The organism is Streptomyces sp. HUAS MG56 (genome assembly GCF_058673395.1).
The window spans coordinates 9575919-9689974 of sequence record NZ_CM178722.1 but is presented as its reverse complement, the minus strand read 5'-3'; the positions used below and the strand labels follow the sequence as shown (position 1 = coordinate 9689974).

93 protein-coding genes and 3 pseudogenes (2 of these 96 cut by a window edge) are annotated in these 114056 nt (G+C 72.6%); 49 read left to right on the top strand and 47 right to left on the bottom strand.

The features are described from left to right. Positions 1-737, bottom strand: partial view of an SDR family NAD(P)-dependent oxidoreductase gene (locus AC4OXY_RS44065; RefSeq protein WP_491992538.1) — the 5' portion only. 76 nt of this gene lie to the left of the window's left edge; only the first 737 of its 813 coding nucleotides appear in the window; its start codon is at positions 735-737; the stop codon falls past the left edge of the window. A gap of 548 nt (positions 738-1285) precedes the next feature. On the opposite strand from AC4OXY_RS44065, the gene AC4OXY_RS44060 reads away from it, so the two are divergent. The 7 genes from AC4OXY_RS44060 (at position 1286) to AC4OXY_RS44030 (ending at position 10903) form a co-directional block, all read left to right on the top strand. After that, on the top strand, positions 1286-2899 hold the full coding sequence (locus AC4OXY_RS44060) for an MBL fold metallo-hydrolase (RefSeq protein ID WP_491992537.1): 1614 nt from the start codon (positions 1286-1288) through the stop codon (positions 2897-2899). A gap of 19 nt (positions 2900-2918) precedes the next feature. Further along, the gene (locus AC4OXY_RS44055; protein ID WP_356035799.1) at positions 2919-3713 is read left to right on the top strand and encodes a thioesterase II family protein; all 795 of its coding nucleotides are present in this window, start codon (positions 2919-2921) and stop codon (positions 3711-3713) included. Then, positions 3710-4504 carry a thioesterase II family protein gene (locus AC4OXY_RS44050; protein ID WP_402065597.1) on the top strand — a complete coding sequence of 265 codons (795 nt, stop codon included), beginning with the start codon at positions 3710-3712 and terminating at the stop codon, positions 4502-4504. Before AC4OXY_RS44055 ends, AC4OXY_RS44050 begins: the two co-directional genes overlap by 4 nt. Positions 4505-4589: 85 nt before the next feature. Continuing rightward, positions 4590-6284 carry an ABC transporter ATP-binding protein gene (locus AC4OXY_RS44045; protein WP_491992536.1) on the top strand — a complete coding sequence of 565 codons (1695 nt, stop codon included), beginning with the start codon at positions 4590-4592 and terminating at the stop codon, positions 6282-6284. Between the two features lie 49 nt (positions 6285-6333). Then, positions 6334-8088, top strand: coding sequence for an ABC transporter ATP-binding protein (locus tag AC4OXY_RS44040; protein ID WP_491992535.1), 1755 nt, complete (start codon positions 6334-6336; stop codon positions 8086-8088). 62 nt (positions 8089-8150) lie between these two features. Beyond that, positions 8151-9266, top strand: coding sequence for an ornithine cyclodeaminase family protein (locus tag AC4OXY_RS44035; protein WP_356035789.1), 1116 nt, complete (start codon positions 8151-8153; stop codon positions 9264-9266). Positions 9267-9271: 5 nt separating this feature from the next. Continuing rightward, positions 9272-10903, top strand: a complete 1632-nt coding sequence (locus AC4OXY_RS44030; RefSeq protein ID WP_491992534.1) for an amino acid adenylation domain-containing protein — start codon at positions 9272-9274, stop codon at positions 10901-10903. Here AC4OXY_RS44030 and AC4OXY_RS44025 read toward each other — a convergent pair. Further along, positions 10879-11715: a putative nonproteinogenic amino acid hydroxylase gene (locus AC4OXY_RS44025; protein ID WP_491992533.1), complete on the bottom strand. Its 837-nt coding sequence runs from the start codon at positions 11713-11715 to the stop codon at positions 10879-10881. The genes AC4OXY_RS44030 and AC4OXY_RS44025 overlap by 25 nt on opposite strands. A gap of 129 nt (positions 11716-11844) precedes the next feature. On the opposite strand from AC4OXY_RS44025, the gene AC4OXY_RS44020 reads away from it, so the two are divergent. Together AC4OXY_RS44020 and gntD (AC4OXY_RS44015) are read left to right on the top strand one after the other, a co-directional pair. Continuing rightward, entirely contained in the window at positions 11845-13413 is a 1569-nt protein-coding gene (locus AC4OXY_RS44020; RefSeq protein WP_491992532.1) for a condensation domain-containing protein, read from the top strand. A gap of 49 nt (positions 13414-13462) precedes the next feature. Next, a complete protein-coding gene (gene gntD / locus AC4OXY_RS44015; protein WP_491992531.1) occupies positions 13463-14497 on the top strand; it encodes a guanitoxin biosynthesis L-enduracididine beta-hydroxylase GntD in 1035 nt (344 codons plus the stop codon). Positions 14498-14579: 82 nt separating this feature from the next. Here gntD (AC4OXY_RS44015) and AC4OXY_RS44010 read toward each other — a convergent pair whose 3' ends face one another. Beyond that, positions 14580-17003: a non-ribosomal peptide synthetase gene (locus AC4OXY_RS44010; protein ID WP_491992530.1), complete on the bottom strand. Its 2424-nt coding sequence runs from the start codon at positions 17001-17003 to the stop codon at positions 14580-14582. Between the two features lie 435 nt (positions 17004-17438). On the opposite strand from AC4OXY_RS44010, the gene rsgA reads away from it, so the two are divergent. After that, the gene (gene rsgA, locus AC4OXY_RS44005; protein WP_376291783.1) at positions 17439-18533 is read left to right on the top strand and encodes a ribosome small subunit-dependent GTPase A; all 1095 of its coding nucleotides are present in this window, start codon (positions 17439-17441) and stop codon (positions 18531-18533) included. A gap of 216 nt (positions 18534-18749) precedes the next feature. Further along, the gene (locus AC4OXY_RS44000) at positions 18750-22391 is read left to right on the top strand and encodes a non-ribosomal peptide synthetase (protein ID WP_491992529.1); all 3642 of its coding nucleotides are present in this window, start codon (positions 18750-18752) and stop codon (positions 22389-22391) included. 65 nt (positions 22392-22456) lie between these two features. Here AC4OXY_RS44000 and gntD (AC4OXY_RS43995) read toward each other — a convergent pair whose 3' ends face one another. Continuing rightward, positions 22457-23539 carry a guanitoxin biosynthesis L-enduracididine beta-hydroxylase GntD gene (gene gntD / locus AC4OXY_RS43995; RefSeq protein ID WP_491992528.1) on the bottom strand — a complete coding sequence of 361 codons (1083 nt, stop codon included), beginning with the start codon at positions 23537-23539 and terminating at the stop codon, positions 22457-22459. 524 nt (positions 23540-24063) lie between these two features. Here gntD (AC4OXY_RS43995) and AC4OXY_RS43990 point away from each other — a divergent pair. Together AC4OXY_RS43990 and AC4OXY_RS43985 are read left to right on the top strand one after the other, a co-directional pair. Then, positions 24064-28461 (top strand): amino acid adenylation domain-containing protein, encoded by a 4398-nt coding sequence (locus AC4OXY_RS43990; protein WP_491992527.1) that lies wholly within the window; start codon positions 24064-24066, stop codon positions 28459-28461. Continuing rightward, positions 28458-29747, top strand: a complete 1290-nt coding sequence (locus AC4OXY_RS43985) for a cation:proton antiporter (protein ID WP_491992526.1) — start codon at positions 28458-28460, stop codon at positions 29745-29747. Before AC4OXY_RS43990 ends, AC4OXY_RS43985 begins: the two co-directional genes overlap by 4 nt. A 66-nt stretch (positions 29748-29813) precedes the next feature. On the opposite strand, the gene AC4OXY_RS43980 is transcribed toward AC4OXY_RS43985, so the two are convergent. The 7 genes from AC4OXY_RS43980 to AC4OXY_RS43950 all read right to left on the bottom strand — a co-directional run bounded on the left by AC4OXY_RS43980 (position 29814) and on the right by AC4OXY_RS43950 (position 39124). Continuing rightward, positions 29814-31580 (bottom strand): NAD(P)/FAD-dependent oxidoreductase, encoded by a 1767-nt coding sequence (locus tag AC4OXY_RS43980; protein ID WP_491992525.1) that lies wholly within the window; start codon positions 31578-31580, stop codon positions 29814-29816. After that, positions 31577-33367, bottom strand: a complete 1791-nt coding sequence (locus AC4OXY_RS43975) for a non-ribosomal peptide synthetase (RefSeq protein ID WP_491992524.1) — start codon at positions 33365-33367, stop codon at positions 31577-31579. Before AC4OXY_RS43975 ends, AC4OXY_RS43980 begins: the two co-directional genes overlap by 4 nt. Positions 33368-33499: 132 nt before the next feature. After that, the gene (locus AC4OXY_RS43970; RefSeq protein ID WP_491992523.1) at positions 33500-34240 is read right to left on the bottom strand and encodes a thioesterase II family protein; all 741 of its coding nucleotides are present in this window, start codon (positions 34238-34240) and stop codon (positions 33500-33502) included. Between the two features lie 419 nt (positions 34241-34659). Beyond that, positions 34660-36108, bottom strand: a complete 1449-nt coding sequence (gene argG / locus AC4OXY_RS43965; protein WP_491992522.1) for an argininosuccinate synthase — start codon at positions 36106-36108, stop codon at positions 34660-34662. Positions 36109-36266: 158 nt separating this feature from the next. Then, a complete protein-coding gene (locus AC4OXY_RS43960; RefSeq protein ID WP_376291769.1) occupies positions 36267-36740 on the bottom strand; it encodes an HIT family protein in 474 nt (157 codons plus the stop codon). Then, entirely contained in the window at positions 36737-37234 is a 498-nt protein-coding gene (locus AC4OXY_RS43955) for an aminoacyl-tRNA deacylase (protein ID WP_356033383.1), read from the bottom strand. The genes AC4OXY_RS43960 and AC4OXY_RS43955 overlap by 4 nt, the downstream gene beginning before the upstream one ends. Before the next feature lie 231 nt (positions 37235-37465). Next, on the bottom strand, positions 37466-39124 hold the full coding sequence (locus AC4OXY_RS43950) for a penicillin-binding transpeptidase domain-containing protein (RefSeq protein WP_491992521.1): 1659 nt from the start codon (positions 39122-39124) through the stop codon (positions 37466-37468). Positions 39125-39407: 283 nt separating this feature from the next. Between AC4OXY_RS43950 and AC4OXY_RS43945 the strand changes: the two genes are divergently transcribed. After that, the gene (locus tag AC4OXY_RS43945; RefSeq protein WP_491992520.1) at positions 39408-41750 is read left to right on the top strand and encodes a glycosyl hydrolase family 95 catalytic domain-containing protein; all 2343 of its coding nucleotides are present in this window, start codon (positions 39408-39410) and stop codon (positions 41748-41750) included. 336 nt (positions 41751-42086) lie between these two features. Here AC4OXY_RS43945 and AC4OXY_RS43940 read toward each other — a convergent pair whose 3' ends face one another. Next, a complete protein-coding gene (locus AC4OXY_RS43940; protein WP_356033375.1) occupies positions 42087-42662 on the bottom strand; it encodes a TetR/AcrR family transcriptional regulator in 576 nt (191 codons plus the stop codon). A gap of 84 nt (positions 42663-42746) precedes the next feature. On the opposite strand from AC4OXY_RS43940, the gene AC4OXY_RS43935 reads away from it, so the two are divergent. Both AC4OXY_RS43935 and AC4OXY_RS43930 read left to right on the top strand, forming a co-directional pair. Continuing rightward, positions 42747-43670 (top strand): SDR family oxidoreductase, encoded by a 924-nt coding sequence (locus AC4OXY_RS43935; RefSeq protein WP_356033372.1) that lies wholly within the window; start codon positions 42747-42749, stop codon positions 43668-43670. Positions 43671-43804: 134 nt separating this feature from the next. Further along, positions 43805-44392 carry a BTAD domain-containing putative transcriptional regulator gene (locus AC4OXY_RS43930; RefSeq protein ID WP_491992519.1) on the top strand — a complete coding sequence of 196 codons (588 nt, stop codon included), beginning with the start codon at positions 43805-43807 and terminating at the stop codon, positions 44390-44392. Here AC4OXY_RS43930 and AC4OXY_RS43925 read toward each other — a convergent pair. Beyond that, a complete protein-coding gene (locus AC4OXY_RS43925; protein WP_356033370.1) occupies positions 44326-45081 on the bottom strand; it encodes a TioE family transcriptional regulator in 756 nt (251 codons plus the stop codon). The two genes, AC4OXY_RS43930 and AC4OXY_RS43925, sit on opposite strands and share 67 nt — an antisense overlap. A gap of 125 nt (positions 45082-45206) precedes the next feature. Here AC4OXY_RS43925 and AC4OXY_RS43920 point away from each other — a divergent pair, with 125 nt between their 5' ends. Together AC4OXY_RS43920 and AC4OXY_RS43915 are read left to right on the top strand one after the other, a co-directional pair. Then, positions 45207-46364 carry an erythromycin esterase family protein gene (locus AC4OXY_RS43920; protein WP_491992518.1) on the top strand — a complete coding sequence of 386 codons (1158 nt, stop codon included), beginning with the start codon at positions 45207-45209 and terminating at the stop codon, positions 46362-46364. Between the two features lie 28 nt (positions 46365-46392). Further along, the gene (locus AC4OXY_RS43915) at positions 46393-46791 is read left to right on the top strand and encodes an ACT domain-containing protein (protein WP_491992517.1); all 399 of its coding nucleotides are present in this window, start codon (positions 46393-46395) and stop codon (positions 46789-46791) included. A 24-nt stretch (positions 46792-46815) separates the two neighbouring features. Here the strand turns inward: AC4OXY_RS43915 and AC4OXY_RS43910 are convergent, their stop codons facing one another. The 4 genes from AC4OXY_RS43910 to AC4OXY_RS43895 form a co-directional block, all read right to left on the bottom strand. Next, positions 46816-48039 carry a lanthionine synthetase LanC family protein gene (locus AC4OXY_RS43910; protein ID WP_491992516.1) on the bottom strand — a complete coding sequence of 408 codons (1224 nt, stop codon included), beginning with the start codon at positions 48037-48039 and terminating at the stop codon, positions 46816-46818. Between the two features lie 179 nt (positions 48040-48218). Beyond that, complete coding sequence (locus AC4OXY_RS43905) at positions 48219-48377, bottom strand: hypothetical protein (RefSeq protein ID WP_356033359.1); 159 nt, start codon at positions 48375-48377, stop codon at positions 48219-48221. Next, entirely contained in the window at positions 48343-51207 is a 2865-nt protein-coding gene (locus tag AC4OXY_RS43900) for a lantibiotic dehydratase (protein ID WP_491992515.1), read from the bottom strand. Before AC4OXY_RS43900 ends, AC4OXY_RS43905 begins: the two co-directional genes overlap by 35 nt. Before the next feature lies 1 nt (position 51208). Then, the gene (locus AC4OXY_RS43895) at positions 51209-52093 is read right to left on the bottom strand and encodes a thiopeptide-type bacteriocin biosynthesis protein (RefSeq protein WP_491992514.1); all 885 of its coding nucleotides are present in this window, start codon (positions 52091-52093) and stop codon (positions 51209-51211) included. A 356-nt stretch (positions 52094-52449) separates the two neighbouring features. Between AC4OXY_RS43895 and AC4OXY_RS43890 the strand changes: the two genes are divergently transcribed. Beyond that, positions 52450-53163, top strand: a complete 714-nt coding sequence (locus AC4OXY_RS43890) for an LmeA family phospholipid-binding protein (protein ID WP_376291750.1) — start codon at positions 52450-52452, stop codon at positions 53161-53163. A 176-nt stretch (positions 53164-53339) separates the two neighbouring features. Here AC4OXY_RS43890 and AC4OXY_RS43885 read toward each other — a convergent pair whose 3' ends face one another. Beyond that, positions 53340-54404, bottom strand: coding sequence for a cobalamin-independent methionine synthase II family protein (locus AC4OXY_RS43885; RefSeq protein ID WP_362817801.1), 1065 nt, complete (start codon positions 54402-54404; stop codon positions 53340-53342). Positions 54405-54592: 188 nt separating this feature from the next. On the opposite strand from AC4OXY_RS43885, the gene AC4OXY_RS43880 reads away from it, so the two are divergent. Both AC4OXY_RS43880 and AC4OXY_RS43875 read left to right on the top strand, forming a co-directional pair. Continuing rightward, positions 54593-55549, top strand: a complete 957-nt coding sequence (locus AC4OXY_RS43880) for a MerR family transcriptional regulator (RefSeq protein ID WP_491992513.1) — start codon at positions 54593-54595, stop codon at positions 55547-55549. A 69-nt stretch (positions 55550-55618) separates the two neighbouring features. After that, positions 55619-56263: an FMN-binding negative transcriptional regulator gene (locus AC4OXY_RS43875; RefSeq protein ID WP_491992512.1), complete on the top strand. Its 645-nt coding sequence runs from the start codon at positions 55619-55621 to the stop codon at positions 56261-56263. A 25-nt stretch (positions 56264-56288) separates the two neighbouring features. On the opposite strand, the gene AC4OXY_RS43870 is transcribed toward AC4OXY_RS43875, so the two are convergent. Beyond that, positions 56289-56795, bottom strand: coding sequence for a GNAT family N-acetyltransferase (locus AC4OXY_RS43870; protein ID WP_491992511.1), 507 nt, complete (start codon positions 56793-56795; stop codon positions 56289-56291). A gap of 10 nt (positions 56796-56805) precedes the next feature. Next, complete coding sequence (locus AC4OXY_RS43865) at positions 56806-57648, bottom strand: alpha/beta fold hydrolase (protein ID WP_402065661.1); 843 nt, start codon at positions 57646-57648, stop codon at positions 56806-56808. Between the two features lie 299 nt (positions 57649-57947). Between AC4OXY_RS43865 and AC4OXY_RS43860 the strand changes: the two genes are divergently transcribed. The 4 genes and pseudogenes from AC4OXY_RS43860 to AC4OXY_RS43845 all read left to right on the top strand — a co-directional run bounded on the left by AC4OXY_RS43860 (position 57948) and on the right by AC4OXY_RS43845 (position 61951). Continuing rightward, positions 57948-58676, top strand: coding sequence for a hypothetical protein (locus AC4OXY_RS43860; protein ID WP_362817791.1), 729 nt, complete (start codon positions 57948-57950; stop codon positions 58674-58676). Between the two features lie 797 nt (positions 58677-59473). Next, positions 59474-60123 (top strand): annotated as a pseudogene (locus tag AC4OXY_RS43855) (alpha/beta hydrolase fold domain-containing protein). Between the two features lie 399 nt (positions 60124-60522). After that, a complete protein-coding gene (locus AC4OXY_RS43850) occupies positions 60523-61092 on the top strand; it encodes a methyltransferase family protein (protein WP_362817790.1) in 570 nt (189 codons plus the stop codon). 109 nt (positions 61093-61201) lie between these two features. Next, positions 61202-61951 (top strand): SDR family NAD(P)-dependent oxidoreductase, encoded by a 750-nt coding sequence (locus AC4OXY_RS43845; protein ID WP_491992510.1) that lies wholly within the window; start codon positions 61202-61204, stop codon positions 61949-61951. Here the strand turns inward: AC4OXY_RS43845 and AC4OXY_RS43840 are convergent. After that, positions 61939-62169 (bottom strand): hypothetical protein, encoded by a 231-nt coding sequence (locus AC4OXY_RS43840; protein ID WP_491992509.1) that lies wholly within the window; start codon positions 62167-62169, stop codon positions 61939-61941. The two genes, AC4OXY_RS43845 and AC4OXY_RS43840, sit on opposite strands and share 13 nt — an antisense overlap. 5 nt (positions 62170-62174) lie before the next feature. Between AC4OXY_RS43840 and AC4OXY_RS43835 the strand changes: the two genes are divergently transcribed. Together AC4OXY_RS43835 and AC4OXY_RS43830 are read left to right on the top strand one after the other, a co-directional pair. Further along, complete coding sequence (locus tag AC4OXY_RS43835) at positions 62175-63257, top strand: sensor histidine kinase (RefSeq protein WP_491992508.1); 1083 nt, start codon at positions 62175-62177, stop codon at positions 63255-63257. Between the two features lies 1 nt (position 63258). Beyond that, positions 63259-63402, top strand: a pseudogene (locus tag AC4OXY_RS43830) (MerR family DNA-binding transcriptional regulator); the annotation flags it as partial. Between the two features lie 344 nt (positions 63403-63746). Here AC4OXY_RS43830 and AC4OXY_RS43825 read toward each other — a convergent pair. From AC4OXY_RS43825 to AC4OXY_RS43800, 6 genes are all read right to left on the bottom strand, one after another. Beyond that, positions 63747-65189 carry a phytoene desaturase family protein gene (locus AC4OXY_RS43825; protein WP_467493284.1) on the bottom strand — a complete coding sequence of 481 codons (1443 nt, stop codon included), beginning with the start codon at positions 65187-65189 and terminating at the stop codon, positions 63747-63749. An 88-nt stretch (positions 65190-65277) separates the two neighbouring features. Then, on the bottom strand, positions 65278-67548 hold the full coding sequence (locus tag AC4OXY_RS43820; RefSeq protein ID WP_491994731.1) for an FdhF/YdeP family oxidoreductase: 2271 nt from the start codon (positions 67546-67548) through the stop codon (positions 65278-65280). An 84-nt stretch (positions 67549-67632) separates the two neighbouring features. Next, entirely contained in the window at positions 67633-67710 is a 78-nt protein-coding gene (locus AC4OXY_RS43815) for a 50S ribosomal protein bL37 (RefSeq protein ID WP_466384113.1), read from the bottom strand. A gap of 62 nt (positions 67711-67772) precedes the next feature. Next, positions 67773-68033 (bottom strand): hypothetical protein, encoded by a 261-nt coding sequence (locus AC4OXY_RS43810; protein ID WP_356033324.1) that lies wholly within the window; start codon positions 68031-68033, stop codon positions 67773-67775. A 13-nt stretch (positions 68034-68046) separates the two neighbouring features. Next, positions 68047-70602 (bottom strand): ATP-dependent Clp protease ATP-binding subunit, encoded by a 2556-nt coding sequence (locus AC4OXY_RS43805; RefSeq protein WP_491992507.1) that lies wholly within the window; start codon positions 70600-70602, stop codon positions 68047-68049. 136 nt (positions 70603-70738) lie between these two features. Beyond that, positions 70739-71692 carry a Dyp-type peroxidase gene (locus AC4OXY_RS43800; protein ID WP_356033318.1) on the bottom strand — a complete coding sequence of 318 codons (954 nt, stop codon included), beginning with the start codon at positions 71690-71692 and terminating at the stop codon, positions 70739-70741. A gap of 172 nt (positions 71693-71864) precedes the next feature. Between AC4OXY_RS43800 and AC4OXY_RS43795 the strand changes: the two genes are divergently transcribed. Continuing rightward, positions 71865-72794 carry a LysR family transcriptional regulator gene (locus AC4OXY_RS43795; protein ID WP_356033315.1) on the top strand — a complete coding sequence of 310 codons (930 nt, stop codon included), beginning with the start codon at positions 71865-71867 and terminating at the stop codon, positions 72792-72794. A 14-nt stretch (positions 72795-72808) separates the two neighbouring features. On the opposite strand, the gene fdhD is transcribed toward AC4OXY_RS43795, so the two are convergent. Together fdhD and AC4OXY_RS43785 are read right to left on the bottom strand one after the other, a co-directional pair. Further along, positions 72809-73645, bottom strand: a complete 837-nt coding sequence (gene fdhD / locus AC4OXY_RS43790; protein WP_376291717.1) for a formate dehydrogenase accessory sulfurtransferase FdhD — start codon at positions 73643-73645, stop codon at positions 72809-72811. Then, complete coding sequence (locus tag AC4OXY_RS43785; protein WP_402065676.1) at positions 73633-75936, bottom strand: FdhF/YdeP family oxidoreductase; 2304 nt, start codon at positions 75934-75936, stop codon at positions 73633-73635. Before AC4OXY_RS43785 ends, fdhD begins: the two co-directional genes overlap by 13 nt. Before the next feature lie 149 nt (positions 75937-76085). Between AC4OXY_RS43785 and AC4OXY_RS43780 the strand changes: the two genes are divergently transcribed. Beyond that, complete coding sequence (locus AC4OXY_RS43780) at positions 76086-77378, top strand: molybdopterin molybdotransferase MoeA (RefSeq protein WP_376291713.1); 1293 nt, start codon at positions 76086-76088, stop codon at positions 77376-77378. A 94-nt stretch (positions 77379-77472) separates the two neighbouring features. Further along, complete coding sequence (locus tag AC4OXY_RS43775) at positions 77473-77844, top strand: thioesterase family protein (RefSeq protein WP_491992506.1); 372 nt, start codon at positions 77473-77475, stop codon at positions 77842-77844. A 10-nt stretch (positions 77845-77854) separates the two neighbouring features. Here AC4OXY_RS43775 and AC4OXY_RS43770 read toward each other — a convergent pair whose 3' ends face one another. From AC4OXY_RS43770 to AC4OXY_RS43760, 3 genes are all read right to left on the bottom strand, one after another. Beyond that, entirely contained in the window at positions 77855-78217 is a 363-nt protein-coding gene (locus AC4OXY_RS43770) for an NUDIX hydrolase (RefSeq protein ID WP_491992505.1), read from the bottom strand. An 81-nt stretch (positions 78218-78298) separates the two neighbouring features. Next, on the bottom strand, positions 78299-79180 hold the full coding sequence (locus AC4OXY_RS43765) for a diacylglycerol kinase family protein (RefSeq protein ID WP_356033299.1): 882 nt from the start codon (positions 79178-79180) through the stop codon (positions 78299-78301). Positions 79181-79244: 64 nt separating this feature from the next. Beyond that, complete coding sequence (locus AC4OXY_RS43760) at positions 79245-80849, bottom strand: FAD-binding oxidoreductase (RefSeq protein ID WP_376291708.1); 1605 nt, start codon at positions 80847-80849, stop codon at positions 79245-79247. Between the two features lie 130 nt (positions 80850-80979). On the opposite strand from AC4OXY_RS43760, the gene AC4OXY_RS43755 reads away from it, so the two are divergent. Both AC4OXY_RS43755 and AC4OXY_RS43750 read left to right on the top strand, forming a co-directional pair. Next, a complete protein-coding gene (locus tag AC4OXY_RS43755; protein WP_376291706.1) occupies positions 80980-81579 on the top strand; it encodes a TetR/AcrR family transcriptional regulator in 600 nt (199 codons plus the stop codon). Continuing rightward, the gene (locus AC4OXY_RS43750) at positions 81576-83159 is read left to right on the top strand and encodes a glycerol-3-phosphate dehydrogenase/oxidase (RefSeq protein ID WP_491992504.1); all 1584 of its coding nucleotides are present in this window, start codon (positions 81576-81578) and stop codon (positions 83157-83159) included. Before AC4OXY_RS43755 ends, AC4OXY_RS43750 begins: the two co-directional genes overlap by 4 nt. 142 nt (positions 83160-83301) lie before the next feature. Here AC4OXY_RS43750 and AC4OXY_RS43745 read toward each other — a convergent pair whose 3' ends face one another. Further along, the gene (locus AC4OXY_RS43745; RefSeq protein ID WP_491992503.1) at positions 83302-84753 is read right to left on the bottom strand and encodes a WGR domain-containing protein; all 1452 of its coding nucleotides are present in this window, start codon (positions 84751-84753) and stop codon (positions 83302-83304) included. Between the two features lie 92 nt (positions 84754-84845). Next, positions 84846-85517: a TetR/AcrR family transcriptional regulator gene (locus tag AC4OXY_RS43740; protein ID WP_491992502.1), complete on the bottom strand. Its 672-nt coding sequence runs from the start codon at positions 85515-85517 to the stop codon at positions 84846-84848. Between the two features lie 160 nt (positions 85518-85677). Here AC4OXY_RS43740 and AC4OXY_RS43735 point away from each other — a divergent pair, with 160 nt between their 5' ends. After that, the gene (locus tag AC4OXY_RS43735) at positions 85678-86463 is read left to right on the top strand and encodes an SDR family NAD(P)-dependent oxidoreductase (protein WP_491992501.1); all 786 of its coding nucleotides are present in this window, start codon (positions 85678-85680) and stop codon (positions 86461-86463) included. A 64-nt stretch (positions 86464-86527) separates the two neighbouring features. On the opposite strand, the gene AC4OXY_RS43730 is transcribed toward AC4OXY_RS43735, so the two are convergent. The 4 genes from AC4OXY_RS43730 to AC4OXY_RS43715 all read right to left on the bottom strand — a co-directional run bounded on the left by AC4OXY_RS43730 (position 86528) and on the right by AC4OXY_RS43715 (position 90158). Further along, positions 86528-87496, bottom strand: a complete 969-nt coding sequence (locus tag AC4OXY_RS43730) for a threo-3-hydroxy-L-aspartate ammonia-lyase (protein WP_491992500.1) — start codon at positions 87494-87496, stop codon at positions 86528-86530. Positions 87497-87518: 22 nt separating this feature from the next. Next, on the bottom strand, positions 87519-88157 hold the full coding sequence (locus AC4OXY_RS43725) for a helix-turn-helix transcriptional regulator (RefSeq protein ID WP_491992499.1): 639 nt from the start codon (positions 88155-88157) through the stop codon (positions 87519-87521). 99 nt (positions 88158-88256) lie between these two features. Next, the gene (locus tag AC4OXY_RS43720) at positions 88257-89243 is read right to left on the bottom strand and encodes an aldo/keto reductase (protein ID WP_356033277.1); all 987 of its coding nucleotides are present in this window, start codon (positions 89241-89243) and stop codon (positions 88257-88259) included. A 210-nt stretch (positions 89244-89453) separates the two neighbouring features. Next, a complete protein-coding gene (locus AC4OXY_RS43715; RefSeq protein WP_376291693.1) occupies positions 89454-90158 on the bottom strand; it encodes an SDR family oxidoreductase in 705 nt (234 codons plus the stop codon). Between the two features lie 171 nt (positions 90159-90329). Between AC4OXY_RS43715 and AC4OXY_RS43710 the strand changes: the two genes are divergently transcribed. Beyond that, on the top strand, positions 90330-91469 hold the full coding sequence (locus tag AC4OXY_RS43710; protein ID WP_356033271.1) for a (4Fe-4S)-binding protein: 1140 nt from the start codon (positions 90330-90332) through the stop codon (positions 91467-91469). Positions 91470-91748: 279 nt separating this feature from the next. On the opposite strand, the pseudogene AC4OXY_RS43705 reads toward AC4OXY_RS43710, so the two are convergent. Further along, a pseudogene (locus AC4OXY_RS43705) lies at positions 91749-92282 on the bottom strand (ABC transporter ATP-binding protein); the annotation flags it as partial. Between the two features lie 113 nt (positions 92283-92395). On the opposite strand from AC4OXY_RS43705, the gene AC4OXY_RS43700 reads away from it, so the two are divergent. After that, on the top strand, positions 92396-93196 hold the full coding sequence (locus AC4OXY_RS43700) for an SAM-dependent methyltransferase (protein ID WP_402065702.1): 801 nt from the start codon (positions 92396-92398) through the stop codon (positions 93194-93196). A 623-nt stretch (positions 93197-93819) separates the two neighbouring features. After that, complete coding sequence (locus AC4OXY_RS43695; RefSeq protein WP_356033265.1) at positions 93820-95298, top strand: glutamate-cysteine ligase family protein; 1479 nt, start codon at positions 93820-93822, stop codon at positions 95296-95298. A gap of 6 nt (positions 95299-95304) precedes the next feature. Here the strand turns inward: AC4OXY_RS43695 and AC4OXY_RS43690 are convergent, their stop codons facing one another. The 3 genes from AC4OXY_RS43690 to AC4OXY_RS43680 form a co-directional block, all read right to left on the bottom strand. Beyond that, a complete protein-coding gene (locus AC4OXY_RS43690) occupies positions 95305-96678 on the bottom strand; it encodes a S41 family peptidase (RefSeq protein ID WP_491992498.1) in 1374 nt (457 codons plus the stop codon). A gap of 113 nt (positions 96679-96791) precedes the next feature. Further along, a complete protein-coding gene (locus AC4OXY_RS43685; RefSeq protein WP_491992497.1) occupies positions 96792-97208 on the bottom strand; it encodes a nuclear transport factor 2 family protein in 417 nt (138 codons plus the stop codon). A gap of 52 nt (positions 97209-97260) precedes the next feature. Continuing rightward, positions 97261-97626, bottom strand: coding sequence for a winged helix-turn-helix transcriptional regulator (locus AC4OXY_RS43680; protein WP_356033257.1), 366 nt, complete (start codon positions 97624-97626; stop codon positions 97261-97263). Positions 97627-97756: 130 nt separating this feature from the next. On the opposite strand from AC4OXY_RS43680, the gene AC4OXY_RS43675 reads away from it, so the two are divergent. The 3 genes from AC4OXY_RS43675 to AC4OXY_RS43665 all read left to right on the top strand — a co-directional run bounded on the left by AC4OXY_RS43675 (position 97757) and on the right by AC4OXY_RS43665 (position 100296). After that, positions 97757-98407 (top strand): FMN-dependent NADH-azoreductase, encoded by a 651-nt coding sequence (locus tag AC4OXY_RS43675; RefSeq protein ID WP_356033254.1) that lies wholly within the window; start codon positions 97757-97759, stop codon positions 98405-98407. Positions 98408-98842: 435 nt separating this feature from the next. After that, complete coding sequence (locus tag AC4OXY_RS43670) at positions 98843-99637, top strand: thioesterase family protein (RefSeq protein WP_491992496.1); 795 nt, start codon at positions 98843-98845, stop codon at positions 99635-99637. Positions 99638-99693: 56 nt separating this feature from the next. Further along, positions 99694-100296: a flavin reductase family protein gene (locus tag AC4OXY_RS43665; protein ID WP_491992495.1), complete on the top strand. Its 603-nt coding sequence runs from the start codon at positions 99694-99696 to the stop codon at positions 100294-100296. Between the two features lie 9 nt (positions 100297-100305). Here AC4OXY_RS43665 and AC4OXY_RS43660 read toward each other — a convergent pair whose 3' ends face one another. Then, positions 100306-101067 (bottom strand): cache domain-containing protein, encoded by a 762-nt coding sequence (locus tag AC4OXY_RS43660; RefSeq protein ID WP_362822455.1) that lies wholly within the window; start codon positions 101065-101067, stop codon positions 100306-100308. A gap of 37 nt (positions 101068-101104) precedes the next feature. Then, positions 101105-101854: a FadR/GntR family transcriptional regulator gene (locus AC4OXY_RS43655; protein ID WP_376292010.1), complete on the bottom strand. Its 750-nt coding sequence runs from the start codon at positions 101852-101854 to the stop codon at positions 101105-101107. Positions 101855-101954: 100 nt separating this feature from the next. Here AC4OXY_RS43655 and AC4OXY_RS43650 point away from each other — a divergent pair, with 100 nt between their 5' ends. The 8 genes from AC4OXY_RS43650 to AC4OXY_RS43615 all read left to right on the top strand — a co-directional run bounded on the left by AC4OXY_RS43650 (position 101955) and on the right by AC4OXY_RS43615 (position 110107). Then, entirely contained in the window at positions 101955-102986 is a 1032-nt protein-coding gene (locus tag AC4OXY_RS43650; protein WP_491992494.1) for an ABC transporter ATP-binding protein, read from the top strand. Positions 102987-103020: 34 nt separating this feature from the next. After that, positions 103021-104217 (top strand): ABC transporter substrate-binding protein, encoded by a 1197-nt coding sequence (locus tag AC4OXY_RS43645; RefSeq protein WP_402065712.1) that lies wholly within the window; start codon positions 103021-103023, stop codon positions 104215-104217. A 3-nt stretch (positions 104218-104220) separates the two neighbouring features. Next, the gene (locus AC4OXY_RS43640) at positions 104221-105114 is read left to right on the top strand and encodes an ABC transporter permease (protein WP_491992493.1); all 894 of its coding nucleotides are present in this window, start codon (positions 104221-104223) and stop codon (positions 105112-105114) included. 25 nt (positions 105115-105139) lie between these two features. After that, a complete protein-coding gene (locus AC4OXY_RS43635) occupies positions 105140-105955 on the top strand; it encodes an ABC transporter permease (protein ID WP_491992492.1) in 816 nt (271 codons plus the stop codon). A 39-nt stretch (positions 105956-105994) separates the two neighbouring features. Further along, complete coding sequence (locus tag AC4OXY_RS43630; RefSeq protein WP_491992491.1) at positions 105995-106660, top strand: maleylpyruvate isomerase N-terminal domain-containing protein; 666 nt, start codon at positions 105995-105997, stop codon at positions 106658-106660. Positions 106661-106734: 74 nt separating this feature from the next. Further along, the gene (locus tag AC4OXY_RS43625; RefSeq protein WP_356033231.1) at positions 106735-107016 is read left to right on the top strand and encodes a hypothetical protein; all 282 of its coding nucleotides are present in this window, start codon (positions 106735-106737) and stop codon (positions 107014-107016) included. 217 nt (positions 107017-107233) lie between these two features. Next, positions 107234-108985 carry a carbohydrate binding domain-containing protein gene (locus AC4OXY_RS43620; RefSeq protein WP_491992490.1) on the top strand — a complete coding sequence of 584 codons (1752 nt, stop codon included), beginning with the start codon at positions 107234-107236 and terminating at the stop codon, positions 108983-108985. 240 nt (positions 108986-109225) lie between these two features. Next, complete coding sequence (locus AC4OXY_RS43615) at positions 109226-110107, top strand: DMT family transporter (RefSeq protein WP_491992489.1); 882 nt, start codon at positions 109226-109228, stop codon at positions 110105-110107. Between the two features lie 33 nt (positions 110108-110140). Here the strand turns inward: AC4OXY_RS43615 and AC4OXY_RS43610 are convergent, their stop codons facing one another. Further along, a complete protein-coding gene (locus AC4OXY_RS43610) occupies positions 110141-110749 on the bottom strand; it encodes a TetR/AcrR family transcriptional regulator (protein ID WP_356036781.1) in 609 nt (202 codons plus the stop codon). A gap of 83 nt (positions 110750-110832) precedes the next feature. On the opposite strand from AC4OXY_RS43610, the gene AC4OXY_RS43605 reads away from it, so the two are divergent. After that, positions 110833-111654, top strand: coding sequence for an SDR family oxidoreductase (locus AC4OXY_RS43605; protein ID WP_491992488.1), 822 nt, complete (start codon positions 110833-110835; stop codon positions 111652-111654). 156 nt (positions 111655-111810) lie between these two features. Then, positions 111811-113040, top strand: coding sequence for a polysaccharide deacetylase family protein (locus AC4OXY_RS43600; RefSeq protein WP_376291665.1), 1230 nt, complete (start codon positions 111811-111813; stop codon positions 113038-113040). Positions 113041-113188: 148 nt separating this feature from the next. Here AC4OXY_RS43600 and AC4OXY_RS43595 read toward each other — a convergent pair whose 3' ends face one another. After that, positions 113189-113368, bottom strand: coding sequence for a hypothetical protein (locus tag AC4OXY_RS43595; RefSeq protein WP_491992487.1), 180 nt, complete (start codon positions 113366-113368; stop codon positions 113189-113191). 76 nt (positions 113369-113444) lie between these two features. Beyond that, on the bottom strand, positions 113445-114056 hold the 3' portion of the coding sequence (locus AC4OXY_RS43590) for a beta-ketoacyl-[acyl-carrier-protein] synthase family protein (RefSeq protein WP_491992486.1). Its footprint extends 615 nt past the window's final position; only the last 612 of its 1227 coding nucleotides appear in the window; its start codon lies beyond the right edge, outside the window; its stop codon occupies positions 113445-113447.

Here is a 114056-nt window from a genome sequence, read left to right as displayed (position 1 = left end):
TGCTCCGCGGGCATGAGTTCGATCATGTTGATGTTGACGTGCGGGGGCTGGTCCAGGCACCACGCGACACTCTGTGCCACGTCGTCCGCCGAGAGCGGGGTGAGTCCGTCATAGAGCGCCTCCGCCCGCTGCAGGTCCCCCTCGTAGCGGACCCGGGCGAATTCCGTCTTCGCCATGCCGGGGGCGACACAGCTGACCCGGACGCCGGTGCCCTGGAGGTCGACGCGCATGTTCAGGGACAGTTGGTGCACGAACGCCTTGGTGGCGGCGTAGACGTTCCCGCCCATGTAGGGGTATTCGGCGGCGATGGAACCCACGTTGACCACGTGACCGGAGCCGCGGGCGACGAGGCGGGGCAGCACGGCCTCGGTCAGGTTGAGCACGCCGGTGATGTTCGTGTCGATCATTTCGCGCCAGTGCGCGGCGGCACCCTGCTGCACGGGACCGAATCCCCTGGACAGACCCGCGTTGTTCACCAGCACCGAGATGTCGCGGTATTCGTCCGGCAGTTCGGAAACCGCGCGGCCGACCGCGTTCCGGTCCCTCACATCGGCGACGACAGGGAGAATGGCTCGATATGGATCCTCTTCCGCGAGCACTTCGAGGAGTTCCGCACGGCGAGCGAGGGCAATCACACCGAACCCGCCGGCCGACAGCACCTGCGCGATCCGCGCGCCGAACCCGGACGAGGCCCCGGAAACCAGCGCGATGCCCCGGCATTCCCTGACGTCCGACATATCCCCCCTCGTTCCCCTCTGCACGGGTCGCAGAGTTTCACGTGCGCACGCACCCCAGGTCAAGGACGCATTTTTCGCAACCGGAACAGGGCGGGTTCCCCGCACGGCCGGTCGGCAACGGCAGCACATTTCGAGTCAAAAACTCTTCAAGATAAGGAAGAAGAAGCGCTCACATCATGAACACCCGTAACTCCTTGCCAGTCAAGCATGGCCTCACACAAGTCGTACCTGTGACGCACGTCACAGGTACGCTCTATGGCGACCCGTTGGAGATCATGACTACAGTCGAACGCCAAGTCCCAGCAAAACGCTCGAAATCCCGAGGCGAATACGGGCAGATATCACGCCCGAAACGCCCGGATCGAATGCCTCGCGGGAAACGGGTGAGCAGGCCGGCCCCGCTGTGTGCCACCGTCGCCTGTGCCACGCCGCCCTCTCTCGTCAGGCCCGAATCCCCTCTCCGGCGCGGGCCCGACCCGGATTTCGATCACAGCCTCATGAGCCGACCCCCGTCTGACCACCGGCCTCGACTCGCAAGGGAACGCAGAGTGCCCGTCATCCAGAAACGTCACCTACGCGCGTCCGTCGTAGCCCAGCCACTGCTGCACCGCTGGTATGCCTGGCCCTATCTGCTGGCCCCCCACACCGGGGCGCTGAACCTGCGCGAACGGCTGCTGCCCATCCTCCGCAACTACCTGCTGTCCCCTGCCCTGCACCAGAGCGCCCTCGCCGATCCGGCCCGTTACGGCGGCCCGTTCCTCGACCCCGGCGACGCGGACACCGCCGAGGTGGAGTCGCTGCTGGAGACGACCGAGCGCGACGCGGCGGCACGGCTCGCCCTCGCGGACGACATCGACCGGCTGCGTACCCTGCTGGCGGAGCAGGCCACGGGCGGCGCGCTGGAGGCGCTGTACCCCCAGGTGCCCGAATCCCTGCGCGGCTGCGTCGAGTTGGTCTACGACCTCGCCAACCACCCCTCCTTCCGCTTCTTCGAGCCGCTGCTGTACCGCTCCGCCGCGTTCGAGGAGCACGGCCAGACCCTCTCGCTGACCGCCGTCCCGCCCCGCGGCCAGCCCTTCGTCTACGGCAGCCCCGTGCTGCCCGGCACCGGTCGGCTCGACATCGGCGTGCCGTTCCGCGCCGACGTGTGGGACGACGTCTTCGCCGCCCGTCTCCAGCCGGTGGACACCGGCGAACTGGCCGAACGGCTGGGCCTCGACACCGGCGCGGCGGCCCGCTTCGAGGAGCTCTTCCACGACCCGGCCCCGCACCCGTACCCCGCGGTTCCTGAAGGCCGGGTCCGTATGCGCTACTTCGGGCATGCCGCTGTCCTGATCGAGACCTCGACGGGTTCCGTCCTGCTGGACCCGCTCATCGGCTACCGCGACGACGGGCACGAGCACTTCACCGTGGCCGACCTGCCGCACCACATCGACGCCGTCGTGATCAGCCACTTCCACTCGGACCACTTCTCGCTGGAGACCCTGCTCCAACTGCGCACCCGCATCGGCACGATCGTGGTGCCCCGCGCCTCCGGCGGCACGCTCCAGGACCCCAGCCTGAAGGTGATGCTCCAGGCTCTGGGCTTTCCCCGGGTGGTGGAGCTGGGCGAGCTGGAGACCCACCCGGCGGCCGAGGGACTCGACGTCGTCGCGCTGCCCTTCCTCGGGGAACACGCCGACCTCGACATCCGCACCAAGATGGTCCCGCTGGTCCGCGCGCTCGGCCGGTCCTTCATGTTCGCCACCGACATCACCCCGGTCGAACCTGCCCTCTACGACCGGGTGCGGGACATCGCCGGCGAGGTGGACGCGCTCTTCGTCGGACTGGAGTGCGTCGGCGCGCCGTTGGGCTGGCTCTACGGCCCGCTGATGGAGGTCAAGCTGTCCCGCGAGCACAACAAGGCGCGCCGCCTGAAGGGTTCGGACGCGGCCCTGGCCGACCGGCTGGCCCGGCAGGTGGGCGCGCGGCACGTCTACGCGTACGCCATGGGCCTCGAACCATGGCTCAAACACCTCACCGGCTCCGAGTACGACGCCGCGTCCGAACCGGTGCGGCAGAGCCGGGTGCTGGCGGAGTTGTGCGAGCGACGCTCGGTGGGCTCGGAGCTGCTGTACCGTCAGGCCGAACGGGTCTGGCCGGCCGCCGGGCGCCGGTCCTGAGCGGGCCGGGCTCCCGTCGATGAGCGACTCCACCGCCGCCGGACGCCCGCTGAGCGGGCGCGAACTGGTGCGCCCGTGGCCCCGGCCCGCGGCGCACACGGTCCTGTACTGCTTCCCGCACGCCGGCGGCGCCGCCTCGGCCTACCGGGACTGGCCGGATGCCCTGCCCGACTGGATGGAGGTGGTGGCCGTACAGCTCCCCGGGCGTGAGCACCGCGTCGCCGAGTCCCCGTGCGTCGATCCGGCCCGGGTGGCGGCGGCCGTCCGCGCCGATGCCGTCCGGCACGCACGGCCGTACGCCGTGTTCGGGCACAGCATGGGCGCCCTGCTCGGCTTCGAGGTCGCGCGCCTGCTGTACGCCGACGACGGGCTGCGCGCTCCCGCGCTGCTGGCCGTCTCGGGGCTGGACCACCCCGCGACGGAGCGGATCCGTCCGGCGCTGTCCCGGCTGCCCGAGCCCGAACTCGTCGACTGGATCGCGGGGTTGGGCGGGTCGCCCGCCCAGGCCCTGGCCCACCCGCAGCTGCTGGAGCTGCTGCTGCCCGCGCTGCGGGCCGATCTCCGGTGGCTGGAGGACCACACGTACCGGCCGGGGCCCCGGCTGCCGTGCCCGGTCTCGGCGTTCGCGGGCGAGCGGGACGACCGGGTCACGCTGCCGGGCCTTGAGGCCTGGGCCCGGGAGACGACCGAGACGGCGACCGTACGGTGCTACCCCGGCGGCCACTTCTGCACCGTCGAGCAACTGCCCGCCCTCGCCCACGACCTGGCCGGCGATCTCGCCGAGGCACTGGACACGGCGGAGGCGGTCCGGTGAGCGCAGGTCCGCAGCGCTGGCTGGTGGAGTGGCAGGCGCCCGCGTCGGCGCCGCTGCTGCTGGTGTGTCTGCCGCACGCGGGCTCCGGTGCCGTCCAGTTCCGTGCCTGGCAGGAGTTCGCCGGCCCCGGGATCGGCGTGGTCGCCGTACAGCTGCCCGGGCGGGAGAACCGGTGGCGCGAGGAGCCGGCGACGCGCGCCGAGGACGTCGTCGAGGCGCTCGTTCCCGCACTGGCCGCGCGGCTGGACCGCCCTTACGTGGTGTTCGGGCACAGCATGGGCGCCCTGCTCGGGTACGAGGTGGCCCGTGCCCTCGGCAGCCGGTCCGGGCAGTGGCCGCTCGCCGTCGTCGCGTCCGCGTGCCGGGCGCCGGACGACCAGGGGGAGCCGACCGGGGCCGCCGGTCGCAGCGACCGCGACCTGGTGGCCGAGCTGGCCGCGGACGGTGCCGTCCCCGAGCACGTCGTGGCCAACGACAAGCTGGTCTCCCTCCTCGGCCGCCCGCTGCGCGCCGACCTCACGCTGTGCGATCGCTATCTGCCGCCGGCCGCGCACCGGCGGCTGCCGTGTCCCGTCCACGCCTGGCGCGGCAGCGCGGACCTCGGCGTCACCGACGGGCACGCCCGGCGCTGGCGCGCCTGGTCCGCCGTACCGGGCGGGCTGCGCCGGTTCGACGGCGGACACCTGTACCACCTCGGCCGTCCGGCCGAGGTGGTGGACGCCCTGCGCCGGCTCGGGGCGGACGCCCTGACGGCCGCGCCGGAGCCAGTGAAGGAGACCGCCGAGCACTGACCCTGGCAACCGCCGGCCGACGCGGCCGTCCCGTCCCCTCGTCCCCGATCCCCGCGCTCGCCGAGACTCGTCAGAAGGAATCGTGTTGCCGAGGAACAACCCACTGTCAGACGTCGGAGAGCCCGATCTCCGGTCGCCCAGGAAATATCTGCTCTGGCTGCTGCGCCGGCAGGCCGGCACGGCGTCCCTCGGCGTGTTCTGGGGCACCCTGTGGATGGCCAGCATGGGGCTCACCCCGCTGGCCATCGGACGGGCGATCGACGCCATCGCCCGCAAGGACACCGGCGGACTCGTCGGGTGGACCGGCGTCATCGTCGGGCTCGCCCTCGTGACCACCGCCGGCAGCCTGCTGCGGCACCGGTGCGACACCATCGGCCGCCTCAAGGCCAACTACCTGACGATCCGTCTCGTCGCCCGGCAGGCGGTCCGGCTGGGCGTCCGGCTGCGCGACCGCGTGGCCGAGGGCGACGTCGTGACCATCGGTACGGCCGACATCTCCCGGCTCGGGGCGCTGCCCGGCGCGGTCGCCCGCGGCACCGGCAGCGCGATCACCGTCGTCGTCGTGGCCGTCGTCCTGCTGTCCACCTCCCTGTCCCTGGGACTGCTGGTGCTCATCGGCGTCCCGGTCCTGCTCGCCGGCACCGGTCCGCTGCTCAGCCCGCTGCACAAACGGGTCGGCCGCTACCGCGACCTGGAGGGCGAACTCACCGGCCGGGCCTCGGACATCGTGGCCGGGCTGCGGGTGCTGCGCGGCATCGGCGGCGAGAAGGCCTTCGGGGAGCGCTACCGCAAGGACTCCCAGCGGCTGCGGCACGCCGGTGTGGAGGTCGCCAAGGTGGAGTCGGTGCTCCCGGCCGCCGAGGTGCTGCTGCCCGGTGTGTTCGTGGTCGCCGTGGTCTGGGTCGGCGCGCGGCTCGCCGTCGGCGGGCACATCTCCGCGGGTGACCTCGTGTCGGCCTACGGCTACGCGGCGTTCCTGATGCTGCCGATGCGCACCGCGACCTCGGCCGTGCAGGTGCTCGTCGCCGCCGACGTGGCCGCCCAGCGTGTCGTACGCGTGCTCGCCGAGGCACCCGACGCCACCACCGGCACCCGGCCGGCCGAACTGCCGGACGCGCCCGACCTGGTCGATGCCGAGACCGGTCTGACGGTGCGGCATGGTCGGCTCACCGCCGTCGTGTCCGCGTCCCCCGAGGAGAGCGCCGGCATTGCGGCGCGGCTCGGGCGGTACCGCGCGGGCGAGGTGTCCCTCGGTGAAGTGCCGCTGTCCGCACTGCCCGTGGAACAGGTGCGCCGGCACGTCCTGGTCGCCGAGGACGGCGACACCCTCTTCTCCGGAGTGCTGCGCGACGAACTCGCCTGCGGGCGTACCGAGGAGGAGCTGCGGGCCGCGCTGCACAGCGCCAACGCGCAGGACATCGTCGAAGCGCTGCCCGACGGGCTGGACAGTGTGGTGGCCGAGCAGGGCGCCACCTTCTCGGGCGGTCAGCGGCAGCGGCTGCGGCTGGCCCGCGCGCTCGTCGCGGATCCGCCGGTGCTCGTCCTGGTCGAGCCGACCAGCGCGGTGGACGCGCTCACCGAGGCGGCCGTCGCCGAGCGGCTGCAGCGGGCGAGGCAGGGGCGGACCACCGTGGTGATGAGCACCAGCCCGCTGCTGCTGGACCGTGCCGACGAGGTCGCGTTCGTCGTCGACGGCAAGGTGATCGCCACCGGCACGCATCGCGAACTCGCCACCCGGACGCCCCAGTACGCCGCCACCGTCCTGCGGGACGGGACATGACCGACCGCGTTCTCGCCCGATCGATCGCCGCTGTGCGAAGGAGTGCCCCGTGAGTCTCCCGGTCGCCGACGCGCCGGAGGTGCGCCGTCAGGTCCGAAGCCTGGTCAGAGGCCATTTCGGCCTCCTCGGCCGCACCGTCCTCTGGTTCGTGCTCGCCACCGCGTGCGGGCTGGTCGTGCCCGCGCTGCTCGGCCATCTGGTCGAGGACGTGGAGAAGGGCATCTCCACCACCCGGGTGGACGTCATCGTCGTGGTGATCGCCGGACTGCTGCTGGTCCAGGGCGTGTTCACCCGCACCGCCCGGCTGCTGGGCGCCCGGCTCGGCGAGCAGGTGCTGGCCGACATCCGCGAGGGCTTCGTACGCCGGGTGCTGGCGCTGCCGCTGTCCGCCGTGGAGAAGGCCGGCACCGGTGATCTGCTCACGCGCAGCACCCGGGACGTGGACGCCCTGTCCAACGCCGTACGGATGGGCGCCCCGGCCATTCTCGTGGCGAGCCTGTCGGTGCTGCTCACGTTCGTGGCGCTGCTGGTGACCAGCCCGCTGATGGCGCTGCCGTGTCTGGTGGCGGTCCCCGTGATCTGGGGGTCGACGCGCTGGTACCTCAGGCGTGCGCGCTCCGCCTACCTTGCGGAGGCGGCCAGTTACTCGGATCTGACGCAGGGGCTCGCCGAGACGGTGACGGGTGCCCGTACGGTCGAGGCGCTGGGCCTCGGCGAGCGGCGGCTGTCCCGGACCGACGAGGACGTGCGGCGCTCCAACGCGGCCGAGCGGGGCACCCTCTTCCTGCGCAGCGTGTGGTTCCCCCTGATGGACTTCGGCTACATCCTGCCGGTGGCCTCGACGCTGCTGTTCGGCGGCCTGTTCTACGTGCACGGATGGGTGAGCCTCGGGGAGGTCACGGCGGCGGCGCTGTACACCCGCGCGGTGATCGACCCGCTGGACGAACTGCTGGGCTGGCTGGACGAGTTGCAGGTCGGTGACGCCTCGCTGGCCCGGCTCGTCGGCGTCGGCGCGGCCGTCCCGGAGGCCGTGGGCGGCGGGCGGCGTCCCGAGGACCACCGGCTGGCGGCGGACGGGGTCAGCTACGCCTACCGGGCGGGCCACGACGTCGTCCGCGACGTCACCCTGCGGGTGCGGGCCGGGGAGCGGGTGGCCGTCGTCGGGCCGTCCGGAGCGGGCAAGTCGACGCTCGGCCGGATCCTCGCCGGTGTCCACGCCCCGCACGACGGCTCGGTCACCGTCGGGGACGTACCGGTGGGTGAGCTGCCCCTGGAGGAGCTGCGCCGACATGTCGCGCTGGTCACGCAGGAGCACCATGTGTTCCTCGGGACGGTGCGCGACAACGTGACGCTGGCGGACCCCGAGGCGGCGGAGGAGCGGGTGTGGGGCGCGCTGGACGCGGTCGACGCCGGGGACTGGGTGCGCGAGCTGCCCGACGGGCTCGCCACCGAGCTGGGCTCCGGCGGCCACGAGGTCTCCCCCGGCCAGGCACAGCAGCTGGCCCTCGCCCGGCTGGTGCTCGCCGATCCGCACACCCTGGTGCTCGACGAGGCCACCTCGCTGCTCGACCCGCGGGCGGCCCGGCACCTGGAGCGTTCGCTGGCGGCCGTGCTGCGCGGCCGTACCGTCATCGCCATCGCCCACCGGCTGCACACCGCGCACGACGCCGACACAGTGCTCGTCATGGAGGACGGGCGGATCACCGAGCGCGGCAGCCATGACGACCTGGTCACCGCAGGCGGCTCCTATGCCGCGCTGTGGGACTCCTGGCACGGTCCGGCCGCCGATGCCCCGGCCGGCTGAGCACGGCCCGGCCGGGGCGCACCACCCTCCGGAAGCGGGACACGAACCATCGGGAGAGTGACGTGAAACCGGACCCCACCCTGGTAGTCGATGCCGCGGCCGTCGCGACGATCGTCGGCGAGATCGGCATCGGCCCGTTGTACGACCTGGCGATCGAGCGGCTGACCGAGGTGCTCACCTCGGCCGGCCCCGCTCCCGCCGCTCCTCCGGCGCCTTCTCCTCCTGCTTCCGCCGAGATGAAGGCGCGCGACGGCTTCCTGCTCACCGCACCCCGGCTGGGTCTGCTGGAATGGATGCCGGCCGTCCGGCACGGGGCGACGGTCTCCATGAAGCTGGTGGGCTACCACCCGCACAACCCGGTCAAGAACCAACTGCCCACTATTCTCTCGACGTTGCTCGCCTTCGACGTCGACTCCGGTCATCTGCGCGCGATCGTGGACGGCACGTTCGCCACGGCCGTCCGCACCGGGGCGGCCTCCGCCCTGGCGACGCGCACGCTGGCCCGGCCCGGCGGCTCGGTGCTCGGCCTCGTCGGCTGCGGCGCCCAGGCGGTGACCCAACTGCACGCGCTCGCCCGGGTGTTACCGCTGACCGAGGTGCTGGTGTGTGACAGCGACATCCGTGCGGAGACCACCTTCGCGGCGCGGGCCCGGGTGCCCGAGGGGCTGGTCCGGGTCGCCGAGCGGGCGGAGGTGGAGGAGCGCGCCGACGTCCTGTGCACGGCGACCTCCGTCGCCCCCGCGCAGGGGCCGGTGATCCAGGGCACCGCCCTGCGCCCCTGGGCGCACATCAACGCCGTCGGCTCGGACATGCCCGGCAAGACGGAGCTGCCCGTGGACCTGCTGCGGCACGCCGTCGTCGTCCCCGACCACCGCGAGCAGGCCGTGGCCGAGGGCGAGTGCCAGCAGCTGCGTCCGGACGAGATCGGCCCCTGCCTGCCCGAACTGCTGAACGATCCCGGCAGGCAGCGAGAGCTGCGTGGCCTTCGGACCGTCTACGACTCGACCGGGCTGGCCCTCCAGGACCTCGTGATGGTCGAACTGCTGGAGGAACTGGCCCTCGACGTGGGCGCCGGAGAACGGCTCGTGATCGAGGCGACCGCCCACGACCCACAGGACCCCTACGGGTTCCTGCCCGAATCGGTCACGCGGGCGTGCTGGCCCGCGGAGGAGGTGTGACCCCCATGTCACAGCACACCGACCCGCCGGCTCCCCCCGACGGCTGCGCCCCGCCGGGACATCACCGGGGACCGGTCGTGGACATCGGCGCGCGGACCGCCCTGGACCTGGTGGACCGGGAGACCGCGGCCCGCCCCGACGCCTTCGCGGTCCGCGAGCAGGGCCGCCGGCCCGTGTCGTACGCGGAGCTGGACCGGCTCGCGAGCACCGTGACCGACCGTCTCCTCGGGGAGTTCGGCGTCGGCCCCGGGGACACGGTGCTGATCGCCGCGCGCGCCGGAGTGGACTTCACGGCGGCGGTGCTCGGGACCCTGCGGGCCGGGGCGGCCTACCTGCCGGTGGACATGACCTATCCGCGCGAGCGCATCGAGCAGATCTTCCGCTCCAGCAGCGCTCGGCTGATGGTGCTGGACGACGGCGTGCGCGGCCCCGCCGTCCCGGGCACGGACACGCCGACGACGACGCTCACCCGGCTCCTCGTGGAGTACGCCGATCCGCCGCCGCCCCGGCCGCGGATCGCCCCCGAGGACGCGTCCTACGTCATCTTCACGTCCGGCTCGACGGGCGCGCCGAAGGGCATCGTGCAGACGCACCGGACCCTGGCCAACCTGGCCGCCTGGCAGACGGGGGGCTCCGGGCTCGGCCGGGAGCGCCGGGTGCTCCAGTGCGCGCCGCTCACCTTCGACGTGTCGGTCCAGGAGATCTTCTACACGCTCGCCTCGGGCGGCTGCCTGTACGTGCCGCGGCCCGAAGTGCGGCGCGATCCGCGGGACCTGATGGACTACATCATCGGTGAGGCCGTCGAGGTCGTGGACTTTCCGCAGTCCCTGATCGACATCCTCATGTCCCTGCCCGTCACGCTCGAAGACGCCCCGGCCCTGCGGCACGTCATCAGCGCCGGCGAGACCGTACGGGTCACACCGGAGCTGTCCGGGCTGCTCACCCGGCGCCCCGAGATCACCCTGCACAACCACTACGGGCCGGCCGAGAACCACATGGTGACCAGCCACTCGGTGAGCGCGTCGAGGGGGAATCTGGAACCGCGCCCACCGGTCGGGGCCCTGGTGTGGAACACCTACATCCGCATCCTGGACGAGGAGTTGGCACCGGTGCCCGACGGCGAGGTGGGCGAGGTGTACATCGGCGGGGTCGGTGTGGCGCGCGGCTACACCGACCCCGAGCTCACCCGGACGGTGTTCGTGGCCGACCCCTTCGTCCCCGGGGCGCGGCTGTACCGCACGCGCGACCGGGGGGTGTGGCGCACCGCCGACGGCACGCTCCAGCTGCTGGGGCGGATCGACGACCTGATCAAGGTCCGGGGCAACGCGGTGGAGCCCCGGGAGCCCGAGACCCGGCTCGCGGCCCTGCCCGGGGTGAAGGACGCGGCGGTGTTCGGGGTGGCGCGGGCGGACGGCGGAACGGAGCTGCACGCGGCGCTCACCGGGGATCCGCCGCCGGCCCAGGAGCTGCGCCGTTCCCTGCTCGCCGTGCTGCCGGACTACATGGTGCCGGTGCGCTGGTGGGTGACCGACGAGCTGCCGTACTCGGCCAACGGGAAGCTGGACCGCCGGGCCCTGCCGGGCCCGGGAGCCAGACAGCTGGCCGTGGTCCCTCACCAGTCGAACGCCTCGCGGTAGCCCCGCTTCTCGATGCAGTACGTCCGGAACGCCCGTGCCTTGTCGACCATGACTTCGTCCCCGGTGCGCCGGGCGGCCTCCAGGAACCAGTCGAAGGCGGCGGTGACCGGCGCGCGCCGCTCGAAGTGGAGCGCGGCGAACCGGCGGAAGGAGGTGCGCAGGGTGTCCCGGGTCAGCTCCGGTCCGGAGCCGATGAGTTCCTCGATGTCGGCCTCGGTCGCCTCGGGGAGATCGATCAGCCGGACGGGTTGCGTCGCGGGGAGGTCGCCGCGGATCTCGACGGGTTCCTCGGCGTCCGCGAAGTCGAGGCAGAGGGAGAGCCGGGCGGGTCCGGAAGCGCTGCGAGCCGAATGAGGATGTGTGGTGTGAATTTTCCAGACCTCACCAAGACGGAGGTGGTAGACGAGATTCCCCTCGGAATGCAGGGATTCCTCACTGGTGCGCAGCGGAACCTGCAGCCTGGTGCCCGGTTCGGCGAATTCGAGAAAGTCGACGTGCGGGGCGAGAATTCCGTCATCGAGGCTGAAGATCCGGACCCACTGGAGCCGGTCCAGCGGGAAGTGCTCGGTGACGAGAGACATGACGCCGGGCAGTCGCCGGCCCAGCTCGGTGAGGCTCAGGCGGTCGCCGTGGGGCCGGAACGCGGTGTCGGAATCGGCACCGGAGCCGTTGGCCAGCACATGAGCCGACCAGGAGCCGAAGGTGAAGGCGTCGTACTCGCCGCCGGGGTCGTGCCGGTCCACGAGCGCCAGCTCGGATTCCAGGCCGTGGGAATCGATGGGCAATACCGCAAGTCGCTGCGACTTGAGCATGGAGAATTCCCTTCATTGCCGGGCGCGTTGAGACAGTGGAAATCCACTGACTTCCGTTCGCCACCATAACGCTACCTAGACAGGCAATCTGTCAATCCCCGAAAACCCGCCGACCTATCGAGGGGAACCATGACCGATCCGATCCAGGAACTGTGCCGGCTGTTCGCCCGGGCGCTGGAGTTGGAGTACGTGACCGAGGACACGGACTTCTACCTGGCCGGTGGGCACAGTCTGTCCGCGCTGGCGCTCGCCGTGTCCGTCGAGGAGGCGGTGGGGGTTCCGGTGCGGGTGCGCGACATCCTCGAATGCGCCACGCCGAAGCTGCTGGCCGCGCGTCTCGCCGAGGCACGCGCCACCGCGGCCGGCGCCCGTCCCGCGCCGTCGTCGCACCCCGGCCCCGTGCCGGAGTCGGTCCGCTGGCTGTGGCTGGCGCGCCAGGGCGAGCACGGAGGGACGGGCGCGTACACGGTGCCGTGTCTGCTGCGCGGCGAGGGGGAGGTGGACACCGACCGACTGGCCGCGGCCGTCGCCACGCTGCCCGAGCGCCATCCGGCGCTGCGCACGGTGTTCGTGGAGCGGCAGGGCAGCCCCGAGGCAGTGGTCACCGACCGGGCGGCCCCGCTGGACGTGGTCGATCTGCGCGGCGAACCCCTCGCCGACGGCTCGTTCGAGGCGCTGGTCCACTCACGTGTCGAGGTCCCCTTCGACCTGGCGGAAGGCCCGCTCTTCCGCGCGACGCTCTTCCTGCTCCCGGAGGGCGCCTGGAGGCTGCTGCTGACGGTGGATCACCTGGTGTGCGACGGGCGGTCGTTGCGGACCTTGGCCGCCGAACTCGTCGCGGTGTACGGCCGGTTGTCCGTCCCGGCTCCCCGGTCCGCTCCCGGACCGGGGCGAGCCACGCGTTCGCGGGAGGAGTCGCTGGCGTACTGGCGTGAGCTGCTGACTCCGGCGCCGGTGCCGCTGCTGCTGCCCGTGGACCGGCATCGGCGGGGGCGGGCGGGCGCGGTGACGGACACCGTCGTCCTGGACATCGAGGGGCGCCTGGTGGAGCGGCTCCCCACGCTGGCCGCGGCCGCGCATGCCGGCACCTTCGCGCCGCTCGCGGCGGCCGTGGCCAGTGCGCTGGGCGAGCTGACCGGCAGCACCGACGTCTGCCTCGGCACCCCGGTGGACCGCAGGTCCCTGATCGGCCGGGACGGCGCCGTCGGCTTCCACGTCGCGACGGTCCCGCTGCGGCTGGATCTGTCCGGCCGCGCCGACCCGGCCGCACTCCTGCGCCATGTGGCGGCACGCACGGCGGACGCGCTCGACCACAGCGAGGTCGCCTTCGACGAACTGGTGGCGACCCTCGACCCGCCCCGGGCACAGGGGCGCGGTCCGTTCTTCGACGTGTGGGTGGCGCTGTACCCGCACATCGACACCGGCCCCGCCGCACCGGGCGGCATCGCACTGCACGGCGGCCCCTTCCTGCTCCGGCAGGGCATGTTCGAGCTGTCGTTCCAGTTCGTCGAGCACGCGCGGGGGCTACGGCTGTGCCTCCAGTACGACACCGCGCGCTACGACCGTGACACGGCCGAGCAGATCGCCGCCCTCGCCCTCGCCGAACTCGGCCGCATCGCCGGGGAACCCGGGGCACCGCAGCCGCCTTCGGAGCCCGCGCCGGCCCTCGCCTTCCAGGGCTTCCGTTTCGACACGTGACCGTCGCCCCCGCCCCCGCCCTTGCCCCTCCCCGCGACAGGAGACGCACATGACCACGATCCCGGACACCCTCCCGCTGACCGAACTCCGGCTGACGCCCGACGAGGCCGCCGAGACGGCCCGGCTGACCGGGAACCTCGCCCGGGACCACCCCGCGGCGGACGGCGAACGCCTGCTGGAGGAACTGCCGTTGCTGGCCTCCCGGCTGCCCGAGCGGGTCCGCCGGTTCCTGCGTGCCTTCCAGCTGGACCGGGCGGGCGGGTACTGCGCGATCAGCGGTCATCTGGTGGACGACGAGCGGATCGGTCCCACTCCGGCGCACTGGCGCGGCAAGCGGGTCCATCCCGAACTGCCGGAGGAGATCCTGCTGTTGCTCTACGCCGCTCTGCTCGGCGAGCCCTTCGGCTGGGCCACCCAGCAGGACGGGCATCTGGTCAACGACGTGTTCCCGGTCAAGGAGTACGAGACCCTGCTCCTCGGCACCGGCAGCCGGACCGCGCTGACCCTGCACACGGAGGACGCCTTTCATCCGTACCGCGCGGACTACATCGTCCTGGCCTCGCTGCGCAATCCGGACGGCGTGCCCGTGACGGTGGCGGATGCCGACTTCACCACGCTGCCGGCGGACGTGCTGGACGTGCTATTCGAGAGCCGGTTCCGGATCATCTCCGACGACTCCCACCTGCCGCACAACAACACCGTCAGCACACCGGAGGACCGGCGGATCTTCGCCGGCATCACGCGCCTGATCGCCGGACTCGGCCTGGTACCCGTGCTGTTCGGCTCCCGGACGGATCCGCTGCTGTGCTTCGACGCCACCCACATGTCACCGCCCGAGGACGATCCGCAGGCGGTACGCGCCTTCGCCGCCGCCCACGAGCTGCTCACCCGCGCCGCACGCCCGTGTGCGCTGGAGCCGGGCACGTTCGTGTTCCTCAACAACCACCGGGTGGTGCACGGCCGCGAGGCCTTCACGGCGCGCTACGACGGCACCGACCGCTGGCTCAAGCGCGTGAACATCACCCACGACCTGCGCAAGTCACGGAGTCTGCGGCGGTCCGTGGGGACCCGGCTGATCGGCTGAGGCGGATCCGGCCATGACGGCTGCGCGCCGAGGCAGGTCTCCCGGGTTGTCGGGCCGGGTGCCCGGTGCACCCGGCCCGGGGTCACGACCGGGCGGACGCGCGGCAGACCCCGGCCACCGTGGGCTCGGCGAAGAAGTCGTCCAGCTCCACCCGCAGTCCGGCCCGGTTCTCCAGCTCGACCAGGAGCAGCGCGGCGGCCAGGCTGTGGCCGCCCAGGTCGAAGAAGTCGTCCTCGGGAGCCACCGAGCCCACCCCCAGCACCTCGGCGAAGAGCTGAGCGACCTGGCCGGCGAGGCCGTCGGCGGACTCCTCGGCCCCCGGAAGGGAGGAATCATGGCGCTGTTCCGGTACGGCGGCCCGCAGCAGCTCCGCCGCGCGCTCGGCGAGGGCGGCCCGGTCCACCTTGCCGTTGCGGGTGAGCGGCAGGGCCTCCAGCCGGACGAGCCGGCCCGGCACCATGTGGTCGGGCAGCACCCGGCGCGCGCCGACGCGTACGGCGTCCGGGTCGGCGTCGCCGCACAGGAACCCGACCAGGGCGGGCGAGCCGTCGGCCCCGCCGGCGGCGACGGCGACGGCGGACGCGACGCCCGGCAGCGAGCAGAGCCCGGCCTCGACGTCGCCGAGTTCCACCCGGTGGCCGCGGATCTTGACCTGGCTGTCGGCCCGGCCCAGGAACTCCACACCGGCGGGCGTCCACCAGCCACGGTCCCCGGTGCGATAGCGCCTGCCGCCCGGCTGTCCCGGCGCCTCGGTGAACAGGCGCGCGGTCAGGGCGGGGTCGTTGACGTAGCCGTCGGCCAGCGCGGTCCCGGACAGGTGGATCTCGCCCGGGAAGCCCGGCGGCAGCGCACGGCCGCGTTGGTCGAGGACTTCGAGGACGGTCGTGTCGAGGGGCCTGCCCACGGGGAAGCCGTGCCGGGGGCGTTCGGTGCAGTCGTAGGCGGTGGAGCCGACCGAGTTCTCCGTCGGCCCGTACTCGTTGACCAGCCGTACGCCGGGCGACAGGCGGAAGTGACGGGCGATCAGTTCGGCCGGGCAGGCCTCACCGGCCACGGTGACCAGGCGCAGACATCCGGGTGCGGCGAGCGCGTCGAGCAGGGCCCGGTACAGGGAGGGCACCAGGGTGATGTGTGTGGCGCGGTGCCGCTGCGCCAGGGCCGCGACGCGCTGCGGCACCAGCCGGTCGGCCTCCGGCAGGAGCAGCAGCGTGCCGCCCGCGCCGAGGACGGAGAACAGGTCGGAGACGGAGCTGTCGAAGGAGAGCGAGGGCACCTGCACGAGCCGGGTGCCGCCGTCCAGTTCGTGGTAGCGCCGTTTCCAGGCCAGGTATCCCGCGACGGCGGAGTGCCGGATCGCGACGCCCTTGGGTGTTCCGGTGGAGCCGGAGGTGTAGATGACGTAGGCGAGATCCTGCGGGCCGGGCGGCGCGGGCAGGTCGTCGGGGTCCGCCGCGGGCTCGGGCGGCGCGGTGAGCGCGTCCGCCGCCAGGACGGGAACCGGGTGGCCGGCGCGCGGTCCGGTACCGTCGGTGACCAGGGCGGCGCAGCCGGCGTCGGCGAGGACGAAACGCAGTCGCTCGGGCGGCAGGGCGGGATCCAGGGGTACGTAGGCGGCCGCGGCGCGCAGGATGCCGAGGATCACGGCCACGGCCTCGGCGCTCTTGGCCACGGCGGTGGCCACCCGGTCGCCGGGCTTCACCCCGGCCGCGCCGAGGCCGCGGGCGACGGCGTCTGCGCGGGCGCCCAACTCGGCGTAGGTGAGCCGTCGTTCGCCGTCCACGACGGCGATCGCGTCCGGGGTCGCGCGGACCCGGTCGAGGACGGGCTCCAGCAGGGTGCCCGGCGGCAGCCGCGGGGCGTAGCCGGCGCGTTCCCAGCGGGCCACCTCTGCGTGGTCCTCGGGCGCGGCCAGGTCGATGTCCGCGCAGGTGGTGTCCGGTTCGGTGCAGGCGCCGAGCACGGTGACCAGGCAGCGCAGCACGACGGCGGCCCACCAGGGGTCCAGCCGTCCGGTGTCGCAGGAGGCGTGCAGGGTGCGGGTGCCGTCGGCTCCGTGACGCAGGCCGACCACGAGGGCGGTGTCGCGGGGCGACGGGCCGGGCAGGCGGTCGGAGCGGACCAGGAGGGCGAAGGGCAGCGCGGGGTCGGTGTCGGCCACGCCCGGCGCCTGCCGCAGCGCTCGGTCGACGTCGAGGATCAGCTCCCGCAGGGTCGCGTCCGTCGCGGTCCCGACCGGGCAGAGAAGGGCGCCACGGGGTCCGGCGACGGCGAGCACCGGTTCGGCCACGTCCTCGGCCGCGCGCAGGACCAGCGCCGCTGCGGCGGTCAGGACGACGAGTTCCTCCAACGGGCGTTCTCCGGCCACGCGTTGCAGGCCCTGCCGTGCTGCCGGGGTCAGTTCCTCGGAGAGTTCGGCGCGTCCCCGCGCCCCGGACTCGGCCAGTCTGGCCCGCAGCGGGGTCGGCGTCGCGGCCGTGGTGTTCCGGCGTACGTTTTCAGAGCTCATGACGGGTCCTCAAGGGGGTCGGAGCAAGGAATGTCCTGCCGGAAATCCAGGATTCACTTCCCTTCGAGAAGCGTTCCAAAACACTGGATTCCGCCACCGTGAAATCACGTTCAGCAAAGCTGTACGGAGCACTTCTGGATTCCATGGACGCGTGTCGTCCAGGTCATTTAATTCACTGCCCGAGAGTCTGACAGCAGGCTGCCTATTTTCCCGCATCACCACTCTGACCTGTGGCGATGATGCCACATGGGCGAAAGTCCCATTAGTGTCACCGATTGCAGGATAGCAGCGGAGGAGATCGCTATACAGCCCCCCGCTTCCCTACGGCACAGCAGCCTCAAAATCTCACCGTAAAACACTTGGCCGACGCCTCGCCACTATGGCACTCTCGACGGGGAAGGTCACGATCGTGAATGACGAAAGGACCGCACATCCATGACGCCCGAACCGGAGGAACTGACTCCACTCGGTTGGGACGAGGGCTTCGCCGAGAGCTGGACGACCGCCCTCGAAGACCTCGACCCCAGGTGGCGCGACCTGGCCCGCCCCGCCCGTGTGGTCCGGGTGGACCGCGGGGTGTGTACGGTCCTCGACGGCGCCGGGGAGCAGCGCGCCCGCGTCTCCCTGCCGCCCGCGCTCCGCCAGAGCGCCGAGGGCCAGCCGGCCGTCGGCGACTGGGCGGCCGTCGTCCCGCCCGAGACGGGGGACGAACTCGCCGGGCTGGTGGGCCTGTTGCCGCGCCGCTCCGCGTTCACCCGGCGGGCCGCCGGGCGGGAGACCGTGGAGCAGGTGGTCGCCTCGAACATCGACGTCGTCTTCATCGTCGTCCCCCTGACGGGCCGGCAGCGGCTGCGCACCATCGAGCGCTATCTCGCGGTGGCCTGGCAGAGCGGCGCCCAGCCGGTCATCGTCCTGACCAAGGCCGACCTGTGCCCGGACGTCGCCGAGGCCGTGCAGGAGGTCGAGTCCGTGGCCTTCGGGGTGCCGGTCGTCCCGCTGAGCGTCCGCCGCGAAGAGGGCGTCGAGGCGCTGTACGACCATCTGCAGCCGGGGCGTACGGTCTCCCTGGTCGGCGCCTCCGGCGTCGGCAAGTCCACACTGGTCAACCATCTGTACGGGCAGGACCGGCAGGCCACCCGGGAGATCCGCAGCGACGGCAAGGGCCGGCACACCACGACGCATCGGGAGCTGGTCCCGATGCCGGACGGCGCCCTGCTCATCGACACTCCCGGGATGCGCGCGCTGGGCGCCTGGGACATCGAGGAGGGCCTCCAGCAGGCCTTCGGCGATGTGGAACAGCTCGCCGGCGAGTGCCGTTTCGGCGACTGCCGGCATCAGGGCGAGCCGGGGTGCGCGGTCAACGCGGCCGTCGACGCGGGCGATCTCTCCGGGGATCGCGTCGCCAACTGGGAGAAGCTCCAACGCGAGCAGCAGCGACTGGAGTTGCAGCAGGACAGCCGGGCCCGCGCCGATGAGCACAAGCGCGTCCGTGCCCGTCAGCGCGCGCTGAACCGCCGTCCACACCGCTGAGGTCACCCCACCGCACCGGGTGCGCCCTACGGCCGGGGCGGGCGCGGTCCGGGCCCCCGGCACCGGGCCGGCCGCTCCGTCGCCGCGCCGTCGGACCGGCGCTCACCGGTCCGCTCCGGGACCCGGCGGCGTATCCCTGAAGCGTCCCTCCCCCACCAGCTCGGCATACCCCGTCCGGCGCCTCGGCCGAGGCGCCCCGTGGCAGAGGAGATCGTGGTGAGCGTTGCGGAAGGCCGAGCGCGGGTGGCCGTCGCGCTGGACGACGAGACCGGTGCGGCGCTGCGCGCGCTGTGCGCGGCGGCGGGTGCCGGGACGCCGACGGCAGCAGCGGCGCTGCTCCGGATCCTGCTGCACCGGCTGACCCGGAGCACGGTCACCCCCATCCGGGTCGAACTGCCCGGCGCGGGCGCGGTATTGAGCCCGCCGTTCGACCCGGACACCGGCTTTCGGGCCTGTCTTCGCGCGGAGCAGCGTGCCATGGAGGCGGCAGGTGTCGGTGCGTCGAGCCTCCGGAGCCACGCCGGTGTCACGCTGGTGGCGCCGGGGCACACCGTCGTCGCCGCCGAGAGCCCGGACCCGGCCGCCGTTCCGCTGACCGTGCGGAGCGACGCCTGCGACGCGAGCGGTGCCCGACGCACGGCGGCCCAACTCGCCCTCCTGGCGCGGGAGGCCTGCGCCGCGCCGGACACCCCGGTGGGCCGCCTGCCGGTCCTGCCGCCCCGCCAGCACGCCGGTCTGCTCACGCTCGGCACCGGACCACAACAGGCGCTGCCGCACCACCGCACGGTGCTCGACCTGTTCGCCGAGCAGGTGCGCCTGCGCCCCGACGCCGGCGCCGCTGTCTGCGGCGACCGTGCCTACACGTACGCCGAACTCGACGGCATGGCCGACCGGTTGGCCGCGCGGCTGGCCGCGACGGCGCCGACCGGGCCCGAACGGATCGTCGCCCTGGTGTGCGCCCGCACGGAGTGGATGCTGGTCTCCCTCCTGGCCGTCCTCAAGACCGGCTCGGCGTTCCTGCCGCTGGACCCGGAGCAGCCGGCCCGCAGGCTGCGTGCGCTGCTGGCCGACAGCGCGGCGGTGGCCGTCCTGACCGACGCCGCCCGGGCCGAGCTGCTGTCCGGCACGGACCGGCCGGTCGTGCCCCTCGGCCGGGACGTCCCCGTCGACCCGGCCCCGGTGCGGCTGCGGCCGGCGGGCCCGGTGGATCTGGCGTACGTCGTGTACACCTCGGGCTCCACCGGCTCCCCGAAGGGGGTCATGGTCGAGCACCTGGGCATCCTCAACACGGTTCTCCACCGCATCGGTCACTACGCTCTCGGCCCGGACTCCCGGCTCCTCCAGGTCGACCCGGTGCACGCCGACGCGGGCATCTCCGACGTGCTCTCCGCCCTCGGAGCCGGGGCGCAGCTGGTGGTGCTGGAGCGGGAGCAGCTGATCGATCCCGACGAGGTCGCGGCCGTGATCCGGCGGGAGGACGTGACCCATGTGCAGACCGTCCCCAGCCTCTACCAGCTGATCCTGGACTACGCCGGGGACCGGCTGCCCTCACTGCGCCAGGTCGTCCTCGGCGGCGAGCGGCTCACCGCGGCCCTCGCCGCCCGCCATCACCAACTCCTGCCGCACGCCGAGCTGTTCAACGAGTACGGCCCGTCCGAGGACAGCGTCGCCACCACGCTCGTCAAGATCGAACCGGGTGTCGAGGAGCCACCGGTGGGCCGGCTGTTCCCGAACAAGACGGTGGACCTCCTCGACGAGCACGGCGTGCTGGTGCCGTTCGGCGCTCCCGGGGAGATCTGTGTCGGCGGCGTCGGACTCGCCCGCGGCTACCTCGGCGACCGACGGCGCACCGAGGAACGCTTCACGGCGAACCCGGTGCGCGGCGGGGCACGCATGTACCGCACGGGCGATCTGGGGCGATGGTTGCCCGACGGCAGCCTGGTGTGCCTGGGCCGGATCGACGACCAGGTGCAGATCCGGGGCCACCGGGTGGAGCCCGGCGAGGTCACCGAGGTGCTGGCCAAGGCTCCCGGGGTGCGGAACGCGGCGGTGGTGGCGGTACCGGGCGGCGCGGACGGCGCGCTGCGGCTCGTCGCCTATGTCGTCGGCGCGTGCGAGCCCGCCCGGCTGCGGGCCCATCTCACCGAGCGGCTGCCCGCACACCTGGTGCCCGACGCCTATGTCCCGCTTCCGGCGCTCCCGGTGACCTCCATCGGCAAGCTGGACCGCGCCGCGCTGCCGGCCCCGCCCGCCCCGGGAGCACAGGCCGAGGAGGTGGCCGGGGGCGCACTGACCGGAGCCGAACTCCGGGTCGCCGAGGTGTGGTCGGCGGTGCTCGGCCGCAGCGTGCGACAGCCGGACGCCGACCTGTTCGCGCTGGGCGGCCACAGCCTGATCGCGGCCCGCATCGCCAAGGAACTCGGTGTGGCGGTCAGCACGGTCTTCGCCCGCCCGACGGTACGGCAGCTCGCCGCCGCGCTCCCCGAAGGCGCCCCGGTTCCGGCGGCGGCCCCCGCTCCGCCCCAGGGGGACGAGCAAGCCTTCCCGCTGTCCCGGGCCCAGCGCAGGGTCTGGCTGACCTCACGGCGCACCCACGCGGACCGCTTCATCATCGCGGACCTCGTCCGCACCGGCCGCACCCTCTCCCCCGGCACGCTGCGCACCGCGCTGGAGGCCGTCGTCGCCCGCCAGGAGTTGCTGCGGGCTCGGGTGCAGGCCTCGGGGGCGTCGGCCGAACTGACGGTGGCCGACCGGCTGCCCGACGGCGTACCCCTGCGTGTGACCCGGCTGCCGGGGGCCGATCCCGACGGTCCGGAGGTCCGGCAGGCGCTGCGAGCCGCCCGGGCCGTGACCTTCGACCTGGACCGGGCACCGCTGTTCGAGGTGTGCCTGATCACCGGCCCGGCCGGCGGTGACCTGCTGACGGTCAGCGCGCATCATCTGGTCTACGACGGTGCCAGTGTCACGGTCCTGCTGGACGATCTGTTCGCTGCGTACGACGCGGTCGAGCGGGACGGCCGTGCCGAACTGCCCGCGCTGGACTACCAGTACCGCGACTGGGCCGCCGAGGAACGGGCCTGGCTCGCCTCTCAGGAGGCGGCGCAGCAGGAGGCGTTCTGGCGGAAGCGACTGGAAGGGGTGCTGCCGGCCCCCGAGTTGGTCGACCCCGCGCGCCGGGAGCGACGCCGGGGCTCAGCGGGGCTGGTCCGTCGTACGCTGGCGGCCCACTCGCTGCACGGCGCCCCGGGAACGCCGTACGCCGTGGTGGTGACCGCGTTCACCGCGCTGCTGCATCGCACGACCTGGGCGACGGATCTGCTGCTGGGCTTCCCCGCGAGTCTGCGGCACACCACGGCGGCCGACGCGCTGGTCGGCTACTTCGCCAACGCGGTGCCGCTGCGCCTGGAGTTCGCCGCCGAGGACGAGCTGGGCGCGCTGCTGGCGCATGTGGGAGAGCGCGTCGTGGAGGCGTACGAGCACGCGCGGCTGCCCTTCGACGTCCTCGTGGAGCGCCTCGGCATTCCGGCGCAGCCGGGCCGGAGCGTCCTGCTCGATCTGGGCGTGAGCTGGGAGAACGCGACCGTCGGCGGTGCTGCCCGGCAGGTCGAGGACGTGCTGGCGGACACGCTGCCCGCCGACAGCGACCTGTGGCTGTACGCGAGCGTCCGCGGCGAGGTGCTGCACCTGGATCTCACCTACGACCGGAACCTGGTGACGCCGGACGAGGCGGCCGGCTTCGCCGACGATCTCGTGCGTCTGGTGTCCGCCGTGGTGGACGAACCGCACACCCCGGTGGGCGCGAGCCCCCGCGGCCGGGAGGAGGCGGAGGTATGGGACACCACGCGTTACGACTTCTGACTCCGCAGCGCTATCCGCGGGCCGCGGGGCGGCACGCCGGTGCGGGCCGCCACCGCGCCGGTGGCTCAGACCAGGGCCCGGCCGTGCGGTGCGTAGCGCCGTCCGCTGGCCCGGCGCAGGTCGGCCAGGACGTTGATGCGGCGCAGCCAGCGGTCGGTGCCGTCGTAGCGGGCGGCGAAGGGCCTGCGGCCGTGCACGGCACGCTTGTTGTCGACGATGAGCAGCTCGCCGGGGCCCACCACGACGTCGCGGAGGCCGGCGTCGATGGCGGCGATGGCCGCGTCCAGGGCCTCCAGCGCCTCGCTGTCGAGGGTGCGCGGCATGAAGGCCGGGTCGATCCGGATGTAGGGGGCCTCGCGGTCGCCGTGGAGGACCGCCGTGCGCCGGGGCTCGCTCTGCTGGTCCGCTATGTCGCGGAAGGCCTCGGCGACCCAGCTCTCCTCGTCCACTCCGGTGGTCCGGCTGTTGAACGCGGCGGTGTGCGACTCGTCGGGCCGGATGACGAACCGTTCCTCGAAGAGCAACCGGCGTACCCCGTCGTCCAGTTGGATGTCCTGGACCGTGGCGAAGGTGGTCGGCACCCGGTCGTGGTTGCGGATCCCCGCCAGCATGATCCAGTCGGCGCGCAGCGGGTGGAATGCGTCCTCGTTGTGCCACTCCAGCGGGGTGGTGGAGCTGGAGCCGAGCTGTTCCGCCTCGTGTCCCTTGATCGGGAACAGGTCGAGGACCAGGCGGCCGCGCTGCTGGGTCAGGAAGGAGACCGGATCGCCGAGGAACGTGCCGAACAGGAGCAGCAGGGCCGTGGCCCGCTCCGCCTCGGCACTGACCGGCTCGTGGACGTAGTCGGCGGGGGTCGGCCCGGCCAGCGCCTCGGACACGGGCAGGTTGGCGACGACGAGGCCGCCGTAGGGGCGTCCGGTGATCCGGAAACGCACGAGGTGGGACCGGATCCGCACGGGCATCTCGTGGGCGAGCAGGGTCAGTTGGTCGAGTCGCTGGTCGAGCGGCTGCTCGTGGTTGTCGTCCAGGGCCGCCTCCGCCAGGTCGCGCAGGGCGGTGCGCTCCGCATCGGTCAGTTCCAGGCAGGGCATGCCGTCGTCGGCCCGCTTCGGGAGTTCCGCGACGGGAAGGGCTCCGCTGAGGTTCATGAGGTGTGCTTTCCTTTTCTGTATTCAGGCAGTGTTCGGGACAGACGAACCCTCACGAGAGTTTTGGAACACACGGAGATCCGGGCCGGAGCAAACCTCTTCCGGCTTAAAATCCAGGAAAATTCGACCCGGTCGAGAATTGCCCGAACGGCGCTTCGGAAACGCGGTCGGGCGCCCCCGTGCCCCCATTTCATCCACCGGCCGCCGTCCCCACGTCGCCGGAATAGACTGGGCGGAAGCCTAGTCACACCACGGTGAATACCCCAGCGGCTCGCCATGTGAGCCGCATCACTCCCACTGTCTCCTCGCTCTCCGCCAAGGATATTCGGACCGGCGAGGGTCTCGACGCATTACGTCACCCCAGCGGGGCACCGGCCCGCTTTTCCTGACACGCGCCTTCTCCAGCCCTTTTCGAGCCCGAGGAGCCACCATTGCCGAAAGGCCCCGACCCTACCTCCGGACCGACCTGTTCCGCGCCCGAGGCCACTCTTTTCGGCCATGGTGCGGAAAGAGACCCCGCCGCCGTGCGCGTCCAGTGGCTCGCCGCACTGAAGGGCATCCGCCGGGAGCCCCTGCTCCAGCCGGGCGGGGCGAGTGCGCCGGTGCCGGAGGCCGCGTGCGTGCCGGCCGAACGGACCGCGGCCCTGCGGCACATGGCGGGCGACGACCCGGTCGGCCTGCACCTGCTGCTCCTCGCCGCGACCCGGCTGTGCCTGGGCGCGTTCGGCGCCGCCGAGGACCTGGCCGTCCTGTGTCCCTCCCCCGACGGATCCGGCGCCGAACTCGCCCTGCGCACCCGGCTCGCACCGGACACGCCGATGACCGAGTTCCTCGCCTCGGCCCATGCCGACCTGGTCGCCGCGACGCCGTTCGCCTGGCGCCACCGTGACCCGCTCGCGTCCCGGCTCGAAGCCGCCGGTGCCGCAGAGTCCGGAGCCCTCGCCCAACTGGCCGTGCGCTGGGGGCCGCAGAGCGGGTCCCCCGCGGGGGTCGAGGTGCGCGGGCATCTGACGGAGGACGGCACCCTGCGGGTGGAGGTCGCCGTCGCCCACGAGCAGGTTCCGGCGGCCGTGGCCGCCCTGCCCCGGTGTGTCGCGGCCGCGCTGGCCGACCTCGCCCGCGATCCGCGGCGCCCCGCCCGCCAGCTGGACGTCCTCGGCCCGGCCCAGCGCGCGGAGTTGGAGCACCGGAGCGGACTGCCGCTGCCCGCCGCCTACCCCGCCCGCACCCTCGTCGACCTGGTCGACTCGGCCGCCGCGCACCACCGCGACAAGGCCGCCGTGGCCGAGGACGCCACCCGGCTGACGTACGAGGACCTCGTCACCCGCTCGGCGTTGCTCGCCGCCACGCTGCGCGCCGAGCACGGGATCGGCCGCGGTGACCGGGTCGCCGTGGTGCTGCCGCGCGGCGCCGCGCTCGTCGTGGCCGTGCTGGCCGTGCTGCGCGCGGGCGCCGCCTGGGTACCCGTCGACCCCGCCCATCCCGCACAGCGCGTCAGCCATCTGCTCCGGCTGAGCCGGGCCAAGCTCCTCATCGGTGACCACCGCCCCGCCGGCCCCGCCCTGCCCACACTGCCCGCGGCCCGGGTCCTCGACCCGCAGCCCCCGGCGAGCGACCCGCCGTCCGCGCCGCGCGTCGGGCCCGCGGACGAGGCCATGGTGCTCTTCACCTCGGGCTCCACCGGCCTGCCCCGTCCGGTGAGCCTCCGGCACGACCAGCTGTGCCACAAGGCGGTCAGCTCGGCGCGGCAGCTGGGCATCGACGCCGGCGTGCGGTGCGCCCTGCTCTCGGCGCTCACCTCGGACGCCACGGCGTACCAGATCTTCGTGACACTCGGCGCCGGCGGCACGCTGATCGCCCTCGGGGCACCCGACGAGCTGGACCCCGTCACGTTCTGGGAGCGGATCCGCGCCGAGCGGGTCACCCTCGTCAACTGCGTGCCGGGCCTGCTCTCGGCCATGCTCGACGCGCTCCCGCCGTCGGCCGGCCTGCCCCTCGGCCATCTGATCCTCGGCGGCGACGCCGTACCGCGCGGCCTGATGGCCCGCACCCGGGGCCGGTTGCGCATCGGCAGACTGGTCAACCTCTACGGCCCGTGCGAGGCGACCGTGGAGTGCGTGTCGTACGTCTGTGCCGGCGACCGGGCCGCCGAGCTGATGGCGGTGCCCATCGGCACTCCCTCGCCGGGCTTCGGCGTGCTGCTCGTGACGCCCTGGGGCACGCTCGCACCCGTCGGCGTCCCCGGCGAGATCTACGTCGCCGGGCCGGGCGTGGCGGCCGGCTACCTCGACGCGCCCGAGGCCACGGCCCGCCGGTTCGTGGCCTGCCCGGTCGGCGGCATCGGCCACAGCTTCCGCACCGGCGACCTCGCCCGCTGGAACGCCGACGGCACACTGGACTTCCTCGGCCGGATCGACGGCCAGGTCCAGCTGCACGGCCACCGGGTGGAGCCGGGCGAGGTGGAACAGGCGCTGGTGCGGCTCGCCGGTGTCCGGGAGGCGGTCGTCCTGCCCCGCTCCGGCGGCCGGGACGCCGTGACCCTGGCCGCCTGGTACACGGCCGACACCCTCCTCGAACCCGGCGTCGTACGGGCCCGGTTGGCCGAGCACCTGCCCGCGCACATGGTCCCCGCCCAGCTCACCCGGCTGCCCGAGCTGCCCCGCACGCCGCACGGCAAGACCGACCGCACCGCGCTCGCCGCCATGCCCGCGCCCCGCCCGCAGACCGCGTGGATGCCTGAGGACGACGCGGCACGGACCGTGGCCCGCGCCTGGGAGAGCGTGTTCGGGCACCCGCCCCGAGCCGCCGACGAGGACTTCTTCGCGGCCGGCGGCCACAGCCTCACCGCCGCCCAGCTCGTCAGCGCCCTGTGCGCGGCGGAGCCGGAGTGCGGTGTGGCCGTACGGCAGATCTTCACCGCGCGCACCCCGGCGGCCCTGGCCGAGGCGGTACGGCAGGGCCCGCGCCGCACCCCCGCGTCCCCGCCCGGCGCACCCGCGCCGACCCTCCCCGACGAAGCCGCCGAGACCGAGGCAAGCAACGCGCAGCGGCGCATGTGGCTCCTGGAGGCCCTGGACGAGGGCGAGTTGCGTGCCTACAACATGGTCGAGGCGTACGAACTCGACCGGCCGCTGTCGCCGCAGGCACTGCGCGCCGGGGTACGCGCCCTCGCGGTGCGGCACGAGTCGCTGCGCACCACCTTCGAGATGCCGCGCGACGGCGCGGGGGCGGTACTGCGGCAGGTCGTGCACGACATCACGGACCTGGACCTCGAACCGGTGCTGGAGCGGGTCGCTCCCGACCGGTTCGAGGCCGCCCTCGCCCGGGCACGGGACGAGGAGACGCGGTGGCGCTTCGACCTGGCCCGCGGTCCGCTCCTACGGCTGCGCCAACTGAGCGCCGAGGGGCGGCCGTCCGTTCTGCTGTTCAACATCCACCACTGCGTCAACGACGGCTGGTCGTACTCCGTCCTGCTGCGCGACCTGCTCACCGCGGCCGCCGCGTTCGAGGCGGGCCGGCCGTACGAGCCGCCCGCGCTCGCGGGCCACCGCGCGCACACCCGGGCGCTGGCCGGCCGGCTGGCAGGACAGAGCGGCGCGGCCCACGCGGCGTACTGGCGGCAGGCACTCGCCGGACTGCCGGTGCTCGCGCCGCTGCCCGCGGACCACGCGCCGGGTGCGGTGCGCGGCAGCGCGGGCGGGCAGGCCCGGGTGGCCCTGGGCGAGGAGCGGACGCGGGAGCTGCGCGCCCTGGCCGTGCGGGCCGGCACCACGCCGTTCATGGTGTGCGTGGCGGCGGCGCGCGTGCTGCTGCACCGGCTGACGGGCGTCGCGGACCTGCCGCTCGGCACGGTGGTCGCGGGCCGTTCCCAGCCCCGACTGGCCGAGGAGGCGGGGCTGTTCGCGAACACGGTCGTGCTGCGCACCGTGCTGGATCCGGCGGGCACCTTCACCGACCTGCTCGACCGGGTCCGGCGGACGGCACTCGATGTGCAGGAACACGAGGAGTACCCGTTCGACCGGATCGTGGAGGATCTCGCGGTGCGGCGGGAGCCGGGCCGCAATCCGCTGTTCGACGTGCTCGTCGAGACGGTGATGTCACCGACCGTCGAAGCCGGCACGGGCGACGGCCGGCGCACCGCCCGGCATCTGGACGACCCGCCCGAGGTCAGCGACTTCGACCTCTGTCTCGGCTTCCTGATCGCCGAGCCCGGGTCCGGCCGCCCCACGGAGATCCGCGTCGGCTATCGCAGCGACCGGTACACCGCGCGGGGTGCGGCCCGGATCGGCGAGCGGCTGCGCGAGATCCTCGACGCCGTGCTGCGCGAACCCGACACGCCGCTGCCCGGACTGCCGCTCGCGTCCGACGGCGCCGGAGCGGCCCGCACGACCACCGAACTGCCCCTCTCCGAGGGCGCCGTGCACGCGCTGGCCCGGATCAGTGGCGGCCGGGCGGCGGAGGAGCTGGTGGTGCTGACCTCCGCGGTGGCCCGGGTGGCGGCGAACACGGGCGGCGCCGGGGAGGTCCAGGTACAGCGGTCGGGGGCGCGGGTGCCCTGCCCGGTGGACGCCGGGGCCGCGACGACCCCGGCCGACCTGGTGGTCGCCGTGGACCGGGCGGTCAGGACGGGAGCCACGGCCCGCGTACTGCCCGGGGTGCTCGTGGCGTCGGAGGCGGTCGCACCGCCCGCCGTCGGCGTGCCGCTGAGCGTGACCCTGCTCGCCCCGGCCGCGGCCGGCCGGCGCGTACTGCGGCTCGACGCGGGCCCGGGGGCCGCCGGACAGCGCACGGCCGAGGCCCTGCGGCACGAGCTCGACGCGGTGCTCAGCTCGTTCGCCCGGCCCCGGGAGCCGTTCCCGCACCGACAACCGCCGTGCGAGGTGTCCGCCGCGCACGGCGCCGACCCCAGGAGGAATGCGTGAGTCCGGACGCGTCCATCACCCATCTCGTCGGAGCGTCGGCGGTCATCCTGCTGGCCGCCAACCTCGGCGGCTGGGTGTCCAGGAAACTCGGACAGCCCAGCATCGTCGGCCAATTGATAGCCGGCGTCGCCCTCGGCCCGAGCCTGCTGAACCAGCTGCCCGCCGTCGTCGGCGACACCCTGTTCCCGAAGGCCATCGCACCGATGCTGACCGGGCTGAGCCAGGTGTCCCTGGTCCTCTTCCTCTTCGTCGTCGGCTACGAACTCAACCTCGACCTGCTGCGCGGCAGGTCCCGTACGGCGCTCGGCATCGCGGCGGCCGGCTTCGCCGTGCCGATGCTGCTCGGCGCGGGCGCCGCCCTGCTCTTCCACGGCACGCTGGAACAGCTCGGCGCGCCCCGCGGCATGCCGGTGAGTTCCGTGCTCTTCCTGGCCGTCGCGGTGTCGATCACGGCCGTTCCCGTGCTGATCGTCGTGGTGCGCGAGAACGGGCTGGCCGGCACCGTGCCCGGGGTCCTCGCGGTCTCGGCAGCCGGGCTCATCGACGTCGTGGGATGGGCCGTCCTGCTCGGCACCATCATGGAGCGCGGCGACGGCTCCGGCATGTCGCTGCCGGCACGGCTCGTCCTGCTCCTCGTCTTCGTCGCCGTGATGGTGTGGCCGGTCCGCCTGCTGCTGCGGCGCGTGCTGCGCTCCCCGCACGTCTCCGCGCAGGCCCGGCTGGCGCTGCTGATCGGGTTCGCCTTCGCCGCCGCCTGGGGCACCAGTGTGCTCGGCCTGCATGTGATCTTCGGCGCGCTGCTCGCCGGTGTGGTCACCCCGCGCGAGCCGGATGGCACGCTGGACCCGGAGCTGGTGCACTCCCTGGACGGCGTCGGTTCGCTGCTGCTGCCGTTCTTCTTCGTGGTGTCGGGGCAGAGCGTCTCCGTCGGCGCGCTGGGCGGCACCGCGGTGGCCGTCCTGGTGGGCGTGACGGTGCTCGCGGTCGTCGCCAAGGTGGGCTCCGGCGCGCTCGCGGCACGCGCCTGCCGGCTGGACCGGCGGACCTCGCTGACCATCGGGGTGCTGCTCAGCACGCGCGGGCTGACCGAGCTGATCGCCCTCAACGCCGGTTTCCAGGCGGGGCTGTTGAGCGGGCGGCTCTACACCGTGTTCGTGCTGATGGCCATCGCCACCACGCTTCTCACACAGCCCCTGCTGGTGCTCTGCCGCCGGATGCGGACGCCGGACGACGACGCGCTCGCCGCGGCGGATCCGGTGTCCGCGGGGACCGCGCGCGGTCACTGACCCGCTCGGCACGGACGGCGGGTTCGCCCCCATGAGGGCGAACCCGCCGCGTGCGGACGTGGCCGGCTACGACTCGGCGGGCGTGGCGGCCCGGTACAGCCGGCGCATCTCCGCCTCCAGTTGCGCGAGCTGTTCCGGGCGCGGCCTGGTCCGCGGGGTGAACAGGCCGTCCTTCTCCCAGCGTTCCGGTTCCAGGCTGACCGCCGACACGTTCAGCCAGCCGCGGGCGCGGACGGACGCGACGTGTTCGGGCAGGGCGTCCTCCAGCGCCAGGTAGAAGACGACGTGGGCCAGTTCCTCGATGCGGTCGATGCCGTCGCGGACGCTGGTGAGCACCTGGCCGAACGGCGGGACCTCGGCGTCGGTGGCGGGCAGGTTCTGCTCGAAGAGGCGGGCGAGGGTCGGCAGGTCGTCGTAGTAGTCGATGTAGTCGAACTCGAAGACGCCCCGGTAGCGGCGCGCCCAGGCCTTGAACAGGTTGAGCATCGCGCCCTGGGTCGCCACCACGTGTCCGCCCAGCGCGCTGAGCGTCGTGCTGGCGGACTCGTCCAGGAACGTCCTGCCGTAGAACTGCGGGTCGGAGAACGCCCAGCCCACGTAGTAGTCCCAGACCGTCTTCAGGGAGGTGACCACGGGGTTGTTGAGGAAGGGGTAGGCGCCCTGGATGTTCTGGGTGAGCCCCTCCGACAGGGACAGGAACCAGCGGTTGGCGTAGCGCACGTAGTCCGGTTCGAGGGTGCCCGCGCGGTCCCTGCCGATCATCTCGGTCACGAAGCTGTTGGCGTAGCCGATGAGGTTCGAGCCGACCGAGTAGTAGGGGTCGGCGAAGACGGCGGCGTCGCCGACGCACGCCCAGCGTTCGTGGGAGAACAACTGGTGCGTGGAGTGGCTGTAGTTCTTCAGGACGCGGAAGTCGAGCACCGGCAGTTTGCGGATGGCCGGGTCGAAGCCGGGGACACGCTCGACCACGAAGTCGACGGCCTTCTCGATGCGGTTGAACTTCGTCACCGGATGGAGTGCGTCGGAGACGACGATGCCGACGCTGGTGTGGTGGGGGGCCAGCGGGATGGCCCAGACCCAGCCGCCCTCGATCATGAAGTGGTTGGTGGACTGCCAGCGCGGCCCCTGCACCCGCTCGTGCCAGGCCGTGTGCTCGGCCGCCACCAACTCGTCGGTGTCGAGACGGCCTTCGAGCCGGAACCACACCGAGTTGTGCGGCTGGGCGAACCGTTTGGTCAGTCCGAGCTTGCGCTGGAGCAGACGGTGGCGCCCGGTCGCGTCGACGACCCAGCGGCAGGTGACGGTGGTCGTGCCCTCGCCTTCGCCGTCGGGCTGGTACGTCACCCGGTGCGGGGCGTCCCCCTCGCCGAGGTCGATGTCCAGGACCCGTACGCCCTGTACGAGCCGGGCGCCGGTGCCGGCCACGACCAGGCGGAGGTGTTCCTCCAGGGAACCGCGGTTGAGCTGGTAGCTCTTGGCGGGCAGGTACCGGTTGACGCCGTACTCGGACTCCCGGTGGAAGTCGGGGCGGTCGCCGAAGAAGTAGCGCAGGCCGAGCTTTTCGAGCTGGTGCTCCTCCAGGTAGTCCCGCAGTCCGACGACCGCGGCGAGGTAGTACGCGCCCACCTCGATCGTCGACTCGCCCACTTTGAACGCGGACAGCGGGATGGGAGAGCGATCGCGCTCGCACACGAGCACGCTGAGCTCGGGGTGGGCGTCCTTGAGCTGTTTGGCGAGACAGAGCCCGGCGAGGCCGCCGCCCGCGATGACCACGTCGTGGTCGACGTCGGGGAAATCAGGGAAAGCGGAAGGAGTACCGGCCTGTTCGCTCACGCTGCGTCCACCTCGCTGCTTCGTCGGTTCTCGATCATGAGGGCCAGGCTGCGGACGGTCCGGCCCGTATAGGGATCCGCGTTGTCGAGCTGGACGCCGAGTCGTTCCTCCACGTCGGCGACGAGGTCCATCACGCTGAGGGAGTCGCCGCCGAGGTCGAAGAAGTCGTCGTCGAGGCCGACGCCCAGGGGCGCGAAGATCTTCCGCCAGATCGTGAGGAGTTCGGCTTCGACGGGGGTCGCCGGCTCGGGCGGCGCACCGGTGCGGTCGGAGGCGTCGGCGTACAGCGCGGCCAGGGCGGCCTCGTCGACCTTGCCGTTGCCGGTGACGGGCACGGCGTCGACGGGGATGATCGCCGAGGGGACCATGTAGTCCGGCAGGTTCTCCCGCGCCGCGGCGCGCAGCCGGTCCACGTCCTGTGCGGTGGGGCCGACGACGAAGGCGATGAGCCGGGGTGTCGCCGCGTCGGTGTCGCGGCGCAGGAGGTGGACGTGGTCGACGGTGTCGTCCGCGGTCAGCACCTCGGCCACCTGGCTCAGTTCCACGCGTCGGCCGCGGATCTTCACCTGCTGGTCGCGGCGCTCGACGAACTGGAGGTCGCCGTCCTCGCAGAGCCGGACGATGTCTCCGGTGCGGTAGACGCGTTGGCCGCGGAAGCGGGGCGAGGAGGGGACGAAGAACTTCTCGGCGGTCAGTTCGGGATCCGACAGGTAGCCGCGGGCCAGTCCGGCTCCGGCGAGGAAGAGCTCACCCGTGCCGCCCGGGCCCAGGGGCTCGCCGTCCTCGCCCACCACGAAGGCCTCGGTGCGGTCGATCGGCTTTCCGATGAGCACCTGCCGGTCCGTCGGCGCGAGGGGATGAACCGTGGAGCACACGGAATTCTCGGACGGCCCGTATTCATTGAGGAGTTTCACGTCCGGGAGCCGCGAAAAGTGTTCCCGGACCAGACTGGAGGTAAACCATTCTCCGGCGATCGTGATGCTCCGCAGCGCCTTGGTCTGCTGCGGGCTCATGCCCCGGAGCAGCCGGTGGTACAGGGCGGGCGTGATGAGGAAATGGGAGACTTCGCGCTGTTCCATCAATCCGACGAGATAACGCCGGTCGGTAATGCGGTCCCGTAGGGGCAGGAGCAGTCGCGTACCCGAGGTCAGGGCACAGAAGGTGTCGGCCACGGCGCTGTCGAACGAGGGACGCGGCATGGCCAGTGTCGTGTCGTCCGGGCCGAATCCGTAATAGGAGTTGCGCCAGATCAGGGTGTGGATGATCGAGTGGTGCTCGACGGCGATCGCCTTGGGTTTGCCGGTCGTGCCGGAGGTGTGGATCACGTAGGCCAGGTCCGTGGCGGCCGCCGCCGGGGCGGGGTCGGTGTCCGGCGTGGCGAGGGTCGCGGTCATGACGTCCGTGACGAACAGCTCACCGCGGAAGTGGGCCGCGCCCGCCACCGACGAGGACTCGACCAGTACCGCCCGGGGTGCGACGCTCTCGATGATCCGCTGGGTCAGGCCCGGCGGATTGTCCGGATCCAGCGCCAGATAGGCACCGCCGGCCTTGAGGACGGCGAGCATGGCGACGATCACGCTCGGCGGATGGCGCACCAGGATCGCCACGGGATCGTCCGGCCGGACTCCGGCGGTGTCGCGCAGATAATGCGCCATTTTGTTGGCCCGGCGATTGAGATCGCCGTAGGCGATGCATTCCCCGTCGTACTCCAGGGCAATGTTTTCGGGCGCCTTCCGGACGCGCTTCTCGAAAAACTGGTGAAGGGTTCGCGGTGTGTCGGATATCATTGAAGCACGCCCCCTTGCGCGTATTCCATGCATTCTCGACTACGGCACTTTATCGGTGGCCATTCGGACGATCAAGAGCGCGTCTCCGCATTCCGCGGCCACGGCAGCGGATGTCCCGGTGCATGGCCGATTTCAGCCTGACTGGGATTCGAGGGCGCGCACGAGCGAGCCGACCGTGGCGGTCGCCGAGTTCTGTGGAAAGAAATGCCCGCCGGGTATCGCGGCGAGCCGGAACGGTCCGGCGCACAGGTCGCGCCAGGTGGCCGCCACTTCGGCCGTCACATCGGAATCCTCGTCCCCGTACAGCACGGTCACCGGCGTGGTCAGGGCCGGCCGGTTCGCCGGCGGGCGGAAGGCGGCGTGCGCGGTGAGATCGGCGCGCAGCAACGGAAAGAATCTCTCGCGGAATCCGGGGCGCGAGAGCCCCGCCGTGTTCGCTCCGAGGCGCTTCCACAGGAGTTCGATGTCGTGGTCGTTCCGGACGGCCCGGGGTGTCGCCGGTCCCGGCGCTCCGGCGGCGAGCAGGACGAGATGCGCCGGCGGGCGCCCCGCCGAGGTCAGCCGATGCGTCAACTCGTAGGCCAGACAGGCGCCGAAGCTGTGTCCGAGCAGGATCAGTGGTGGGCCGGGCAGTGTCCGGACGTCCGGCAGGGCGTCCTCGACGAGTTCGGCGACCGAGCCCAGGGGCGTCTCCCTGCCCCGCTCCTCGCGCCCGGGGGCCACGTAGGCGTACAGATCCAGCCAGTCGGGCAGCCTGCGCCGCCAGGAGACGAACGTCGTCGCGCCGCCGCCGGCGTGCGGGAAGCAGACCAGCGCGGCCCGCGGGGATCCGGGCGTCTCGGCGGCGGGCGGGGCGAAGCGGTGCAGAGACACGCCGGCGCTACCGGGGTCGAGATGCGTCGGGCATGGTGGATTGTGCTGGCACAGTGCTCCCTTGACCGGTCGAAGAGGCTGGCGTGATCGGCTGAGGCGCGTCCGGTTTCCGCATCGGGCCGGATGCGGTGGCTCACGGGAGGTCGGGAGGTACGGCGTCCGGTCTGTTCCCCGGAAAACCTGCGCGGTGCAGTGCAGTTGGTCGTGCCGCCGGTGTGTGGGCGTGCGTCTGAAGGTGGACCCCCGCTTCGCGACTTCCATGTGTACCACAGGTGACAGATCATGGACCTGACTATTTTGCGCCACGGGTGACGGCCGTCGGAGACAGCCGTCCGGACACGACAGCGGGCCCCGCCGGTGGTGAACCGACGGGGCCCGCTGCACCGGAGCTCCGGGAGGCGTACGGCCGTTGAGCGTGGTCAGTCCGTGCCGGACTCCATCGCGGCGCGGTCGAGCAGCACGTCCTCCTCCGGGGCCTCGCCGCGCGAGGCGATCGCCTCGGCGCCGCCGTGGGCCATAGCGCCGATCAGGCCGGTCGACGCCGCCTGCGCCGCGCCGATCAGCGCCGGATGCTCGGTGCCGACCATGCCGAGGCCCGCGTACTGCTCCAGGCGCGCGCGGGAGTCGGCGATGTCGAGGTTGCGCATGGTGAGCTGGCCGATCCGGTCCGAGGGACCGAACGCGGAGTCCTCGGTGCGCTCCATGGACAGCTTGTCCGGGTGGTAGCTGAACGCCGGGCCCGTGGTGTCCAGGATCGAGTAGTCCTCACCGCGCCGCAGCCTCAGCGTCACCTCGCCGGTGACCGCCGCGCCGACCCAGCGCTGGAGCGCCTCACGGATCATCAGCGCCTGCGGGTCCAGCCAGCGGCCCTCGTACATGAGGCGGCCCAGCTTGCGGCCCTCGGCGTGGTACTGGGCGATGGTGTCCTCGTTGTGGATCGCGTTGACGAGGCGCTCGTAGGCGGCGTGCAGCAGCGCCATGCCGGGGGCCTCGTAGATGCCGCGGCTCTTGGCCTCGATGATCCGGTTCTCGATCTGGTCCGACATGCCGAGGCCGTGCCGGCCGCCGATGGCGTTGGCCTCCATGACGAGCTCGACCGGCGAGGCGAACTCCTTGCCGTTGATCGTCACGGGCCGGCCCTGGTCGAAGCCGATCGTCACGTCCTCGGCGGGGATCTCGATCGTGGGGTCCCAGAACCGCACACCCATGATCGGGTCGACGGTCTCGACGCCGGTGTCCAGGTGCTCCAGGGTCTTCGCCTCGTGCGTGGCGCCCCAGATGTTGGCGTCGGTCGAGTACGCCTTCTCCGTGCTGTCGCGGTACGGCAGCCCGTGCGCGAGCAGCCACTCCGACATCTCCTTGCGGCCGCCCAGCTCGGTCACGAAGTCCGCGTCCAGCCAGGGCTTGTAGATCCGCAGGTGCGGGTTGGCGAGCAGGCCGTAACGGTAGAACCGCTCGATGTCGTTGCCCTTGAAGGTGGAGCCGTCGCCCCAGATCTGGACGTCGTCCTCCAGCATCGCGCGCACCAGCAGGGTGCCGGTGACGGCGCGGCCGAGGGGCGTGGTGTTGAAGTACGCGCGCCCGCCGGAGCGGATGTGGAACGCGCCGCACGCGAGCGCGGCCAGCCCCTCCTCGACCAGGGCCGCGCGGCAGTCGACCAGGCGCGCGATCTCGGCACCGTAGGTCGTCGCACGGCCCGGCACCGAGGCGATGTCGGGCTCGTCGTACTGGCCGATGTCGGCGGTGTAGGTGCACGGGACGGCACCCTTGTCGCGCATCCACGCGACGGCGACCGACGTGTCGAGGCCGCCGGAGAAGGCGATGCCGACGCGCTCGCCGACCGGAAGGGAGGTGAGGACCTTGGACATAGGAAGAGTATGCACTATTACGCATGGCCATGCATAGCCCGCAGCGCGGACGAGTGTCGCGAACCTCTCGGGCATGTCACGTCCGGCGATCGGGGCGGGCGTCGGAAAGCCGTACGCGAAGGCCTGCCCGAACCACGCCGAACACGCCCCCGGCTCCCTCAGCCCTCCGCCGCGAGCGCCGCACGCAAAGCGGCGGCACGCTCACGACGCACCTCCCGGGACGCCGCACGCAGCCCGGGCTCAGGCACCCGGTACCCGTCGTCCTCGAAGCGCGGGACGACGGAGATGTGCAGGTGGTGCAGCACCTGGCCGGGCGCGTGGTTGTTCTGCACGAGCGTGCTGCCCACGGCGCCGTACGCCCCACGCACCGCACGCGTCACCCGCGCGACGACCCCGAAGACCTCGGACAGCAGTTCGGGCGATGCCTCGTGCAGGCCGGTCACATGGGCGACGGGCAGCACGAGTGTGTGGCCCGGGTTGTTGCGGCGCTCCATGAGGGCGGGGACGACGAAGACGTTCGGTGTGCGGTGGGCGATCAGATCCGTGTCGGTCTCGCCGCGCCCGATCGGGCAGAAGGGACAGCCACCGCCCGTCCCCCTCCTCACGCTCGCCGCAGGCCGGGCGTCGGTCATACGGGCTCGGTCGCCGGGATGTCGGCGATCTGCGCCGTAGCGGCCGCCGGCACCGCGGCCATGAGCCGGGCCACGTCGATCTCGACGCTGCTGTCCGGCCGGCCGCTGCCGCAGTGCACCCGGCCCAGGCCGCCGACCGTCTCGTCGAACACCACCAGCGCGCCGCGGTCCCCGGAGACCGGGCACACCCCGCCGGGCCGCATGCCGGCCCTGGCCAGCCGGTCGGCCCCGGCCGGCGCGAGGTCGGTGCGGCGGATCCCGGCGGCGCGGGCCAGGGCGCCGTACCGCAGCCGGGCGTGGCCCGGCAGGGCCGCCAGCACCAGCCGGTCGTCGGGCGTGACGAACGCCAGGGTCTTCACGGTCCGGTCCAGCGGGACGCCGAGCGCCGCGCAGACCTCCACGGCGTCGACCACGTCCGGGTGCTCATGCAGCCGGAACGGCACCCCGAGCGCAGTGAGTACGTCGAGCGGGCCGGACGATGCGGGTTCGTTCATCGCACGGAGACTACCGTGCCGGGCAAGGCAGTTGCCTCTGCCGACGGCTGCTCTGCGCGCGCTCCCATCTGCCCCGGCCGGCCGGGGCCGGGGCTGTCCTCCCGGCCGAAGATCGCGCACAGCGCCTGCTGTCAGGAGGCGCGGTCCGGACGGCGTGGGCCGTTCGCCCCCCTGACCTGCTCCGCCCTCGCCGCCGTGACCGGGTGAGCGCGCCCGGCCGACGGCCGGCGGTCAGCCGCCGGTCAGCAACTGTCGTACGACGAATCCGGCCGAGTCCACCCCCGAACTGCCTCCTTCGACGAGCGCCGCGACCGAGATGCGGGAGTCGTAGGCGGTCAGCCAGCCGTTGGTGTGGTCGCCCTCCTCCGCGGTGCCGGTCTTGGCGCCGACACCCGTGAGTCCGCCCAGACGCGGAGCCGCCGTACCGGTCGTGGCGACGCTGCGCATCATCGACCGGAGGTAGCCCGCCGTGCCGGCCGAGATGGGCCGGGGTGCGCTCTCCTGGTGCTGTCCGGGGAGGATGACCGGCTGCTCGAAGCCGGCGTTGCGGACGGTCGCCGCCACGGACGCCATGAACAGCGGGGTGGCCGTGACCCTGCCCTGGCCGATGAACTGGGCCGCCTGGTCGCCGCCCTGCGCGTCCGGCGGGATGCTCGGGTCGGTGGTGGCGACCCCACCGCCGATCGACCAGCTGCCCATGCCGAAGGCGTCCACGGCCTCGTCGTGCAGCGCGGACGCGTCGCCGTCGTGCACCAGATAGTGGAAGCCGTCCTTGATGAAAGAGGTGTTGCACGACACCGTGAACGCCTGGGCGAGCGTGGCACCGGGAACGGCCGGGACGCCGGGGTCGTTGTGGAACAGCTGGCTGTTGGCCATCAGCGAGTCCGTGCACGGGGCCGGGCTGCTCGGCGTGAGGCCCGCCCGGTCGAAGAGGGCCGCCGCGGTGATGATCTTCATGGTGGAGCCGGGCGACTTGATGCCGTTGATGGCGATGTCGCCGTCGTCGCCGCTGTGCGCGACGGCGAGGATGTGGCCGGTGCGCCAGTCGAGCGCCACGGTGCCGGCCGGCTTGCCCTGGAGGCGGGCGTCCTGCACCGCGCTCTCGGCCACCGCCTGGAGCCCTGCGTCGATGGTCGTCCTGATCACCGGAGTCCGCCCCTTCGTGAAGACCTGGACCGTCTCCACGGCTCCGCCGTCACCGTCGACCACGGCCACCCCCGTCCCGGCGCTGCCACCGGTGGGCTCGGCGTTCCTGCCGATGGTCGCCGCGATGTCCCGCAGGGACGGGAAGGCGGACAGATCCGTCGTGCCGTCGCTCGCGACCACCTTCGCCGCGTCCGGGTCGGCCGGCAGCCTGCCCGCGATCAGCGACTGGCCGTCGCCCATGCCCGGGTACAGCACCGAGTTGTTCCAGTGCACCGCCGGCACACCGCTCGCGCTCTTCAGCACCGCGACGGCGCTGGAGTAGTTCCAGGTGCCGCCCGCCACCTGGGCGGCGACGTCGAAGGTGACCTTCGTGGCACCCGCCGTCACCGCCGACGGCCCCACGGCCACGACGTGGTCGAACGACACCTTCTTCAGATGCAGGCCGTCGGCGTAGTCGCGCAGGGCTCGCGAGGCGGCGTCCGGTACGTCGGTGTCGCTCGCCGCGCCGTCGACGTGCTGCTTGGACCAGCTGTCCAGGAACGCCCGCGTCAGCCTCACCGCCTCGGCGCCCGACGGCGGCTTGCCCGACAGCTCCGACGCGGCGAACGTGTCCCCCGCCGTGGGCCGGGCATCGCCCGCGGAGCCGGATGTCAGGCCGTTGAGCAGGTTGTAGGTGCCGAGTCCCCCGAGAGCGAGCAGCGCGGTGCACGTACCGGCGAGGCCGAACTTCACAGCTCTGTTCATGTACCGGATCGTATGTACCTTCCACGGAGTTCCGTACCGGTCCTCCATAGATCGTTATGGGACCGTCAAGCTGCGGCGTCCCCAAATGCCCTGGTCCACAGGGGAGTTCAGCGGAGATGCCGGGGCGCGACCGACACACGGACCGCACTTCCGCACAACCCGACGTAGACATCGGAGGTATCTCGGAGTAATCCCCGCTGGAGTTATTGACAGGTGCACGCGACATCCCTACGTTCCGCGATACACCCGATGTCTTGATGTTCCGTCAGGTTGGAGAGCTCCGATGACCTCGCAGCCGGAGAAGCACCCGCCGGTCCGCCGCAGATCCGTGCTCGGCACCGCACTCGGCGGTGCGGCGGTGGCGGCACTGCCCGCAACCGCCCACGCCGGAGAGCCGGTCCAGTCCGTAGAGCCGGTTCAGCCGGCCGAGTCGGGACAGCCGGCGGGCGCCGGGCGTCCCTGGCGGCTGCGCGACACCATGACCACCGACGGCTCGTGGCAGCGCTTCCTGCGCGGCCAGGACTTGGTGTGGAGCAGGCTGCCGGCCCTGTGGCACGAGGGGCCGTTCCTCGGGGACGGGCTGCTCGGCAGCATGGTCTACCAGGAGCCCGGCGCCAACAGCATCCGCTTCACCGTGCAGCACGGCCGTGTCCAGGACCATCGGCCCGAGTTCGGCAGCGGCTGGGGCACATGCCGGCTGCCGGTCGGGCACCTGACGCTCGATCCGGTCGGCACCATCACCGCCGTCGACTGGCGCCTGAGCCTGTACGACGCCGAGCTGACGGGCACCGTCACGACGTCCGCCGGAACGCTCACCCTCTCCGCCCTCGTCCACGACGAGGTCCTGGCCGCCCGCGTCACGGCCTCCGGCGGCGAGCGGGTCGTGTGGACCTTCCACCCCGAGGAGGCGATCAGTCCCCGGAAGATCCAGGAGGCCCCGCCCTCCGGCTACACCGCCAACCCGGCCTGGACCACCCGCACCACCCCCGACGGCACCGAGCAGGTCCTCCAGCCCCTGACCGGCGGCGGCCAGACCGCCACCGCGTACCGGCGCACCGGCGACGACCTCCTGCTCAGCGTCGGACACAGCTTCCCCTCCGGCGCGGCCGGCGAGGCCGACTCGCTGCGCCATCTGCGCCGGGCCTCCTCGTGCGGAGTGCTCCGGCGCCGGCACACCGGCTGGTGGCACGCGTTCTACCGGAAGAGCTTCGTGTCGTTCCCCGACCAGCGGCTCCAGAGTTTCCACTGGATCCAGCTCTACAAGGCCGCCTCCGCGAGCCGCGCGGGCGGTCCCGTGATGGCCACTTCCGGCCCCTGGCTGGAGCCCACCCCGTGGCCCGCGGTGTGGTGGAACCTCAACGTCCAGCTGGAGTACTGGCTCATCCAGGGCTTCAACCACCCGGAACTCGACTCGCTCGCCACCACACTGCGGCAGAACCAGGAGCAGCTCGCCGCGAACGTGCCCGCCGCCTACCGCGCGGACAGCTCCGGCATCGGCCGCAGCTCCGACATGTTCGCGAACCGGGAGGTGGGGCAGCCGGGCACCGGCGCCGAGACCGGCGACCTCACCTGGGCACTGCACAACGTGTGGCTGTCGTACCGGCACTCCATGGACACGTCCCTGCTGCGCGACACGATCTACCCGGTGCTGCGCCGTGCGATCAGCTACTACCTGCACTTCCTCACACCGGGCAGCGACGGCAGGCTGCACCTGCCGAGCACCCTCTCCCCCGAATACCCCGTCGTGCCGCCGCAGGACACCAACTACGACCTGGCCCTGATCCGCTGGGGCTGTCAGACCCTGATCGACTCGGCCCGACTGCTCGGCGTCAAGGACGAGTTGATCCCGCGCTGGCAAGAGGTGCTCACGCGGCTCACGCCGTACCCGGTCGACGACAACGGCTTCATGATCGGCGCCGGCACCCCGTACGCCCAGTCCCACCGGCACTACTCGCACCTGCTGATGGTGGACCCGCTCCACCTCGTCAACTGGGACCAGCCCGAGAACCGTGACCTGATCACCAAGTCCGTGGTGCGCTGGCATGCGCTGACCGGTGCCCACCGCGGCTACAGCTACACCGGTGCCGCCTCGATGTACGCGACGACCGGCGACGGCGACACCGCGATCGCGTATCTGCGGAAGTTCTTCGACCCCACCACCCGCTACCCCTGCCGGGCCAACACGCACTACACCGAGGCGGGTCCGGTCATCGAGACGCCGCTGTCCGCCTCGCAGTCCCTGCACGACATGTTCTGCCAGAGCTGGGGCGGCACGGTCCGTGTCTTCCCGGCGGTTCCGTCCGCCTGGGCGGACGTGACCCTGCACAACTTCCGTACGCAGGGCGCCTTCCTGGTCAGCGCCGTCCGCACAGCCGGGGTCACCCGGTTCATCCGGGTCCGGAGCCTGGCGGGCGAGCCGCTGCGGCTCCGGCACGGCCTGAGCGGGACCGTCACCGCGGTGCTGCAGGACGGCACCCCGGCCCCCACCCGGGACCTCGGCGACGGCACCCTCGCCATCGACCTGCCCAAGGACCACGAGGTGCTCGTCCACTCCGGCTCCCGACCCGACCTCGTCATCGCACCCGTCGCCGTCAGCGAGCCGGGTGCGGCGTGGGGCCTGCCGTAGCCCCTGCCACCCGAGGGGGCCCGGCCGGTCATGTGTGACCCGTCGCCGAGGCGGCGCACACACACCCCGCACGGATATCCCCGGACGACACCTCCGCATTCGACCTGCCGCCGCACACGAGCGCGTGGCTCGGCGGCCACCGGGCCGAGAACGAGGGCCCGTTCGGCCCGTCGGGCCGCTCGCGACACCCTGGCGGGCCACGGCACCGGCGACCTGGACCGTCACGGGATCCACCGTCACCGGCGGCCTCGCGCCCGATGCCACCGCCCTGCCCAGGCATTTCACCGACCCGAGCGAGGACTCCGACCCCAGGCGAGCGCGTAGCCGTCTAGCCGTCTAGCTGTCTAGCCGTCCGAGGGCTACTGCCCTCAGTTCGTCCAGCGACTCCCGGGTCAGTTCCGCCAAGGAGCACATCTCACCCGCCGCGATCCAGCGTTCGAAGGCGACCTTGAAGACGGCGACGCCCGCCTCGGCGGCCAGGCTCGCGGTCGGCTCGGCCACTCCACGGCGCCGCAACGTGTCCGCGAGGGCGGCCGACAGGGAGGCGAGCTTGATCAGCTCGCGCTCGTGGAGCTCGGCGTTCCCCATGATCACCGCCTGCCGTCGGCACGCGAACTCGCGCCGGTCGGTGAACAACTCGGCCGTGGCGTACAGCCCCCGCGCCACCGCGTCGAGCGGAGCTGCGGACCCCGGGGCGTCCGCGACGGCGGTCACGAACAGGTTCTCCAGTTCGACGGCGCCGGCGAACAGCACCTCGCGCTTGTCGGCGTAGTGCCGGAAGAACGTCCGCTCCGTGAGCCCGGCCCGCTTGGCGATCTCCGCCACGGTGGTCTGCTCGTACCCGCGCTCGCCGTACAGCTCCAGTGCTGCCTTCGCAAGGCGTCCGCGCGCGTCCGGCTCCCATCTACCCATGGGCCGCATCCTACGTGATGACAGTGCCTGACATCGGGTGTACCGTCTATGACAGTCACTGACATCGACTCTTTGGGGCTTCCCATGCGCATCTTCGTGACCGGCGCCTCCGGCTGGATCGGATCCGCCGTCGTTCCCGAACTTCTCGACGCCGGACACCAGGTCGTCGGCCTCGCCCGCTCCGACGCCTCCGCCGCCGCGCTCGTCGAGGCCGGGGCCGAGGTCGTCCGCGGCACCGTCGACGACCTCGACGTCCTGCGGGAGGCGGCCGCCGCCTCCGACGGGGTGATCCACCTCGCCTTCAAGCACGACATCGCCTTCTCCGGCGGCTTCCAGGACGCCGCCGAGGCCGACCGCCGCGCCGTCGACACCTTCGCCGAGGCCCTCGCCGGCACCGACCGCCCCTTCGTCCTCGCCTCCGGCGTGGCCGGTCTCAAGCCGGGCGTGACGGCGACCGAGCAGGACATGCCGACGCTCGACGGCTCGCCGATGTCGGTCCGCGCGGCGACCTCCCTGGCGACGCTCGACCTCGCCTCACGCGGCATCCGCTCGTCCGTGGTGCGGCTGTCTCCGACCTGCCACGGCGACGGGGACAACGGATTCATGGCGTTCCTGGTCGCCCTCGCCCGCGAGAAGGGCGTCTCCGGCTACGTCGGCGACGGCGCCAACCGCTGGCCGGCCGTCCACCGCCTCGACGCCGCCCGGCTGTTCCGCCTCGCGGTCGAGAAGGCGCCCGCCCGCTCGGTCCTGCACGGTGCGGCCGAGGAGGGTGTCGCCATCCGCGACGTCGCCGAGGTGATCGGCCGCCACCTCGACGTGCCGGTGACCTCCGTGGACCCGAAGGACGCGCCCGCGCACTTCGGCTGGCTCAGTGGCTTCATCGGACACGACGCCCCGACGTCCAGCGTCCTCACCCGTGAGCTGCTGGGCTGGGAACCGACCCGCCCCGGCCTCCTCGACGACCTCGACCAGGGCCACTACTTCACCACCCCGGCCACCTCCGAGTGACCAGCCGCCCACCCCGCTGACCAGGCTCTCCCCCGGGCCCAGATCCTCACCTTCTGCCGTGAAGCGACCCGGGGGAGGCACGCAGACGGGGTTCCGGCTGCTCGGATCGGCAGCTGTGATCACCGAGCACGGTGATGTGCTGCCGGGACCGGCCAAGCGCCCCAACCTGCTGGCCATGCCGCTCCTTCGAGGAACCGGTCGCCCTTTCCCGCGCCCAGCGCCAACCCGCCGACGCCGTACGGATGTTGCGGGACGCCCTGGCCTGCCAACAGGGGCCCGCGCTGACCGGCGCCGTGCGCAGTCGGCCACTGGACGCCGCGGCCGGCGGCGTGGAGGACCTGCGCCTGGCCTCGGTGGAGGCCCTGGCCGAGGCGTACGGCCGGCCCGGCGAGCACGCCAAGGCCGCCGCCGTACTGCGCACGGAGGCCGTCGCACACCCCCTGCGCGAGTCCCCGGCCGCCGCGCTGATGCTGCCCCTCGGCCGGTCCGGACGCCAGTCCGACGCGATCGCTGGTACTACCGCACCCGGCGGCTGCTCGCCGAGGAACTCGGCGTGGACCCCGGCGCGACGCTCACGAAGGCGTACGCCACGCTGCTGCGCGCCGCCGAGCCCGCCCCACCCCGTCCGCGCAGGCACCGGGTCCCGAACTGCGGCTCAGCCGGTTAGCGGGCGGTGGCCCGGGAACGGCTGGGGTGCGGTGAGGTCGAGCAGGCCGATGTAGGTGTCGAGGCGCGTGGCCGCGCGGAGCATGGCGAGGCCCTGTGCGGTGAGTTTGCGTTGCCAGTCCTCCAGGGAGGCGGCCAGCGCGTCCGTGCCGCCCGCGGTCCGGATCTGCCGGACCACCGTGGCGATGTGGTCCAGGAGATGGCCGCCGCGGCGGAGCAGATGTGCCAGCTCGGCGTCGCGGATGTCGGCGGCGTCGAAGACGCGGTATCCGGTGGCCGGGTCACGGGCGGGGTTGAGGATGCCGGCCTCTTCCCAGCTGCGCACGGTCGCCGGAGTGACCCCGAGCCGATGCGCGAGCTCGCCGACGGTCCGGGTGCCGTGCGCCGGTGCGGGTGCCGGGGCGGTGCCGGACCCCGCCGTCAAGTGGTCCATGGCCGTGCGCACCGCGTCGAGGGTGTCCCGGTCACGCAGCAACCGGCTGTGCCCGCGGTCGATGACCGCCAGCGCCTCGTCGAGCGCGTCCCGGTGGAGCGCGTTCATGATCTGCCCGCCGGCCGCGTGGCCGTACGCCGGGACGAGCGCGAGGAAGGCGCGGAGCGCGGCGGCGTGCAGCTCGGTGTAGACGCGGTAGCCGCTCGGTGTGCGCTGCGCGGGAGGGAGGTACCCGTCGCGCTCGTAGTTGCGGACCGCCTGGGTAGAGATGCCGTGCTCGCGGGCTAGATCAGTGGGTCGCAATGTCTTCACCGGTTGAGACTTTACGGGAGGATCAGGAGAGGGATCACGTGAGGATGCGCGGGATATCGCGGCAAAGACTACGCCGATATTCGCCAAAAGTCTCAACCGTTCTTTCAAGGATACGCTTGAGGCTCATGACCCAGGACATCCGAGACTTCGTCACCCCGTCGTGCGACCTGCTGGCGCTGGGTGAGCCCACCCACCAGGAGCCCGCCTTCGGCAGGGTGCGCAACGAGCTGTTCGCCCAGCTGGTCGGGCGCGGCTTCCGGTCCGTGGCCCTCGAGACCGACCGCGTGGCCGCGCTCACCGTGAACGACTACGTCCAGGGGGGAGCCGGCAGCCTGGACACCGTGATGAACGACGGTTTCTCGCACGGTTGGGGAGCGTTGGCCCCGAACAGGCAGCTGGTCAGCTGGATGCGGGACCACAACCGGAACCGGCCGCCGGAGGAACGGCTGGTCTTCCACGGCTTCGACACTCCGTCGGAGACCTACAGCGCGCCCAGCCCGCGCCCGTACCTGGAACACGCCCGCGACTACCTGGACTTCGACGTCGACCTCACCGGCCTCGCCGGGGACGACGACCGGTGGAGCCGCGCGGAGGCGGTCCTGGACCCGGCCATGTCGCCCGGGGCCACGACGGAGGCCGAGAGGCTGCGACGCGTCGCGGACGACATGTTCGGCTCGCTCCGCACCCGCGCCCCCGAACTGATCGACGCCACCTCGCGCGAGCGGTGGATCCGGGCGAGGACCCATCTGACGGCCGGCCTCGGTCTGCTGCGCTACCACCGGCAGTCCGCGATCCAACCCGTCGACTCCAACCCCCGCCTCACCGCGCTGCTGGCCACCCGGGACGCCCTGATGGCCCAGAACCTGCTGGACATCCGGGACATCGAGGCCGCGCGGGGCGCCACCCTGGTGTTCGCGAGCAACCTCCATCTGCAGCGCAACCAGGCCGGCTGGCACCTGGGCGACGTGGGCGCGGACTGGTGGGGCGCCGGCGCGACCGTGGCGCGTCTGCTCGGCGACCGGTACCGCTTCGTCGCGGGCAGCCTCGGCCGCAGCGACGCCCTCGGCCTGGGCGACCCTGTGCCGGACACCTACGAGGCCGTCCTCCAGGCCCGATTCCCCGACTGGGGCCTGACCGCGCCCGATACGCTCAGCACCGCCCGAACCCGCACCCGCACCGACACCGCCCCGCGGCAGGGCTACTTCCCTCTCGACCGGGCGACCCTCGACGCGGCCGACGCGATCCTGCACATCGGTGACGGCTCGGCCGCCGCACAGCCGTGACGCCCGACCGGGCCCGTACTGTGGGCCCATGACCAGCGAGACTGATCTGCGCAGCCTGCTCGGCGGCATGCGCCCGGAGCTGAATCCGGGCCGCTATGTCTTCACCATGGCGGAGGGCGATGTGCCCTCCGGGGTCACCCCGGTGGTGACGGTCGCCGAGCAGGAGGGCCTCACCCTCGTGGTGCCGCAGGCCGAGGCGGACGCGGCGGGGATGGCGTACGACGACGTGGCCGGGTGGATCACCCTGCGCGTGCACTCCGCGCTGGGCGCGATCGGCCTGACCGCGGCCGTCTCCCGCGCCCTGGCCGACGCGAACCTGAGCTGCAACGTCGTCTCCGCCTTCCACCACGATCACCTTTTCGTGCCGTACGAGCACGCCGAGCGGGTGGTCGAGGTGCTGCGGCGCCTGGCACACGAAACCTCCTGAGGGGCAAGGCCGTTCGCGAGGGCCTCAGCGCAGTCCGAGGCAGGGCAGCCAGGTCCGTGGCGCGCCGTGTGCCGCGGTGAGGAGGGCACACAGCGCGCCGGACGCCCCGCCGAGGAGTCCTCTGCTCTCCTGTCCGAGGGCGCTCAGCTCGGGCAGGCGCGCCAGCAGCCGGGCGAGCAGCCGCGCTTTCAGCTCGGCCGCCGCGGGCAGGTGTGCGTGGTGGTCGAAGGCGTCGGCCACGGCCAGCACACCCGCCGCGCCGTGGCAGAGCGCCAGGACGTCGGCCGGGCGGTCGCCGAAGAGGTGGAAGGTCTCGTCGTAGCGTTCGGCGAGCGTGGTGAAGGCCTCGGCGGCCCAGGCGGCCGAGGCCGGATCGCCGAGCGCGTCCGCCGCGTCCCACAGGGCCCAGGACACCCCCGGTGTTCCGTAGCACCAGGCCTGGCGGGCGCGCGCTCCGGTGGGCGGTGGGCCGTCGAGTCCGGCACCGTCCCAGGTGCGGACGGAGCGGGCGTCGACGAAGGACTGCCGGGTCAGCCAGCGGGTCGCACGGCGCAACGCACGGGTCGGTCCGGGGCGCGGGCCCAGGTGGCGGACGGCGGCGGTGAGCGCGGCGACGACCCCGGCCGCGCCGTGCCCCATGCCGGTGTTGACGCGTCCGTCCAGCCAGCCGAGCCGCGGATGTCCGGCGTAGCCCGCCGTACGCAGACGCGGCAGTTCGTCGGCGTCGCACAGTGCCGCCACATGGTCGGCGAACGGTTCGAGCCCGGCCGGCTCCGGCTCGGTGCCGACGCACAGCGCGAGCAGGATGCCGGACGGGCCGATGATCACGTCGTAGTCGGGGAAGGAGACCTGCTCACGGCGCCAGCCACGCGCCGGCGCGATGCGGACCAGTTGGTCGCGCAACCGGTCGGCGGCGACGTGCAGTCGAGGGTGCAGCCGGGCTCCCGTGCGCAGTCCCACCAGTGTTCCGGCCAGCCCGCCGTCGTACAGCCCGCAATGGCCCGGCCCCTGCCCGGCGGTACGGGCCCACACGGCCACCGCCCGGCTCGCCGTCCCGGCACTCCCCGGCCCGCCGACATCGTGCAGCAGGGCGGCCAGCACCGGGATTCCGGGATCGGACGGATGCCCGGCAGGCGCGACCCGGTCGCCCGCTCCGGCGGACCAGGTGTCCAGGAGCCGGCCGGCGAGTGCGGTGACGGCGGTGCCGGTCTGCCCGGTGGGCGCGGCGGGGTGCGGACCTGACGGCATGGCATCTCCTCGGGAGCCTGGGCCGGCGCCCCGCCCGGGCGGGGTCGGAGGGGGCCGGGCGGGGCGCCGGTACTGCGGTCTCGTGCCACGAGCGATCACGGCATGAGACCATCTCGGTCAGGCCTCGGGGCACCCTTGCCGCGCCCTGAGGCCGTCATGGCCGGTGTGCTGCCGGGCCGTCAGCAGATGAAGCCGCTACAGACCACCACGGTGTCGCAGACGACGACCGTGCACACGCCGCTGCAGCCGCCGGAGTCGGCCTGCGCCGACGGCACTGATGTCTCGGTGATCCGGGCGTCCAGGTCACCGATGAGGGCGTCGAGGTCGGTGAGTTCCATGGTCGGGAGCATTGCTGTCCTCCTTCAAGGACGGGTTGGATGTGGGGCCGCCCCGGAGAAGGCCCGACCGCGTGGGGCGGGCGCTCCGGGGGGCGTGTGGGGCGCTGCTCAGTGCGGCGGCGGCGAGCTCGGCGAGGTCTTCGGCGTCTTGGTCGCAGGGAAGTCTCAGCAGCAGTTGGGCGGCCACGGCGGCACCCGCGTGCAGCGGATCGCGCAGCAGCAGCCGGCCGGGGGCGGGGAGCATCTCCTCGACCAGGAGTTCCGGGCCGGGCTGGTGGGCGCGGATCCGCTCCAGCAGGTGCAGGGCGGTCAGCGCCGCGAAGTCCACGGGCACCGGTTTCGCCCGGCACGCACCCCGCACGAAGGCGAAGCGGGGCAGTCCGGCGCCGTGCCGCAGGGCGGCCAGCGTGCGCGCCTTGGCCAGGTCGCTGTCGCCGGGCCGCCACAGCCGGGCCCGCGGCACCCGCCACAGGGCGGGGCTGACGACCAGTTCCCCGCCGACGGTCACCCGGGGCAGGTGTGCGGTGCCGGGAAACGCCTCGGCCGGACCGTCCAGCCGGATCACGCGCGAGGCGGCGGGGTGACCGGCGGCCGTCAGCAGCCGTACCAGGACGTCGTACGGCGGCAGGGGCGAGCGGGTGGCGTGATGGACGGGCAGGATGCGCCGCCCGTCGGCCTCGGCGATCACCTGCGGGCCGAGCCGGCGGAGCGTGATGCGGTCCAGCGGCAGATAGCGTGCGGCCGAACCGGCCGGCCCCTGGTAGGGCGCCGGGTCGGGATCGCCGGTCCACCGGTCGGTGACGACGGGTCGCCGTACGGCGTTGGCAGCGCGCTCCGCGAGCGGGGGCACCAGGAGTTCGACGAAGCGCGCACCCGTCAGCCGTTCCACGCCGGTGAGAAAGGCCCGGTAGCCGTCCGGGCCGTCGTAGCTGCCGTACAGGGTGTGCAGGGCGGCGGCGAACCGGGCGTCCAGGATGCCCGCGGGCGAGGCCGTCTCCAGTACCGCGACCGGTCCGGGGCCGGGCAGGGGACGCAACAGGCAGTCCAGGGGCCAGGCCGGCAGCGCGGTCCGGGCCGGTGGTGCGTCGAGGGCGTCCAGCAGGGTGTCGTCCAGGTCGACCTGTTCCTCGCCGGTGTGGGCGGCCAGGTGGGCCAGCAGCCGGGCGTAGCCGGAACCGGCGGTTCGGGCGGGGTGCCAGCCGGCGTACCGGTGCGCGGTCCGGGGCGGGGACGGTGGGGCGGCGCCGTCCGGGAGGGTGCGGGCGAGGATCTCGCCGAGGGGGCGCGGCCGTTCGTCGAGCGCCGCCGTCTCGGGGAGCCGGACTCGCTCCCGCGGTGCCGGGAGCCGGTCCGCGTCGCGCAGCCAGGCCACGCGGGCGGCGATCGCCAGCCCCCGCTGCACCCGCTCCGCGGCCTTTCGGGGCACGGCGGCCGAGACGGTGCGGTACGAGTCGATGAACCAGGTCTCGGCGTCACCGGCGCGCGCACCTGATGCGGGGCCGGCGTCCCTTGTGGGCCGGGCCGGCGGGCTGTGCTCCCCCGGCTCGGGCGCCTGTGCCGGCGCGGACGGGGATACGGTGGGCGGGCCGTCGTCGGCCGGTACGGCGCCGGGGGCGGGCGGTCGGACCTGGTGCGGGTCGGCCCGGGCCGGCACGGGGCGCGGCAGGGTGTCGTGCGCGCGCACCGTCTCCGGGGACACCCATTCCGTGCTGCGGCGGCGTGGGGCCGCGCAGACCTGGAGGACGCCGAGTTCGACCAGGTGGGCGAGGAAGCCGCGCAGCACGGCCGGGCCCGGGTCGGCCGCCCGGATCGCCGCGGTACCGAGGAGCGCCGTCTCGATGTCCCCTAACTCCCTTGGCCCGTCGGCGAATTGGCGGAGCACGGCGTCCAGCGGCCGGGTGCGCCGGAGTACGACCTGCCGCATCCTGTCGCGCCCGCCCGGGTCGATCACCCAGCAGCGCAGCACCCCCGTGCCGGTGTCCGCGCCGTCGCCCGGCGGGTCGAGGAAGTGCAGTGGTGCGGGGGCGAGGAAGGTCGCGGGGTCGGCCGCCCTGAGGTCCAGGCCGCCGAGCCGGCCGCGCAGCAGGTGCACGTTCTCCACGGCTTCGGCGGCCAGCGCGCCGAGCGCCGTGCCGGGCGGAATCAGCGGCGTCGCCCCGCCGTCGCCGGTCCCGGCGTCCCCGGTCGTCGGGGCGACCGGCAGCGGGACGACCTGGCCGACCCATCCGCGCGGAGTCGTCTTCGCGGCCGCCCGCCCGAGGGCCCGCCACAGATACGCCCCGCGTTTGCGCAGCCGCTGCCCGTGCCACGACTCGCCCTCGGCCAGCCGCCGGACGACGTCCGCGCACACGCCGGGCGCCGCTTCGTCGAGGAACGCCCGCATGACCGGAGCGGCACACACCAGGGACCAGCCCAGCTCCCCGACCCGTGCGCGCTCGGCCGCGACCGCCCGCTCCAGCTCGCGCAGATCCTCGTCCGCCGACGCGGCGTCGCGGCACAGCCGGACGGCCTCCTCCGCGAGGTCGCCGGCGACGGCCAGGCCCTCCAGGAGCCGGCAGTCCGCCGGCCGAGGGGCGGCGCCGGAGTGCAGTCGGCGGCGCAGGGCCAGTACCGCGCGCCGGTCGGCGGCGGTCAGCTCGGGACGGGGTACGACGGTGTCGCCCAGCTCTGCGGCCAGTGCGCGGGCGCGCCCGGCGCGCCGTTCGCCGTCGCGGGCGTGCTCGGTGAGCCGGGCGAACAGGTCCGGGCTGCCCGCCGCCGCCCAGGCCGCCAACGGCATCCCGGCCACTCTGAGCAGCGCCGTGCCGCCCGGCATCGGGGTGTCGCCCATCTCAGCGCCTCCCGTCGTCGGCGAGGGCGTGGGTCAGCAGGCTCTGCCGGGCGAGGGACAGCCGTCCGCGGTTCCAGTGGAAGATCACGTAGTAGGCCGCGGCACGGCGTGGGCCGACGACGGCGCCGCCCGACTCGAAGTACCCCGTGCGCCATCGCTCGGCACCCCGGCGCAGGGCCTCCGCATGCGCCTCGACGGCCGCCCGTCGTGCGGCGGGCAACGGAGCGAGCAGCGTACGGGGACCGGCCTGCCATGCGTCGCGGATGCCGGCGGCGGCCCGCTGGGCGTCCTCGTCCAGGCCGGTGCCCAGCCTGCGCCCGGTGTCGTCGCGCACCACCTCCCACACCCCTCGGTGCTCCCAGCCGACGATGCCGAGCCCGTCGAGGAGTTCGGCCAGCAGCGCCAGGGACAACCGCCAGTCCGCGAGCTCCCCTGTGCCGTCGCCGGTGTGGTGGTCGAGCCAGGCGAGGGAGTCCGCCGTGAACAGCTCGTGCACGAGCCGCATCGACGGCGGGCCGCCGAACAGGTACGTCTCCGGCTCGTACACCGCGCAGACCGGTGCCGCGGTCTGCCCGTAGAGCCCCTCGAAGCGGCGTAACAACTCCGTGCGCAGCAGGCCGTGTTCCGGTTCGCGGGCCTCGAACCGGACACGCAGACCGGGCGGCTTGTGCATGAAGAAGAAGGAGCGCACCGTGCCCGAGGCGATGAGGTCACGGGCCGTGTCCGCGACGCAGCGGTACGTCGGCCGCCAGGCCGCGCGGCCGGGTGCGAGATTGACCTGGACCCAGCCCGTCTCGGGTACGGCAGCGCGGAGCGCGGACAGACCGGCCGTCAGAAACGTGCGGCGGGCCGCCGCGTAGGCAGGACCGTCGCCGATGTCAGGCACGGTACCCAGGGAAATGCCGCGTGCGTCCCGGAGACAATCGGCCAGCAAGTTCTCGACCTCCACTGTGCTCCTTCCCTCTGGCGACCGATGAGGGGCCGAGGTGAATATCCGCTCCCGCCCTTGGAATTCCGCAATGGCGCCCGCCTGAAAAACAGACGGCAATTCTTCATATGATCAATGGGGTTGCGCCTGGTGCACGAAAAGCGCGCGATGTGCCACGGGCGCACTCCGCGCGCCTATGCGGAGGGGCACGGCCGAGTTATCCACAGGGCTGTCGTGCGAGACGCCATGTCGTGCATGATCGGCTTCTGCGCTGATCTGTGCGGCACAAGGCCGAGACAACGGGTGGGGTCGGTATGCGACGTCGATGGGTAAGAGTCCTGGCGATCACGGTCGTCGTACTGGCCGTGCTGCTCACGGTCGCCGACCGGGTGTCCGTGCACTACGCGGACAAGGAGGCCGCGCGCCTCGTCAAGCAGAAGTACGGCTACGCCAACTCCACCGACAGCCACGTGGACGTCTCCATCGAGGGCTTCCCGTTCCTGACGCAGGTGCTCGGCCAGAACTTCGGCCATGTCAGACTCACGGCCGGGCAGTTCACCGTCGACACTACGAGCAACGCCCAGGGCGGCTACCTGCACGTGAAGGAGTTCGATCTCGACCTGCGCGGTGTGACGGTGACATCGCTGACAGCCCGCAGCGCCGAGGCGAACCTCGCCACCGGCACCCTGAAGCTCTCCTACGACGAACTCTCCGGCGTGGTGACGAGGTTGGCGGGCAGCGGCGGCCCCCTGCGCGTCTCCCAGGCCCCCGGCTCGGCGGAGCAGGCGGCGAAGGTCAGGATCACGGGCACAGCCGGCGGACAGCACGTGGACGGCACGGGCACGCTGCTCGCCCAGGGCAACGAGCTCACCCTGACCATTCCTGGTGTCCAGCGGCCGGCACCCGTCTGGCGGGTCGACCTCCCGGAAGGCGTCGGCTTCACCGCGGCCCGCGCGACCGCGGACGGCGTCGACATCAGCATGGTCGGCCACCAGGTGACGCTGGGCAGATCACGCTTCGAGAGATGAGTGTGCCGCTGCCGTCATGACCCGCGAGGCGGAGCCGGTCGAGGTGCGGCGGCGGGTGCGGGTGCTCGCACCATGGTTTTGAAGGGGGACTGCCGATCCGGGCCCGGCACAGGTGAACCCGCCCGTCCGTCGGCGCCGGGCGGACGGAGGGGCGGGCAGGGTGCGAGGGTGTGGCCTCACCCTCCGAGGAGTTCGGCCGCCTGGGCGGTTCCCTCGACGCGGGCGCGGATCTTGGCGAAGGCCGTCTCGCGCGATGTCGACGTGTCATCGGCGAAGGGGGCGAAGCCGGCGTCGTCGCAGGTGCCCAGCTGGTCGACGGGGATGTACCTGGCGGCCCGAAGCACCCGGTCGCGGACTTCTTCGGGGGTCTCGACGCGCGGGTCGATCGGATCGGTCACGCCGACGAAGGCCCGGACTCCGGGACGGAGTTGGTCGGCGATGACCCGCAGCACGCGGTCGGGGTCGGCCTCGCCGGCCATCTGGAGGTAGAAGTTGCCCGCCGTGAGCCGGAGGAACCGGGGCAGCAGCTCGGCGTAGTCGACATCGAGGCTGTGCGTGGAGTCCTGGTCAGCGCCGGGCCCGCAGTAGACGCCGATCCGGGCCTGCTCGCTCTCGGTGAAGCGGGCCAGCACCTGGTTGTTCAGCTCGACGAGATCGTTCAGCACTCCTCCACTGGGGTCCAGCTTGAGGGTGAGACGGGCCTCGTCGAAGTCGAGCTGGACGACATGCGCGCCCGCGTCGAGACACGCGCGGATCTCCGCCTCCGACTCTCCCATCAGCTGATGGAGGAACTCCTCGCGCGGGAATCCAGAGATCCCGCTCGGCGGATAGAACAGGCTCAGCACGGACGGCGCGACGACGGCCTGCTTCACCGGAGTGTTCGTGTACTGCCGGGCGACCCGCAGGTACTGCTCGGCGGACACCTTGTACCGGAAGGGACCCGCGGTCAGCACGGGCAGCTGCCGCTGGTGACCGTCGGCGAAGGGGATCACCACACCCTCGGGAGACAGGCCGGGCGTGCCCGCGACGGGGTACGTGACGAAGTCGGGCTTGGACTGCTCGCCGTCGGTGACCACCGGCGAACCGGCCTTCTCCAGCCGCTCGATCGTGTCGCGGACGGCCCGCTCCTGAACCAGCCTGAAAGTACCCTCGTCCGTCCGCCCGGCCTGGTGGTCGGCCATGGCGGTGAGCAGTTCGGGAGAACGGGGGAGGCTGCCGATGGGTTCGGTAGGAATGTTCACGGCGGCAGCCTAGGAACCGCATCCGCCCGGACCCGGTCCGAACACCCCCGCGCCCGCCCAGGTCCACCCGCTCAGGGCATGGCCGCCCCTCCGGCTTGACCTCGGACGACAGCCGGAGGACACCTCGCGGTCTCGCCGCTTGACCTTGCCCCCGGGGGCAAGGTTTAGCGTGGAGCGAGGTGAGCGGCATGAAGATCAGTGAACTGGCGCGCCGGTCAGGCGTGACGACGAAGGCAGTGCGGTACTACGAATCGCTGGGGTTGGTCACGCCCGGGCGTCTCGCCAACGGCTACCGGGACTACGACGAGGACGACGTGCGCCTCGTGCGGGAGATCAGGGCGCTGCACCGGCTGGGAATCCCCGTCGAGCGCACCCGGCCGTTCCTGGAGTGCCTGGCGGCCGGGCGTGCGTACGCCGACGACTGCCCCGCCTCGCTGGCCGCCTACCGCGAGGCGATCGACGAGCTGACCGAGCGCATCGAGGCACTCGCCGCGCGCCGTACGACGCTGATCGCCAACCTGAACGCCGCCGCCCACCGCGGCAGCACCGTCGTACCCTCCGAGGCGAGCGGCACCGGGGGCGAGGACTATCTGACGCTCCCGGCGGACCTGCCCGTCCCCGAGGACGACGGCGCCGCGGACCACCTGCGCGGGACGGCGGCGCCCGGGGCGGCCCTGTGCGACACGGCGGGCAGGACGATCCGTCTGGACGCACTCGGCCCTCGCCGTACGGTCGTCTATGTCTATCCGCTCACCGGCCGCCCCGGCACCGATCTGCCGGAGGGCTGGAACTCCATTCCCGGAGCCCGCGGTTGCACGCCCGAGACATGCGGCTTCCGCGATCACTTCCAGGACCTCCTGGAAGCCGGCGCCGGCCGGGTGTACGGGCTGTCCAGCCAGGACGGCGCGTACCAGAACGAGGTCGTGGAGCGCCTCGGGCTGCCCTTCGACATGCTGTCCGACCCCTCTTTCGGGCTGGCCGACACCCTCGGCCTGCCCACGTTCGAGGCGGACGGTACGCGGCTGTTCAAGCGGCTCACGCTCGTCATCCGCGACGGTGTGATCGAGCACGCCTTCTATCCGGTCTTCCCTCCGAACGAACACGCCGAGCAGGTCCTGACCTGGCTGCGCGACAACCCGCTGTAGGACACCGGCCACCGCCTCCTCGCCAGCCAGCGCCCCGACCCCACTCCAACCCGACCGAGAGGCCCGCCCGTGTACGTGCCCAAGCCCTTCATGCCCGAGGACGCCGACGTCCGCGATCTGCTGACCGGCCTCGGCGCCTGCGACCTGGTCACCATGACCCCGCAGGGCCTCCAGGCCACCCTGCTGCCCTTCGAGCACGACCGGGACACCGGTGAACTCGGTTCGCTGATCGGTCACATGGCGCGGGCCAACGGCCACTGGCGCGAGCCGGTGCAGGGGGAGGCCATGGTAATAGTCCACGGGCCGCAGGCCTATGTCTCGCCCACCTGGTACGCGACGAAGGCCGAGCATCATCGGGTGGTCCCCACCTGGAACTATGTCGTCGCCCACGTGTACGGGCAGTTGGTCGTGCACGACGACCCGGCGTGGGTCGAGGCGCAGATGCGCCGCCTCACCGACCGGCACGAGGCCGGTTCTGCCGAGCCCTGGTCCCTCGACCAGGCTCCGGCGAAGTACGTCGAGGGGCGGTTGCGCGCGGTCATCGGCGTCGAAGTGGTCATCAGCCGGATCGAGGCCAAGGCCAAGCTCAGCCAGAACCAGCCCGAGCAGAACGTCGAGGGCGTCATAGCCGGGCTGGAGGCGCGCGGTCGGGGCGATGACATGGCGGTCGCCGCCGCGGTGCGCGCACACCGCCGACACGCTGCCACCTCCTGAGGCCGCGGCGGTACCGGGCAGGGCTTCAGTGGCCGACGGCCACCGAACCCTGCACCGGCTGCGACTGCGGCTGTGGCTGCGGCTGCGGCTGCGGCTGCGGCCGACGGATCATGAACACGTCCACCGGATCCTCGGACTCGACCGTGAAGCCGTGGCGCGCGTAGAGCTTCAGGGCCCGGCTGCCCCGCAGCACGTTCAGCCGGACGGGAGTACCGTCGCGGTCGCAGCGCTCCAGCAGCATGCTCAGCACGGCCGAGCCGATGCCTCTGCCCTGGAGGGCCGGGTCCAGGTAGAAGTGCTCCAGCCAATGGGCGTCGGCGGCCGGCCGCAGCGCCACGCAGCCGGCCAGGGCGCCGGCCGCCTCCACCACCCATGTGTGCGCCGGAGTGAACCCGTCACGCAGCCGCTGCCGCACGCGCCGCTCGTCGTAGCGCCCGAGGCGCTCCAGGTCCGCCCTCAGCACCACGGCCCGCAGCTCGGCCACCGCCTCGACGTCCGCCGCCGACGCCTGCCGTATCTCCCAGTCAGCCACGAGCGCGATGCTACCGACCGCCCAGGAACGTCAGTACGGCCGAGCGGAACCGGTCCGGGTCGTCCAGCCACGGGAAGTGTCCGGCTCCGGGCTGGACGACGAGTTCGGCGTGCGGGAACAGCGCGGCGAACTCGGCCACCACGGGCGGCGGGGCACCGGGGTCGACCTCCCCGGCGATGAGCAGCACGGATGCCGCGCAGCGGGCGAGTGCCGCGCGGGTGGTGTCCGGGTCGAAGGCACCCTCGGCACCGAAGGCCGCAAGGATCCCCCGGTCGAGCTGTTCGTTCTCCGCGACCCTGTGCGCCCGGGCCGCCTCGTCCCAGCGGCCGTACGAAAAGGGGGCAATGGCCTGGAAGTTCTCGGCCGTGGCCGCGCCCGCTGCGATGGCCTCCAGGGCCGCGAAGGCCGCCGGGAACCAGGGTTCGTCCCGACGGGATCGCACGGTCTCGCGCCGCAGCCCGTCACTGATCGGCAGGCCGACGGCACGGACGCTCGGGGTGACGAGGGCGAGACGGCCGATGCGTCCGGAGTGGCGGCCCAGGTACTGCACGGCGATGTTCGCGCCGGCGCTGTGCGCGAGCAGGTCCATGCGCTCCAGGCCCAGGTGCGTGCGCAGGGCCTCCACGTCGGCGACGAGACGGTCGCACCGGCAGGAAGCGAGGTCCCGGGGCGTCGCGGACCGGCCGGTGCCCCGCAGGTCCAGCCGGATCAGCGTGCGGTGCTCGGGCAGTCCGCCCAGGTCACCGAGGTAGGTCGACTGCTGGGGGCCGCCGGGCAGGCACACCACGGGCTCGCCTTCGCCGCGGACATGGTAGGCCAGCTCGGTGCCGTCGTACGAGGTGAAGGATCCCATGGCTGACATGGTGCGGACCACCGCGCGCACCGGCAATCGGATATGCCGTGCCGTGACCCTGCCCACCGCATTTCCCGGGCGGGAAATGACTGAACACATGAACGGCCGTCGCAGCACATCTTGTTGACGCGCGGAACATCGGGTTCACTCGGTGCAACGCATATGTTTCACTCAGCAGAAAACAGGCTGACCCACCCGTATCATCCATGTGTTGTGCGCACCCAAGCGCAAATCACGCTCCCCGCCTGCCGTCATCGGCCGGGCGGGGCGGCACATCACCGTCGGACACGGAGGAACAGATGTCTGAGAACACCTCACCCGTCACCGAGTTGACCTCGCAATACGTCAGCCAGGTGTCCAACGACCTCGACAACAACGTCAAGGAGCAGGACCGCATCGCCACGGAAATCTCCGCTCTACAGAGTCAGTTGACGGCTCTTCAGCACGATCACGGCGTTCTGGTGAGCATGCAGCAGGCGCTCGGTGTCACCGCCCCGGCCGGCGTGCCTGCCGGCACCGACGGTGCCGTGGTGCCCGCCCCGCGCAAGACGCCCACCTCCGCACCTGCCACGCCCGCCGCACCCGTCGTGGACAGGACGCCGAAGAAGGCGAGCGTCGCGGAGCCCGAGTCCACGAAGCCGGCAGCCAAGAAGCCCGCGGCGAAGAAGTCCACCGCGAAGGCCTCCCCGGCGAAGGCATCTGCGCCGAAGGCGACGCCGACGAAGACGTCCGCGGCGAAGCAGGCGGTCCCCCAGACCGCTCAGCCCACGCTCGTCGAGCTGGTCCGGCGCCACCTGACGGACCAGACGGAGCCCCGCTCCGCGGCGGAGGTCACCGAAGCCCTCGGCAAGGCGCATCCCGACCGGGAGATCCAGACCAAGGTCATCCGCACCACCCTGGAGAACCTGGTCGCCCGCAACAGCGCCCAGCGCAGCAAGCAGGGCACGTCCGTCTTCTACACCGCCGCCCGCGCCGCGGAGTCCGCGCCGGCGGACAAGGCCGAGGCCAAGCCGGAGACCACCGAATAGGTCATGGCCACACCTCTGCCGTGCCGAGCGTGCCGACCGGGCGCCGAGGGCACGTCTCCACCGCTCGGGGCCGGTCATGGCCGCCACCGGCACGCCCGCCCACCGCACGACGGCAGGCCCGGCCCGAGCCCTGGCCGCGACCGAGACATGACGTGTACGCACCCACGGCCGCAACCCGGACGTGGACACGAACCAGGATGCTGACACGCGCCGGAACATGGACGCGGAAGGAAGCACAGGCGCGGGCATGAGCGTGGGCGCGGGCATCAGCGTGGGCAGGGGAACGAGCGTGGGGGCGCTCGGCCTCGGCCCGCCCCAGCCAGGGTGTCCTCGGTCTGCGCGGGCTGCGTGGCGACGGCTACGACCAGATCGGCGGCGGAGGGCAGGTCGTCGATGAGGTCGGTCGCCTCGCCGCCTCGGTGCGGCAACGGGGGACCTCACCGGCCGCGACAGCGGCCTCGTACGCCCTCACACGCCCACGCCCGCGCGGCCTCGGGTCGTCGGCGAGTTCGGGCACGCGGCCGCCCGGCCGCACCATCAGCCCCGGCAGGGACGGCCCGGCCACGCGAGCCGGGCGGGGAACGGCCCGGCGGGAGGACGCACCGGCCCGCTCCCCGGAGCGCAGCGCGTGCGGAGCCGGGCGATCCGTGCACTGTGGAGGTACGGGCGGCACGCCCACGGCCCATCGCCCTGCGCGAGGTGGATGCTCGGTGGTGTTCCCTGCCTCCGCAGGACACGAGGGCACGTGCCGTACGACCGACGGATACTCCGCCCCCCGGTGCACGCGAGGAGATGCGATGTCCGATGCCGTTGCGCCGGTTCGGCCGGTCCAGCCGGCCCTGGAACCCGCGGCCGCGGAGTTCGCGAAGGCGACGGCCGATCCGCCGTACCTGTTCGAGTGGCCGCCGCGGAAGGCCGTAAGCGCCGGAGCCGAGGGCACCGGTTGGTGCGCGAGCCGGCCGTCGAGGCGGATGCCGCGGTCGCCTTCCCCACGTACGACCTCTCGCCCGAGGCCCACTACCCGGTGACCCAGCAGGTGCTGTTCTACCCGGTCACCGACGCGTCCTTCGACACGCCGTTCTACGGCCAGTTCGCCACGGGTTACTGCCCGGCGCCGCGACGCCATGCGGCGGTTCGGGGACCAGTACACGGCCGACGCGGACGAGCGCTCCCGGATCACCGCCTCGCCGCTGCGCGCCACCGCCGAGGAGCTGTCGGGACTGCCCCCGGCGCTGGTCGTCACCGCCGAGGCGGACGTGCTGCGTGACGAGGGCGAGGCCTACGCCAACAGGCTGCGTGCGGCGAGGGGGTACCGGTCACGGCGGTCCGGTTCCAGGGCATCGTCCACGACTTCGTGATGCTCGACGCCCTCCGCGGCACCCACGCGGCACGCGCGGCCATCGACCTGGCGACCCGCACCCTGCGCTCCGCCCTGCACACCGCCTGAGACGGCCGGTGCGGCACTGTGCCGGCGGCGGTCCGCTCCCCCAGAAACCGCCGCCGGCCGTTTGGAGCCGGTTGCCTCGTCACCGCTGCGGCAAGGCGAACTCGGCAGTGGCACCGTGTCCGTTGAGGCCGATGCCGAATTCAGGGAATTCGATTCCCCGGTGGTTTACCCTCACCCGTCCACATTAACGGTCGCCGCCATGAAGAAATGATTCCTCGACCACATTTCATACTGGACGACTATTCCCCTCGCCGCGCTCGCACCTGGCCGGTGCCCGGCGGCGCTCACTCGTGGGGTGGAGACCTTTTCCACCCTCGATCCACCCGTGGGTGCGTGCGTCGGGCATGCCGGGTGGGCGATCGTGGACGGTGACATCGCCAAAGGTGAGGAGCGTGCGGGATGGCTCTCCCCAGTGACTTCGCCCTGCTGGGCATCGTGTGCTGGATCGGGTACGAGGTGCTGCTGCGCCGCCGGGAGTTCGCGGCTGCGGGTACGTGGCAGGCCGACGACCGCGACCGGGGTTCGACCCGGCTGCTGATCGTCTGCTTCGTGGCCACGGGTGTGATCAACACGGTGTTCAACAGCACGGCGACGGCCCAACTGCCCATACCGGTGCGCTGGTTCGGTATAGCGGTCCTGGCCGGAGGGCTGGCCCTGCGGGCCTGGGGCATGCGCACGCTGTCCCAGTACTACACCCGCACCCTGCGCACGGTCGACGGTCAACGGCTGGTCCAGGAGGGCCCGTACCGGCTCATACGCCACCCCGGGTACTGCGGCAGCCTGCTGGTGTGGATCGGCTACTCGCTGGGCCTCGGCAGCTGGGCGGCGACCCTGATCGTGGCAGCGCTGCTGACGACGGCCTACCTGTGGCGCATCAGTACGGAGGAACGGCTGCTGACAGCGGCCTTCGGCCCGGCGTACGCGGACTATCGCGAGAGGACGAAGCGTCTGGTGCCCTATGTCTTCTGACCGTTCCGAGTCCGCGGGTCGCCCACCGCCAGGGTGTGTGTCCTCGCCCCGCCAGGTCGAGGTCCGTTCACCGCCAGCGTGCCCCGCGCCGCACCCGTGCAATGGACACATGACTTCACAAGCACCCCTGAACGGCAAGAAGGTACTCGTCACCGGCGGCAGCCGGGGCATCGGCGCGGCGGCGGCACGGCGACTGGCGCGGGAGGGCGCGGACGTGGCCGTGACCTATGTCCACGGGAAAGAGGCGGCTGAGGAGGTGGTACGGGCCGTCGAGGCACACGGGCAGCGGGCGGTCGCGCTGCGCGCGGATGCCGCGGACGCGCAGGAGGCGGCGGGAGCGGTACACCGTGCGGCGGAGGCGCTCGGAGGTCTGGACGTACTGGTGAACAACGCGGCCCTCGGGCTGATGCAGCCACTGGAGGACATGTCGCTCGACGCCGTGGACCGGCTCATCGCCGTCAACATCCGCGGGGTGTTCCTCGCCTCCCAGGCCGCTGCCGCGCTCATGGCGCCCGGCGGGCGGATCATCACCGTCGGCAGCTGTATCACCGCGCGCGTGCCCGGCCCCGGGGCCACCCTGTACGCGATGAGCAAGTCGGCCGTCGTGGGGCTGACGAAGGCGCTGGCCCGGGAGCTGAGCGGGCGCGGGATCACCGCACACGTCGTCCACCCGGGTCCGATCGACACCGACATGAACCCCGCCGACGGTCCCTCCGCGTCCGGCCAGGCGGCCATGACCGCACTCGGCCGCTACGGCACGGCCGAAGAGGTGGCGTCCGCGATCGCCTACCTCGCACGACCGGAGGCGATGTACATGACGGGCACGGAGCTGTCCGTGGACGGCGGCTACGCGGCATGAGCGGGTGGGGCGCGCCGGGCACGGATGCCGCAGCCACCGGCCGACGTCTCAGGCGGGCTCGGGCTGTGCCTTGCCGCGCCGGCTGGGAGCAGGCCGAACCCCGCCCCCAGCGAGACGAGGCCCATGCCCACCGCGGCCATGACTCCCTGTGCGCCGTCCACCGCTACCGCGCAGAACGCGGCGACGGCGCCGTTGAAGAGGAAGAGGAACCACAGCACCGGCCGTGCGGAGTCTCTGTCTCTTCGTCACGGTGCTGCTGATCACGGCCGTCGGCACGGTGGCGATGGTCGGGGCCTGGCTGCTGCCCGAGACGGTGCTGCTGGTCCGGCGCATCGCCGGGGCCGAGCGCGCCATGACGACGGCGTGGACGGGCCGGGAGATCCCCGAGGCCTACCCGCCTCTCACCGGCCCGGTACGCCTGCGGCTGCGCACCGCTGTGCGCGACCCCGGTACGCGCACCGATCTGCGCTGGATGACCGCCTCGTACGGCTATGGCGCGCTCGTCCTGCCGCTGTGGCCGGTCGGCCTCGTCGTCGACGGGGTGCGGTGCGGCCTGCTGCGCCGTGCCCCAGTGGTGCTCCCGCTGATCACCCGGCTCGCCGATCTGGAGGCCCGCTGGTCACAGGCCCTGCTGCGGCCCGCACCGCAGGCGCTGCTGGCCGCTCGCGTGGAGCGGCTCGCCGCCACCCGAGCCGATGCGATCACCGCCCACGAGGCGGAACTGCGCCGCATCGAGCGCGATCTGCACGACGGCGCCCAGGCACGTCTGGTGTCGCTCTCGATGCGGCTCGGGCTCGCCCTGCGCGCCTACGACCGGGATCCCGGGGCCGCCCGCGCACTCCTGGTCGACGCCCACGGCCACGCGCAGGAGGCGCTGACCGAGCTGCGCCAGGTCGTGCGGGGCATCCATCCGCCGATCCTCACCGACCGCGGTCTCGTCGGAGCCGTGCGGGCGCTCGCGGGGAGCAGCGCGCTCGACGTGGCCGTGAGTGTCACGGGCGGGCTGGAGGAAGGGCCGCGGCCCCCGGCGGCGATCGAGGCCGCCGCGTACTTCGCCGTGGCCGAGGCGCTGACCAACGCGGTCAGGCACGGGGGTGGCCGGCGGGCGGACGTACGGCTGGAGCGACTGCGCGCCGGGGTGCGGGCGGTGATCAGCGACGACGGTCACGGCGGCGCCGACGAGCAGAGCGGGACGGGACTGCTCGGCGTCCGCCGCCGGGTGGCCGCGCTCGACGGCGAACTGACCGTGTCCAGCCCGCCCCGCGGCCCTACCGTGATCGTGGCGGAGCTTCCCTGCGTCTGGTGACGTGCGCTCCCCCTTCGCCTCGGTGCGGCCCCGGCCCGACGGCCAGGGGCGGTGCACGATCAGTGAGGTCGCCACGTTCACCGGGCTTCGTGCGCACACGCTGCGCCGGTACGAGCAGATCGGGCTGATGCGGCAGGTCGGGCGGGGCTTTCTCACCGGGTCCTTCCCGGACGCGGGCAAGGAGTTGTCCGGCGGGGACTTCCGGCAGGTGATGCACCGGGTGGCACCGGCGTTCTCCAGCAGACGGCTGCGCCTGCGGGTGCCGGGGGGCCAGGTGGCGGGCGAGCGCTACGCCGACATGTCTCTCGCCTCCGTGGCCCGGGAGTCCCAGGAGCCCCATGTCATGCGCGCCCGGCCGTCTCCGTCCCGGACAGCCGGTCCGGGACGGAGCACCGCTTCAGCATGCGCGGGAGGCTGCCCGAGCCGTGGAGTGCCCGTACCTGCTGCGGGGCCGCTGGCGTCGCCGGTCCGGGAGGGGGCTCTTCGGCGTCAGCCGCCGTCGAACAGCCCTGAGGTCCGCACTCCCAGGTGGCGCAGTGCCGCCGCGGCGGCTCCGGCGCCGCACATGCCGTGGGCGCCGGGGCCCGGCGGGGTGGCGGCCGAGCAGAGGAACACCCCGGGCAGGCCGGTGGCGTACGGGTCGAGGGCCGGGCGGGGGCCGAGGAGGAGCTGAGAGGTCGTCTTGGCTCCGGTGATGATGTCGCCGCCGGTGAAGTTGGGGTTGGCGGCGGCGAACCGGGCGGGCCGGACGGCCTGTCGAGCCACGACGCGGTCGCGGACACCGGGGGCGAACCGCTCCAGCTGCCTCAGGATCGCGTCGGTGGCGTCGCCGTCGTAGTCGTACGGGACATGGGCGTAGGTGTACACGGGATGCACGTCACCGACCGAGCGGGTGGGATCGGCCAGGTACTGCTGGGCGACCAGGACGAAGGGCCGCTCGGGCATGCGTCCGGCCACGACGTCCTGGAGCGTCCGCGCCACCTCGGCGAGCGGGCCGCCGAGGTGCACGGTGGTGGCCCGGCGCGCGTGCTCGTTCGTCCAGGGCACGCCGCCCTCGACGGCCAGATCGAGCTTGAAGACGGCGGGCGCGCGAAGGAAGCGGCCGTACGCGGCGCGCGTCCGGGGCGGCAGCCGGTCGCCGTAGAGGGCTGCGGCCTGGCTCGGGTCGAGGTCGAGGAGGGTGACGTCGGCGGGCGGGAGTTGACGGTGGTCGGTGACACGGACCCCGGTGTGGACGGTGCCGCCGTACCGGCGCAGCACACGTTCCATGCTGTAGGCGATGGACTGTGAGCCGCCCTCGGCCACGGCCCAGCCCGCGTCGTGGCCCGCGGTGAGGATGCCGAGCGCGATGGCCGAGGTGAACGGGCGGGACAGCGGGCGCAGGGCGTGGGCCGCGACTCCCGCCCACAGCGCCCGCGCCTGCGGGGTGCGGAAAAGGCGGGCGAGGGCGGTGGCGGGCAGGGTGGTCGGGATGCCGAAGCGGGCGAGCAGCAGCGGGTGCGCGGGCAGGTGCGGCAGCGGGCCCAGGACGTCGTGCGCCAGAACGTTCCAGTGCCGCACCGGGGTGGCGAACAGGGCGCGGTAGCGGTCGCCGTCGGGTCCGAGGAGACGGGCGGTGTCCGGCACCGAGCGCAGCAGGGCCCCGCCGCTGCCGTCGTCCAGCGGGTGGACGCAGTCGACGTCCGCCGTCCGCCAGCGCAGCCCGTGCTGTTCGAGGCCGAGCGCGCGCAGCGCCGGGGAGCCGGCGGCGGTGGGGTGGACGGCCGAGCAGTGGTCGTGGAGGAGGCCGGGCACAAGTGCCTCGGAGCTGCGGGTGCCCCCGCCGATCTCGTCGGCGGCTTCCAGGACGGTCACGGCGAGCCCCGCCCTGGCGAGAAAGGCCGCGGCGGCGAGCCCGTTGGGCCCGGCGCCGACGACGACCGCGGACGTCATGCCGCACCCCCGAGGTGTCCCGTGTCGGAAATCGGTCGTGGAATCGGTCGTGGAATCGGTCGGATATCGGTCGGATGTCGGTCGGGAATCACGTGGCCGGGGTGATCGTAACCCGCAGGTGTTTCATGAGGGGCTGGTCGCTCTGCTCGCTGTGGTCGCACAGGGCGACGAGCACGTTCATCTCCGGCATGTACCCGGCCGCGCAGCCGCGGGGCATGTCGTACGGGATCGCGAGGAAGCCGTCGAGGGTGCGGGTGGTGCCGTCCTTGGCCGTGCTGACGATGTCCACGGGGTCGAACTCGCCGATGCCTCGTTCGCGCATGTCGTCGTCGTTCATGAAGACGAGGGTGCGCAGGTTCCTGATGCCGCGGTAGCGGTCGTTGTCGGAGTAGATGGTCGTGTTCCACTGGTCGTGGGAGCGCATGGTGCCGAGGGCCAGGGTGCCCGGGGCGGGGACGACGTCGGGCAGCGGGGCGGCGGAGAACTCCGCCTTTCCGGACGGTGTGCGGAAGACCAGCTCGCGGGCGGGCTGCTTGATGCGGAAGCCCAGCGGCAGTCGCACCCTTCGGTTGAAGTCCTCGAATCCGTCGAGGACTTGGGCCATGGTGTCGCGGATCCGGTCGTAGTCCTCGACGTACCACTGCCAGGGCGTCGGGCTGTCCGGCAGGGCGGCGCGGGCCAGGCCGGCGATGATGGCGGGCTCGGAGAGCAGGTGCCGGGAGGCGGGACGCTTCATGCCGACGGACAGGTGCACCATGCTCATCGAGTCCTCGACCGAGGTGCTCTGCGGGCCGGTGCGCTGCTGGTCCTTCTCGGTGCGGCCGAGGCACGGGAGGATGAGCGCCCGGCGGCCATGGACGAGGTGGCTGCGGTTCAGCTTCGTGCTGACCTGGACGGTGAGGTCACAGGAGCGCAGCGCCTCGTGGGTGAGCGGGGTGTCGGGCGCGGCGAGCGCGAAGTTGCCGCCCATGCCGACGAACACCCTGACGTCGCCCCGCCGCATGGCCGCGATGGTGCCGACGGTGTCCAGGCCGTGGGCGCGGGGCGGGTCGATCCCGCACACCTGGGCGAGCCGGTCGAGGAACTCGGCGGTCGGGCGGTGGTCGATGCCGCAGGTGCGGTTGCCCTGGACGTTGCTGTGCCCGCGCACCGGCGACGGTCCGGCACCCTCGCGGCCCAGATTGCCGCGCAGCAGAAGGAGGTTGACGATCTCGCGGACCGTGTCGACGCCGTGTTCGTGCTGGCTCACGCCCAGGCACCAGCTGACGATGCTGCGATCGGCGTCACGGTAGACGCGGGCCGCCCTGAGGATGTCGGCGCGGTCGAGGCCCGACTGGCGCTCTATCTCCGCCCAGGGCGTGGCCTCGCACTGTTTCCGGTAGTCGTCGAAGCCGGCGGTGTGGCGGTCGATGAACTCCTGGTCGAGTGCCTTGGGATCGCTGCCGGCCTGCTCCAGCAAGGCCTTCGCCATGCCGCGCAGCAGGGCCATGTCGCCGCCGACACGCACCTGGAGGTTCAGGTTGCTGGTGCGGGTGGAGTGGAAAGTGGCCATGTCGGTGATGTCGTGCGGGATGATCGTGCGCCGGGCGGCCGCCTCGATCAGCGGGTTGACGTGCACGATCCGGGTGCCGCGGCGGTAGGCCTCGGCGAGGGCGGTGAGCATCCGGGGTGCGTTGGAGGCGGCGTTCACGCCCATGATGAACAGGGCGTCCGTCATCTCCCAGTCCTTCAGGTCGACCGTGCCCTTGCCGGTGCCGAGCGAGGCCTCCAGGGCGCGTCCGCTGGCCTCGTGGCACATGTTGGAGCAGTCGGGCAGATTGTTCGTGCCCAGTTCCCGAGCCATCAACTGGTACAAGAATGTGGCCTCGTTGCCGAGCCGACCGGAGGTGTAGAAGGCGGCCTGGTTCGGGTCGTCCAGCTCGCGCAGGGTCCGCCCCACCAGTTCGAAGGCGTCGCGCCAGCTGATCGGCACGTAGTGGTCGGAGTCGGGGTCGTAGACCATGGGCTCGGTCAGCCGGCCCTGATCCTCCAGCGCGAAGTCGCTCCACTCGGACAGGTCGCCCACCGAGTGCCGCGCGAAGAACGCGCGGTCGACCCGCTTGCGGGTCATCTCCCAGGTGACGTGCTTGATCCCGTTCTCGCAGATGTCCAGGCGCAGGCCCTTGGTGTCGTCCGGCCACGCGCACCCTGGGCAGTCGAAGCCGCCGTTCTCATGGTTCATCTTCACGATCGCGCGCGGTCCGTCCACCAGCGCGCCCTCGCGCAGCAGGAATCCGCTGACGCTCTTCGCGGCGCCCCAGCCGGCGGCGGGGTGGTGGTAGGGGCGGAAGGACGGTTCCCCGCCGGGAGCGGGGCCCACGTGGAACTCCCGCTCTTCCGCCCCCTGCGCCGGCCGCCGCGGCTGATCGTCACTGGAGTGCCGGGAGGTGCTCACGACTCTCCCTCAGGACTGGGGCCGCTTGCCGTGGTTGGCGGCGTGGTTGCGCCGTGCCTTCTTCTTCCTGCGTCGCTTCGAGGACATGGCAACCTCCTGTCAATACGAGAAACATCCTTCGTCCGAATGTTTCGGACATGTTCAGGGCGCTATTCCCTGCGGCCCTTGCGCCGACTCTCGCCGGACTTCATGCGGCCCTCGCGCACCTCGCGGTCGACCTCGGCCTGTGCCTGCTCGTACGCCGCCTCGGGGTCCTCCCGGCGCCCGCTGCGCAGGCCCGCTTCCCGCCGGTCCTCCCGGGTGCGCTCGGCGAGTTCCGGCTCGTCCGGCCGGCGGGGCAGGCCCCGGCCATGACCGGTGTCCGGCTCGCCCTCGACCCGCTTGTTGGACTTGTGGTGATGGTGCGTCATGAGTTCTCCTCCGTCACTTCTCCGTCGCCGCGGAACCGGCCTCGGCGGGCCCGGCTGCCCCGGCGGTCCCGGCCCGCTCGCCGGAGTCGCCGTTCTTCCGCACCGAGCAGTGCAGCGAGTCGTCCACCACGTCGGCGACGATCGTGTTCCCGGGCTCGGCCTCGCCGCTCAGCAGCAGGGTGGCGATGCGGTTGTCGAGTTCCGCCTGGATGGTGCGGCGCAGCGGGCGGGCGCCGAACTCCGGCTGGTGGCCGTGCGCGATGAGGAGCTTCTTCGCGGACTCCGTGACCTCCAGTTCGATGCCCTGCGCGTGCACCCGGCGCTTGCTCTGGTCCAGCAGATGGTCGACGATCCGGCTCAGGTCGTCCTCGGTCAGGCCGTGGAAGATGATGATGTCGTCGATGCGGTTGAGGAACTCCGGCAGGAACCTGGTCCGCAGGTCGTCCATCAAGTCGTCCTTCAGGTCGGACACATCACCCTTGTGGTCGAGGATGCGGTGCGCGCCGATGTTGGACGTCATGATGACGACGCAGTGCCGGAAGTCGACGGTACGGCCCTGGCCGTCGGTGAGCCGGCCGTCGTCGAGGATCTGCAGCAGGGTGTTGAACACGTCGGGGTGTGCCTTCTCCACCTCGTCGAACAGCACGACGCTGTACGGCTGGCGGCGCACCTTCTCGGTCAGCTGGCCCGCTTCCTCGTAGCCGACGTATCCGGGCGGGGCGCCGACCAGCCGGGCGACGGTGTGCTTCTCCTGGAACTCGCTCATGTCGAAGCGGATCATGCGGTCCTCTTCGCCGAACAACAACGCAGCGAGGGTCTTGGCGAGTTCGGTCTTGCCGACGCCGGTGGGGCCGAGAAAGAGGAAGGAGCCCACGGGCCGGTTCGGGTCGCCCATGCCCGCGCGGTTGCGGCGCACGGCCTGCGAGACGGCGGTGACCGCCTCGTCCTGGCCGACGATCCGGGCGTGCATCTCCTCCTCCAGCCGGAGGAGTTTCTCCTTCTCGCCGGCGGTGAGCTGGGCGACCGGAATACCGGTGCGGCGGGAGACGACGTCGGCGATGTCGGCGGCCGTGACGGACACGACGCCCTCGCGGCGCTCCTCGATCCCGGCGAGTTCGCCCTCCACCTCGGAGATCTCCCGCTTCAGCTCGGACGCCTTCTCGAAGTCCTCGGCGGCGACGGCCTGTTCGAGCTCCCGACGCAGCTTGGCGATTCGGTCCTCGCGGCTGACCACCTCGGTGGAGCGGCCCACGCGGCGCAGCCGCACCCGGGCGCCGGCCTGGTCCATGACGTCGATGGCCTTGTCGGGCAGGAAGCGGTCGGTGATGTAGCGGTCGGACATCTCGGCGGCGGCCACCAGCGCCGCGTCGTCGAAGCGGACCTGGTGGTGGGCCTCGTAGGAGTCGCGCAGCCCTTCGAGGATCTGCACGGTCTCCTCGACGCTGGGCTCGGGCACCATCACGGGCTGGAACCGGCGCTCCAACGCCGCGTCCTTCTCGACGTACTTGCGGTACTCGTCGATGGTCGTGGCGCCCACCACGCGCAGTTCGCCGCGCGCGAGTGCGGGCTTGAGCATGTTGCCCGCGTCCATGGATCCCTCGCCGGTGGCGCCGGCGCCGACGACCGTGTGGAGTTCGTCGATGAACAGGATGATCTGGCCCTTGGCGGCCTGTACGTCCTCGATGACCTTCTTCAGCCGCTCCTCGAACTGTCCCCGGTACTGTGCTCCCGCGACCATGCTCGACAGGTCGAGGGAGACGACCCTCTTGTCCTTCAGGGTGTCCGGGACCTCGCCCGCCACGATGCGCTGCGCCAGCCCCTCCACGATGGCGGTCTTGCCCACGCCGGGTTCGCCGATGAGGACGGGGTTGTTCTTGGAGCGCCGGGAGAGGATCTCCACGGTCTGCTCGATCTCCTCGGCGCGTCCCACCACCGGGTCGAGCCTGCCCGCCTTGGCCTCTTCCGTCAGGTCCCGGCCGTACTCGTCCAGCGTCGTGGCCGGCTGCTTGCGTTCGGCGGGCACCGAGTCGGCCCGGGCGGACTGCTCGGCGAGGCCCGACAGTTTCTCCGTGTCCATGCCCTCGGCGCGCAGCAGCTTGGCGGCACCGCTGTCACTGTCCCCCAGCAGGGCGCCGAGGATGTGCTCCGGACCGATGTACGACACACCGGCCGCCTGTGACTGTGCGTAGGCGGCGCCGAGCGTGCGCTTGGCCGCGGGGGTGAGACCCGGCTGAGCGGACGGCTCGCCGGACTCGCGCGGCAGGATCTTGGCGATCTCGGCCGCGAGCGTGTCGGGATCGACGCCCAGCTGGGACAGCAGCCGCCGGGACGGGTCGACCTTCGTGGCGGCCCAGAGCAGGTGTTCCGTGTCGAGGTCGCTGGTGCCGTCCTCGACGGCCCGCCCCGCGGCCAGGTTGAGCAGTTCCTGGGAGGCCTCCGTCAGCAGCCGTCCGATGGGCACGCGCTGCACCGCGGGCGGTGATGACGCCGGCGACATCCCGAAGAACCGGTTGAACAACTCGCTGAACGGATCCGACGAACCGAAAGGAGCACCGAACGACATCGACATGACATCTCCTGAGCGCGGCGAAACAGTGATCCGCGGGGGGGGTCGTACGCGATCCGGGGTCAGTACTCACTGAACCCCTCCGCACACGGCACCGCAAACGGAGCAGCCGGGGGGGGGAGCGGGTCGGGCGCGGACGTCAGGGTCCTGCCGTCGCCGCGCCGCCCGGAGCGGCCGGGAGGTCGTCGAGGAAGCCGATGCTCGGCACATGGAAGAGGCAGCCCGTGACCGGCACGGAGAAGTCGAGGATCCGGTCGTGCTGTTCCGGCTCGCGGCCGAGGAACATGTTCCGCAGCATTTCCTCGGTCACGTCCGGGGTGCGGGAATAGCCGATGAAATAGGTGCCGAACTCGCCGGTCCCGATGGTGCCGAAGGGCATGTTCTCACGCACGATCTTGCGTTCGTCGCCGTTCTCGTCGGTGATGGTGTTGAGGGCGACATGGGAGTCGGCGGGCTTCACGTCGTCGGGGAGTTCCACGTTCGCCAGCTTGGTGCGCCCGATCACCAGGTCCTGTTCCTCGGCCGACAGGGCGTTCCAGGCCGTCATGTCGTGCAGGTACTTCTGCACGATCACATAGCTGCCACCGGTGAATTCCGGGTCCTCGTCGCCGATGAACACGGCGTCGTCCGCGACCGTCCCCTCGGGGTTCTCGCTGCCGTCGACGAAGCCGAGCAGATCGCGTTCGTCGAAGAACCTGAAGCCGTGCACCTCGTCCACCACGGTGGCCGCGCCCTGAAGGCGCTCCCCGAGCAGCCGGGCCAGTTCGAAGCACAGGTCCATCCGGAGGGAGCGGACGTGGAAGAGGAGGTCACCGGGGGTGCCGAGGGCCCGGTGGCGCGGACCGACCAGGTCCACGAAGGGGTGCAGCTCGCGTGGCCGGGGCCCGTCGAAGAGCCGGTCCCAGGCGTGCGAGCCGATGCCGACGACACAGCTCAGCCGCTCGGCGGGCGCGCGGAACGCCACCGAGCGGCGCAGGCCCGACACGTCCTCCAGCAGGTCACGGACGGTGCCCTCGCCGCCGGGCACGAGGGTGACGACCAGGAAGACGGCGGCCCTGGCCGGCGGGACGATGACGGGCTGCGACTCGACCACGGACGTCTGCCTCCTCGGCGGATCCTGTGCAACGAACCGCTCGCCGCATGCCTCGTGCACCGGGGTATCGCGGCCGGCTCCTTCGCACCAGCATGGCGCCGCCCGTCCGGCTCGGCAGTTCGGCAGCCGGACGGGATTGGCGTTCCGGTCGGCCGTCGGGTACACCCGTCCCGTGCTCTTTCGTCAGCTCGAATACCTCGTCGCACTCTCCCGCGAGCGGCATTTCGCCCGCGCCGCCCAGGCCTGCTACGTGTCCCAGCCCGCCCTGTCGGAGGCGCTGCGCAAGCTGGAGGAGGAGCTCGACGTGCCGCTGGTGCGGCGCGGCCGCAAGTACGAGGGCCTCACTCCTGAGGGCGAGCGCATCGTCGTATGGGCGCAGCGGATCCTGGCCGACCGCGACGCCCTCAAGGACGAGGTCGACGCGCTGCGCGGTGGCCTGACCGGCCGGATACGGATCGGTTCGGTGCCGACCGCGTCCGCCGCCGTCGCCCATCTGACCGGCCCGTTCTGCGCGGCGCACCCGCTGGTCACGGTGGAGGTCAGTGCGGACATGCAGTCGGTGGACATCCTGCGGCAGTTGCAGAACTTCGAGCTCGACGCGGCCGTCACCTATCTGCGCGAGGACGTGTCGGAGCAGTTCTTCCACACGGTGCCGCTGTACCGGGAGCGCCATGTGCTGCTGCTCTCGGCCGACGACGACCTGGCCCGGCGGACGACGGCCACGTGGGCGCAGGCGGCGCGGTTGCCGCTGTGTCTGCTGAACCAGGGCATGCAGGGGCGCCGGGTGCTGGACGAGTTGTTCGCGCGGGCCGGGACGCAGGCCTCGCCCCGGCTGGAGACCGATTCCGTGGCGGCTCTGTTCGCCCATGTCAGGACGGGGCGGTGGGCGAGCATCGTGGCGCAGGCATGGCTGCACGTGTTCGGTGTGCCGCCCGGCATGCGGGCGGTGCCGCTGGTCGAGCCGGCCGCCTCGGTGCCCGTGGGGCTGGTGGTCGCCGCCCGGGAGCCGGAGTCGGTCATGGCCCGGTCCCTGACGGACATCGCCCGCACGACCGACGTGGCCACCGCCCTGGAGCGCGTCCCCGGGGACCCGGGCCGCTGATCGCTCCGTGTGGGTCAGCCGACCGGCGCGGACACGAGGCGTTCGGCGCCGGTGTAGACGTTCATCGAGGTGCCGCGCAGGAACCCGACCAGGGTCAGCCCGCTCTCGGCGGCCAGGTCCACGGCCAGCGAGGACGGCGCGGAGACGGCGGCGAGCAGCGGGATCCCGGCCAGTACGGCCTTCTGCACCAGCTCGAAGGAGGCGCGCCCGCTGACCATGAGCACGGTTTCCCGCAGCGGCAGCAGACCGGAGCGCAGGGCGTGTCCGACGACCTTGTCCACGGCGTTGTGCCGGCCCACGTCCTCGCGCAGGCACAGCAGCTCGCCGTCGGCCGTGAACAGGCCCGCCGCGTGCAGTCCGCCGGTGCTGTCGAACACCCGCTGGGCCGCCCGCAGCCGCTCGGGCAGCGCGGCGAGCAGCTCCGGACCCACGCTCAGCGGGTCCTCGGCCACGGACCAGCGGCGCACCATGCGCACCGCGTCCAGGCTCGCCTTGCCGCACAGCCCGCACGAGGAGGTGGTGTAGAAGTTCCGCTCCAGCGACGCGGCGGGCAGCGCCACCCCGGGGGCGAGGGCGACGTCGACCACGTTGTAGGTGTTGGCGCCGTCCGCCGTGGCGCCCGCGCAGTAGCGGATCCCGGTCACGTCGTCGGCGGCGTGGACCACGCCCTCACCGGCCAGGAATCCGGCCGCGAGGTCGAAGTCGTCGCCCGGGGTGCGCATGGTCACCGTGAGCGGCCGGCCGCCGACCCGGATCTCCATCGGCTCCTCGGCGGCCAGGGTGTCGGGCCGGTGCGCGGGCACGCCGTCCCGGATGCGCAGCACCCGCCGCCGTACGGTCACCCGTCCCACGACGCCGCTCCGCGCGCGGGCTCCAGGCGGACCAACACCCCTTTGGAGGTGGGTGTGTTGCTGATGTCCGCGACGCTGTCCAGCGGCACCAGGACGTTGGTCTCGGGGTAGTAGGAGGCGGCCGAGCCACGGCTGGTGGGGTAGGCGACGACCCGGAAGTCCGGCGCCCGGCGCTCGCGTCCGTCGTGCCAGACCGCGACCAGGTCCACCAGGTCACGGTCGGCGAACCCGAGGTCCTGGAGGTCGTCGGGGTTGACGAGGACGACGCGGCGGGCGTTGTGGATGCCCCGGTAGCGGTCGTTCATCGCGTACGGGACGGTGTTCCACTGGTCGTGCGAGCGCAGCGTCTGGAGCAGCAGGTGCCCCTCGGGGATGTCGGGCATCGTGAAGTCGTTGCGGGTGAAGACGGCCTTGCCGCTCGGGGTGCGGAAGACGCGCTCGTTGACCGGGTTGGGCAGCCGGAAGCCGCCGGGCTCGGCCACCCGGGCGTTGAAGTCCTGGAAGCCGGGGACGACGCGGGAGATGCGGTCGCGGACGGTGCCGTAGTCCGCCTCGAAGTCCTCCCAGGGGATGGCCGGGGTGTCGCCGAGGGTCCTGCGGGCCAGCCGGCTGATGATCGCGACCTCGCTGAGCAGGTGCGGGGAGGCCGGGGGCAGCTTGCCGCGGGAGGCGTGCACCTCGCTCATGGAGTCCTCGACGGTGACGAACTGCTCGCCGGCCGCCTGGACGTCCCGGTCGCTGCGGCCGAGGGTGGGCAGGATGAGGGCGATGTCGCCGCAGACCGCGTGGGAGCGGTTGAGCTTGGTGGAGATGTGCGCGGTGAGCCGGCAGCCGCGCATCGCCTCCTCGGTGACGTCGCTGTCCGGGGTGGCCCGGACGAAGTTGCCGGCGACGCCGAGGAACACCTTGGCGGTGCCGTCGCGCATGGCCCGGATGCTGTTGACCGAGTCCAGTCCGTGCTTGGTGGGCGGGGTGAAGCCGAACTCGCGCTCCAGGGCGTCGAGGAACGGCCGGGGCATCCGCTCCCAGATGCCCATGGTGCGGTCGCCCTGGACGTTGCTGTGCCCGCGCACGGGGCACACACCTGCGCCCGGCCGTCCGACATTGCCGCGCAGCAGAAGGAAGTTGACGACCTCGCGGATGGTCGGGACGCCGTGCTTGTGCTGGGTGAGTCCCATCGCCCAGCAGACGATGATCTTTCCGCTGCGCAGCACCTGTTCGTGGACGGCCTCGATCTCCTCGCGGCTCAGCCCGGTCGCGGCGAGGACGTCCTCCCACGCGATCTTCCGGGCGTGGTCGGCGAAGTCGGTGAAGCCGGTGGTGTGGGCGCTGATGAAGGCGTGGTCGAGGACGGTTCCCGGGCGCTCGTCCTCGGCCTCCAGCAGCAGCCGGCCCAGCGCCTGGAACAGGGCGAGGTCGCCGCCGGGGCGGATCTGGAGGAACTGGTCGGCGATCGCGGTGCCCCGGCCGATGACCCCGCGGGCCTTCTGGGGGTGCTTGAAGCGGAGCAGTCCCGCCTCGGGCAGCGGGTTGACCGCGATGACCTTGCCGCCGTTGCGCTTGGTCTCCTCCAGCGCGGACAGCATGCGGGGATGGTTGGTGCCCGGGTTCTGTCCGACGACGAATACCAGGTCGGCGGTGTGGATGTCGTCCAGCGAGACGCTGCCCTTGCCGATGCCGAGCGTCTCCATCAGCGCGGATCCGCTCGACTCGTGGCACATGTTGGAGCAGTCCGGCAGGTTGTTGGTGCCGTAGGCGCGGGCGAACAGCTGGAGCAGGAAGGCCGCCTCGTTGCCCACCCGGCCGGAGGTGTAGAAGAGGGCCTCGTCCGGGGAGTCCAGCCGGCGCAGTTCCTCGGCGAGCACCTCCAACGCCTCGTCCCAGCCGACGGGTTCGTAGTGCTCGGCGCCGGGCCGCTTGATCATGGGCTCGGTGAGCCGGCCCTGCTGGTTGAGCCAGTAGTCGGACTTCGCGCCCAGTTCGGCGATCGAGTGCTCGCGGAAGAAATCGGCGGTGACGCGGCGGGTGGTGGCCTCGTCGTTGATGTGCTTGGCGCCGTTCTCGCAGTACTCGTTGAGGTGCCGCTTGCCCGCCGCGGGCTCGGGCCAGGCGCAGCCCGGGCAGTCGGTTCCCTTGGCCTGGTTGATGTTCAGCAGGGTCAGCGCGGTACGTCGTACGGACGTCTGTTCCAGGGAGTACGTCAGCGCGTGCGTCACCGCCGGGACGCCGGTGGCCCAGCGCTTGGGCGGGGTGACCGACAGGTCGTCTACGGGGTCCTCGATGCCGCTCATGATCCGGCAGCATCCGCCTCGTCACGCGGAGAAGTCAAAGAGGTGTTCTCGATGAGCCGATAAGCGGCGGTTATCACATAGGCGGCATCTATCGGCCGACAAACGGCCCCTCTTTGACTTCGCCGGATGCCTGATCAACGATGACCGGCATGAGGGCATCCGGGACGGACACGGCCGACGGCACGGGACCGCACGGAGCGGTGTCGCGCGCCACCGCAGCGCACACAGCCCCGGCCGCGCCGGACGCGCTGCGGGCCGGCCGGGACTGGGAGCGGGCCCGCTCGATCGCCCGGTCCTGTGCCGGGCGGCCGCTGCCCGCCGGCCCGCGCTCCCTCGCCGACGCCCTCGGCCACGCGCTCGCCGAACCGCTCCTCGCGCTCACCGATCTGCCGTCGTTCGACACGGCCGCCATGGACGGCTGGGCCGTGGCCGGACCGGGCCCGTGGCGGCTGGGCGGCGCCGGAGTCCTCGCCGGAGCGGAGCCCGGTCCGCTCGGCCGGGACACGGCCGTCCCCATCGCGACCGGCGCCCCGGTGCCGCCCGGCGCCACCGCCGTGCTGCGCCGCGAGCACGGCGAGGCGGACCCCGCGCAGGACCTGCTGTACGACCGCTCCCCCGGGCCGGTGTGCGAGGGGCAGGACATCCGGGCACGCGGCCAGGAGTGCCGCTCCGGTGAGCCGCTGCTGCCGGCCGGCACCACCGTGACCGAACGCGTGCTGGGCCTCGCGGCGGCGGCCGGGTACGACCGGCTGACCGTGCACCGCCGCCCGAGCGTGGAACTCCTCGTCCTCGGCGACGAGTTGCTCGACCAGGGTGTGCCGCGCGGCGGGCGGGTCCGGGACGCGCTCGGCCCGCTGCTGCCGCCCTGGCTGCGGGGCCGCGGCGCCGAGCTCATCGGCCATCGCCGGGTCGCGGACGACCCCGGCCCGCTCCGTGAGGCCGTGCGCAGCTCACCCGCCGACGTCGTCATCACCACCGGGAGCACCGCCGCGGGCCCCGTGGACTTCCTGCACGACACGCTGCGGTCGGTGGGCGCCCGGCTGCTGGTCGACTCCGTGGCGGTGCGACCGGGCCATCCGATGCTGCTCGCCGAGCTGCCCGCGACCACGGACGGCCGGGCGCGCCGGCTGGTCGGGCTGCCCGGCAACCCGCTGGCCGCGGTGGCCGGCCTGGTCACGCTCGCCGAACCGCTGCTGCGTCGGCTCGGCGGCCATCGCGAGGCCGGTCCGGTCCGGCTGACGACGACCGCCGCCCTGCCGGGCCATCCGCGCGACACCCGGCTGCTGCCGGTGTTCACGTCCGGCCAGGAGGCGACACCGCTGCCCTTCGACGGCCCGGCGATGCTCCGCGGCCTCGCCCTGGCGGACGCCCTTGCGGTGGTCCCACCGGGCGGTGTCGCGGCCGGCACCACCGTGGACGTATTGGAACTGCCCTGCCGGTGAACCGCTGACGTCCCGGTGCCGACCGGCGGATCCGTGTCGTACGACAGCCCCGTGCCGTACGGCGGCCCGCGCTCGGCGGCACTGGCGTGGGGGCATGCGTCACGAGGTGACCGAGGCCGACACCGCGGCCGTGGTGGGCAGTGGTGACGTGCCCGTGCTGGCCACGCCCCGGCTGATCGCCTGGCTGGAGGCGGCCACCCTGCGGGCCGCCGCGCCCTTCACTACGACCGGTCAGACCACTGTCGGCACCGAGGTGCGGGTCCGGCACGTGCGGGCCACCCGGGTGGGCGGCCGGGTGGAGGTGAGCGCCCGGCCGCTGCCCTCCACGACGGACCGGCGGCTGACCTTCCTGGTGCGGGCCGTCGACGGCGCGGGCCTGCTGGTCGCGACGGGCGAGATCGACCGGGGGGTCGTGGACCGGCAGCGCTTCCTCGCGCAGGCACCGGACCCGACGGCGGAGCGCTGACCTGCACGCCTCACACCGGTGTGTGCCCTTCCAGGTACGTCCGTACGACCGCCGGGAGGTCGGCGTCGGCGGTCTCGGCGAGCGAGGCCCAGCGCAGTCGGTCCGGTGCGACACGGGCACCGTCGGACGGGGACTCGCTCAGCAACTGGCACACGACCGCCGTGGCACCGTCCTGCGGGGTCAGGCTCTCGGTGCCGTCGACGAGGTAGCCGGTGAGTTCGTAGACGACGCGCGCGGCGGTGGCCTCGGCAGGCTCGGCCTGTTCGGGAGCGCCGGACGGCAGTCTCCAGCCCTCGCCCCGCTCCGCCAGCAGCAGCCGTCCGTCGTACAGGACGACGGCCTGCACCACGCCTGCGGCGGGCTCCAGCGTCATGACCGACCAACCCCTCCCCCGGCGCGCTCGGCCGGGTTCTCCTCCCCCTACCCAGGGCCGGGCACATGCACGCCGTGCCGGTCAGTACAGCACCGGCAGGTCCCCGGGCCGTACCCGCACCGTCACCGGCAAGGTGGCCTCGACCTCGCCGTCGGCGCCGTAGTAGACGGGCCGGCTCGCCTCGATGCGCAGTTCCCGGCCGCGCAGGACGCGTACCTCGGGGCGGTCGACGTGGCCGCCGGTCTTCAGCTCGTTCATGAGGGCGAAGAACAGCCGGCGGGGCGCCTCGCGGATCATCACGATGTCCAGCAGCCCGTCGTCGACCCGGGCGCCGGGGGCGATGAGCCGTCCGGAGCCGTAGTAGGGCGAGTTGGCCGCGACGACCGTGTAACCGCGGTGGGTGTGCTCCTCGCCGTCGACGGTGACGCGGTAGTCGGCCGCGCGCCAGCCGGTGACGGCGCGCAGGCCGCCCGCGTAGTAGGAGGCGGAGCCGCGCAGCAGCCGGGCGTGGTTGGCGTGCCGGTTGGCCACGGCGTCGACCCCGGCGTACACGCTGCCGAGGACGACGGTGCGCGCGTGGACGGCCGACTCCACCTCGACGGTGTCGACCGGCCGGGGCTCGGCGCGCAGCAGAATGCCGGCGAGCGCGGCGGGGTCGGAGGGCAGGTTCAGGGCGCGGGCGAAGTCGTTGCCGCGGCCCGCGGGCACCAGGCCGAGGACGGCTCCGGTGCCGCTCAGCGCGCCACCGATGCCGCCGGCGATGCCGTCGCCGCCGACGGCCAGGACGATCCGGCCGCGCTCGCCGGCCCGGCGCGCGAGGTCCTGGGCGTGGGCGAGGCTGTGGCTGTACTCCGTCTCCAGTTCGGCGCCGGCCTCGCGCAGCAGCCGGGCCAGGGGCAGCAGGGTCGCCGCCCCGGTGGAGCCGCCCGCGGTGGGGTTGACGACGGCGGTGAACTGTCGCATCGGTGTGCCTCCGGGGCGGTGACGGGTCGCGCTGAGGGGACGGTGGGGTGGCCGGCGGGCCGGGTCAGTCGGTCAGGCCGTGGTCGGGCAGCAGGACGCCGGGGTTGAGCAGGCCCTCGGGGTCGAGGCGGCGCTTGACCGCGCGCAGGGCAGAGATGCCGAGCGGTCCGGCCTCGCGGACGTACCAGTCGCGGTGGTCGGTGCCGACGCCGTGGTGGTGGGAGATCGTACCGCCGGCGGCGAGCACGGCCTCGTTGGCCGCGTGCTTGGCGGGCTCCCAGTGGGCGACCGGGTCCTCGCCCTGGGCGCTGACGACCGTGAAGTACAGCGAGGCGCCGTTCTCGTACACGTGGGAGATGTGGCACATCACCAGGGGCGGGGTGCCGGCCTCGGTGAGGGTGTCGGTGAGCGCGGTGCGCACGGCGGTGTAGAGGTCGGGGACGCGGGACCAGAAGGCCGCGGTCTCCAGGGTCTCCGCGAAGGCGCCGATGTCGAGAAGCGCGTCGCGCAGGTACGGCGCCGAGAAGCGGCCGTGGGCCCAGCGCTCGCCGGGTTCCGTACCGGCCGGTGTGCCGCCGCAGGCGGTGAGGACGGTGGCGGCCTGCTCCCGGCGGAGCGCGGTGTCCTCGGGCGTGCCCTCGTAGCCCGCGATGGCGAGGCAGCCGGCCGTGCTCTGGCTCAGGTCGCCGCCGATGGAGTCGGGTTGGGCCAGGCCGATGAAGGTCTCGGTCTCGTCGGACAGGCGCAGCACGGTCGGCCGGGGTCCGTCCTGGGCGAGCGTGCGCAGCGCGGCCGCGCCCTCCGCGAAGGACGCGAACCGCCAGCCCTCGTAAACGCACGCCTCGGGGCGGGGGCGGATGCGGACGGTGACGGAGGTGATGACGCCGAAGGCGCCCTCGGAGCCGAGGATCAGCTGGCGCAGGTCGGGTCCGGCGGCGGAGCGCGGGGCGCGGCCGGTCTCGATGGTGCCCTCGGGGGTGGCGAGGGTCAGGCCGAGGACCATCTCGTCGAAGCGGCCGTACCCGGCGGAGGCCTGGCCGCTGGAGCGGGCCGCGGCGAAGCCGCCGATGGTGGCCCACTCGAAGGACTGCGGGAAGTGACCGAGGGTGAAGCCCTGTTCGGCGAGGAGTGCCTCGGCCTCGGGGGCGCGCAGTCCGGGCTGGAGGACGGCGGTGCGCGAGACGGGGTCGAGGTCGAGCAGGGCGTCCATGCGGCGCAGGTCCAGGGCGATGAACGCGCTGCGCTGCGGGGCGAGTCCGCCGACGACCGAGGTGCCGCCGCCGAAGGGGACGACGGCGAGGCCGTGCGCGGCGCAGGCGCGCAGCACGGCGAGCACCTCGTCGTGCGAGCCAGGCAGGACGACGGCCTGCGGGACGTCCGTGACGTCCGCGGCGCGCATGCGCAGCAGGTCGGGCGTGGACTTGCCGCGGGTGTGCCGGAGGCGGCTCTCGCCGTCGGTGCGGACGTGCTCCGCGCCGCCGACGGCCTCGGCGAGCGCCTTGAGCGCGACGGGCGAGGCCGTGGTGGCGGGCACCTGGATGTCGTCGAGCGAGAGGGCGGGGGTGGTGCTGGGCTTGACGCCGAGGAGGTCGCGCAGCAGGCCGGTCACCGAGTCGGGCAGGGGCGCCGCCTTGGCCGGGTCGCCCCAGCCGTTCCACAGCATGTCCATTGAACGGTCGTCCTCACAGGTCGGTGTGCTCGGTTCGGTGCTCGATGTGCTCGGTTCGCGCGACGGCCCGGCGGCCGTTGCCCGGGAGGGTCTTCTCCTGCCGGACCCTCGGGGCGTTACACTGTGACACATGACGCCTATTCGTCACAACGGTTCGGACAACGATCATGTGCTCGACGCGGTACGCGACTGCGTGCTGGCCGTCGGAGTCCGCCGCACCACCCTCGCCGACGTGGCCCGCCGCGCCGGCGTCTCCCGGATGACGCTGTACCGGCGCTGGCCGGACCTGCGGACCCTGGTGGGCGATCTGATGACCCGGGAGTGGATCGACGTCGCCACCCGGGCCATCCCCGAGGTCTCTGACGGCACGGACACCCGCACCCGGATCGTGGACGGGCTGGTGGCGGGCGTCGAGGCGTTCCGGGCCCATCCGCTGTTCCGCAAGATCGTCGACGTCGATCCGGAGCTGCTGCTGCCGTACGTGCTCGACCGGCGCGGAGCGAGCCAGGAGGCCCTGCTCGCGCTGCTGGCCGACGCGCTGCGCGAGGGCCACACGGACGGCTCCGTGCGCTCCGGCCATGTCGAACGGCAGTCCCGCGCACTGCTGTTGACCGTGCAGTCCTTCACCCTGTCCCTGCGCACGATGACCGACGAGGAAGATCCGGAGCTGGACTCCGCCGCCTTCCTCGGCGAGCTGCGCACCCTCCTGGAGAGGATCCTCACGCCATGAGCCACACCAGGACCGACGCCGGCTCGTCGCTCGACGCATCGCGACGGGCCCGGGAACTGAGCGAGGCCGCGGACGGCAGGGTGGTGGACGTCCTGGTCGTCGGGCTCGGCGCCACCGGTGCCGGAGTCGCGCTGGACGCGGCGGCGCGCGGACTGGACGTGGTCGCGGTGGACGCCCACGACCTGGCCTTCGGCACCTCCCGGTGGAGCTCGAAACTCATCCACGGCGGGCTGCGCTACCTGGCCTCCGCGCAGTTCGACGTCGCGCACGAGAGCGCCGTCGAGCGCGGGGTGCTGATGACGCGTACGGCCCCGCACCTGGTGTCGGCCCAGCCGTTCGTCCTGCCGCTGACCCCGCTGGTCTCCCGCGCCCAGGCCTCGCTGGCATGGGCCGGGCTGCGCGCCGGGGACGTGCTGCGCCTCGCCGCCCGGACCCCGCGCCAGGTCCTGCCCGCCCCGCGCAGGCTCACCGGGACGGAGGCCCGGCATCTCGCGCCCTCGGTCCGCCCGGCCGGGCTGCGCGGCGGGCTGCTGTCCTGGGACGGCAAGGTGACCGACGACGCCCGGCTGGTCACCGCGCTCGCGCGGACGGCCGCCGCGCACGGGGCCCGGGTGCTGACCCGGGTCCGGGCACTGGAGCTGACCGGCACGGGCGCCCGGATCCGCGACGAACTGACCGGCGAGGAGGGCGGCATCAGGGCCCGCGCCGTGATCAACGCGAGCGGGGTGTGGGCGGGCGACCTCGTCGAGGGCATCCGGATCCGCCCCTCCCGCGGCACCCACCTCGTCCTGCGCTCGGAGCGGCTCGGCTCGCTGCCGGCCGGCCTGCACATCCCGATCCCCGGCGAGACCAACCGCTTCGTGCTGGTCCTGCCGCAGGGCGACGGCCGGGTGTACGTCGGCCTCACCGACGAGCCGGTCGAGGGCGACATCCCGGACGTGCCCGAGGTGCCCGAGACCGACATCGGTTTCCTGCTGGACGTGCTCGGCTCCGCCCTGGACGCGCCGGTGACCCGGGACGAGGTCGTCGGCGCCTTCGCCGGGCTGCGCCCCCTGCTGGACACCTCCGGCCACGACGGCCGCGACGGGGAAGCGGCCCGCACCTCCGACATCTCCCGTCGGCACGCGGTGCTGACGTCCCCCGACGGCGTCACGACGATCGTCGGCGGCAAGCTCACCACCTACCGGCGGATGGCGCAGGACGCCGTGGACGCCGCGACCGCCGCCCGGGGTCTGCACGCCGCCCCCTCCCGCACCGCCGCGCTGCCCCTGGTCGGCGCCGCCTCGCCCGCGCGGCTGCGCGCCCTGCCCGCACCGCCGCGCCTGGTCCGCCGCTACGGCACCGAGGCCGAGGCCGTCCAGGCCCTCTCGTCCCGGGACCCCGCACTGGCCGAGCCGGTGCTGCCGGGCCATCCGGTCACCCGGGCCGAACTGGTGTGGGCGGCCCGGCACGAGGGCGCGCTGGACGAATCCGACCTGCTGGACCGGCGCACCCGCATCGGCCTGGTCCCGGAGGACCGCGCCGAGGCGCTCGGCGTGGCACGTGAGGCGCTGGCGGAGGCGGCGGCCGTACGGTCCTGACCCTCCGGCCCGCCCCGGACGGGTCTGGAGCGGGGCGGGGGTGGCGGCACCGACGCGCCGGCGGTGACCCGGGCGGTGCCGATAGGGAGGGCGGCCGTACCGTCCTGGACCGCCGGTCGGCGGCAGGGCGTCACGGGGCGGGTCACAGCAGGCGGCGGATGTCGCCGCGGACGCGGTAGAAGCCGCCGGCCGCCGGGTGCAGGGCGTCCACCACGTAGCGGGCGCCCGGTTCCCGTATCGCGCGCGGGAACTGGACGTTCCAGGAGGTGTCGTAGCCCTCGGACACCACGTGCACCCGCATCCGGCCGCCCTGCTGGACGCACTCGACCACGACCGATCCGACGGGAGCCCGGTCGACGGTGGACACCGCGGCCACGGCGGTGGCGGGCTGGTAGGTCGGCAGGGCGGCGGCGAGCTTGACGTCCCGCGCCACCGGCACCGTGCCCTGCTGGGCCGCCGAGATCGCCGCCTCGCTCGCGTCGACGCACACCAGCGAGCCGTCGGTGGTCACCAGGTACAGGCGCTCGTCGCGGTACTGCATCGACAGCGCCGAGCCGCTGCCCGTGCCGAGCCTCCACAGCCGGGTGCCGTCCTGGTCGAAGCAGTAGACGGACGAGGCGGCGTCCCCGGCGAAGACGAACCGGCCGCCCGGTGAGGTGGCGCAGGAGTAGACGGCGCCGTCACAGGCGTACGTCGCCTCGATCCGGCCCGTGGCCTTCGACAGCCGCTGGACCACGTGGTGCCCGGTGCCCGCGTAGACGGCGTCGTCCTCCTGCCAGCCGAACAGCACACTGCCCCGGGTGGCCGTGTGCCACAACTCGCCGCCGCCGTCCGGCGCGTAGGCGGTGACGCCGCGGTGGTGGCCGTGGTAGACGGCGCGGTCGTCGGCGCGGACCATCCAGGCGTGCTCGCCCTGGCTGCGGCGGGACCACTGGTGTTCGTCCTCGTGGTCGATGACGGTGAGCCGGCCCGCGCGGTCCGAGACGTTCAGCACGCCCTCGTGGATGTCCAGCCAGAAGATGTCGACGTCGGCGGCGATGTCGTACGCGGCGAACGGGAGCTTGGAGGACAGGTCGTAGACCTTGCCGTCGTCGCAGCCGGCGTAGATCCAGAAGTCGTCGGCGACCAGGCACTTCACGCCGTCCGGCAGGCCGAACCGGGCGAGCACGACGCCCTCGTGGTCCAGGGTGTAGACGTCACCCGCCTGGTTGCCCACCCAGCAGCGGTCGTCGTCGACATGGATGCCGAACGCGGACGAGCCGGTGCGAAAGCGCCACAGCACCGGGGCCACGGCGCGGGCGGTCGACGGGGCGGAGCTGACCTGACGCCGGGTCACCGCGCGCGGGGCGCGCTGCCCCTGGACGGCCGGGGCGTATCCCTTGCGGACCTTCTCCCCCACCTTCCTCGCGGCGGCCGCCTTGGCCTTCTCCACGGTCGGGAACGTCGTCGTCTGGGCCTGTCCGGCGGCACCGATCCTGCCGTAACGCACCGTCACCACCAGGCCGTCGACAGTGACTTCGTAGAACTTGTGGGCGCCGCCGCCCTCCTGCGACAGCTCCAGATACGTCGTCGACACCGCGGACGCCGTGGACATGGCAGACCCCTCCCCAGGATGGACCCGTGGCCGTTCCCGCAGGTCCTCACTGGTCACAACCGTAGAGGCCACCACTGACAACGGGCCGGTGCCTAGCTCTCGGCCGTCCCGCCCGGCGACAACGCACCCATCCCTCCCATCAGTTGGCGCAGACAGTGGAGCGCGAGGGCGGCCGGGGAGCCCCTGCCCGTGACGTCCGCCTCCGTGTCGGCCCAGGTCTCCAGGGCGATGCGGATCGCGTCCGTGGCGGCCGCTGCCACCAGGCGCACCTGTACCGCCTCCAGGTGCCCGTCCGCGAGGCGGGCGACGACCGGCACGAGACGCTCCTCGGACTCCTGGTTGACGCGGTACCAGACCGCGCGCAGCGCGGGATCGTCGGCGGCGGCACGCAGCAGCCCCCGGGTCCGCAGCAGCGCCCGGGCGGCATCCTCGTCCGGTGCCGCCAGCGATTCCTCCACGGCGGCCTCAAGTGCCCGGGACAGCCCGGTGCCCGGTTCGGCCGACTCCAGCAGCGCCCGCCACCGGTCGGCACCGGCGGCGAGCAGCGGGCTCACCGCGTCCTGCTTGGAGCGGAAGTACCGGTAGAAGGTCCGCAGCGCGACCCCCGCGTGCCGGGCGATCTCCTCGGCCGTCGTCGCGTGCGGGCCCTGGGCGGCGAAGAGCTCGGCCGCGGCGTGCGCGATCTCGAGTTGGGTGGCGGCCTTGCGGCGCTCGGTCAGGGAGGTGGGCGGCGCGCTGCTCGCCCCGGACGGCTTGGTGCTCACCCCAGAAGGGTACGGCCCGACAGCACGCCACGGCACGCAATGACGAAGTGGCAAACTATGCCATCGAGGCGTAACGTGAAGCGCATGGGGACGCCGGCGGGCAGGAGATCCGGCGTCGCGAAGGCTCCGCCGTACAGCGACGGGGCGGGCAGGAGAAGACATGAACCGCTACGAAGGCCGCCGCGCACTGATCACCGGCGGCGGCTCGGGCATCGGCCAGGCCACCGTGCTGCGCCTGCTCGCCGAGGGCGGCACCGTCGTGGCCGCCGATGTGAGCGAGCGGGGCCTGAAGGACACACTGGCCAAGGCGGGAGCGCACGCGGACCGCCTCACCACGCTCGTCGTGGACGTCGCCGACGAGACCTCCGTACGCGAGGGCGTCACCGCCGCGGTCTCCGCGCTCGGCGGGCTGGACGTGCTGGTCAACGCGGCGGGGATCCTGCGCTCCTCGCACACCCACGAGACGACCCTTGACGACTTCACCCGCATCCTCCAGGTCAACCTCGTCGGCACGTTCCTCGTCATCCGCGAGGCCGTACCGGCACTGCTGGCGGGCCGCGACGCGGCGGTGGTCAACTTCAGCTCCACCTCGGCGACGTTCGCGCACCCCTACATGGCGGCGTACGCGGCGAGCAAGGGCGGGATCCAGTCCATGACCCACGCCCTCGCCGCCGAGTACGCGAAGCGGGGCATCCGCTTCACCGCCGTCCAGCCCGGTTCCATCTCGTCCGGCATGACCGACGGCAGCGGCGCCAGCGGACAGAGCGTCGGTCCGGGGCTGCCCGCGGACGCCGATATGTCGCTGTTCGCCAAGCTCTCCCCGGCACTCGGACAGGGCTTCGCCGGTCCCGAGACGGTCGCCTCCGTCGTCGCGATGCTCGCCTCACAGGACGGCGGGTTCATCACCGGCGCCGAGATCCGCGTCGACGGCGGCACCCACTTCTGAATGCGGGAGGCCGCACCGTGCTGCCGACTCCCGCGATGCGGCCCGCCGCGCGGCGGTACGGCCGTCAGGAGCCGAGGAGTTCGACGAACCGCTCGATGTCGATGTTGCCGCCGGAGGCGATGACGCCGACGCGCGGCGGGAGGCTGTCGACGCGGCCCGCCAGGAGTGCGGCCAGGCCCGTGGCGCCGCTGGGTTCGAGGACGATCTTGAGGCGTTCGAAGGCGAACCGCATGGCGGTGATGATCTCCGCGTCGCTGACCAGCGCGATACCGTCGACCAGGCGCTGGTTGATCGGGAAGGTGAGCTCGCCGGGCGTCGGCAGCGCCTGCCCGTCGGCGATGGTCCGGGGGACGGGCCGGGTGACGCGGACGCCTCTCTCCAGCGACTGCTTGGTGTCGTCCCCCGCCTCGGGCTCCACGCCGAGGACCCGGATCGCGGGGTGCAGCGCCTTGGCCGCCGTGGCGCTGCCGGCGATGAGTCCGCCGCCCCCGACGGGCACGAGGAGGGCATCCAACGGGCCGGTCTCCTCCAGGAGTTCGAGGGTCGCGGTGCCCTGGCCGGCGATGACCTGCGGGTGGTCGTAGGGCGGGATGAGGGCGAGACCACGCTCCTCGGCGAGAGCGTGGCCGAGCGCGGTGCGGTCCTGGGTGTAGCGGTCGTAGGTCACGATCTCGGCCCCGTACCCGGCGGTGGCCTCGCGCTTGGCGCGGGGGGCGTCCTCGGGCATCAGGACGACGACGGTGGTGCCCAGTTCGCGGGCGGCGAGGGCGGTGGCCTGGGCGTGGTTGCCGGAGGAGTAGGCGGCGACGCCCTTGGCCAGCTGCTCCGGCGGGAGCTGGGCGATCGCGTTGTAGGCGCCGCGGAACTTGAAGGCGCCGACCCGCTGGAAGTTCTCGCACTTGATGAACACCTCCGCGCCGACGAGGGAGTTCAGGGTGCGCGAGGTGAGGACGGGGGTGCGGTGGGCGACGCCCGCGAGGCGTGCGGCGGCGGCACGGACGTCGTCGAACGTGACGGGTGAAGCGGCGGCCATGGCGAGATCCTCTCCCGGTGCGTCATTTCGCATAGTTGTAGACGGTGGCCCGGGAGACGCCGAGCAGGTCCGCGATGGTCTGCGCGGCGTCGCGCGAGTCGAAGTACCCGTCCTGGTACAGCTGTCGTACGAGCGTCTTCTTGTCCTCCCGGCCCAGCGACCGGGGCGTGGCGCCGCGTTGCGCGGACAACTCCTCGACGGTGCGCCGCAGTTCGCGGGCGGTGCGGTCGCGCAGGGTCTCCAGCGGGCGCTCGCCGTGCGCGGTGTCCGTGGCGACGAGGTTCGAGAGGGCGCGTGTGACGGGCGACAGGACGGAGATGTCGAGGTTGAGGCAGAGCGCGGCGACGTACTCCCCCTCGGCGTTCCTGATGCCGATGGACGTGCTCTTCGCGGGGCGGCCGTCCGGGAAGCGGTTGGGGTAGTTCTGGACGACGCTCGGGAAGTCCGGGTCGGCGATGCGCGCGAGTCCCAACTCGGTGGCGGAGTCGCCGACCTGACGTCCCGACAGATCGTTCTCGATCACCCGGATGGCATGCCGCGGGTCCCGCAGGTCGTGCAGCACCACCTCGCACAGGCCCGGAAACATCCGCCCGAGCGCCACGGCGATCTTCTCGACCTCCCGGACGAGGTGCTCGTCGGACTCCGCCGCCACCTCACTCACCAGCCCCGCCACTTGGAATGATTTTCCAATACTGTACACGAATTCCAAATGCGCGCCGCAGGACGGGTTCGTACGGGCGCACCCCCCGAGGGCGCGGGCTCAGTGGCCGCTGATCCCGCGCGGTGTGTACGGCTCCTCCAGCCGCCGCACCTCTTCGTCGGTGAGCCTCAGGTCGAGGGCCGCGACGGCGTCTTCGAGGTGGTGGGCCTTGGTGGCGCCGACGATGGGGGCGGTGACGCCCGGGCGGGAGGCGACCCAGGCCAGGGCCACCTGGGCCCGCGGGACACCGCGGCTCTCGGCGATCGCCGCGACGGCGTCGACGATGCGCTTGTCGTCGGGCTGGTAGAGGTTGCGCAGGATGGCGTCCGACTCGCTGCGGGCACTGCCGGCGTCCCAGTCCCGGGTGAGCCGTCCGCGGGCGAGCGGGCTCCACGGGATCACCCCGACGCCCTGGTCCGCGCAGAGCGGCAGCATCTCGCGCTCCTCCTCGCGGTAGAGGAGGTTGTAGTGGTTCTGCATGCTGACGAACTTCGTCCAGCCGTGCAGCTCGGCGGTGTGCTGGAGCTTGGCGAACTGCCAGGCGTACATCGAACTCGCCCCGATGTAGCGGGCCTTGCCCGCCCTGACCACGTCGTGCAGGGCCTCCATCGTCTCCTCGACCGGGGTGCGGGGGTCGAAGCGGTGGATCTGGTAGAGGTCCACGTAGTCGGTGCCGAGCCGGCGCAGGCTGTGGTCGATCTCGGCCATGATCGCCTTGCGGGACAGCCCGGACCGGTTGGGCCGCTCGCTGCGCGCCGCGCCGTTCTCCACCGCGAAGAACACCTTGGTGGCGATCACGACGTCCTCGCGCCGTGCCATCTCGCCGAGTGCCCGGCCGACGATCTCCTCGCTGGTGCCGGCCGAGTAGCTGTTGGCGGTGTCGAAGAAGGTGATCCCCGCGTCCAGGGCCTGGCGGATGAACGGGCGGGCGACGTCCTCGGCCAGCGTCCACGGGTGCGGACCCCGGTCGGGAACGCCGTAGCTCATGCAACCGAGCGCCAGCCGCGAGACCTCCAGGCCGCTCGCGCCGAGCTTTGCGTACTCCATGGTTCGGTTCCCCTCGTCGGTGCCGGTCCCGCCACGCACCCCGGCGCGTGTCCGGGGACGGGGCGGGCCTGCTCCATCGGTACGAGCGTGATCGTACCGATGGACGTACGGCGACCCGAGGGGCGTACGGCGACCGGCCCGGCGGACTCGAACGCCCCCGCCCGCACTCCACGACGCCGTCCGGGCCGAGGGTGTGCCGACGGCGTGCGGTCAGCCGGCCAACTGCGGGTACAGCGCCGCCAGGTCGCCGGAGAGGCCCGCCTTCACGTTCCGGGTGAGCTCGTCGGCCAGCACTTCGTACGCCCCGGTCTCGACGCCGTCGAGCGCGAGGGAGGCGACGTCGTGCGGTGTGGACTTGGGGGCGTCCACGGCCGCGGCCATGTCGGTGTCGATGTAGCCGACGTGCAGCCCCGTCACCCCGATGCCACGTGAACTCAGCTCCAGGCGCAGGGAGTTGGTCTGGGACCAGAAGGCGGCCTTGGTGGCGCTGTAGGAGCCGGCGAGCCCGAGCCAGGAGAGCACGGAGTGCACGTTGAGGAGGTGTCCGCCGCCATTGCGCTCCAGGACCGGGACGAAGGCCCGGGTGACCAGCAGCGGGCCGTAGAAGTTGGTCTCGAACTCCCGCCGTACGACATCGATTTCAGCGTCGAGGAAGGAGTGCGCACCGAACGAGACACCCGCGTTGTTGATCAGGACCGTGACGTCCTGCGCCTGCGCGGCGGCCGCCGCGACGGAGGCCGGGTCGGTGACCTCCAGGGCGAGCGGAACGGCGTCCGGGTGGGTCACGGTGCGCGGGTCCCGGGCCGTGGCGTACACCTTGGCGGCTCCGCGCGCGTACAGCTCCTCCACCAGCGCCTTGCCCAGGCCCCGGCTGCCGCCGGTGACCAGGGCGACGGAGTTCTTGATCGCGGTCATGTCGTCTCCAGAGGAAGTCACACGTGGAAACCGATCGGTTTCCCATCGGTCGCCCCCCACGGTAAACCGATCGGTTTCCAACTTCAAGTGCGCACCGAAACCACCCCCTCGCCGCCCCGTCCACTACTCTTCCAGTGAGTTTGATTTTCCAACCCACCAGGAGGAGGCCGCATGAGCGAGCAGCGCAGGGCAGAGGGAGCGGGGAGCCGGAAGCTGCCCGCCCGCCTGGCCGCCCACCCGTCCGTACGGGCCGTACTGGCATCCCGCGCGAACGCCGCTCCGGCACCCGCGCCACCGGTGATCGACGCGGACTGGCTGCGCGCGCTCTGCCTGGAGGCCGGTGCGGACGACGCCGCGGCGGTGAGCCTGGACCACCCCGACCTCGCCGGGGAGCGGGACCATGTCCTGGCCGCCCTGCCGGGCACGCGCGCGCTGGTCTCGCTCATGGTCCGGATGAACCGTGACAACACCCGCTCACCCGCGCGCAGCGTGGCCAACCAGGAGTTCCACCAGACCGACGAACAGGTCAACGCCGCCGCCCGCAGGGTGGTCCGGGCCCTGGAGGACGCCGGCCACCGCGCGCTCAATCCGTCCGCCGGGTTCCCGCAGGAGATGGAGCGTTTCCCCGGCCGTATCTGGGTCGTCGCGCACAAGACGGTCGCCGTGGCCGCGGGCCTGGGCGTCATGGGGCTGCACCGCAATGTCATCCACCCCCGGTTCGGCAACTTCGTGCTGCTCGCGACCGTGCTCGTGGACGCCCCGGTCAGCGCGTACGGCCGGCCGCTGGACTACAGCCCCTGCGTGGACTGCAAGTTGTGCGTCGCGGCCTGTCCGATCGGCGCCATCGGCAAGGACGGCTCGTTCGACGCCCTGGCCTGCACGACCCACAACTACCGGGAGTTCATGAGCGGCTTCACCGACTGGGTGCAGACCGTGGCCGACAGCGCGGACGCGGCCGACTTCCGCTCGCGGGTGACCGACCCGGAGAACGCCTCGATGTGGCAGAGTCTCGCGTTCAAGCCGAGCTACAAGTCCGGCTACTGCCTGGCCGTGTGCCCCGCCGGCGAGGACGTGCTGGGCCCGTACCTCGACGACCGCAAGGCCTATCTGGAGACCGTTCTGCGCCCGCTCCAGGACAAGACGGAGACCCTCTACGTCCTGCCGGGCTCCGACGCCCAGCGGTACGCCGAGCGCCGCTTCCCGCACAAGCCGGTCAAGGAGGTCTCCGGCGGCTGGCGGCCCCCCGCCGGGCGCCGTCCCGTCGAGCGGCGCGCCGACGGGGAGCGCCCGGAGTCCCCCGGCCCGCGCTGAGCACCACCACCCGCCGGGCAGCCCTCGTCACCCGGGCGGCCCGTCTCCGCTGGCCGTCGCGCGTCCGGTGGCGGAGGGTCTGAACAAGATCGGTGGGTCGATGCCTCGTCCGACCGGTCGCCGAGTCGCCCCTCCCTGTCCGTGACGACGTGCCGAGGCGGGCCGACCCACCGGGGGGCGGGGAGCGATCAATCCATGCGCTCGGGTAGTTCCCCGCCCTCTCCCACCATCCCGGGATCCACACGGCCCCTCCCGGGATCCACACGACACCCCCTGGCCGCCGCGCCGCAGGAAGCGAATCACCGGGTGCCCGTCCGCGGTGGTGACCGCGGCGTCGACGCCGTAGACCCGCTTGATCAGACCGGTGGTCAGGACGTCGCCGGGCGGGCCCTCGGCGACCGCCCGGCCGCTGTGCAGCACGAGCAGCCGGTCGCAGTACATCGCGGCGAGGTTGAGGTCGTGCAGGGCGATCACCGTGGTGACCGGCAGGCTCGCGACGAGGTCCAGCAGATCGAGCTGGTGCTGGATGTCGAGGTGGTGGGGCGGCTCGTCCAGAAGCAGTCCGCGGGGTTCCTGGGCCAGGGCGCGCGCGATCCGGGTGCGCTGGCGTTCGCCGCCGGACAGGGTGTGCCAGGACTGCTCGGCGCAGTCTGTGAGACCGGTGCGGTCCAGCGCCTCGGTGACGGCCCGCGTGTCCGCGGGACCGGCGGCCGCCCAGGCGCGGCGGTGCGGGATCCGGCCGAGGGCGACGACGTCGCGGACGGTCAGCTCGGTCTGGGTGTGCGCGTGCTGCTCGACGGTGGCGACGCGCCGGACACAGCCGTCGGCGGGCGGAACTGTGGGCACGAGCGGGGTAGTTGATATGGGAAGCTTTGGCCAATCGTTCACGGGACCGAGGCCGTGACGGTCGGGGAGAGGAGCCCACTGTGACTCAGGACGGCGGCCAGGCCGTGCACATCGACACCAGCAAGCCGCATCCCGCGCGCATCTACGACTACCTCCTGGGCGGCAAGGACAACTACGAGGTGGACCAGCAGGCGGGCGACCAGCTCGCCGCGGCGGCGCCCGAGGTATGGATCTCCGTGCGCGCCAACCGCGCCTTCCTGCACCGTGCGGTGCGCTACGTCGTCGACAGCGGTGTCCGCCAGATCCTGGACATCGGCACCGGCCTGCCCACCTCCCCGAACGTGCACGAGGTCGCCCAGGAGCTGGCGCCGGACGTGCGCGTCGCCTACGTCGACAACGACCCGATCGTGAAGGCACACGCCGACGCGCTGCTCAGCCGGGCCGGCACGACCAGCATCGTGCTCGCCGACCTGCGCGATCCGCAGTCCGTCATCGATCATCCGGAGGTCCGCCGGATCATCGACTTCGGCCGGCCGGTCGCCCTGTTCCTCGTCGCCATCCTCCACTTCATCCGTGACGCGGACGAGCCCGAGCGGATCGTGGCCACCCTGCGCGACGCGCTGCCGGCCGGGAGCTTCCTCGTCCTCTCGCACGCGACGGGCGACTTCGCCGACGACCGCAGCGACGCCGAGGCCGTCTACAACGGCGCCACCGCCACCATGAACCTGCGCTCCCGCGACCGGGTCGAGCGGTTCTTCGACGGCCTCGAACTGGTCGAACCCGGCCTGACCCAGGTCCCGTTCTGGCGCCCGGACACCACCCCGCCGGCCGGCTCCGAGGAGATCGGCTTCTACGGCGCCGTGGCCCGGAAGAACGCCTGAGCACGGCGTGTCCGGCGCAGGGCCGAGCCCGTGCCGGACACACGCACGGTCGCCGGGCGGGCCCCGCGTTCGGCGTCCCGCCCGGTGCACGGGTGGTGCGGGTGCCGTACCTCGACGCCGACGCATGTGTGGCCGGCCCCTTCGAGGAGGCGGCCGTCGGCCTGCCACGCGAGGCGAGGAGACCTGCGCCGCTCTCGTGCGCGACCGGTGCCCGACGGGTGTCGTGGACGAGACGGCGGGAGTGCCGGTGCGGTGGGGGCTCGGTCCGAGGGCGGCCGCGTTCGGCTTCGGCCGGCACTGTTCGCCCCGCCCGTTCGCCCATACCGGAGGCAGTGCCTGCGTTGTCCCGGCGGCCCCCGACGCCGGGGGGAGGATCGCGGCGCACGGCAACGGCAACGCCCCGGTCACCGAACGTGCCCGTCGCGACCACGCACGGTGCACGCCGGGATGCACGTACCTCGGGCCGGCCGCACCCGGGGGACGGGCGGTGCCCGCCTGGCGCCGGGCCTCGGCCACATGTGAGCACCGCCCGTCGTAGGGGGGTCCGCCCGCTTGGTGGGTGCCGTCCGATGGTGCGACGCTGGGTGGAGAGGTGACCGACCCCGGGGAGTCCTGGAGGGCCGATGGGACGTGACGTCCCGGCGCTCGTCTTCACCCGCGAGGACCGCCGCCGGTACCGGATCAAGATGCACGGGTGCCTCGACGCGCTGGCGCAGATGCTGCGCGAGCAGCGGTTCGAGTCCGAGCGGCCCCAGGTGGGCCTGGAGATAGAGCTGAACCTGGTGGGCGACGACGCAGAGCCGGCGATGCGCAACAGCGATGTGCTCCAGGCCGTCTCCGACCCCGCCTGGTCCACCGAACTGGGCCGCTTCAACCTGGAGATCAACGTCCCGCCCCGGCGGCTGACGGCGGGCGGCCCCGACGCGTGGGAGGCCGAGATCCGCGCCGCGCTGAACCACGCCGACGAGCGGGCCCGCACGGTCGGCACCCGGCTGATCATGATCGGGATCCTGCCCACGCTGCGCCAGGAGGACATCGGCGAGGGCGCCCTGTCGGAGAACCCCCGCTACCGCCTGCTCAACGACCAGATCTTCGCGGCCCGGGGCGAGGACCTGCGCATCGAGGTGGACGGCGCCGACCGGCTGCGGACCTACGCGGACACGATCACCCCGGAGGCGGCCTGCACCAGCACCCAGTTCCATCTCCAGGTCTCCCCGGAGGAGTTCGCCGCCTACTGGAACGCGGCGCAGGCGATCGCCGGCGTCCAGGTGGCGCTCGCGGCCAACTCCCCCTTCCTGTTCGGCAAGGAGCTGTGGCACGAGACCCGTATCCCGCTGTTCGAGCAGGCCACGGACACCCGCCCGGAGGAGATCAAGGTGCAGGGCGTACGGCCCCGGGTGTGGTTCGGGGAGCGGTGGATCAACAGCGTCTTCGACCTGTTCGAGGAGAACCTGCGCTACTTCCCGGCCCTCCTCCCGCTGTGCGACGAACAGGACCCGGCCGAGACCCTGGACCGGGGTGACGTCCCCGAGCTCGGTGAACTCACCCTGCACAACGGCACGATCTACCGCTGGAACCGCCCGGTGTACGCCGTCACGCACGACGTGCCGCACATCCGGGTGGAGAACCGGGTGCTGCCGGCCGGCCCGACCGTCGCCGACACACTCGCCAACGGCGCCTTCTACTACGGTCTCACCCGGGCCCTGACCGAGGAGGACCGGCCGGTGTGGTCGCGGATGTCGTTCGCGGCGGCCGAGGACAATCTGCACACCGCCGCCCGGCACGGCATCGAGGCCCTGCTGTACTGGCCCGGGATGGGCGAAGTCCCGGTGCCGGAACTGGTGTTGCGCCGGCTGCTGCCGCTGGCGCACCGGGGGCTCGCGCTCTCCGGCATGGACGAGGCGTGGCGCGAGCCGCTGCTCGGCATCATCGAGCAGCGCTGTGTGACCGCGCGCAACGGCGCGGTGTGGCAGAAGGAGACGGTCCACCACCTCGACGCCACCACGCACACCAGCCGCCACGAGACACTGCGCCGGATGACCCAGCTCTACATCGACTACATGCACCTCAACGCTCCGGTGCACACCTGGCCGGTGGACTGATCCGGCTCAGCCGCGGCCGCTCAGCAGATTGACGGCCCGGGCGAAGGCCGAGTCCCGGTTCTTGGCGAACTCCTCCTTGGTGAAGACCGGTTCGGTCAGCTGCGGCGGAATGCCGGTGCCGTCGAAGGTGCGCCCGGTGCGGGTCAGGTACTCCTCGTCGGGCAGGCCGAAGACGAGCCCGTCGGGCAGGTTGCGCATCAGGACGTCAGAGAACACGCCCTGGGTGGGCTGTCCGATGCGCACGGTCCGTGCGGGCCGGCCGATGAGCGCCTGGGTGAAGGTCTCTCCGGCGCTGACCGTGGAGCCGCCGGTGAGGACGGCGACCGGGCCGGTGTAGCGGGGCGCGTCGGCGGGGACGACGGACACGGGTTCGGGCCGGGTGTGCCGGGCGGGGTCGGCCGGGTCGTTGCGGGCGCGCTTGGCGTACGCGGTGTAGGGCGTGTCCGTCAGCCGCCGGGCGATCCGGATGCCGAGGCTGTCGGCCCCGCCGCCGTTGACACGCAGATCGATGACGAGCCCCTTGAGCCGCTTCGTCCGACGGGCGTCGAGCACGGTGTTCAACGCCCGGTCCAGTTCGGCCTGTTCGGCGGTGTACGGCGCGTTCTCGCCGGCGTATCCGCCGAAGCCGGAGATGCGCAGATAGCCGAGGTCGCCCGGCAGGTCGGCGTAGGTGATCCGGCCGGCGCCGAAGTCCTGGCGGTGGGCGGCGTCCTTGAGATCGCGGGCGACGATGAAATTCTTGACCTTCGCGTCGAGTTCCTCGCTCGGCATCTCGGTGCCGGGGCGCACCTCGGCGAACCGACGGTGGCCGTCGATGACGCCGACATGGGCGTCGTACAGCGGGCGCACCATCCGGCTGAGGATGGTGAAGAGCTGATCCTTGGTGGTGTCCCGGTGGACCAGCGGCCGGTAGCGGTCGCGTACGGCGTGCCAGTCGATGCCCTTGGCGGCGAAGAACGGGTAGTTCTCCTCGAAGGTCTGCCAGAAGACGTCGAAGGCGGTGCGCGGGTCGGTGGACGCCGGGCGTGCGCAGTCGGCGGGCAGGGCGGGCAGGCGGCGCAGCTGCCGGTGTCCCACCGAGCTGTCGGCGGCGAACAGCGCGTGATTGCGGTCGCGCTGGATCCGTACGGTCAGCACCGAGCCGTCGGCCGTGAGGTAGGTGCCCGGTCCGGTCCGCCGCGAGGTGTCGCCCTTGAGACAGCTGACGGACGTCGTCTGATACTCCTGGAGCACTCCCCCGCCGGCGACGAGGACGGTGCCGTAGCCGTCGACACGCCACACGCCGTCGGTGCCGGGCGGGCCGGCCTGGGCGGCGGCCGCGGCCGGTACGGCTGTGGCGGCGAGGGCCAGGACGGCGACGGTGGCCGTGAGGGTACGCACGATGGGTTCCTTCCGGTTCGGTGCACGCCGGCCTCCACCGTCGCCGCACCGCCCCTTGCCGCACCATCCGGTGTCCCGGTGCACCGGCACGGGGGACAGCCCCCGTACGCGCCTCACCCGGACCGGTGCACGCCGTTCAGGGGGACGCGCCGCGCGGTCAGTGTGCGGTGGCTGATCCGCCAGCCGTCGGGGGTGCGGACGAGGAAGTCGTCGTAGGTGAGGGAACCGCAGGTGCCGTCCGCCCGGACGCCGAGCCCCTTGGAGCGGGCGCGGACCCGGCCGTCCGGCTCCTCCCGCACGACGACGTTGGTGACGTGATGGGCGACGGGGTTGCCGTCCCCGAGCGCCAGCGCCGCCTGTCGGAGAGCGGCCAAGCCCACCAGCGGGTCCTGGCCGAAGTCGGACATGTCGTAGACAACGTCCGGGGTGAACAGCTCGCCCAGGCGGTCGAGCTGTCCGTCGTCCACGAGGTGACCGTGCAGCGCGATCAACTCCCCGATGGCGACCCGGTCTTCGAGCTCCAGCGTCATGTGCTTCCCCCTCGGCCGACTCCTGCCCGGATGCCCTGGTCGGGTGCTCCCGCTACGCCGCGCCCGGACACGGCGGCGCGTCCGGCAGATGGGTCTTGGCCCAGTCTCCCAGTTGCCGCAGCGCGGGCTCCAGGGCGGCACCCGCCTCGGTCAGGCGGTAGGAGACCCGCAGCGGCGGGCCCTCGTCGACCTCACGCACGACGAGACCGGCGGCGCCGAGTTCGGCGAGCCGGTCGGACAGCATGCGTTCGCTGATGCCGGGGACGGCCCGGCGCAGGTCCGCGAAGTGTGCGGGCTGCTCCACCAGGACGGAGACGATGGGACCGCTCCAGCGCTTTCCCAGCAGCTGGAAGACACGGGTGATGCTGTCGTCCACCCGCTTGCACATCTCACTGCCGTGGTTCTGCTCCGCCGCCATGTGATCAGGGTACTACTCCACCGTAGGGAGGTGAAAAAAAGTAAGCCCCTGTGCTATTAATAGTTAGGTACGAAACTTCAGCCCGGGACGTCCGTGCCGGGCTGCCTTGATCAGTTTCCTGGAGTTCCCCATGGCCACCCTGCTGCACATCGACTCGTCTCTCTTCCCGGCCGAGATCTCGTCCTCCCGCGCCGTGACCGCGGCCTTCCGCAAGCACTGGGAGGAGCAGCACCCCGAGGGCACGGTCGTCTACCGCGACCTGAACGCGCAGCCCGTCCCGCACATCACCGCCGCCTCGCACACCGCCGGCTTCGTGGACCCCGCCGCCCACACGCCCGAGCAGGCCGCCGCCTTCGCCGAGCGCGTCCGGCTGATCGAGGAGCTGGAGCAGGCGGACGCGGTGCTGATCGGCGCGCCGATGTACAACTTCACGGTCCCCTCGACCCTGAAGGCCTGGCTGGACAACGTGATCCTGATGGGCCGCACGGCGGGCGAGACCCAGTCCGCCAAGGGCACCCCGGTGACCGTCGTCGCGAGCCGCGGCGGCTCGTACGAGCCGGGCACCCCGCGCGAGGACTTCGAGTACGTGCGCAACTACCTCGGTGCCGCCCTCGGCGCGGGCCTCGGTCTGGACGTCGACTTCATCGTCCCGGAGCTGACGATGGCCCCGCAGAACCCGGCGATGGCCGAGCTGGTCCCGCTGTACGAGGCCTCCCGCGACCGCGCCCTGGAGCAGGCCGCCGCGAAGGCCGGACAGCTCGTGGAGCGCCTGGCCGCCTGAGCCCGCCCCCTCCGACCCGGGTACCGCCGACGAGGGCGGGCCCGGGTCGACGTGTGTGCGTGCGCGAAGACCGTGCCGGACGGAGCGACGTCGACCGCGGTGCCCGCCAGGACGGTCAGCCGCGCGTCGCGGCGCCGCAGGTGCACGCCGACGGTGACGGTGAGCGCCGCGAGCGGGGCCGGTACGGCGGTGCGGGTGACCGGCAGGTCGCGCAGATCGCCCCGCCGGTCACGGACGGTACGGGACCGAGGCCGGCGGTACGGCGGCGGCGACCAGGCCATGAGCAGGACCTCGAAGGACCGTCGCGGACGGGGACGCGTCACGGCCGGCGGCAGGAGACCAGTCGGTGCCAACGACCGTACGACGTTGCAGGATGTACCGTGCACGTACCTGCTCGACGCCCCGTGATCATGGACACCCGAGGAGAGTCACCCGTTGTCCGCGAGCTACTTCGAACGCATCGATCCGCAGCACTACAAGCCCACGGCACACGCGAGCGGTGCGTGGGACACCGACGAGATGCACTTCAGCCCGCTCGCCGGGCTCGTCGTCCACGCGATCGACGGGTATCTCGCCGAGCGGCCGCGGCAGGGCTCGCTGCTGGTCTCCCGGATCAGCTTCGACATCCTGGGGCGGCTCGCGCTGGACGAGTGCGAGATCCGGGTGGAGTCGATCCGGCCCGGCCGCACCATCGAACTGCTCGAAGCGGTCGTGGACATCGCGGGACGGACGGCCGTACGGGCCCGCGCCTGGCTGCTGGCCGAGGGGGACACCCGTGCCGTGGCCGGCGGCGGTGACGCCCGCCTCACCCCGCCGCCGGACGCGATCGCCGCGCGGTCGCTGGGCTCCGTCTGGCCCGGCGGACACTGCGCGTCCGTCGACTTCCGGCCGCTCGCTCGCGCGGAGCCGGGCCGCGCCACGGCCTGGATCTCCACACACCTCGACCTCGTCGCCGGCGAACCGAGCAGCCCGCTCGCGTCCTACGTCGCCCTGATCGACACCGCCAACGGCATCGCCGTACGACGCTCGCCGACCGAGTGGATGTTCCCCAACGTCGACCTGACGATCCACCTCCACCGCCGACCGGAGGGCCGCTGGGTCGGGTTGGACACCACGGTCGTCTTCGGCCCGACCGGCCAGGGCCTGACCAGCTCCGTCCTGCACGACCTGACGGGCCCGGTCGGCCAGGCCCAGCAGACCCTCACCGTGCGCCCGCTGCCTGGCGCGTGACCCTCCACCGCGCGGGCGGCCCCCGAGGCCCTGATCGGATGACATACGGTGCTGTCATGCGCGTCGACTACTCGCCCGAGTCCCTGGGGGCAGGGGCGTTCTACCGTCTGCTCACGTCCGTCGTCGTGCCCCGGCCGATCGCCTGGGTCTCGACCCTCGCGCCGGACGGCGAGACGGCGAACCTGGCTCCGCACTCGTTCTTCACCGTCGCCTGCACCGATCCGCCCGTCGTCCAGTTCACCGCGGTCGGCCGCAAGGACTCGCTGCGCAACGTCGAGGACACCGGGGAGTTCGTCGTCAACCTCGCCCCCGAACCGCTCCTCGCCGAGATCAACGCCACCGCGACCGAATTCCCCCGGGACCAGGGCGAGTTCGAGGCCGTGGGCATCGAGCGGGAGCCCTCGCTGCGGGTGCGGCCGCCGCGGGTCGCCGCGTCCCCGGTCGCCCTGGAGTGCACGCTGCACTCGACGCTGCGCCTCGGGAACTCGACGGTGGTGTTCGGCCGGGTCGTGCACGCCGCCGTCCGCGAGGACGTGCTGGTGGACGGCGGGCCGGACATCGGCCGTCTGCGTCCCCTCGCGCGCCTGGGCGGGAACGAGTGGGCCACCGTCGGCGAGGTCCACGAACTGGCCCGCGTGCCGTACCGGGGGCGTGCCTGACCGTCCGCCTCAGGCCAGCACCAGCACCAGGGGCACGCCCGCGCACGGCACGAGGCCGAGGCCGTCGTGCGTGCCGGGGCGTGCCGTGCCGAGCAGGTCCCCGAAGCGCGGGCCCCGGGTGAGGGAGCCGGCCAGACGGGCCGGGTCGGCGGAGGCGGCCACCCGGCCCCGCGCGTTCACCAGATGCGCGGGCCGGGGCAGGCTCCGCAGCAGCGGCAGGACGGCCGCCTCGAAGTGCCGCAGATACACGTCGGCGGCGGCCACTCCGGCGAACCGGCCCTGGACGAGGACCGGTTCGGACAGCGTGAGGCTGTACTCGTCGGAGCAGAGGTAGTCGACGTAGGGTCCGGCGACGGCCCGGCGCCCGGTGTCCCGGGGCAGCGCGAACCAGTCCCAGTGGGTGTAGTCGGCGTACGCCGACTGCCCGGAGTCGAGGTCGAGGTGGAGCGGGCGCACCGCGCCGTCGGCGCCCGACTGCCACCACTCCAGCCAGGCGGGTACGTCGCCGAGCAGGCCGGGCGCCGCGACGAAGCCGGCGCCGGAGACCAGGTCCTCGTGGGTCAGCTGCCGGTGCAGTCCGGGGCGCAGGGCGGCGAGGTCGGCGCTGGCGGGCCGCCGTTCCTCGGCGGTCGCCCGGCGCAGCAGGTCCTCGGTCTCGGCGCGGATCGCGGCGACCGTGTCGAAGACGGCCTCCAGCGCGCCGCCCACCTGCGCGGCCACCCACGTCTCCGGGTCCGTGTCCAGGGTGGCGAGCGGGGGGCTCCAGCCCATGGTGTCCTCCAGCGGACGGGAACCGGACGCGGCGCGGTCAGAGCCCGAGGCGGACGGCGACGAGCCGCGCCACCGGCTCCCTGACGCACCGCTCGGCCAGCGTGCCGGCCTTTTCGTGGGTCCCATCCTGCACGGCGGAGATCACGGCGCGGTGGCGGTCCGCAACTTCTTCACGAAACGCGTCGTCGGCGAGGACGAGGCAGAGCAGGGCGCCGATCTCGCTCTGGAGGGCGACCTGTTCGCGGGTGAGCCGGGCGGACTGGGCGGCGGCCGCGAGTTCGACGTGGAAGCGGCCGTACAGCCTGCCGCGGGCCGCCGCGTCCCCGCTGCGCGCCAACTCATCGGCGGTACGGCGCAGTTGGCGCAGGTCGTCGGGTTCGGTGCGCTGGGCGGCGAGGCGGGCGGCGGCGCCGGACAGGGCGGCCCAGTGGTCGCCGAGGTCGCGCAGTTCCTCGGTGCTCCAACCGCGCAGCCGGGCCTTGAGGCGGTCGTCGGCGGGGACTTCGGGCACGGAGACGAAGCTTCCGCCGCCGCGGCCCCGGCGGGTGGTGACCAGGCCCTGCTGGCGCAGCGCCATGAGAGCCTCACGCAGGGTGACCGTGGAGACGCCGAGCTGTCCGGCCAGTTCGCTCTCGCCGGGCAGTTGCTCGCCGTCGGCGATCAGGCCCAGCTCTATGGCGTCGCCGATGCGGCGCACCACCGCCTCCACGCGAGCCCGGTTGTCCACCGGGCTGAAGACGGCCTTGCGGGCGGCGCCCTCTCTTGCGTCCTGTTTCACGGCCACCACCTCGTGCACTGACTCAAGCTTTACCCTAAGGGGCTCTTGAGCTATGAACTATGACTTCATATGTTTGCGCCAACGTTGAGCGAGCCAGAAAGGTTCCCGTATGGAGGGAATGGCGATCCGGCTGCACGACCTGCACAAGTCGTTCGGCGGGACGACCGCCGTGGCCGGGGTCGACCTGGAGATCCGGGACGGGGAGTTCTTCTCCATGCTCGGCCCGTCCGGGTCCGGCAAGACGACGGTGCTCCGGCTCGTCGCCGGCTTCGAGACCCCGGACCGGGGCCGGATCGAACTCGCCGGGCAGGAGGTCACCGGGCTCGCTCCGTTCGAGCGGGACGTGCACACCGTGTTCCAGGACTACGCCCTGTTCCCGCACATGACGGTCGAGCAGAACGTCGCCTACGGCCTGAAGGTCCGCAGGGTGCCCAAGGCGGAACGCCTCGTCCGCGCCCGCAAGGCCCTTGCCGAGGTCCGCCTGGAGGGCTACGGCCAGCGGCGCCCGGACCGGCTCTCCGGCGGCCAGCGCCAGCGCGTCGCGCTCGCCCGCGCCCTGGTCGGCCGGCCCCGGGTGCTGCTGCTCGACGAGCCTCTCGGCGCCCTCGACCTGAAGCTGCGCGAGCAGATGCAGGTGGAACTCAAGGCGCTCCAGCGGGAGGTGGGCATCACGTTCGTCTTCGTCACCCACGACCAGGAGGAGGCGCTGACGATGAGCGACCGCATCGCCGTGTTCGACCAGGGCCGCATCGCCCAGGTCGGCACGCCCGCGGAGATATACGAACGCCCCGCGACCCCTTTCGTCGCCTCCTTCGTCGGCACCTCGAACCTGCTCGACGGCGAGACGGCCCACCGGATCGTCGGCGCACCGGGCACGTACAACATCCGGCCGGAGAAGATCCGCGTGCTGAAGGAGTCCGCCGAGGCCGACGAGCCGGACCACGCCACGGCCACCGGCACCGTGGCCGACGTCATCTACCTCGGCGACGCCACCCGCTTCCTGGTCGACCTGGACGGCGGCGGCCGGCTCACCGCGCTCCAGCAGAACCTGGAGACCTCCGCCGAGGACGTCGCCGGCTACCGCGGCACCCGGGTGCGCCTGGCGTGGCACCACCGGCACGCCGTACGGCTGCCCTCCTGACCGCTCCCGTCCCTACGCCTTCCTGGAGATCGTCGTGCGTCTCAACCGCATCCCCCGGGCCGCCGCGGTGGCCGCCACGCTGCTGCTCGCCGCCGCGTGCGGCTCCTCCGGCTCGGGCGGCTCGTCCGCCACGGGACTCAACCCGCCTCACCTCAAGGCCCCGGCGAAGCTCGGCGCGACGGAGGGCCAGGTGAATCTGATCGCCTGGGCCGGGTACGTCGAGGACGGCTCCAACGACCCCAAGGCCGACTGGGTCCACGCCTTCGAGAAGCAGACCGGCTGCCAGGTGCACTCCAAGGTCGCCGCCAGCTCGGACGAGATGGTCAAGCTGATGAAGACCGGCGAGTACGACGCCGTCTCCGCCTCCGGCGACGCCTCCCTGCGCCTGATCGCCTCCGGCGACGCGGCCCCCGTCAACACCGCGCTCGTCCCCAACTACAAGGACGTCTTCGCCGGGTTGAAGAACGGCGCCTGGAACTCGGTGAGGGGCCAGATGTACGGCATCCCGCACGGCCGGGGCGCCAACCTGCTGATGTACAACACCGAGAAGGTCAGGCCCGCGCCCACCTCCTGGTCGGCGGTCTTCGAGGACGCGGCACGCCACAAGGGCCATGTCACCGCCTACGACTCCCCGATCTACATCGCCGACGCGGCCCTCTATCTCAAGGCCACCAAGCCACAGTTGAAGATCCAGGACCCCTACGCGCTCGACCAGAAGCAGTTCGACGCGGCCGTGTCCCTGCTCAAGCAGCAGAACAGAAGCGTCGGCGAGTACTGGAGCGACTATCTGAAGGAGGTCTCCGCGTTCAAGAGCGGTGACTCGGTGGTCGGCACCACCTGGCAGGTGATCGCCAACCTCGCCGCCTCCGAGGGCGCGAAGGTGAAGGCATTCGTGCCGAAGGAGGGGTCGACCGGCTGGTCCGACACCTGGATGGTCTCCAGCAAGGCCAAGCACCCCAACTGCGCCTACAAATGGCTGAACTGGATCGTCTCGCCGAAGGTCAACGCCCAGGTCGCCGAGTACTTCGGGGAGGCCCCGGCGAACTCCAGGGCCTGCGCCGAGACCAGCGACAAGAACTTCTGCACGGTCTACCACGCCGCCGACGAGGGCTACTGGAAGAAGATCGCCTTCTGGAACACACCCATCGCGCAGTGCCTCGACGGCCGCAAGGACGTGAGTTGCGTGCCGTACGACCGGTGGGTGCAGGCCTGGACCGAGATCAAGGGCTGAGCCGTGGCGACCGACGCGGGCACCGCCGCCGGCCGGGGCACCCTCCGGCGGCTCGCCGGAAGCCTGCACCGCAGACCCCGGCTGCGCCTCGCCCTGCTGCTCTGCGCCCCGCTGCTGTGGCTGGCCGTCCTCTATCTCGGCTCGCTGGCGGTGCTGTTCGCCTCCGCGTTCTGGACGACGAACTCCTTCACCTCGCAGGTGGTGCGGGTCTGGACGACGGACAACTTCCACGAGCTGTTCACCACGCCCGTCTTCCGCGAGGTCGTCTGGCGCAGCGTCGGCGTGGCGCTCGCGGTGACCGCCCTGTGCGTGGTGCTCGCCTTCCCGGTCGCCTTCTACACGGCGCGCGTGGCGAGGCCCCGGTGGCGGCCACTGCTCGTGGTGGCCATCCTCACCCCGCTGTGGGCGAGTTACCTGGTGAAGGTGTACGCCTGGCGGCTGATCCTCTCCCAGGGCGGCCTCGCCGACTGGCTGCTGGCGCCGTTCGGACTGAGCGGGCCCGGCTTCGGCCTGCCGGCCACGGTCCTGACCCTGACGTACCTGTGGCTGCCGTACATGATCCTGCCGGTCCACACGGCCCTCGCCCAGCTCCCGGCGAGCCTGCTCGACGCGTCGGCCGACCTCGGGGCGCGGGCCGGGCGGACCTTCCGCTCGGTGGTGCTGCCGATGGTGCTGCCGTCGGTCGCGGCAGGCTCGGTGTTCACCTTCTCGCTGAGCCTCGGCGACTACATCACCGTGCAGATCGTCGGCGGCAAGACGCAGCTGATCGGCAATCTCGTGTACTCCAACATCGAGCTCAACCTGCCGATGGCCGCCGCGCTCGGCACCGTCCCCGTCGTCGTGATCGTCCTGTACCTGCTGGCGATCCGCCGCACCGGTGCCCTCAACAGCCTCTGAACCCCCTGCCGGAAGGAAGAGTGCCATGCATCTCGGCCGCACCGCGCGCATCGCCCTGCGCGCCGGCGCCGCGCTCGGTTTCGCGGTGATCTACGTGCCGCTGCTGCTCGTCCTCGTCAACTCCTTCAGCCCCGACCGCAGCGCGAGCTGGCCGCCGCCCGGGCTGACCGGGCACTGGTGGTCGGTGGCCGTGCACAACTCCGGTGCGCGGCAGGCCCTGTGGGTCTCGGTGAAGGCGGGCCTCGGGGCCACCGCGATCGCGCTCGTGCTCGGCACGCTCATCGCGTTCGCCGTGACCCGGCACCGCTTCTTCGGCCGGGACGCGGTCTCGTTCGTCGTGGTCCTGCCGATCGCGCTGCCCGGCATCGTCACCGGCATCGCCCTCAACTCGGCCTTCGGCACGGTCCTGCAGCCGCTCGGCGTGGGCCTCGGGCTGTTCACGGTGATCGTCGGCCACGCCACCTTCTGCATCGTGGTCGTCTTCAACAACGTGGCGGCCCGGCTGCGCCGTACGGCGGCCTCGTACGAGGAGGCGGCCATGGACCTCGGCGCGACCAGCTTCCGCGCCTTCGCCGACGTCACCTTCCCGCTGGTCCGCTCCGCGCTGCTGGCGGGCGGGCTGCTCGCGTTCGCGCTGTCCTTCGACGAGATCGTGGTCACCACGTTCACGGCGGGCCCGGGGATCGAGACGCTGCCCATCTGGATCTTCGACAACATGACCCGGCCGCAGCAGGCACCGGTGGTCAACGTGGTGGCGGCCGTCCTCGTCCTGCTGTCCGCGCTCCCGATCTACGTCGCCCAGCGCCTGTCCGGGGACACGGCGACGTCGAGCAGGGTGTGACACCCTGGGCGGCCGGCGGGCAGAAGGACAGGGGGCGTGATGGACACCGGAGCACGGGTGCTGCGCGCGGCGTACGAAGCCGCCGCGGACGTCGTCAGGGACCTGGGTGACGAGGAGTCGTGGCGGCCGAGCGGGTGTACCGGCTGGGCGGTCCGCGATCTGGTCTTCCACTGCCTCGGTGACGCCCAGCGCGGGCTGGTGGCCCTGCACACACCGTCGCCGCGCCCGGCGGACCGGGACGCGGTGACGTACTGGCGGGACTGGCGGCCGAACCCCGTCGGGGCGGCGAACGGCCGCCGCTGGGCACGGGTGAGTGCGAGCATGTTCCTGGACTGGGGACAGCTGCGGGGCGTGTACCTGGAGACACTGGCGGCGGCCGTGCACGCCGGGGACGCGGCCGATCCCGACCGGCGTGTGGCGACCCAGGGACATGTGCTGACCGCCGGGGACCTGCTGACCACCCTCGCGGTGGAGGCGACCGTCCACCACCTGGACCTGACCGTCGGCCTCCCGCACGCCCCGGGCCCGGCGCCCGAGGGGCTGGCAGCGGTGCGCGCCACCCTGGACGGTCTGCTGGGCCGGCCCGCGCTCCCGCAGTGGAGCGACGGACACTACGCGCGTGTGGGCACCGGCCGGGCTCCGCTCACCGCGGCGGAGCACGCCGCCCTGGGCCCGGCGGCGGACCGGTTCCCGCTGTTCGGCTGAGACCTGCGGAACCCACTGCCGACACACCGTCAGAGAGCAGACACACAGGCCGGGTTGATGAAAGCGTGCGGGTCATGAACCAGCCGCCCAGCATCAACAGTTACGTCGACCGCGTCACCGCAGGCCCCGGTGGCGCGCTGACCGACGAGGCCGGTGTCCTCACCGGCGAACTGACCGTCGCGACCATCCTGCGGCCCGACGGCCACAGCGCGCGCGTCGCCGTCCAGCCCTTCGACAGCGACAACTGGTACACCCTGAGCGGCAGTCCGGCTCCGGTGCCCGCCGGGCAGCTCGCCGCCTATCACCGGGATCTGCTGGGCCGCATCCGGCGCGGCGGCGGCACCCGGGCCAGCTGAGCGCCGACCCGACGGGATCTCGCGTGACGTGCCGTCAATATCCATATCGGCCCGGACGGTTGACTCCCTCATGAACGTGCAAAAGGCGACCCCCAGCCCTTGACCGAAGTTTTGGTCCAGACCAATCATGGCCTAGACCAATAGCCCGGCCGGGCTGCTCGACCCGTTCGACCGCCCGTCGTTCGATCGACTGTCGTTCGCTATCCGGGAGTACCCGATGACACGTCCGAGATCCGTACGCGCCCTGCTCGACGGCGTGGCCACCCTGGCCGCCTCCGCGGGGCTGGCCCTGGGGGCCACCGGCACGGCCCAGGCGGCGACCCCGCTGCCCACCCACGTCTTCGCACCCTACTTCGAGGCCTACAACGGCGACAGCCCCGCCGCGCTCGCGCAGGCATCCGGCGCCAAGTACCTGACCATGGCGTTCCTCCAAGCCGACACAAAGGGCTCCTGCACGCCGTACTGGAACGGCGCCGCCGGCACCCCGGTCGACGCCTCCGTCTTCGGCTCCGACTTCGCCACCATCCGCTCGCGCGGCGGCGACGTGATCCCCTCGCTCGGCGGCTACGCGGCCGACAACGGCGGCACCGAGATCGCCGACAGCTGTACGAACGTGGACTCCGTCGCCGCGGCCTACGAGAAGATCATCACGACCTACGACGTGTCCCGGCTCGACATGGACGTCGAGGACAACTCGCTGACGAACACCGCCGGCATCGACCGCCGCAACCAGGCCATCAAGAAGGTCCAGGACTGGGCCGCCGCCAACGGGCGCTCGGTGCAGTTCTCGTACACCCTGCCGACCACCACGAGCGGACTCGCCGACAGCGGGCTCGCCGTGCTGCGCAGCGCGAAGAACGCGGGCGCCAGGATCGACGTCGTCAACATCATGACGTTCGACTACTACGACGGCGCCGCCCACCACATGGCGACCGACACCCAGACGGCGGCGAGCGGACTGCACGACCAACTCGCCTCGCTGTACCCGAACATGTCGGACAGTCAGCTGTGGAACTCGATCGGCGTCACCGAGATGCCGGGCATCGACGACTACGGCGCGGCCGAGACCTTCACCACCGCCGACGCGACGAGTGTCTACGACTGGGCGGTCGCCAAGGGCATCAACACCCTCTCCTTCTGGGCCCTCCAGCGCGACAACGGCGGCTGCCCCGGCACCGGAGGCTCCGACAGCTGCTCCGGCATCGCCCAGGACACCTGGTACTTCAGCCACACCTTCGCGCCCTTCACCGGCGGTACGACGACCCCGCCGGCCAACGACTTCAGCGTCTCCCTCTCCCCCACCACCGCGTCGGTCGACCCCGGCGGCTCGACGACGGCGACCGTGAAGACGTCGGTGACCTCGGGCAGCGCCCAGAGCGTGAACCTGGCCGTGAGCGGCGCGCCGAGCGGAGTGACCGCCTCCCTCAGCCCGGCCTCCGTCACCGCGGGCGGCACCTCCACCCTCAGTGTGCGGACCAGCTCCTCGACGGCACCGGGCACCTACACCCTGACGGTCACCGGCACGGCCGGCTCGGTCTCGCACAGCTCCTCCCTCACCCTGACCGTGAACGGCTCCGGCGGCGGCACGACCGCGCTCGCCAACGCCGACTTCGAGACCGGCTCGCTCGCCCCCTGGACCTGTGACAGCGGCGCGACCGTGGTCGCCTCGCCCGTGCACGGCGGCTCCCACGCCCTGAAGACCGCACCCTCGGCCTCGCAGACCGGCCAGTGCGCGCAGACCCTCACCCTGAAGCCCGACACCTCCTACACGCTGAGCGGCTGGGTCCAGGGCCCGTACGCCTACCTCGGCGTCAGCGGAGGCGCCACGGCCAGCACCTGGGCCTCGCCCTCGTCGTGGTCGAAACTGACCGTCCCGTTCACCACCGGCTCCTCGGGCACGGTCACGGTGTACGTGCACGGCTGGTACGGCCAGGGCGCGGTGTACGCCGACGACCTGAGCGTCGCCTGATCCACCGCGCCCCCTCCACGCGGCCCCGCCGGGCACTCACCGGGCGGGGCCGCGTCCGCGTCAACGCCGTCGGCCCCCGACCGCGCCTCCTTCGTCCACGGCAGCTGCCACGTGGTCGGCGGCGGCCGGTCGGTGATCCTGTCCCACGGCCGACCCGGCACACGGGCCGTGCCTTCCGTAGGCTGAAGAGATCCGAGGCTCCTCCGGGACCGGGAGGTGCCCGGCAGGCAGGAGACGGCCGTGATCGTACTGGCCGCGGCGTTCGCCGTCGCGGGAGCGGCGAGCAACGCCGTGGGCACCGCCTTCCAGCGCAAGGCGGCGTCCACGTCCCGCAGGAGCGGGATCCGTCTGCTCGCGGAGCTGGCGCGGCAGCCCTTCTGGATGATCGGCATGGCCGGGGTGGTCTGCGCCGCGCTGTTCCAGAGCCTCGCCCTGGTCAACGGCCCGCTCGCACTGGTCCAGCCGCTGTTCATCCTGGAACTGCCGTTCGCGCTGCTGGTCGCCGCCCCGCTGATGCACAAGCGGATGCCGCGCTCGGGCTGGTGGGGCGTGGGCGGCTGTGTGGCGGGCCTCGCGGTCCTGCTGATCGCGGCCGCCCCGCACGGGGCCACGGACCACGCGCCGCTCACCCGCTGGATCCCGGCCCTGTCCGTGTGCGTCGGCGGAATGGCTGCGGCCGTGCTGCTGGCCGGCCGGGGCCACGCGCCGGCCCGGCGCGCCGCGCTGTTCGCGGCCGCCTCCGCGACCGGCAACGCCCTGACCGCCGCGCTGCTGAAGTCGGCCAGCGGCACCTTCGCCGACCACGGCTTCGCGGCCTTCCTGCGCGCCTGGCAGACGTACGGCTTCGCGCTCGCCGGGGTCGCCTCCGTGATCCTGCTGGAGAACGCGCTCCAGGCCGGCCCCCTGGTCGCCGCGCAGCCGGCGCTCACCATCGGTGACGCGATGGTGAGCCTGACGCTCGGCATGACCCTGTTCGACGAGCGGATCCGCCTGGGCTGGTGGCTCGTGCCGGAAGCCTGCGGCGCCCTGCTGATCGTCGCGGGCGTGGTGGTCCTCAGCCGTGCCGTCCAGAACATCACCACGGTGCCGGTGGCCGCGGAGCAACGGCAGACGGCGGCGTGACACCGGTTCCCCGGGGCTGATCACGCTCGGCCGCTACCGCCCCGCGGCGATCCCGTCGATCCAGGACTGCAGACGCTCCCCCTGGGCCGCCATCAGGCCGGGATCGCGCAGGGTGTTGGTGAGGACGGACATGCCCTGGTAGGCCGCGACGAGTTCGACGGCGAGCGCGGCGGCGTCGGCGCGGCCGAGCTGGGCGAACTGGGACTCCACCCAGTCGAGCAGGGCGCGCATGACCTTGGCGGCGGCGAGGTCCAGTCCGTCGTCGCGCTTGTCCAGTTCGGTGGCGAGGGTGCCGAAGGGGCAGCCGAAGCGGGCGGCGGTCTCGCGCTGGTCGACCCAGCCGGCGACGAGCGCCTTCAGCCGGGCGGCCGGGTCCGGGAGGGCACCCAACTGCCCTGTCAGGGCGTCGAGTTGGGCGCAGTGGGCGTCCACCGCGGCCTCGACCAGCAGGTCCTTGGTCTTGAAGTAGTAGTAGACATTGCCGAGCGGCACCTCGGCCGCGCGGGCGATGTCGCCGAGCGTGGTCTTCTCCACGCCCTGCTCGTGGAAGACCTGGACGGCCGCCCGCACCAGGCGCTCACGCTTGCCGCCCCGGTCCGGCCGCGCGGCCTTCTCCCGGGTGGCGGAATCCGAGTCAGTCACCTGACTGAGGATAGACAGCGAGCCGGGATCCGGCTAATGTCTCGACTTAGTCAGTCAACTAACTAACTCAGGGGGAACAGACCATGATCGTCGTCACGGGCGCCACGGGGAACGTGGGCCGAGCACTGGTCGCCGAACTGACCGAGGCCGGGGAGACGGTGACGGCCGTCGCACGGCACATCGGTGGCGATGCCGTCCCGCCGGGAGTCCGGGCCGTGTCCGCCGACCTCGGGAAGCCGGAGAGTCTCGCGCCTGCCCTGGACGGCGCGAAGTCCCTGTTCCTGCTGGTGGCGGGCGAGAACCCGGAAGGCCTCCTGCGCACGGCCGCGGCAGCCGGGGTGACGAAGGCGGTACTGCTGTCCTCACAGGGCGTGGGCACCCGGCCCGGGGCATACCCGCAGGCGGCGGCCTTCGAGACCGCGGTCGCCGGCTCCGGACTGCCCTTCACCGTCCTGCGCTCGGGCGGCCTCGCCTCCAACGCGCTCGCCTGGGCGGAACCGGTCCGCCGCCACCGTACGGCCGCCGCGCCCTTCGCCGACGTGGCGCTGCCGTTCGTCGACCCGGCCGATGTCGCGGCGGTGGCGGCGGTCGCGTTGCGCGAGGACGGACACACCGGCGAGACCTACACCCTGACCGGCCCGGAACCCCTCACACCGCGACAGCGCGCGGCCGCCCTCGCCGAGGCACTGGGAGAGCCGGTGACCTTCACGGAACAGAGCCCCGAGGAGGCCCGCACGCAGATGCTCGCGTTCATGCCGCCCGCGGTGGCCGACGGCACACTCGCCATCCTCGGCACGCCCACCCCGCAGGAGCGGACACCCACCGGCGACGTGGCCCGCCTGCTCGGCCGCCCGGCGACACCCTTCGCGGCCTGGGCGGCACGCAATGCGGCGGCGTTCCGCTGACGGACCGGCACACCGAGGCGATGGCCTCCCTTTTGCGCGCCACACCGACCCAAATGAACTATTTGTCGGTTTATCAGTTCTATGGTGCGAGGTGTTCGGATTCTTGACCGAGGGGGCGCACAACGCGTCGCGGAAGGGCGCGGGTTGGGATGGGCGATGAGTGGAATCAGCCGCCGGGGCCTGGCACGGCTCGGGCTCGGTGCCGGTGTCGGTGTGGCCGCCGCCTCGATGACCGGATGCGGAGGTCAGGACCGCAACGACGGCCACGAGGGGCCGGAGGCGGCGCCACGGCTGCTCGGGGACGGCTCGACGTCGTACACCGGACCGCAGCCCCACCAGCCGCCCCCGCCCACTCCCCTCGAACCCGGCCGGACCCCGCCGCAGTTCGTGGTGTTCTCCTGGGACGGCGCCGGCGAGTTGGGCACCGGCCTGTTCCCGCGCTTCCTGCGGCTCGCCCAGGACCACGGCGCACACATGACCTTCTTCCTCTCCGGCCTCTATCTGCTGCCGGAGGACAAGAAGCGGCTGTACCGGCCGCCGAACAACCCCGTCGGCGCCTCGGACATCGGCTACCTCACCGACCATCACCTCAAGGAGACCCTGACCTACGTGCGTCAGGCCTGGCTCGACGGCCATGAGATCGGCACGCACTTCAACGGCCACTTCTGCGCCGGCCCCGGCTCGGTGGCCGGCTGGACCCCGGCGCAGTGGCGTTCCGAGATCGACCAGGCCCGCGCCTTCGTCACCTCCTGGCGCACACACACCGGGTGGGACAGCGAACCACCGCTCCCCTTCGACTACGACAAGGAACTGATCGGCGGGCGCACCCCGTGCCTGCTCGGACAGGCCAACCTGCTGCCGGTCGCCCAGGAGCTGGGCTGGCGCTACGACGCCTCCTCCCCCGGCGGGCTCCAGCGCTGGCCGAGGAGGCGCGGCGGCGTCTGGGACCTGCCGCTGCAGAGCATCCCCTTCCCGGGCCACAGGTTCGAGGTGCTCTCCATGGACTACAACATGCTGGCGAACCAGTCCCTGAACACGACGCGGGCACCGTCGTACAACTACCCCTTCTGGCGCGCCCAGGCGACACAGGCGTACGTGGCCGGGTTCGAGCGCGCGTACGCGACCAACCGGGCGCCGCTGTTCATCGGCAACCACTTCGAGCAGTGGAACGGCGGCATCTACATGGACGCGGCCGAGGAGGCGCTCAAGCAGATCGCCGGCCGCGAGGACGTCCGCCTGGTCTCGTTCCGGCAGTTCGTCGACTGGCTCGACGCCCAGGAGCCCGAGACGCTCACGAAACTGCGCAGCCTCCAGGTCGGCGAGAGGCCGGCGGGCGGCTGGTCGACGTTCCTGCGCCCCACAAGCCACTACAGCGAGGCGGCGTGACCAGCGAGGCGCTCCGGCGTGTCACCGTACCGCCTCGGCGGTCTCCACCAGCGCGTGGTACGGCGTGAGGCTCTGCTTGTCGATGGAGATCCGCCGCCGGCGACGCACACCGACGGGCCCGACCCCCGACACGCCACGACCCGGACGTTCATGTCCGCGGGCGCCTCACGGTACGGCGTCCGGTCTTGTCGCGGGAGAGGACATGCAGCCATGCCTCGTACGCCAGCACCACGGTGCGGACGAGGAGACCCGTCACCGCCTCGCTCAGCCTCCATGGGACGGACGCGCCCGTACGGGACGCGGCGGGTTCACGCGGAGGCCTTTTCATGGTGGGTCCTTCAAGGCATGTGGCGTTCCAGGGCAGTTCGTCTCGGCGGGCCGGGTGCAGATGGGCCGCGGTGTCGTCAGGACGATGTGGCCAGGGCGAGGACGACGTTGTGGCCGCCGAAGCCGAAGGAATTGCTGACGGCGACGCGGATGTCCTGCTGACGTGGTTGTCCGGTGACGCAGTCGATGTCGAATTCGGGCGCCGGGGCCTGGAGATTGGCGATCGGCGGCACTGTGCGGTGCTGGATGGCGAGCACGGTCAGGACCGCCTCGACGGCGCCTGCCGCGCCGCAGCCGTGGCCGAGCACGCCTTTGGGGGCGGTGACGCTGGGGCGGTGCGGCAGTACGCGGGCGATCATGGCCGCTTCACCGGCGTCGTTCAGTGGTGTGGAGGTGCCGTGGGCGTTGACGTGGTCGACGTCGTGCGGGGCCAGCCCCGCATCGGTCAGAGCGGTGCGCAGGGCCGCCTCCGCGCCTGGGGTGCCCGGGACGGGCGCGGTGGGGTGGTGGGCGTCCGAGGTGCTGCCGCAGCCCACGAGCCGGGCGCGGACGTGGGCGCCGCGCGCGGTGGCGTCCTCGGTCCGTTCGAGGACGAGGACGCCGGCGCCTTCCCCGAAGACGAAGCCGTCGCGGTCGGCGGCGAAGGGCCGGGAGGCAGCGGTGACCGCGTCGGCGCGCCGGGACAGGGT

Excerpts from the sequence above, each read along its gene's own strand:
- AC4OXY_RS43825 (WP_467493284.1), bottom strand. The coding sequence starts at position 65,189 with ATGACGTCCGCGGTCGTCGTCGGCGCCGGGCCCAACGGGCTCGCCGCC.
- AC4OXY_RS43880 (WP_491992513.1), top strand. The coding sequence starts at position 54,593 with ATGAAGATCAGTGAACTGGCGCGCCGGTCAGGCGTGACGACGAAGGCA.
- AC4OXY_RS43675 (WP_356033254.1), top strand. The coding sequence starts at position 97,757 with ATGGCCACCCTGCTGCACATCGACTCGTCTCTCTTCCCGGCCGAGATC.
- AC4OXY_RS43845 (WP_491992510.1), top strand. The coding sequence starts at position 61,202 with ATGACTTCACAAGCACCCCTGAACGGCAAGAAGGTACTCGTCACCGGC.
- AC4OXY_RS43785 (WP_402065676.1), bottom strand. The coding sequence starts at position 75,936 with ATGAGCGGCATCGAGGACCCCGTAGACGACCTGTCGGTCACCCCGCCC.
- AC4OXY_RS44010 (WP_491992530.1), bottom strand. The coding sequence starts at position 17,003 with ATGAGCTCTGAAAACGTACGCCGGAACACCACGGCCGCGACGCCGACC.
- AC4OXY_RS43720 (WP_356033277.1), bottom strand. The coding sequence starts at position 89,243 with ATGGAGTACGCAAAGCTCGGCGCGAGCGGCCTGGAGGTCTCGCGGCTG.
- AC4OXY_RS43775 (WP_491992506.1), top strand. The coding sequence starts at position 77,473 with ATGCGTCACGAGGTGACCGAGGCCGACACCGCGGCCGTGGTGGGCAGT.
- AC4OXY_RS43650 (WP_491992494.1), top strand. The coding sequence starts at position 101,955 with ATGGAGGGAATGGCGATCCGGCTGCACGACCTGCACAAGTCGTTCGGC.
- AC4OXY_RS43765 (WP_356033299.1), bottom strand. The coding sequence starts at position 79,180 with ATGCGACAGTTCACCGCCGTCGTCAACCCCACCGCGGGCGGCTCCACC.
- AC4OXY_RS44025 (WP_491992533.1), bottom strand. The coding sequence starts at position 11,715 with ATGCTCAAGTCGCAGCGACTTGCGGTATTGCCCATCGATTCCCACGGC.
- AC4OXY_RS43755 (WP_376291706.1), top strand. The coding sequence starts at position 80,980 with ATGACGCCTATTCGTCACAACGGTTCGGACAACGATCATGTGCTCGAC.
- AC4OXY_RS43630 (WP_491992491.1), top strand. The coding sequence starts at position 105,995 with ATGGACACCGGAGCACGGGTGCTGCGCGCGGCGTACGAAGCCGCCGCG.
- AC4OXY_RS44020 (WP_491992532.1), top strand. The coding sequence starts at position 11,845 with ATGACCGATCCGATCCAGGAACTGTGCCGGCTGTTCGCCCGGGCGCTG.
- AC4OXY_RS43715 (WP_376291693.1), bottom strand. The coding sequence starts at position 90,158 with ATGACCGCGATCAAGAACTCCGTCGCCCTGGTCACCGGCGGCAGCCGG.
- AC4OXY_RS43890 (WP_376291750.1), top strand. The coding sequence starts at position 52,450 with ATGCGACGTCGATGGGTAAGAGTCCTGGCGATCACGGTCGTCGTACTG.
- AC4OXY_RS43850 (WP_362817790.1), top strand. The coding sequence starts at position 60,523 with ATGGCTCTCCCCAGTGACTTCGCCCTGCTGGGCATCGTGTGCTGGATC.
- AC4OXY_RS43760 (WP_376291708.1), bottom strand. The coding sequence starts at position 80,849 with ATGGACATGCTGTGGAACGGCTGGGGCGACCCGGCCAAGGCGGCGCCC.
- gntD (WP_491992528.1), bottom strand. The coding sequence starts at position 23,539 with ATGAACCTCAGCGGAGCCCTTCCCGTCGCGGAACTCCCGAAGCGGGCC.
- AC4OXY_RS43605 (WP_491992488.1), top strand. The coding sequence starts at position 110,833 with ATGATCGTCGTCACGGGCGCCACGGGGAACGTGGGCCGAGCACTGGTC.
- AC4OXY_RS43780 (WP_376291713.1), top strand. The coding sequence starts at position 76,086 with ATGAGGGCATCCGGGACGGACACGGCCGACGGCACGGGACCGCACGGA.
- AC4OXY_RS43750 (WP_491992504.1), top strand. The coding sequence starts at position 81,576 with ATGAGCCACACCAGGACCGACGCCGGCTCGTCGCTCGACGCATCGCGA.
- AC4OXY_RS43805 (WP_491992507.1), bottom strand. The coding sequence starts at position 70,602 with ATGTCGATGTCGTTCGGTGCTCCTTTCGGTTCGTCGGATCCGTTCAGC.
- AC4OXY_RS43685 (WP_491992497.1), bottom strand. The coding sequence starts at position 97,208 with ATGACGCTGGAGCTCGAAGACCGGGTCGCCATCGGGGAGTTGATCGCG.
- AC4OXY_RS43665 (WP_491992495.1), top strand. The coding sequence starts at position 99,694 with ATGCGCGTCGACTACTCGCCCGAGTCCCTGGGGGCAGGGGCGTTCTAC.
- AC4OXY_RS43975 (WP_491992524.1), bottom strand. The coding sequence starts at position 33,367 with ATGATATCCGACACACCGCGAACCCTTCACCAGTTTTTCGAGAAGCGC.
- AC4OXY_RS43710 (WP_356033271.1), top strand. The coding sequence starts at position 90,330 with ATGAGCGAGCAGCGCAGGGCAGAGGGAGCGGGGAGCCGGAAGCTGCCC.
- AC4OXY_RS43900 (WP_491992515.1), bottom strand. The coding sequence starts at position 51,207 with ATGGGCGACACCCCGATGCCGGGCGGCACGGCGCTGCTCAGAGTGGCC.
- AC4OXY_RS43920 (WP_491992518.1), top strand. The coding sequence starts at position 45,207 with ATGACCCAGGACATCCGAGACTTCGTCACCCCGTCGTGCGACCTGCTG.
- AC4OXY_RS43620 (WP_491992490.1), top strand. The coding sequence starts at position 107,234 with ATGACACGTCCGAGATCCGTACGCGCCCTGCTCGACGGCGTGGCCACC.
- AC4OXY_RS43695 (WP_356033265.1), top strand. The coding sequence starts at position 93,820 with ATGGGACGTGACGTCCCGGCGCTCGTCTTCACCCGCGAGGACCGCCGC.
- AC4OXY_RS43810 (WP_356033324.1), bottom strand. The coding sequence starts at position 68,033 with ATGACGCACCATCACCACAAGTCCAACAAGCGGGTCGAGGGCGAGCCG.
- AC4OXY_RS43950 (WP_491992521.1), bottom strand. The coding sequence starts at position 39,124 with ATGAACAGAGCTGTGAAGTTCGGCCTCGCCGGTACGTGCACCGCGCTG.
- gntD (WP_491992531.1), top strand. The coding sequence starts at position 13,463 with ATGACCACGATCCCGGACACCCTCCCGCTGACCGAACTCCGGCTGACG.
- AC4OXY_RS43865 (WP_402065661.1), bottom strand. The coding sequence starts at position 57,648 with ATGGGATCCTTCACCTCGTACGACGGCACCGAGCTGGCCTACCATGTC.
- AC4OXY_RS43595 (WP_491992487.1), bottom strand. The coding sequence starts at position 113,368 with ATGAAAAGGCCTCCGCGTGAACCCGCCGCGTCCCGTACGGGCGCGTCC.
- AC4OXY_RS43635 (WP_491992492.1), top strand. The coding sequence starts at position 105,140 with ATGCATCTCGGCCGCACCGCGCGCATCGCCCTGCGCGCCGGCGCCGCG.
- argG (WP_491992522.1), bottom strand. The coding sequence starts at position 36,108 with ATGTCCAAGGTCCTCACCTCCCTTCCGGTCGGCGAGCGCGTCGGCATC.
- AC4OXY_RS43960 (WP_376291769.1), bottom strand. The coding sequence starts at position 36,740 with ATGACCGACGCCCGGCCTGCGGCGAGCGTGAGGAGGGGGACGGGCGGT.
- AC4OXY_RS43730 (WP_491992500.1), bottom strand. The coding sequence starts at position 87,496 with ATGGCCGCCGCTTCACCCGTCACGTTCGACGACGTCCGTGCCGCCGCC.
- AC4OXY_RS44030 (WP_491992534.1), top strand. The coding sequence starts at position 9,272 with ATGTCACAGCACACCGACCCGCCGGCTCCCCCCGACGGCTGCGCCCCG.
- AC4OXY_RS43905 (WP_356033359.1), bottom strand. The coding sequence starts at position 48,377 with ATGGAACTCACCGACCTCGACGCCCTCATCGGTGACCTGGACGCCCGG.
- AC4OXY_RS43930 (WP_491992519.1), top strand. The coding sequence starts at position 43,805 with ATGTGCTGCCGGGACCGGCCAAGCGCCCCAACCTGCTGGCCATGCCGC.
- rsgA (WP_376291783.1), top strand. The coding sequence starts at position 17,439 with ATGACGCCCGAACCGGAGGAACTGACTCCACTCGGTTGGGACGAGGGC.
- AC4OXY_RS43770 (WP_491992505.1), bottom strand. The coding sequence starts at position 78,217 with ATGACGCTGGAGCCCGCCGCAGGCGTGGTGCAGGCCGTCGTCCTGTAC.
- AC4OXY_RS43660 (WP_362822455.1), bottom strand. The coding sequence starts at position 101,067 with ATGGGCTGGAGCCCCCCGCTCGCCACCCTGGACACGGACCCGGAGACG.
- AC4OXY_RS43935 (WP_356033372.1), top strand. The coding sequence starts at position 42,747 with ATGCGCATCTTCGTGACCGGCGCCTCCGGCTGGATCGGATCCGCCGTC.
- AC4OXY_RS43945 (WP_491992520.1), top strand. The coding sequence starts at position 39,408 with ATGACCTCGCAGCCGGAGAAGCACCCGCCGGTCCGCCGCAGATCCGTG.
- AC4OXY_RS43625 (WP_356033231.1), top strand. The coding sequence starts at position 106,735 with ATGAACCAGCCGCCCAGCATCAACAGTTACGTCGACCGCGTCACCGCA.
- AC4OXY_RS44055 (WP_356035799.1), top strand. The coding sequence starts at position 2,919 with ATGAGCGACTCCACCGCCGCCGGACGCCCGCTGAGCGGGCGCGAACTG.
- AC4OXY_RS43680 (WP_356033257.1), bottom strand. The coding sequence starts at position 97,626 with ATGGCGGCGGAGCAGAACCACGGCAGTGAGATGTGCAAGCGGGTGGAC.
- AC4OXY_RS43940 (WP_356033375.1), bottom strand. The coding sequence starts at position 42,662 with ATGGGTAGATGGGAGCCGGACGCGCGCGGACGCCTTGCGAAGGCAGCA.
- AC4OXY_RS43910 (WP_491992516.1), bottom strand. The coding sequence starts at position 48,039 with ATGCCGTCAGGTCCGCACCCCGCCGCGCCCACCGGGCAGACCGGCACC.
- AC4OXY_RS43860 (WP_362817791.1), top strand. The coding sequence starts at position 57,948 with ATGTCTGAGAACACCTCACCCGTCACCGAGTTGACCTCGCAATACGTC.
- AC4OXY_RS43600 (WP_376291665.1), top strand. The coding sequence starts at position 111,811 with ATGAGTGGAATCAGCCGCCGGGGCCTGGCACGGCTCGGGCTCGGTGCC.
- AC4OXY_RS43745 (WP_491992503.1), bottom strand. The coding sequence starts at position 84,753 with ATGTCCACGGCGTCCGCGGTGTCGACGACGTATCTGGAGCTGTCGCAG.
- AC4OXY_RS43955 (WP_356033383.1), bottom strand. The coding sequence starts at position 37,234 with ATGAACGAACCCGCATCGTCCGGCCCGCTCGACGTACTCACTGCGCTC.
- AC4OXY_RS43915 (WP_491992517.1), top strand. The coding sequence starts at position 46,393 with ATGACCAGCGAGACTGATCTGCGCAGCCTGCTCGGCGGCATGCGCCCG.
- AC4OXY_RS43815 (WP_466384113.1), bottom strand. The coding sequence starts at position 67,710 with ATGTCCTCGAAGCGACGCAGGAAGAAGAAGGCACGGCGCAACCACGCC.
- AC4OXY_RS43735 (WP_491992501.1), top strand. The coding sequence starts at position 85,678 with ATGAACCGCTACGAAGGCCGCCGCGCACTGATCACCGGCGGCGGCTCG.